This window comes from Porphyromonas sp. COT-108 OH1349 (genome assembly GCF_000768755.1).
GTDB lineage: Bacteria > Bacteroidota > Bacteroidia > Bacteroidales > Porphyromonadaceae > Porphyromonas_A > Porphyromonas_A canoris.
This window is the reverse complement of sequence record NZ_JRAH01000013.1, coordinates 346,030-461,372: the sequence shown is the minus strand read 5'-3', so window position 1 is coordinate 461,372 and position 115,343 is coordinate 346,030. Positions and strand designations below refer to the sequence as shown.

At 42.9% G+C, this 115,343-nt stretch carries 96 protein-coding genes, 3 tRNA genes and 3 pseudogenes (2 of these 102 only partly in view); 45 read left to right on the top strand and 57 right to left on the bottom strand.

The features are described 5' to 3' along the window. From lysS to rimM, 6 genes are all read left to right on the top strand, one after another. On the top strand, positions 1-1,205 hold the 3' portion of the coding sequence (lysS, locus tag JT26_RS03840; RefSeq protein WP_036846235.1) for a lysine--tRNA ligase. 319 nt of this gene lie to the left of the window's left edge; 1,205 of the gene's 1,524 nt are visible here — the last part of the coding sequence; its start codon lies off the left edge, out of view; the stop codon is at positions 1,203-1,205. Between the two features lie 53 nt (positions 1,206-1,258). Then, positions 1,259-2,320: an NAD(P)H-dependent glycerol-3-phosphate dehydrogenase gene (locus tag JT26_RS03835; protein WP_081966370.1), complete on the top strand. Its 1,062-nt coding sequence runs from the start codon at positions 1,259-1,261 to the stop codon at positions 2,318-2,320. A gap of 39 nt (positions 2,321-2,359) precedes the next feature. Further along, the gene (locus JT26_RS03830) at positions 2,360-3,703 is read left to right on the top strand and encodes a glucose-6-phosphate isomerase (protein ID WP_036846232.1); all 1,344 of its coding nucleotides are present in this window, start codon (positions 2,360-2,362) and stop codon (positions 3,701-3,703) included. A 6-nt stretch (positions 3,704-3,709) separates the two neighbouring features. Next, entirely contained in the window at positions 3,710-4,327 is a 618-nt protein-coding gene (locus JT26_RS03825; RefSeq protein ID WP_052110337.1) for a DUF4290 domain-containing protein, read from the top strand. 72 nt (positions 4,328-4,399) lie between these two features. Further along, a complete protein-coding gene (gene murA, locus JT26_RS03820) occupies positions 4,400-5,704 on the top strand; it encodes a UDP-N-acetylglucosamine 1-carboxyvinyltransferase (protein WP_036846229.1) in 1,305 nt (434 codons plus the stop codon). 5 nt (positions 5,705-5,709) lie between these two features. Beyond that, on the top strand, positions 5,710-6,264 hold the full coding sequence (gene rimM / locus JT26_RS03815; protein WP_036846225.1) for a ribosome maturation factor RimM: 555 nt from the start codon (positions 5,710-5,712) through the stop codon (positions 6,262-6,264). A gap of 914 nt (positions 6,265-7,178) precedes the next feature. On the opposite strand, the gene JT26_RS03810 is transcribed toward rimM, so the two are convergent. Genes JT26_RS03810 through JT26_RS03775 form a run of 8 tightly spaced genes read right to left on the bottom strand, consistent with a single transcriptional unit; the run spans position 7,179 to position 17,213 of the window. Continuing rightward, entirely contained in the window at positions 7,179-8,411 is a 1,233-nt protein-coding gene (locus JT26_RS03810; RefSeq protein ID WP_036846222.1) for a class I SAM-dependent methyltransferase, read from the bottom strand. Beyond that, positions 8,386-9,579: a DNA recombination protein RmuC gene (locus JT26_RS03805; RefSeq protein WP_052110336.1), complete on the bottom strand. Its 1,194-nt coding sequence runs from the start codon at positions 9,577-9,579 to the stop codon at positions 8,386-8,388. The genes JT26_RS03810 and JT26_RS03805 overlap by 26 nt, the downstream gene beginning before the upstream one ends. A 9-nt stretch (positions 9,580-9,588) precedes the next feature. Next, a complete protein-coding gene (locus JT26_RS03800) occupies positions 9,589-10,347 on the bottom strand; it encodes a 16S rRNA (uracil(1498)-N(3))-methyltransferase (protein ID WP_052110335.1) in 759 nt (252 codons plus the stop codon). 15 nt (positions 10,348-10,362) lie between these two features. Then, positions 10,363-11,199 carry a DUF151 domain-containing protein gene (locus tag JT26_RS03795; RefSeq protein ID WP_036846219.1) on the bottom strand — a complete coding sequence of 279 codons (837 nt, stop codon included), beginning with the start codon at positions 11,197-11,199 and terminating at the stop codon, positions 10,363-10,365. 7 nt (positions 11,200-11,206) lie between these two features. Continuing rightward, on the bottom strand, positions 11,207-11,785 hold the full coding sequence (locus JT26_RS03790; protein ID WP_052089886.1) for an FHA domain-containing protein: 579 nt from the start codon (positions 11,783-11,785) through the stop codon (positions 11,207-11,209). 39 nt (positions 11,786-11,824) lie between these two features. Further along, complete coding sequence (locus tag JT26_RS03785) at positions 11,825-12,319, bottom strand: GAF domain-containing protein (protein WP_052079393.1); 495 nt, start codon at positions 12,317-12,319, stop codon at positions 11,825-11,827. Between the two features lie 50 nt (positions 12,320-12,369). Then, positions 12,370-14,169: a hypothetical protein gene (locus JT26_RS03780; protein WP_036846216.1), complete on the bottom strand. Its 1,800-nt coding sequence runs from the start codon at positions 14,167-14,169 to the stop codon at positions 12,370-12,372. A 23-nt stretch (positions 14,170-14,192) separates the two neighbouring features. Next, complete coding sequence (locus tag JT26_RS03775) at positions 14,193-17,213, bottom strand: tetratricopeptide repeat protein (RefSeq protein ID WP_036846212.1); 3,021 nt, start codon at positions 17,211-17,213, stop codon at positions 14,193-14,195. A gap of 330 nt (positions 17,214-17,543) precedes the next feature. Between JT26_RS03775 and JT26_RS03770 the strand changes: the two genes are divergently transcribed. Beyond that, positions 17,544-17,810, top strand: coding sequence for an HU family DNA-binding protein (locus tag JT26_RS03770; protein WP_036846209.1), 267 nt, complete (start codon positions 17,544-17,546; stop codon positions 17,808-17,810). Between the two features lie 606 nt (positions 17,811-18,416). Here the strand turns inward: JT26_RS03770 and JT26_RS03765 are convergent. Further along, on the bottom strand, positions 18,417-22,448 hold the full coding sequence (locus JT26_RS03765) for a glycoside hydrolase family 2 TIM barrel-domain containing protein (RefSeq protein ID WP_036846474.1): 4,032 nt from the start codon (positions 22,446-22,448) through the stop codon (positions 18,417-18,419). A gap of 262 nt (positions 22,449-22,710) precedes the next feature. On the opposite strand from JT26_RS03765, the pseudogene JT26_RS10975 reads away from it, so the two are divergent. The 5 genes and pseudogenes from JT26_RS10975 (at position 22,711) to JT26_RS03735 (ending at position 29,818) form a co-directional block, all read left to right on the top strand. Further along, a pseudogene (locus tag JT26_RS10975) lies at positions 22,711-27,094 on the top strand (cobaltochelatase subunit CobN). A gap of 15 nt (positions 27,095-27,109) precedes the next feature. After that, the gene (locus tag JT26_RS03750; protein WP_036846202.1) at positions 27,110-27,820 is read left to right on the top strand and encodes a hypothetical protein; all 711 of its coding nucleotides are present in this window, start codon (positions 27,110-27,112) and stop codon (positions 27,818-27,820) included. 28 nt (positions 27,821-27,848) lie between these two features. Continuing rightward, the gene (locus JT26_RS03745; RefSeq protein ID WP_036788908.1) at positions 27,849-28,442 is read left to right on the top strand and encodes a MotA/TolQ/ExbB proton channel family protein; all 594 of its coding nucleotides are present in this window, start codon (positions 27,849-27,851) and stop codon (positions 28,440-28,442) included. Further along, positions 28,439-28,777, top strand: coding sequence for a DUF2149 domain-containing protein (locus JT26_RS03740; RefSeq protein ID WP_036846200.1), 339 nt, complete (start codon positions 28,439-28,441; stop codon positions 28,775-28,777). The genes JT26_RS03745 and JT26_RS03740 overlap by 4 nt, the downstream gene beginning before the upstream one ends. 366 nt (positions 28,778-29,143) lie before the next feature. Then, positions 29,144-29,818 (top strand): response regulator transcription factor, encoded by a 675-nt coding sequence (locus tag JT26_RS03735; RefSeq protein WP_036788902.1) that lies wholly within the window; start codon positions 29,144-29,146, stop codon positions 29,816-29,818. 21 nt (positions 29,819-29,839) lie between these two features. On the opposite strand, the gene JT26_RS03730 is transcribed toward JT26_RS03735, so the two are convergent. The 6 genes from JT26_RS03730 to JT26_RS03700 all read right to left on the bottom strand — a co-directional run bounded on the left by JT26_RS03730 (position 29,840) and on the right by JT26_RS03700 (position 39,895). Beyond that, positions 29,840-30,706 (bottom strand): hypothetical protein, encoded by an 867-nt coding sequence (locus tag JT26_RS03730; protein ID WP_036846197.1) that lies wholly within the window; start codon positions 30,704-30,706, stop codon positions 29,840-29,842. Next, a complete protein-coding gene (locus tag JT26_RS03725; protein ID WP_036846194.1) occupies positions 30,703-32,199 on the bottom strand; it encodes a lipopolysaccharide biosynthesis protein in 1,497 nt (498 codons plus the stop codon). The genes JT26_RS03730 and JT26_RS03725 overlap by 4 nt, the downstream gene beginning before the upstream one ends. Before the next feature lie 16 nt (positions 32,200-32,215). Then, a complete protein-coding gene (locus JT26_RS10130) occupies positions 32,216-33,367 on the bottom strand; it encodes a DNA/RNA non-specific endonuclease (protein WP_052110334.1) in 1,152 nt (383 codons plus the stop codon). 42 nt (positions 33,368-33,409) lie between these two features. Next, a complete protein-coding gene (locus JT26_RS03715; RefSeq protein ID WP_152566974.1) occupies positions 33,410-35,863 on the bottom strand; it encodes a TonB-dependent receptor in 2,454 nt (817 codons plus the stop codon). An 871-nt stretch (positions 35,864-36,734) separates the two neighbouring features. After that, positions 36,735-38,957: a beta-N-acetylglucosaminidase gene (locus JT26_RS03705; RefSeq protein ID WP_052110333.1), complete on the bottom strand. Its 2,223-nt coding sequence runs from the start codon at positions 38,955-38,957 to the stop codon at positions 36,735-36,737. Then, positions 38,954-39,895: a nitronate monooxygenase family protein gene (locus tag JT26_RS03700; RefSeq protein WP_036846181.1), complete on the bottom strand. Its 942-nt coding sequence runs from the start codon at positions 39,893-39,895 to the stop codon at positions 38,954-38,956. The genes JT26_RS03705 and JT26_RS03700 overlap by 4 nt, the downstream gene beginning before the upstream one ends. A 242-nt stretch (positions 39,896-40,137) precedes the next feature. On the opposite strand from JT26_RS03700, the gene JT26_RS03695 reads away from it, so the two are divergent. The 5 genes from JT26_RS03695 (at position 40,138) to JT26_RS10605 (ending at position 44,801) form a co-directional block, all read left to right on the top strand. Continuing rightward, positions 40,138-41,931, top strand: coding sequence for an Omp28-related outer membrane protein (locus JT26_RS03695; protein WP_152566973.1), 1,794 nt, complete (start codon positions 40,138-40,140; stop codon positions 41,929-41,931). Positions 41,932-42,022: 91 nt separating this feature from the next. After that, a complete protein-coding gene (locus JT26_RS03690; protein WP_052103006.1) occupies positions 42,023-42,493 on the top strand; it encodes a TlpA disulfide reductase family protein in 471 nt (156 codons plus the stop codon). Positions 42,494-42,527: 34 nt separating this feature from the next. Beyond that, positions 42,528-44,117 carry a DUF6029 family protein gene (locus tag JT26_RS03685; protein WP_036846175.1) on the top strand — a complete coding sequence of 530 codons (1,590 nt, stop codon included), beginning with the start codon at positions 42,528-42,530 and terminating at the stop codon, positions 44,115-44,117. An 89-nt stretch (positions 44,118-44,206) separates the two neighbouring features. Beyond that, positions 44,207-44,356, top strand: coding sequence for a hypothetical protein (locus JT26_RS10795; RefSeq protein ID WP_160217629.1), 150 nt, complete (start codon positions 44,207-44,209; stop codon positions 44,354-44,356). Positions 44,357-44,546: 190 nt separating this feature from the next. Further along, the gene (locus tag JT26_RS10605; protein WP_152566972.1) at positions 44,547-44,801 is read left to right on the top strand and encodes a hypothetical protein; all 255 of its coding nucleotides are present in this window, start codon (positions 44,547-44,549) and stop codon (positions 44,799-44,801) included. 126 nt (positions 44,802-44,927) lie between these two features. On the opposite strand, the gene JT26_RS03680 is transcribed toward JT26_RS10605, so the two are convergent. The 7 genes from JT26_RS03680 to JT26_RS03655 form a co-directional block, all read right to left on the bottom strand. Beyond that, positions 44,928-46,103 carry an OmpA family protein gene (locus JT26_RS03680; RefSeq protein WP_036846161.1) on the bottom strand — a complete coding sequence of 392 codons (1,176 nt, stop codon included), beginning with the start codon at positions 46,101-46,103 and terminating at the stop codon, positions 44,928-44,930. A gap of 40 nt (positions 46,104-46,143) precedes the next feature. Beyond that, on the bottom strand, positions 46,144-46,578 hold the full coding sequence (locus JT26_RS10970) for a hypothetical protein (RefSeq protein WP_036846158.1): 435 nt from the start codon (positions 46,576-46,578) through the stop codon (positions 46,144-46,146). A gap of 167 nt (positions 46,579-46,745) precedes the next feature. Next, entirely contained in the window at positions 46,746-47,015 is a 270-nt protein-coding gene (locus JT26_RS10965) for a hypothetical protein (protein WP_052110332.1), read from the bottom strand. Continuing rightward, a complete protein-coding gene (locus JT26_RS03670; protein WP_036846154.1) occupies positions 47,012-47,359 on the bottom strand; it encodes a hypothetical protein in 348 nt (115 codons plus the stop codon). The genes JT26_RS10965 and JT26_RS03670 overlap by 4 nt, the downstream gene beginning before the upstream one ends. A gap of 395 nt (positions 47,360-47,754) precedes the next feature. After that, on the bottom strand, positions 47,755-49,935 hold the full coding sequence (locus JT26_RS03665) for a TonB-dependent receptor (protein ID WP_036846151.1): 2,181 nt from the start codon (positions 49,933-49,935) through the stop codon (positions 47,755-47,757). 125 nt (positions 49,936-50,060) lie between these two features. Beyond that, on the bottom strand, positions 50,061-50,714 hold the full coding sequence (locus tag JT26_RS10120; protein ID WP_081966368.1) for an HmuY family protein: 654 nt from the start codon (positions 50,712-50,714) through the stop codon (positions 50,061-50,063). A gap of 194 nt (positions 50,715-50,908) precedes the next feature. After that, the gene (locus JT26_RS03655; protein ID WP_036846148.1) at positions 50,909-51,406 is read right to left on the bottom strand and encodes a hypothetical protein; all 498 of its coding nucleotides are present in this window, start codon (positions 51,404-51,406) and stop codon (positions 50,909-50,911) included. A 369-nt stretch (positions 51,407-51,775) separates the two neighbouring features. On the opposite strand from JT26_RS03655, the gene JT26_RS03650 reads away from it, so the two are divergent. The 7 genes from JT26_RS03650 (at position 51,776) to JT26_RS03620 (ending at position 58,448) form a co-directional block, all read left to right on the top strand. After that, the gene (locus JT26_RS03650) at positions 51,776-52,501 is read left to right on the top strand and encodes a succinate dehydrogenase (protein ID WP_036846145.1); all 726 of its coding nucleotides are present in this window, start codon (positions 51,776-51,778) and stop codon (positions 52,499-52,501) included. A 30-nt stretch (positions 52,502-52,531) separates the two neighbouring features. Continuing rightward, the gene (locus JT26_RS03645) at positions 52,532-54,478 is read left to right on the top strand and encodes a fumarate reductase/succinate dehydrogenase flavoprotein subunit (protein WP_036788875.1); all 1,947 of its coding nucleotides are present in this window, start codon (positions 52,532-52,534) and stop codon (positions 54,476-54,478) included. A gap of 40 nt (positions 54,479-54,518) precedes the next feature. Beyond that, positions 54,519-55,274 carry a succinate dehydrogenase/fumarate reductase iron-sulfur subunit gene (locus JT26_RS03640; protein WP_036788873.1) on the top strand — a complete coding sequence of 252 codons (756 nt, stop codon included), beginning with the start codon at positions 54,519-54,521 and terminating at the stop codon, positions 55,272-55,274. 132 nt (positions 55,275-55,406) lie between these two features. Next, positions 55,407-55,805 carry a DUF1573 domain-containing protein gene (locus JT26_RS03635; RefSeq protein WP_036788871.1) on the top strand — a complete coding sequence of 133 codons (399 nt, stop codon included), beginning with the start codon at positions 55,407-55,409 and terminating at the stop codon, positions 55,803-55,805. Between the two features lie 101 nt (positions 55,806-55,906). Beyond that, positions 55,907-56,449: a DUF4199 domain-containing protein gene (locus tag JT26_RS03630; RefSeq protein WP_036788869.1), complete on the top strand. Its 543-nt coding sequence runs from the start codon at positions 55,907-55,909 to the stop codon at positions 56,447-56,449. Positions 56,450-56,468: 19 nt separating this feature from the next. Next, positions 56,469-57,416: a glycosyltransferase family 2 protein gene (locus JT26_RS03625; protein ID WP_036846466.1), complete on the top strand. Its 948-nt coding sequence runs from the start codon at positions 56,469-56,471 to the stop codon at positions 57,414-57,416. A gap of 15 nt (positions 57,417-57,431) precedes the next feature. Next, entirely contained in the window at positions 57,432-58,448 is a 1,017-nt protein-coding gene (locus JT26_RS03620; RefSeq protein ID WP_036846139.1) for an FAD:protein FMN transferase, read from the top strand. Positions 58,449-59,086: 638 nt separating this feature from the next. Here the strand turns inward: JT26_RS03620 and JT26_RS03615 are convergent. Continuing rightward, the gene (locus JT26_RS03615) at positions 59,087-59,272 is read right to left on the bottom strand and encodes a hypothetical protein (RefSeq protein ID WP_036846127.1); all 186 of its coding nucleotides are present in this window, start codon (positions 59,270-59,272) and stop codon (positions 59,087-59,089) included. Between the two features lie 255 nt (positions 59,273-59,527). Then, positions 59,528-60,670: a porin gene (locus JT26_RS03610; protein WP_036846123.1), complete on the bottom strand. Its 1,143-nt coding sequence runs from the start codon at positions 60,668-60,670 to the stop codon at positions 59,528-59,530. Between the two features lie 198 nt (positions 60,671-60,868). On the opposite strand from JT26_RS03610, the gene JT26_RS03605 reads away from it, so the two are divergent. Genes JT26_RS03605 through JT26_RS03565 form a run of 9 tightly spaced genes read left to right on the top strand, consistent with a single transcriptional unit; the run spans position 60,869 to position 68,268 of the window. Further along, positions 60,869-61,750, top strand: coding sequence for an ABC transporter permease (locus JT26_RS03605; protein ID WP_036846120.1), 882 nt, complete (start codon positions 60,869-60,871; stop codon positions 61,748-61,750). A 54-nt stretch (positions 61,751-61,804) separates the two neighbouring features. Continuing rightward, positions 61,805-62,044 (top strand): DUF3098 domain-containing protein, encoded by a 240-nt coding sequence (locus tag JT26_RS03600; protein WP_036789084.1) that lies wholly within the window; start codon positions 61,805-61,807, stop codon positions 62,042-62,044. Continuing rightward, positions 62,037-62,873, top strand: coding sequence for an undecaprenyl-diphosphatase UppP (uppP, locus tag JT26_RS03595; RefSeq protein WP_036788857.1), 837 nt, complete (start codon positions 62,037-62,039; stop codon positions 62,871-62,873). Before JT26_RS03600 ends, uppP begins: the two co-directional genes overlap by 8 nt. Positions 62,874-62,877: 4 nt before the next feature. Further along, on the top strand, positions 62,878-63,597 hold the full coding sequence (gene truB, locus JT26_RS03590) for a tRNA pseudouridine(55) synthase TruB (protein WP_036788855.1): 720 nt from the start codon (positions 62,878-62,880) through the stop codon (positions 63,595-63,597). Next, positions 63,594-64,643, top strand: a complete 1,050-nt coding sequence (gene queA / locus JT26_RS03585; RefSeq protein WP_036846117.1) for a tRNA preQ1(34) S-adenosylmethionine ribosyltransferase-isomerase QueA — start codon at positions 63,594-63,596, stop codon at positions 64,641-64,643. The genes truB and queA overlap by 4 nt, the downstream gene beginning before the upstream one ends. 16 nt (positions 64,644-64,659) lie before the next feature. Beyond that, on the top strand, positions 64,660-65,154 hold the full coding sequence (folK, locus tag JT26_RS03580; RefSeq protein WP_036846114.1) for a 2-amino-4-hydroxy-6-hydroxymethyldihydropteridine diphosphokinase: 495 nt from the start codon (positions 64,660-64,662) through the stop codon (positions 65,152-65,154). A gap of 11 nt (positions 65,155-65,165) precedes the next feature. Further along, a complete protein-coding gene (gene ruvX / locus JT26_RS03575; RefSeq protein ID WP_036846111.1) occupies positions 65,166-65,597 on the top strand; it encodes a Holliday junction resolvase RuvX in 432 nt (143 codons plus the stop codon). 39 nt (positions 65,598-65,636) lie between these two features. Next, entirely contained in the window at positions 65,637-66,188 is a 552-nt protein-coding gene (gene def, locus JT26_RS03570; RefSeq protein WP_036846108.1) for a peptide deformylase, read from the top strand. A gap of 40 nt (positions 66,189-66,228) precedes the next feature. Then, the gene (locus JT26_RS03565) at positions 66,229-68,268 is read left to right on the top strand and encodes a tetratricopeptide repeat protein (protein ID WP_036846105.1); all 2,040 of its coding nucleotides are present in this window, start codon (positions 66,229-66,231) and stop codon (positions 68,266-68,268) included. Positions 68,269-68,431: 163 nt separating this feature from the next. On the opposite strand, the gene JT26_RS03560 is transcribed toward JT26_RS03565, so the two are convergent. The 9 genes from JT26_RS03560 to JT26_RS03520 all read right to left on the bottom strand — a co-directional run bounded on the left by JT26_RS03560 (position 68,432) and on the right by JT26_RS03520 (position 77,373). Next, positions 68,432-69,922, bottom strand: coding sequence for a CCA tRNA nucleotidyltransferase (locus JT26_RS03560; RefSeq protein WP_081966367.1), 1,491 nt, complete (start codon positions 69,920-69,922; stop codon positions 68,432-68,434). Continuing rightward, entirely contained in the window at positions 69,894-71,144 is a 1,251-nt protein-coding gene (gene hflX, locus JT26_RS03555; RefSeq protein ID WP_036846102.1) for a GTPase HflX, read from the bottom strand. The genes JT26_RS03560 and hflX overlap by 29 nt, the downstream gene beginning before the upstream one ends. 20 nt (positions 71,145-71,164) lie before the next feature. Beyond that, positions 71,165-71,791, bottom strand: coding sequence for a uridine kinase (gene udk, locus JT26_RS03550; protein WP_369794002.1), 627 nt, complete (start codon positions 71,789-71,791; stop codon positions 71,165-71,167). A gap of 461 nt (positions 71,792-72,252) precedes the next feature. Next, positions 72,253-72,335 (bottom strand) — tRNA-Tyr (locus tag JT26_RS03545). A 76-nt stretch (positions 72,336-72,411) separates the two neighbouring features. Further along, positions 72,412-72,894, bottom strand: a complete 483-nt coding sequence (gene ribH / locus JT26_RS03540; RefSeq protein WP_036846099.1) for a 6,7-dimethyl-8-ribityllumazine synthase — start codon at positions 72,892-72,894, stop codon at positions 72,412-72,414. Between the two features lie 205 nt (positions 72,895-73,099). Further along, on the bottom strand, positions 73,100-73,684 hold the full coding sequence (locus JT26_RS03535; RefSeq protein WP_036846460.1) for a superoxide dismutase: 585 nt from the start codon (positions 73,682-73,684) through the stop codon (positions 73,100-73,102). 326 nt (positions 73,685-74,010) lie between these two features. Next, positions 74,011-76,488, bottom strand: a complete 2,478-nt coding sequence (locus JT26_RS03530; RefSeq protein WP_036846096.1) for a TonB-dependent receptor — start codon at positions 76,486-76,488, stop codon at positions 74,011-74,013. Between the two features lie 176 nt (positions 76,489-76,664). Further along, a tRNA-Met gene (locus JT26_RS03525) sits at positions 76,665-76,736 on the bottom strand. A 52-nt stretch (positions 76,737-76,788) separates the two neighbouring features. Beyond that, a complete protein-coding gene (locus JT26_RS03520; RefSeq protein ID WP_052089866.1) occupies positions 76,789-77,373 on the bottom strand; it encodes an aminodeoxychorismate/anthranilate synthase component II in 585 nt (194 codons plus the stop codon). 57 nt (positions 77,374-77,430) lie between these two features. Here JT26_RS03520 and JT26_RS03515 point away from each other — a divergent pair, with 57 nt between their 5' ends. Continuing rightward, complete coding sequence (locus JT26_RS03515) at positions 77,431-78,411, top strand: aminodeoxychorismate synthase component I (protein ID WP_036789074.1); 981 nt, start codon at positions 77,431-77,433, stop codon at positions 78,409-78,411. Beyond that, entirely contained in the window at positions 78,404-79,030 is a 627-nt protein-coding gene (locus tag JT26_RS03510) for an aminotransferase class IV (protein ID WP_036788837.1), read from the top strand. Before JT26_RS03515 ends, JT26_RS03510 begins: the two co-directional genes overlap by 8 nt. 147 nt (positions 79,031-79,177) lie before the next feature. On the opposite strand, the gene JT26_RS03505 is transcribed toward JT26_RS03510, so the two are convergent. The 4 genes from JT26_RS03505 to JT26_RS10420 all read right to left on the bottom strand — a co-directional run bounded on the left by JT26_RS03505 (position 79,178) and on the right by JT26_RS10420 (position 82,164). Continuing rightward, positions 79,178-79,723, bottom strand: a complete 546-nt coding sequence (locus JT26_RS03505; protein ID WP_036788835.1) for a 2-oxoacid:acceptor oxidoreductase family protein — start codon at positions 79,721-79,723, stop codon at positions 79,178-79,180. A 51-nt stretch (positions 79,724-79,774) separates the two neighbouring features. After that, positions 79,775-80,536 carry a thiamine pyrophosphate-dependent enzyme gene (locus JT26_RS03500; RefSeq protein WP_036788833.1) on the bottom strand — a complete coding sequence of 254 codons (762 nt, stop codon included), beginning with the start codon at positions 80,534-80,536 and terminating at the stop codon, positions 79,775-79,777. A gap of 234 nt (positions 80,537-80,770) precedes the next feature. Further along, positions 80,771-81,856, bottom strand: a complete 1,086-nt coding sequence (locus JT26_RS03495; protein ID WP_036846452.1) for a 3-methyl-2-oxobutanoate dehydrogenase subunit VorB — start codon at positions 81,854-81,856, stop codon at positions 80,771-80,773. A gap of 74 nt (positions 81,857-81,930) precedes the next feature. Next, complete coding sequence (locus tag JT26_RS10420) at positions 81,931-82,164, bottom strand: 4Fe-4S binding protein (protein ID WP_081964510.1); 234 nt, start codon at positions 82,162-82,164, stop codon at positions 81,931-81,933. A gap of 379 nt (positions 82,165-82,543) precedes the next feature. Here JT26_RS10420 and JT26_RS10415 point away from each other — a divergent pair, with 379 nt between their 5' ends. The 4 genes and pseudogenes from JT26_RS10415 to JT26_RS11115 all read left to right on the top strand — a co-directional run. Continuing rightward, positions 82,544-82,711 carry a DUF362 domain-containing protein gene (locus JT26_RS10415; protein ID WP_081964509.1) on the top strand — a complete coding sequence of 56 codons (168 nt, stop codon included), beginning with the start codon at positions 82,544-82,546 and terminating at the stop codon, positions 82,709-82,711. A gap of 270 nt (positions 82,712-82,981) precedes the next feature. Continuing rightward, positions 82,982-84,127, top strand: coding sequence for a radical SAM family heme chaperone HemW (gene hemW / locus JT26_RS03490; RefSeq protein ID WP_036846093.1), 1,146 nt, complete (start codon positions 82,982-82,984; stop codon positions 84,125-84,127). Between the two features lie 213 nt (positions 84,128-84,340). Then, a pseudogene (locus tag JT26_RS03485) lies at positions 84,341-85,405 on the top strand (transposase); the annotation flags it as partial. 58 nt (positions 85,406-85,463) lie between these two features. Continuing rightward, positions 85,464-85,631 (top strand): annotated as a pseudogene (locus JT26_RS11115) (IS5/IS1182 family transposase); the annotation flags it as partial. 97 nt (positions 85,632-85,728) lie between these two features. Here JT26_RS11115 and JT26_RS03480 read toward each other — a convergent pair. From JT26_RS03480 to JT26_RS03435, 10 genes are all read right to left on the bottom strand, one after another. Beyond that, a tRNA-Leu gene (locus JT26_RS03480) sits at positions 85,729-85,812 on the bottom strand. Between the two features lie 86 nt (positions 85,813-85,898). Further along, positions 85,899-86,390: a low molecular weight protein-tyrosine-phosphatase gene (locus JT26_RS03475; protein ID WP_036846090.1), complete on the bottom strand. Its 492-nt coding sequence runs from the start codon at positions 86,388-86,390 to the stop codon at positions 85,899-85,901. A gap of 17 nt (positions 86,391-86,407) precedes the next feature. Next, a complete protein-coding gene (priA, locus tag JT26_RS03470) occupies positions 86,408-88,651 on the bottom strand; it encodes a primosomal protein N' (protein WP_036846087.1) in 2,244 nt (747 codons plus the stop codon). 9 nt (positions 88,652-88,660) lie between these two features. Next, the gene (locus JT26_RS03465) at positions 88,661-89,761 is read right to left on the bottom strand and encodes an LptF/LptG family permease (RefSeq protein WP_036846084.1); all 1,101 of its coding nucleotides are present in this window, start codon (positions 89,759-89,761) and stop codon (positions 88,661-88,663) included. A gap of 12 nt (positions 89,762-89,773) precedes the next feature. Further along, entirely contained in the window at positions 89,774-90,904 is a 1,131-nt protein-coding gene (gene tgt / locus JT26_RS03460; RefSeq protein WP_036846073.1) for a tRNA guanosine(34) transglycosylase Tgt, read from the bottom strand. 47 nt (positions 90,905-90,951) lie between these two features. Continuing rightward, the gene (locus JT26_RS03455) at positions 90,952-91,374 is read right to left on the bottom strand and encodes an RNA-binding S4 domain-containing protein (RefSeq protein ID WP_036788820.1); all 423 of its coding nucleotides are present in this window, start codon (positions 91,372-91,374) and stop codon (positions 90,952-90,954) included. Further along, the gene (gene pth, locus JT26_RS03450) at positions 91,338-91,955 is read right to left on the bottom strand and encodes an aminoacyl-tRNA hydrolase (RefSeq protein ID WP_052110329.1); all 618 of its coding nucleotides are present in this window, start codon (positions 91,953-91,955) and stop codon (positions 91,338-91,340) included. Before pth ends, JT26_RS03455 begins: the two co-directional genes overlap by 37 nt. A 2-nt stretch (positions 91,956-91,957) precedes the next feature. Further along, complete coding sequence (locus JT26_RS03445; protein WP_036846068.1) at positions 91,958-92,554, bottom strand: DUF3109 family protein; 597 nt, start codon at positions 92,552-92,554, stop codon at positions 91,958-91,960. A gap of 118 nt (positions 92,555-92,672) precedes the next feature. Continuing rightward, positions 92,673-93,248, bottom strand: a complete 576-nt coding sequence (locus tag JT26_RS03440; RefSeq protein ID WP_036846055.1) for a 50S ribosomal protein L25/general stress protein Ctc — start codon at positions 93,246-93,248, stop codon at positions 92,673-92,675. 418 nt (positions 93,249-93,666) lie between these two features. After that, a complete protein-coding gene (locus JT26_RS03435; protein WP_052110328.1) occupies positions 93,667-94,794 on the bottom strand; it encodes a CapA family protein in 1,128 nt (375 codons plus the stop codon). Between the two features lie 371 nt (positions 94,795-95,165). On the opposite strand from JT26_RS03435, the gene mfd reads away from it, so the two are divergent. After that, positions 95,166-98,432, top strand: a complete 3,267-nt coding sequence (gene mfd / locus JT26_RS03430; RefSeq protein ID WP_235300013.1) for a transcription-repair coupling factor — start codon at positions 95,166-95,168, stop codon at positions 98,430-98,432. A 276-nt stretch (positions 98,433-98,708) separates the two neighbouring features. On the opposite strand, the gene glmM is transcribed toward mfd, so the two are convergent. The 10 genes from glmM to JT26_RS03380 all read right to left on the bottom strand — a co-directional run bounded on the left by glmM (position 98,709) and on the right by JT26_RS03380 (position 109,333). Continuing rightward, on the bottom strand, positions 98,709-100,100 hold the full coding sequence (gene glmM, locus JT26_RS03425; protein ID WP_036846052.1) for a phosphoglucosamine mutase: 1,392 nt from the start codon (positions 100,098-100,100) through the stop codon (positions 98,709-98,711). 64 nt (positions 100,101-100,164) lie between these two features. Continuing rightward, positions 100,165-100,773 (bottom strand): DUF4827 family protein, encoded by a 609-nt coding sequence (locus JT26_RS03420; RefSeq protein ID WP_036846050.1) that lies wholly within the window; start codon positions 100,771-100,773, stop codon positions 100,165-100,167. Between the two features lie 67 nt (positions 100,774-100,840). Next, positions 100,841-101,863: a bifunctional oligoribonuclease/PAP phosphatase NrnA gene (locus tag JT26_RS03415; RefSeq protein WP_036846047.1), complete on the bottom strand. Its 1,023-nt coding sequence runs from the start codon at positions 101,861-101,863 to the stop codon at positions 100,841-100,843. Continuing rightward, positions 101,790-103,136 (bottom strand): DEAD/DEAH box helicase, encoded by a 1,347-nt coding sequence (locus JT26_RS03410; protein WP_052110327.1) that lies wholly within the window; start codon positions 103,134-103,136, stop codon positions 101,790-101,792. The genes JT26_RS03415 and JT26_RS03410 overlap by 74 nt, the downstream gene beginning before the upstream one ends. Before the next feature lie 15 nt (positions 103,137-103,151). After that, the gene (locus tag JT26_RS03405) at positions 103,152-103,997 is read right to left on the bottom strand and encodes a transporter substrate-binding domain-containing protein (protein ID WP_036788808.1); all 846 of its coding nucleotides are present in this window, start codon (positions 103,995-103,997) and stop codon (positions 103,152-103,154) included. Between the two features lie 18 nt (positions 103,998-104,015). Beyond that, on the bottom strand, positions 104,016-106,073 hold the full coding sequence (locus JT26_RS03400) for a putative porin (protein WP_036846043.1): 2,058 nt from the start codon (positions 106,071-106,073) through the stop codon (positions 104,016-104,018). Between the two features lie 6 nt (positions 106,074-106,079). Beyond that, positions 106,080-106,856 carry a polyprenol monophosphomannose synthase gene (locus JT26_RS03395; protein WP_036846437.1) on the bottom strand — a complete coding sequence of 259 codons (777 nt, stop codon included), beginning with the start codon at positions 106,854-106,856 and terminating at the stop codon, positions 106,080-106,082. Between the two features lie 365 nt (positions 106,857-107,221). After that, complete coding sequence (locus tag JT26_RS03390; RefSeq protein WP_081964508.1) at positions 107,222-107,938, bottom strand: ComF family protein; 717 nt, start codon at positions 107,936-107,938, stop codon at positions 107,222-107,224. After that, positions 107,913-108,440 carry a regulatory protein RecX gene (locus JT26_RS03385; protein WP_052110326.1) on the bottom strand — a complete coding sequence of 176 codons (528 nt, stop codon included), beginning with the start codon at positions 108,438-108,440 and terminating at the stop codon, positions 107,913-107,915. The genes JT26_RS03390 and JT26_RS03385 overlap by 26 nt, the downstream gene beginning before the upstream one ends. Continuing rightward, positions 108,437-109,333, bottom strand: a complete 897-nt coding sequence (locus JT26_RS03380) for a HemK/PrmC family methyltransferase (RefSeq protein WP_052110325.1) — start codon at positions 109,331-109,333, stop codon at positions 108,437-108,439. The genes JT26_RS03385 and JT26_RS03380 overlap by 4 nt, the downstream gene beginning before the upstream one ends. Before the next feature lie 36 nt (positions 109,334-109,369). Between JT26_RS03380 and ribD the strand changes: the two genes are divergently transcribed. The 5 genes from ribD to trkA form a co-directional block, all read left to right on the top strand. Further along, the gene (gene ribD / locus JT26_RS03375) at positions 109,370-110,431 is read left to right on the top strand and encodes a bifunctional diaminohydroxyphosphoribosylaminopyrimidine deaminase/5-amino-6-(5-phosphoribosylamino)uracil reductase RibD (protein WP_036846032.1); all 1,062 of its coding nucleotides are present in this window, start codon (positions 109,370-109,372) and stop codon (positions 110,429-110,431) included. Positions 110,432-110,583: 152 nt separating this feature from the next. Continuing rightward, a complete protein-coding gene (locus JT26_RS03370) occupies positions 110,584-111,546 on the top strand; it encodes an NAD-dependent epimerase/dehydratase family protein (RefSeq protein ID WP_036846029.1) in 963 nt (320 codons plus the stop codon). A gap of 22 nt (positions 111,547-111,568) precedes the next feature. Further along, positions 111,569-113,140 (top strand): exo-alpha-sialidase, encoded by a 1,572-nt coding sequence (locus JT26_RS03365; RefSeq protein WP_052110323.1) that lies wholly within the window; start codon positions 111,569-111,571, stop codon positions 113,138-113,140. A 134-nt stretch (positions 113,141-113,274) separates the two neighbouring features. Then, positions 113,275-115,197 (top strand): 1-deoxy-D-xylulose-5-phosphate synthase, encoded by a 1,923-nt coding sequence (dxs, locus tag JT26_RS03360; protein ID WP_036788793.1) that lies wholly within the window; start codon positions 113,275-113,277, stop codon positions 115,195-115,197. Positions 115,198-115,213: 16 nt separating this feature from the next. Then, positions 115,214-115,343, top strand: partial view of a Trk system potassium transporter TrkA gene (gene trkA, locus JT26_RS03355; RefSeq protein ID WP_036846024.1) — the beginning only. Its footprint extends 1,211 nt past the window's final position; only the first 130 of its 1,341 coding nucleotides appear in the window; its start codon is at positions 115,214-115,216; its stop codon lies beyond the right edge, outside the window.

Sequence of the window (115,343 nt, the reverse complement as noted above, 5' to 3'; positions counted from 1 at the left end):
TCAAAAAGCTATTGGATATCGGAGACTTCATTGGGGTCTATGGCTATGTTTTTCGCACAAAAATGGGAGAAATATCCATTCATGTGCAAGAGTTGAAGCTGCTTTCCAAGAGCCTTCGTCCCCTTCCTGTGGTGAAGACAAAAGACGATCAGGTATTCGATAGCTTCAGTGATCCGGAACAACGTTACCGTCAGCGTTATGTGGATCTTGTGGTTAATGCCGGCGTGAAAGAGATCTTTATCAAGCGGACAAAGATATTCAATGCTATGCGAGACTTCTTCAATGCTCGTGGTTGGCTGGAAGTAGATACTCCTGTACTCCAACCAATACCGGGAGGAGCCGCGGCAAGACCATTCATCACCCACCATAATACTCTCGATATTCCACTCTATCTTCGTATAGCAAACGAGCTGTATCTGAAAAGACTTATCGTTGGTGGCTTTGACGGAGTATATGAGTTCTCCCGTAATTTCCGTAATGAGGGTATGGACCGTACACACAACCCGGAATTTACAGCTATGGAGATCTATGTGGCTTACAAGGACTACAACTGGATGATGAACATGACCGAACAACTCCTTGAATATGTGGCAACAGAAGTGTTGGGTACAACTAAAACGACTATCGGATCTACTGAAATAGATTTCAAAGCTCCTTATAAAAGGATCTCCATGAGAGATGCCATATTAGAACATACGGGATTCGACATTTACAACAAAAATGAAGACGAAATCCGTCAGGCTTGTAAGGATATGCACATAGAGGTGGATAACACTATGGGTAAAGGGAAAATGATTGATGAAATCTTTGGCGAAAAGTGTGAAAAGCACTACATCCAACCAACTTTCATCACAGACTACCCGATAGAGATGTCTCCTCTTACTAAGAAGCACAGAAGTATTCCCGGCGTTACGGAACGATTTGAACTGATGGTCAATGGGAAAGAAATAGCGAATGCTTACAGTGAGTTGAACGATCCGATAGACCAGTTGGAAAGATTTGAAGATCAGCTAAAACTTTCTCAAAAAGGTGATGACGAAGCAATGTTTATAGACAAAGACTTTGTTCGTGCCTTGGAATATGGAATGCCTCCAACAAGTGGAATGGGAATAGGAATGGATCGTCTGGTAATGTTTCTCACCGGACAGGAGAGTATACAAGAGGTACTGTTCTTCCCACAAATGCGTCCGAGAAAGGACATCTAAACGACAATAGTATTGACTATATCCGAAAGGGTATCAAAATATAGAGATATTGTATGGCACAAGCCCTATCTGATGCAGATGATAGAGTAGCTAAGGCTACTAATCTTGAAGATTCTTCCTGGTCTCCCGGTCGTATAGGCTTGTTGGGTAGTGGAAGCTGGGCAACGGCTTTGGCTAAAATATTGCTCCAAAATGCAGATGAGATAAATTGGTATTTCAGATTTAAGGATACTGTAAAGCAGTTTATTCAAGAGGGACATAACCCCGGTTATCTCTCCAGTGTCAATTTTGAAACTGATAGAATAAACTTCTATACGGATGTTGAGGAGTTGATAGAAAACTCCGACACAATTATCCTTATAACACCATCCCCCTACGTTCGGAATCTTTTGAGTAAAATCAAAAAAGCCAACACAGAAGGAAAGTTTTTTCTTAACGCCATCAAAGGGATTGTTCCGGAAGATAATGTACTTATTTCGGACTATCTGCATGACAATCTCAAAATCCCGGTGGATTATATCGGAGCGATAGGAGGTCCCTGCCATGCTGAAGAAGTGGCAATGGACAGGCTTTCGTATCTAACCATAGCTTGCAGCGATAAACAGAAAGCCGAACAACTGAAGAACAGTGTAGCGAGCAAGAATATTCGCTGCTCAATAAACACGGATGTTGTCGGCGTCGAGTATGCAAGCGTCTTAAAGAATGTCTATGCGATAGCTTCAGGGATATGTAGTGGGATGAAGTATGGGGATAACTTTCAAGCCGTATTGATTTCCAATGCTGTTAGAGAGATGAAGGACTTCGTTGATATGGTACAAAAAGAGGAGAGAGAGATAGCAGACTCTGTATATCTTGGAGACCTCTTGGTTACAGCCTATTCTCGTTTTAGTCGAAACAGAACATTCGGATCCATGATCGGGAAAGGTTACTCCGTCAAACAAGCCCAATTGGAGATGGAGATGGTAGCAGAGGGTTACTATGGAGCGAAGTGTGTGCATGAAGTATCTAAACGTTTCAAAGCAAACCTACCTATAATGGAGGCTGTATATAAGATCCTTTACGAAAAAGTCTCTCCCAAGGAAGCTATTGCAGACCTTACCAAGCAATTTATTTAAGATTGACAAACAACTATTATACCGTATATATAACAAAAGATGAAGATTGAGATAGCAGGAGCATTGTATAGTGCAGATATAGAGAACAGATATAAAGAGCTGATTCCTTTGGCGCAGGCAGCCAACGAGTCTCTCGAAAATGGAACCGGAAAAGGGAATGACTTTCTGGGATGGCTTTCTCTACCCAAGGAAATTTCGGAACAAGACCTAAACCATATACAATCTGTTGCAGATCTGCTTCGCAAAGACTGTGAGTTCGTTGTAACTATTGGTATCGGAGGCTCATATCTCGGAGCAAAAGCAGTTGTAGAAGCCCTTCAAGATAGTTTTGCCCTTTTTAAGACTAAGAAAGGAGCGACTCTTCTCTATGCCGGGAATCATATCTCGGAAGATTATTTATATGAACTTATAGAGCTTCTTAAAGGACATAAGTTTGGAGTAATCAATATTTCCAAGAGTGGTACAACAACCGAACCTGCCATTGCTTTTCGTCTTCTGAAAGAACTCCTTGAGGCACAAGAAGGAAAGGATTTTGCCACCAAGCACACTATTGCCATAACAGATAGCAGCAAGGGCGCTCTTCGTAAACTTGCAGATGAAGAGGGATATACAAGCTTTATTATTCCGGACAATGTTGGTGGTAGATTTTCTGTCTTAACTCCTTGTGGATTGCTACCAATAGCTGTTGCAGGATTTGATATTAAGGAATTGGTACGCGGAGCTAAAGAGATGATGCTTCAGACATCTGCTCAAGTAATTGGGGAGGAAAACATATCCATTCAGTATGCTGCTGTCAGAAATGCTCTCTATCAGAGCGGAAAGAAAATAGAAATCCTTGCAAACTATCACCCTAAAATGCACTTTATTGGCGAGTGGTGGAAACAGCTTTTTGGGGAAAGCGAGGGCAAAGAACTCAAAGGGATCTTCAATGCAGCTGTGGACTTGACCACCGATCTTCACTCCATGGGACAGTGGATACAGGAAGGTGAAAGAATAATCTTTGAGACCGTACTAAGTACAGCAACGCCGAAGTATGAGGTTAAAATCCCAACAGATAAAGAGAACCTCGACGGACTTAACTACATTGCCGGGAAACGTGTAGATGAAGTAAATAAGAAAGCGGAAGAGGGTACAATTTTGGCTCATAAGGATGGCGGTGTTCCTGTCATAAGAATTGAGCTTCCGGCTTTGAATGAGTTCTCTTTAGGACAACTCTTTTATTTCTTTGAAAGAGCGGTTGGAATAAGCGGATATCTTCTTGGGGTTAATCCTTTTGATCAGCCCGGAGTGGAAGCGTATAAAAATAATATGTTTGCTCTGTTGAATAAGCCGGGCTATGAAGAAGCTTCCGCTGCTATTCAAAACAGACTTAACAAGAGATAAATAGAAATGAACAGACCTAATATCCCTTATAATACAACTCTTAAAAAGTTGACTATCCCGGAATATGGAAGAGCCATTCAAGATATGCTGGATATCTGTATGGGCTTATCCAACAGGATAGAAAGACTAAAATGTGCCGAGTACATTGTTTCCCTCATGGCGAGAAAGAGCGGAGTGAAAACGGACGACATAGAGAATATCAAAGTATTGTGGGATCACTTGTACGCAATGTCTGATTTCAAATTAGACATTGACTTTCCTGTGGAAGTGCGAAGCGAAGAAGAAGCAAAATTTAATCCGGACAAGATCCCTTATCATTACAATCTTCCGAGATACCGCCACTATGGACATGGAATAGAAAAGATGATACAGATATCCATGGCAACAGAAGATCCCGATCTTCGCAAGCAGAGGGAATGTATCACAGCGATACAGATGAAAAAGGCCTACGTCACTTGGAATAAAGGAGAGGTTCAAAATGAAAAGATCTTCAAGGATCTGCACGAGATGTCTGATGGCAAAATATACTTGGACGAGTTCGACTGCCTGCTTCCTGATGTAAGTCCCATGCCTGTTTCAGACAAACACAAGCAAAAGAAAAAAAGCAAACAACAACGTAAGTAGCGTTTTTGAGTTGCGTTCAAAATATCCGAGAGTTATAGTAATAGACCTTTAACCTTAAAATCTTAGAATTGTATGTCCTCGTTTATCATTGAAGGCGGAAACCGGCTCCGCGGAGAAATCATCCCTCAGGGTGCAAAAAATGAAGCATTGCAGATAATAGCTGCCACACTTCTTACGAAAGAAGAAGTCATCATAGAAAATATTCCGGACATCGTGGATGTCAAGAATCTGATAGCTCTTCTCATAGATCTTGGCGTAAATGTTCGGAAGCTCGGTACTGATACATATAGCTTCGTAGCGGAAGATATCAACTTGGAATTTGCTTACTCGAAAGAGTTTCTGGAAAAGACTTCAACCCTTCGCGGGTCTGTTCTTATATTGGGTCCGTTACTTGCCCGATTCGGAAGAGCCGTTATAGCCAAACCCGGAGGAGATAAGATCGGAAGACGAAGATTGGACACACATTTTGAGGGATTTATCAAGCTCGGTGCGGATTTTGAGTTTAATCAAGAGAAAGATCTTTTCAGCATTCATGCGGAACGTCTTCGCGGAACATACATGCTTTTGGATGAAGCGTCCGTAACAGGTACAGCCAATATTGTCATGGCTTCTGTCATGGCAGAAGGAACTACTACAATCTACAATGCGGCATGCGAACCCTATCTGCAGCAGCTATGCAAGATGCTTGTAAGAATGGGAGCAAAGATAGAGGGAATAGGAAGTAATCTTCTGACGATACATGGTGTGGACTCTCTTAGTGGTACTACTCACCGAATGCTTCCGGATATGATCGAGGTTGGCAGCTTTATCGGTATGGCAGCCATGACTCATTCGGAGATTACGATAAAGGATACAGCGATACGGGAGCTGGGGATTATTCCGAACCAATTCAGGCGACTGGGCATAAAGATAGAAGAGAAAGGCGACGATCTCTACATCCCGTCTCAAGAGATTTATGAGATAGAAAGCTTCATGGACGGCTCCATTATGACTATTGCAGATGCTCCATGGCCGGGACTCACTCCGGACCTTTTGAGTGTTTTTCTGGTTGTTGCCACACAGGCAAGAGGCAGTGTGCTCATCCATCAAAAGATGTTTGAGAGCCGTCTCTTCTTCGTGGACAAGCTCATAGACATGGGAGCGCAGATTATCCTGTGCGATCCGCACAGAGCCACAGTCATAGGGTTGGCAGAAAGCAACAAGCTACGTGCAACGAACATGGTATCTCCGGACATTCGTGCAGGTATTGCGATGCTCATCGCGGCGATGTCTGCTAACGGAGTGAGCAGGATAGACAACATCAACCAGATAGACAGAGGCTATCAGAACATTGAAGAAAGACTCAACTCGATCGGAGCAAACATACAACGGATATAGAACCCATGCAAAGTCTTCTCCCCAAAAATTACAAGCAGATCGGTACTTGCGTTCAGCCCCACGGGACACAAGGCGAGCTTTCTTTGCAGCTTCTTTCGGACAGCTTCGTAGATATAGAGCCCTCGTTTATCTTCGTTCAAAAAGATGGTTGCATGATCCCCTATCCGTTCGTTCAAAGCAGGGGCAATAAGGGGAAATACATCCTCTCCGTCGGTTTCGTATCCTCGATGGAGGAGGCAGAAAAGCTCGTCGGGCTCTCTTTTTACATAGACCGGGAAGAGTGGGAGCACCACTTGAACCGGACGGGAGAGGACGAAAAGCTCATGGAGGACGAGCTGGTCGGCTTCTCAGTCATCGACTCCGCTTCGGGCGATCACATCGGAGAGATAGCAGGCATAATGATGATTGCCGAAAATCCGCTCTTTGAAGTAAGATCTGCCACCGATACGGCTGAAAAAGAGAACATATTTTACATCCCGATCGTTGAGGAATGGATCACGAGCATAGACGTGAATATGAGGAAAATCACGATGACTCTTCCTGACGGACTCATATCATAATGATTTGATCTTTAAGAGATAACAATCCTCGGCATCCGATAAAGTTTTTTAAGGGAACGGTTTAAGGACTGACTTCTATATCAGGAAGTCAGTCCTCTTTTTGCCACTTTCTTTCCGATCCGGAGCTGCATAAGGGCAAGCAGAAATCAGCATTCCTCAAAAAGATAATTATCAATATTCCAAAACCTTTAACGCTTCCCCGAAAAGATTAGGTACTTTCTCCAAAAAGATTAGGTACTTTTTCCAAAAAGATTAGGTACTTTTCCCGAAAAGATTAGGTACTTTCCCCAAAAAGATTAGGTACTTTTTCCGAAAAGATTAGGTACTTTCCCCGAAACCTTTAGTGCTTTTCCCCGAAACCTTTAGTGCTTTTCCCCGAAACCTTTAGTGCTTTTCCCCGAAACCTTTAGTGCTTTTCTACAAAACCTTTAGTGCTTTTCCACAAAACCTTTAGTGCTTTCCTCCAAAACCTTTAGTGCTTTTCCACAAAACCTTTAGTGCTTTTCGGCAAAACCTTTAGTGCTTTTCGGCAAAACCTTTAGTGCTTTCCTCCGAAACCTTTAGTGCTTTTCCACAAAACCTTTAGTGCTTTTCCACAAAACCTTTAGTGCTTTCCTCCGAAACCTTTAGTGCTTTCCAGAATGAGGTTAGTTTCCTTTCTAAAAATGGTAATTACTAATCCACGAAACGGTAATTACTAATCCACGAAACGGTAATTATCAATCCATGAAATGGTAATTATCAATCCATGAAATGGTAATTATCAATCCATGAAATGGTAATTATCAATCCATGAANGGTAATTATCAATCCATGAAATGGTAATTATCAATCCATGAAATGGTAATTATCAATCCATGAAATGGTAATTACTAATCCGTGAAACGGTAATTATGAAAGAGGAGAGAGGTGATTTATCGGCTCTCTTTGTTGGAGCCTTCTTTGATGACAATCTTTTGAGCTTCCAAGAGGCGGCGCTTGGAGTCGGAGTCTCTGAATGCAAAGAGATAACTGTGATCGCCCTCCCGGATCTTGAGCTTCTTGCGCAGCTCTTCGGCTTTCAGATCGAAATTTTTGGCGATCAATCCATAAGATTTTCCGGAAAAAGAGGCTATCGTTCGTTTGTTCCAAGAGTGCTCGCAGAGAATCTCGTACACTCTTCCGGGAAACGGCATCGGCTCTTTGGAGAAGTAGAGATGGGTGGAGGGTGCGATCTTGAACAGCCGGTCTGCCCATGGAGTGCCGGCCAATCCGATCTTACTAAGGGCAGGGTTTGGGATGTAGAGGTATCGGAACGAGTCCAAGTCTTGCAAGATCGGAAGGTCGGGGTATCTCTTGTTGGGCTTAGTGGTGCTCTCCGAAATGCCGTGGGAAATGTGAGTGGCGGAGAGGAACGAATCTTCGGAGGCGGCTCTGTCGAAAAGCAGACAGACCTCTTTAAGCTCCCCATCCAAAGCCAAAGCATGAATGACGGAGGGCGCGGAAGAGAACAGCCGGTTCAGCAGTGATATGTCTGCTATCGGCGAGAGTTTTATCAGCAAGTCCGCAGAGGGATGGTGGGAGCGAAGATGAGATTCTATTTCGATGATGTCCGGCACACAGTTGCGCGGGTCCTGCTCTCTCCTACCGCTGCCATCGGGGCGTCTGTCGGGATCCGCATAAAGGAGTATCTTCTTCTGCTCTATGTCTATGCTCGGAAAGGTATTGCGAATGAAATCTTCCGCCGTTGCATTGTACACCTCCACCTTCTGTCCCAAAACTTCGGCATTGCGCCTGAAAGCATCCGCCCTCTCGGAAGAAGGCTCCACGTAGATAAGCTGTTTCGCTTTGGCAGAAAAGGCGATGGTGTCGGCTCCTAAGCCTCCGGTCAGATCAATGATAATGTCGTAGGAAGATATCCATCTGCACTTCTCTGTCGCGGTGATATGGGATGAGGCTTGCTCGGCAATGGTCGGATCGGGGATGTAGATGTCCCGGTTCTCGTACCAGAGAGGGAGCTTGTGTCGGATCTTCTGCTTGGAAAGGACTCCTGTTGAGATCTGCATCCGCTCTTCAGGAGTAAAGTCCTTCAGACGCATGCTCAGCTCATAAGCATTCTCGGACTTGTATTGTTCGATCAGATTAAGAATCTTCGCCGGCACTTCCATTGTCAAGATTTTGCATATTGGATGGAAGAGATTTACTCGGAGAAAGCCCAAGCGCACGCATTTTCTCTAATCGGTTCACGATATTTCCTCGCCCGGCGGTGAGCTGATTATATGCTTCTTCGTAAGTCTTCTGCAAGGATTCTATCTGCGAGCCTACCCGATTGAACTTCTCTGCATACGAAACAAATTTATCATAAAGCTTGTTCGCCTCCGCAACAATGTCTTGTATGTTATGGATCTGATACTCTTTCTTCCATAAATCCAGTAAAGAGCGAAGCATCGCGATGAGGTTGAGAGGCCCCATAAGAACCACTTTTTTATTGTAAGCATCCATCCAAAGGTTCGGGTCCAACTGCAATGCAAGATTGAATGCACCTTCGTTCGGGAAGAACAAAACGACAAACTCCAACGATGTCGAGTGATAACGCGAGTAATCTTTAACACTCAACTCCCTGATATGACTCTTTACAGATGTCAGATGACGCTTCATTGCTTCTTTTCTTTCATCTTCCGACTCCGCAGAGAAGAAGTCATAATAGGCAGACAACGATACTTTAGAGTCTATTATGACATCGCGCTCCTGAGGATAATGAACGATGGCATCAGGGCGCATGGCTCTTGCTGTCTCTTCATTTCTTACTACGCCGGAGCCTTCCACTATCGTGTGTTGCAGATCATATTCTCTTCCGCGGATAAGACCGGTGTCTTCCAAGACGCGCTCCAAGATCATTTCTCCCCAGTCTCCCTGTACTTTGTTTTTACCTCGAAGTGCTTGAGTCAGATTATTGGCCTCCTTTGAGATGCTTTTATTCTGCTCCATGAGGTTCTCTATAACACCTTTAAGCAGATGTCTCTCTTTTGCTTCGTTGATATAGACATTCTCCACTTGCTGTCTGAACTGCTGAATATCTTTACTCAGAGGAGAAAGAATCTCCTGTATGGTAATTCTGTTTCCTTTTTCCAGTGATTCTGCCTTCTCATCCAATATCTCACGAGCTACGGAAGCAAAACCTTTTTCTACTTCCTGTTTCAAATCTGATTGTCGCTGCTTCTCCTGCTCACAAGTCTGCTTCAAAAATCTGTTTTCCGTCTTTAAGGCAGATAAAAAGTAAAGCAAAACAACAACCGCAATGGCGAAGAGAATAGTAAGAAAAATAAAGATATCCATAAGGGGGAATTATTGTTTTCTATCATTGATACATCTGAAAGACGCAAGAGCATAGAGAGCCGCTGTCTCTGTTCGTAAGCGATATGTACCCAAAGAAACAGGGATGTAACCACTATCCACTGCTTTCTGAACCTCAGTATCGGTGAAATCGCCTTCCGGACCTATCATTATTATACAATCACTACCGGCTGTCATGGTTGAAGCAAGATCTTTCTTAGGAAAAGTTTCGGCGCAGTAGGCTATAAATTTTTGCTCTATCCCCTTCCATTTCCGACACACTTCCTCAACAGAAAGACCAACACTCAATGAAGGCAGAAAAAGATGTCTGCTCTGCTTCATTGCCGATACCATTATCTTCTCAAGACGCTCTACGCTTACTTTTTCTCTTTCGGAGCGATCACAATGCAAAAGAATAATATCCGAAACACCCAGTTCGACAGCTTTCTCGATGAACCACTCCGTACGATCTCTGTTTTTAGTGGGAGCCATACAAACTATACACTTAGAAAATCCTCCTCTTTCGATTTCCTGAATCACAGAGTCGACCAAAACTATTGCTGCCTTCGGATCTGTCTCTGCAAGAGTGCAAGCATACATTTTGCCTTTACCGTCCAAAACATTGCACCGGTCTCCGGATTGCAATCGAAGCACCTTTACGGCATGAGCGGACTCTTCCAAAGAGAGCACCGGAGAGAGTTCTACGTCAGGACAATAAAAAGAAGGCAACTCATTAAAAATCATCTTCGTAGCTCTTGTTCCCTTTTTCATCTCAGTTTAGCTTTACTAAGAAATATCATCAGAACATCCTTTCTGTTTAATAACATCATGAAGGATGGATGCCCATTCATACTTTTCTTCCTTCACCATAGTACCCAAGACCTCTTTTAGATCTTTCATATCAGCCTCAACCAACAAGTCTATCAAAGGGATCTGATCCGGAATAGTACTTTCTATCTTCTCTTGAAAGACTTCTAAAATATGCAGTCTCTCAAGCTGTTCATCAGAGATTTCCTTTCCTAAGACAGCGTAAGTCTCATTGAAGACACGTCTAATAGTATTCCCTTTCCCACTATTCTCTCCAAGAGCTATCAAAGAAGACTTTTGCTTGCTGTCTTCCAAATTCAATCTTATAATAATGTGATCTGAATTGAAAACAAGCTTATCCCTAAACTTATCCAACAGGTCTTTGTGCACGTATATGGGAGTTCGCTTTCTAATTCCGACAAGAACCGAATCCAATAGAGGAGCCTCAAAATAAGATGTATGAGCATTTCCCTCAGAATTATCTCCTTGTATTTTTATCCAACAGCTATTTCGCACTAAAAGTTCCTCTACTATGCGTATCTCTTCTACACGATAGTTGGTGTGGAGAAGAAGAGCATCCAATAACGTCACGGACTCTTCTTTAGGTAAAATAGATCCGATACGAAGACGCATCTTAACCAGAGGATGAACCAACGAAGGAATAAGTATTGGGAAGCCGGCTGTTCCTTTGACCTCCCTAAGAATCAAAACATTGGGAGAGTTTGGGTCTTTACCATTCCCCTCTCCCAAAGCAAACATCTCTACTCTGGAATATCTGTCCTCCACTTGAGGTCTTTGTTCTTCTCCCTCTATCATTCTATTTCTACTCTATATCAAAATCTGAAAGATCCCATTCCTCTTCATCTTCATTCTCGCCCAAAGATATAATAATGGAAGAAGCTCCTACACTCAGGACATCGCCATCTTTAAGCCTATACTTCTCCCCCTTTTGTAGAAGGGCATTATTGACAAATGTCCCTGTCCTGCTTTCGTTATCTCTGACATAATAGTAGGCTTTTTCTCCTCTACCCGTCTTTCCTAATACGAAGTGAAGACGATCCATGCTTGGATCTGAAGTATAAATTTGGAGATCTGCATTTGAATCTTTATTCTTTCTTCCCACCACTATCTCTCCCTTTTCGGGTAAAGCATATTTTTGTTCGTAAGCAAAAATATTCTCCACTATGGTAAAGTGTGGCATTGTGGTATCCAACTCTTCAGAAAGTACGATAGACGCTGCACGTTTAACTCTATCTGTTGGAAGATCCAACTTAGAACGATACACATAAAACGTTTTGTAGCAAGCATTACAAGTAATACTCATGCCACTTCCCTCTCGTTCTTCTTTATATTGCTCTTTAGTATGGATGCGTTCGCAAAACGGACAATGAACCTCTATCATATCACTACACGGAATACTTATTTATTCAATCTTATCTCTCTAAACTATGTCCAAAAATAGAGAAAGTAATCTTTCCAACCCTTTTCGATCATCATCGTTGAAAGTATCCAGCTCTGCACTATCTATATCCAATACACCAACGACCTCTCCCTTGTTATCAAACAGAGGAACTACTATTTCGCTTTTTGAAAGAGAACTGCAAGCGATATGACCGGGAAACTCATCGACATTCGGTACCACGATAGTAGTGGCGCGTTCCCATGCTGTTCCGCAAACACCCTTTCCTTTGCCTATCTTAGTGCAGGCCACCGGTCCTTGAAAAGGATAAAGGACAAGCTCCGTTCCCTCTTTATTTATCATGTAAAAACCTGTCCAGTGATACTCAAATGTATGGTGAAGAAGAGCAACAAAGTTGGACATATTCGTTATTAAAGGAAGAGAAGAGTCTAAAAGTCCTTTTGCATACTCATAAAGAGTTTCATAGACTTCCGCCTTATTTTCTTTCGTTGGTTTAACGTCCGGTATAGTGTGCATAAATAAGTCCTGTTCGTTTTTAATCGAGAGCCAAATCTCTCTATTATATATCAGAAATTTATATTAAAAGCCATCAAAGCAGTCAAACCTTTCCGGGGAGCTCCAATCCATCTTGCAGTAGAAGTATTAAGAAGATTATTTACCTCCAAACCCAGACTGTACTTATGGTTGAATGTATGGGTTATTCCAAGATCTATATTAAACGACATTGGAAGACTGACTTCTTCTCGAGTTGCAGAGGAGGGTTGCTTCGGAGAAAAGAAAGTAACTCCCATATCGGAAGAGTAAAGCGCTCTGAACAACCACTTGTCCTTGACATTGTAACTAAAAATAGCTCCATGAGTAAATGCAGGAAGCCCCAAAATAGAATGCTCTTTCTCATCCGGCAGCATATAACGATTAAAGCTACCAAAAGCCTTAAGCATAAATCCATAAGGAGAATAGTAGCCTACAGCACCATTAAGGAATATATTTTTTATCCGATTTCGTCTGTTGGCTTCTACCATTTGCATATTCACGATATAGCCATCATCTTTGTATCCGTAGGAGAAAGTCCCATATTCTGTCATTGCATAATGGTCTGCAAATCCTCCCTCAACATCTACATGAAACCCATTTAGAGATCCATAGGTCGCACCTAAAAGCACTCTATATGCTGTGGAGTTCAACGCATTAGTCATTCCACTTGTAATATTCAGATACGGATTCTGCTCCAATTGCTCATACAGCGTAGGCAAAAGTGCTCCGCCATCAGCTTTCAGTCGAAGAGCAAGCTTACGTTGATCTCCAAAAGAGTACCTTAGATCAATATCCGGAGCTATTGCCAAATTGGAAATTCCACTTTCACGATTATAGACCCTTACTCCAACATTTACCCCATATTGTTCGCTGTTAATACCAATAAATGGAGAAGCAGAAAAGAGCAGTCTGTTTAGTCTAAAAGATTGTATGGTAGGTCCACCGGTATGATAATGCTGTACAAATCCCTTTACTCCGGCACTCCAAATCTCGCGAAAGTGATAAGAGAGCATGGCTTGAGCGGAAACATTCAACTCCGCTGCTCGAATACTCTTATCTCCACCAGGCAAACGATGAATATCTGCTTTGTCAAGAAAAGAGGCAATGGCATTTCCGGAAATCGCCCACCCATCTTCATAAAGCATCTGTTTAGGTTGTAGCTCCAATGTCAATGCACCACCCCAAACATTATGAGAAGGCGGTGTCAGAGTCTTAGTCGGATCTATTGCTGTCCCATCCTCTTTTTTTAGTCCTGTCAGACCATAAAGAGATCTCTTCTGATATAGAAATCGAGCAGAAATATCCGCAAACGTTCCTAATGCCGGCATACGCATACGAGCAAGAAGATCCGTAGAATGATCTCTTCTATCTGTTTTGTTGTCAAATTCAGGATGATGTGCTCCATATCCAACCCCTTCATGTCTCAAATGAAGAGAAGATATTTTATTTTCTCCGGTTTTCTGTGCAACACCGACAGCGGCACTATACTCCAAAGGATACCCTCCCGCAAGTCTTAGATACCCTTTTTGAGGAAATTGATCCGGTTGATGCAGGTTTCTCAATGGTGCCAACTCCTGACGCTGATATTTGGTTGCAGCACTAAAAGCATCTTTAATAAAAGAGACCGGAAGAGCTGCTTTTGTCGGCTTTTGGGGTAAGGGATTAAAGAACTCTTTTTTAACAACACTACCAACAGGAATATACTCTTTCTCAAGTACAACCTCTCTTTTCAGAGAGTCCTGTTTTACGGTCTGAGCATCCAGTACAGAAGGATACATAACCACTCCAATACCGAATATTGCAAATAGAATACCTTTGTTATATCTTTTCATTTCACTACTCTTGAACTTGTTTATCACTTGAGAGAACTTAGTCTGGAGTCTACCTTAGAGAGAATATCATCTTTTCCGGTAGGCTTATAGTTGCTCTTTACACCTTTCAGATACTCCAGAGCCAAATTCTTATCCCCTTGCTTAACGGCTATATCCGAAAGCAAGATAAATGCTCTTGAAATCCAATAGGAGTCATTATACCCTTTTTCCAGATAAGCCTCGGCACTCTTTTTAGCCACAGCTATCCGTCCTAAACCATATTGAGCTTCAGCCTCTAATACTTGGCTGACAGAGAGAGTTTGCTTACTTGCGTCCAGCTTCATAGCTGCAGAAGTAAGGTTCAAGACCTCTTGATACTCTCCATTTTCAAGGATTTTCTTGGCAACATAATTCAGTATCGGAGCAGAAGCAGCATAAGCTTTGAACCTGCCCGACTCTATCTCCTTGGCCAATGAGCGTAGCATATCAACCTCCCCTCCCTTTTCTGCCACAGCCAAGGCAGCAAAAAGAGCAGACTCTACCCCTTGTTTATTTTGTGCAGATCTTCTTGCAAGCTGTACATAAGTAGAAATTGAAGCATCATAATTTCCGGACTGCTCATAGGTCTGAGCCAACATCTTCAAAACATCTCCTTGAATAGCCGTATTATTTCTCCTCTCCAAAGCGATCAGGATAGGAAGTGCTTCACTATATCTTCTCTCTTTATAAAGGATATAAGCTTGGTGATACTCCGCCTGATCTCTAAAAGATCCGTTGGGATATCTCTCCACATAGCGTCTCATTGCCTCCAAAGCCTCTTTCTGTTTACCTTGAGAAATAAGACGTTCTGCCGCCAAGAATGTTAAAGACTCTGTTTCATCGGAGTTTTTACTTCCTGTGGATTGATCCACCAGTTGTGCAAGTCTCGAATACTCATCTACTCTGTCCAAACGTACGGATATACTCTTGAGGTCTTGAAGAGCAGATTTGGCTTCTCCACTGTTAGGGTAACGCCTTATGACCTCTGCATATATATCCGCGGCTCTATTCAGATCGTTGTCATTAAAGAAAGAGAGAGCGAGTTGTACACCTGCTTTAGGAGCAAAATCACTATCGGGATAACCATTGAAAACTTTGGAGAACTCTGTTCTTGCGCCCGTATTATTTTCAATGAACGTCAATGCCCGCCCCTTCTCATAAAGAGCTTCTTGAATGTAGGGAGAGTTAGGATATTTGACAACCAAAGACTCCAACTCCGAAGCTTTCCCTTGATAGTTCTTTCGCAGCCCCATGATATGAGCACGCTTCAGTACAGCATAGTCTGCATCCTTACCACCTCTTGTCATTGCAGTTGTGTATGCAGAGAAAGCAGCATCATATTCTCTTTGCATCACCGCTATGTCTCCAAGCCTGTTGTAAGCATTTGTATGATCTGCCTCGGATGTCGTAGCGGTAAGGGAGAGATAATTTCTAAAAGCCTCTTGTGCTTCTCCCCAACGCTCCAAGTTGAAGAAAGAGTAACCCAGATTGTAATACGCTATCGGATTAACAACCTGTCCTTTCGGTATCATCTGTATATAGGTTTGAATACTCCTGATAGCTTCATTATAGTTACCCTCTCTGTGGAACAGTTCTCCTTTCCACAAATAAGCCTCTGCGACGCTCTCGGCATCGCCATTAGAGGTTATAATATCGTCGTACTCCTTTTTTGCGGCTACCACATTACCTGTACCAAGCAGTGTGTTCGCCTTATTCAAAGTGATCTTTTGCCTAAGTTTTACCAACTCCTTAGGTAGAGGAGTGATCTTGTCTATCTCCTTTATGGCTCCAACATGATCGGATGTTCTACCATAAGCATCCACAAGATAAGAAACAGCCTTATCCCTGTACTCAGAGAGGGGATGCTTGCTGACGAACTTTCCTAACGCCTCAGTTCCGACACCTATCTCTCCCGGATGTTCATTGTACAGAATCATGCCGGCATTATACTCTGCCGCTTGAACCAAAGGCAGATAAACCTCTATTTGAGAAGAGTTCACAAACGCATTATAAGCATCTTGAAGCTTTCCCGAAGAGAGTGCAGACAATCCCTTATAGTAGAGTGCCAACTGAGACATATAGTCATTCGTTCCGTCTGCCACCTTGCTAAAGTGCTGCATTGCCTCCGAATACAGCTCCAGCTTGTACTGCTCCTGCCCAAGGGTCAAAAGCTCCAAACGTCCCGGAGCATCTGTCATGGCAACATAAGAAGAGAGATACTCCAGAGCCTTACGGCTCAAAGAGAGTTGAGCAGCCGATAACCCTGCCACTCTATAAGCGGAAGCCACAGCCTCTCTATCTCCTGTTTTTTTTATGGTACGCTCTGCCAAAGGAAGAGCATCGCTATACTTACCCTGCTCCAAAAGCATCTCTCCCTCATAAGCACCGACATAAAGCCCATAAAAGAAGTCATTTTCTATCGGTCTAAAGTACTTAAAAGCCGCAGGATAGTCTCTTTTTTGAAATGCTATATATCCGGCATAAAAAGAAGACTCTTTGGAGTATTTCTTGCTGTAAACAAGAGGAGCAAATATGTTCAAAGCCAAATCTTCTCTTCTATCCTTCATTAACGAATATGCCAAATAGTAGGACATCCTTTCCGAAAGATCTTCCGGCAGGAAGTCTCTATCGAGAAGATCCAACCAATAGGCCGCACTTCTGTAATTCTCTTGAAAGAAATAGTATTCTCCCAAAGCGGCTTTAGCATAGAGTGTAGATGCCGATTGAGGATGTTTCTCTATAAAGTAAAGCAACATCTGTTCCGCCGAAGGAGCACCGCTCTTGGCAGAAGAAAGAGCTAAAATCAACTCTTTTTCCTGCTCCAACACAGGCATATAGGCGTCTATCCAAGAGAAGGGTTTCTGCACTTTATAGGAGGTATAGAGTGTATTGTGTCTATGGTAAGCGTCCCAAGAGCCCCCTATCTTGGAAACGAAGTGCGGCATATCTATGGGGCGATGTTGAGCAACAACGCTTGTTCCACCACCCAATAATAACAGCGTCAGTCCGATAAAACGTTTCTTCATGTTCGATTGGTACTAAGAATACTAACAAGTTTTTGAACAATCCAAAGGTACTAAAAAAGTCGCTAACCAAGCGGAAGAGGAGCTTGTGATACAAAATAAGAAACACAAGAAAAAGAAATAAATTCAAGTTCTTCTTTCTTTTTTATAAAAATTTATATGTGTTATCAGAATCTTATTTCCCCTTCTTTAGAGTTACTTTCTCAACAATTGGAGCAGAAGAATGAAAAAAAACAGTCTAATATTTTGTTAATTAAAACATTTAGAGTACTTTTGGGATATAATCGATTCCGGATATATTATATTATGTCATACACCAAATAATTTTTCGAGATGAATAAAACTGAACTTATTGCGGCTATTGCTGAAAAAGCCGGTCTAACCAAGACTGATTCAAAAAAAGCTCTTGATGCTTTCCAAACAGTGGTGAAAAATGAAATGAAAGCTGGAAACAAAGTTGCGATCATTGGTTTCGGAACATTCTCTGTAACTAAAAGAGAAAAACGCACCGGCACTAACCCACGTACAAAAGAACGCATCACAATTCCTGCAAAGTCTACTGTACGTTTCAAACCGGGTAGTGAACTAGAACTTAAGTAACAGCTTGTTTTTCACTCCCAAACGTCAGAATTAAGATATCCACAGCTGTTGAGCTGTTAAGCTAATGGTAACACTTCTATTTACAAATAGAGGTGTTATTTTTTATTTTAACGGCATGGAGAAAAAGGATTTCTGACAACTCCTTTTTGTATAATATCCTGTCCGAATACATAATATCAGTTTGAGATTGTAGCCTTAACTTCTCCTGTAAACGCCTATAAAATCTTCTCCAAACAGATTCCTTTTTGTGTCTAAATCGGTTAAAACTTGAAAAGCAAGACCTGATTCCAAGAAATCAAAACCTGACTGTAATAAAGCAAGGCTTGCTTCCTACAAATCAAATCCCGGTTTCCGGACATCAAAGCTTGATTTATAAAACGATAAGGCTTCAAAGAAACTTATATATCGGATTAAACCGTTTTCCATAACTATTAAACAAAAGTTGTCCCAAGGGAAAAGTTCGATAAGGGGCATAGATTTCGGAGCATTGAAGCCATAACACCTTTTGGTCGGCTTATATAAAAAGAGTCCCGACTCGGTATAAAACCAAAGCCGGGACTCTCTATCAAACAATATGTCTTGTATCGGAACTAAAATCTTTCCGGTCTATTCCACAAATGTAATCTCTGCAGCCGAAGCAAAATCTGCTCCCGTGTGAGAGCTAAGAGCATTGAAACGAATGTATCGAGTGCGAACAGGAGACTTGAACATAACGGTCTTCATCTGCTTAGACTTGTCGAACTCTCCCGTGATAACAGGATCGCTCCATTTCTTTCCATCGTTACTGATCTGAACGGAATAAGCTTTGATGCGACCGTTATCCGAATCGTCCTGTCTTGGCAATAGCGTAAAGCCTTTGAGCTCTGTCTCTTTGCGGGCATCGAAAGAGATCCAATGAGGATAGCTTGCTACCGTTACAGAGTACATGCTATGCCATATCGTCTCTGTGTCTTGATCCAGCATATTTGTCGCGATACCCACTTCCGGCTCTTCACTTGAAACCTCTGCAACAGAAACCTTGACAACGTTTATCTTGTCAAAACTATTCATACTCTTCAACCATGGAGTCTGCTTGCTGTATGCGGTAACCACTCCTCCTTCTCTCATTTCAAATGGAGCATTGTACACCATTGGTGACTTTCTCTTGCTCGAACTAAGAGTATAGAGAATATCCGAACTATTTGCTCCATCCGCAGAAAGTGTTACCTCTCCGTCTGTAGAACGAACAATAGAAAGAGGTTTTACATCGGACAAAGAGACTTTGGACAGTTCTGTGGCATCTGTTCCGTTGAGAGGACGAATCAAAAGAGCATACGCGTGAGAGTCTGCTTTGATTCTATCATGATTGAGAGGAGGTCCTTGTCCACAGCTGAAGCCTCCAAGCCCCATCACCGCCTTGTCGAGGTGTATATGATTAGCACTGCTTTCGGGTAGCTCATACCAGTGCGGAGCTAAAGTCATCTCCAATGCGCTCCAAGGTAGAGCCGAAACAGACATTTTTTCGGAAGAGACAAAGAGCATTCCGACACCCTCTTTATCTGTCAGAGAAGCCCACTTAACCCCTTCCCTATTGCCCATGCTCTGAGGTTTTGGGAACGGAACAAACTGCTCTTCCACGCTGCTGCTGTACTTACCCATATAGGCTCCGGCTTTGCGGTCGGCATAGTTGTTGTGCTCTCCCAGACCATAATAGGTGTATTGAGACAAGCACTTAGGTGTCTGAATATAGTAGCCCAGTCTTGGCAGATCTGCCGTCGGTTTATTGGAAGATATATTGGCTTGGAGTTCTATCGACCCATCAGGGTATATCGTCCAAACAAGATTGGAGGTAAACTTGAACGGATTTCCACTCTTATTTTCATCCTTAACCTTTTCTATTTTATAGTGTCCGCTTGATCCTCCTGTTATCCGGAATGAGCCGTCTGCTTGAGATTCGACCATTGTGGAAACCTTTACAGTACCATCCTTGGAAATATGACTACCAAAGTAAACAGCCTTATGCTTAAGGTCGTGAAGCCCATTCTCCACCCAAGAACGATAGACCCAAATGTCATTATCCGTAGGAGCACGGAACGCATCCAATGTTATAGCAGTACCCTCTTTCAGCATCTGCTTGCCGGCGTATTCCAAAGAAGTGATAGAGCCGATACGCTTATCGAAGACAATGGTAAACTCATTTCCCTTTATGGTCATACTCTCCGGCGTCTGTTTTACTTGGGGTTTAACAGGTTGCTGAGTGGTTATAGAGCCTTTCACTTCTGCAGTTTGAAGAAGAAGTTGCTCTTCCATCTGAACAAAATCTTTCTTTGCCCATGGTTCGTCATTAGCCAAATGAAGTTGCACTTGGACATAGTAGTCTGCATATTTGTCAAGTTCAATACCGGATATAGGTAGAGTTATGACAGCCTTTTTACGTGGAGCGATGACAGGCATATCGAGTCTGACAGACTTTTCACGCACACCATCTTTTATGATGGTATATGTAAGATATAGATCCGAAAGGTCTGTAAAATAGCGCTTGTTAAAGATCTCAATCTCTCCTTTGTCACGATCTTTCCATGTAATACCGGCATTCTGATACACCTTCTTCACTTCCCAAAATACAGGCTTGGGTGTATGGTCCGGGAAAAGAATACCATTCATACAGAACATACCACTATTCGGTTTGTCTCCGAAATCTCCTCCGTAGGCAAAGAATCGGGTTCCACTCTGTGGATCGGTCTTGTAAAGAGCCTGATCTACCCAGTCCCAAATGGCTGCACCACAGAAGAAGTTTGTGCTCTCTATTGCCTCCCAATAGTCGGAGAGATTACCTCCGGCATTACCCATAGAGTGGGCATACTCTGAAATATGGAAAGGATACTTGATATTTTTATATGTTCCTTTCACCGCTTCTCTGGTCCAAGCAATGGAAGGATACTGATTGGAACCCATATCCACAATGGAATTGTTACGCTCATACTGTACCGGACGAGAAGGGTCAAAGCTGTTGAGAGCTTTGTAAGCGTGTACAAAGTTTTCGCCGGGACCGGCCTCGTTGCCCAAAGACCAAATCACCACAGAAGGAGAATTGACATGAGCAGCAGCCAACTCCATTACCCGTCCGACGTGAGCATCCTTAAACTCCGGAACGTGAGATAGCGACTCTTTACCATAATAATATTGGTGGCTCTCTATATTGGCTTCATCTTCAAGATAAATACCATAAAGGTCGCATAAGTAGTACCACTGGGGGAAGTTGGAATAGTGAGAACAGCGAACATGATTGATATTGCCACGCTTCATGAGCATTATCTCCTCTATCATCTGCTCTGTTGTGATGGTATTTCCACTCTCAGGATTGATCTCTTGACGGTTTACACCTTTCAACTTTACAGGCTTACCATTGATATAATAGTAGCGTCCGGCAAGACCAAACTCATCATCTTTTGCTTCTGTATCCTTTATCTCCACTTGACGGAAACCGACAAGGGTAGATACCGTCTCTATGATTCGTCCCTTTTTATCTTTAAGCTTAGCCACAAGAGTATAACAGTGTGGAGCTTCAGCACTCCAAAGATCAGGTTTTTTCAGATCCAAAGTAGTTTCTACAACCGTTCTGCTCTGCTTTTCAAGCTTGTTCAATGAAGATGAAACAGGGTTAGAGAGTTCGACAGGAGAGTTGCTCTGGCTGTAAAGCTTATTCTTGAACAGCTCGTAAGAGATGCTATACCCTTTCTCTACTCTCTTTGATGAAAGATTGCGAACTTCTGCTTTGATGCTCAAACGACCATCGCTATATCCGTTCATCAAAGAAGGAATAACAACCAAATCTCTTAGCTGAACATCCGGTTTGGATGTAAGATATACACTTCTGAAGATACCCGGAAGTCTCCACATATCCTGTGCTTCAAGGAAAGAGCCATCCGAGTTGCGATACACCTCCACCGCAACGCTGTTCTCTCCTTTTACGAGATAAGAGGTAATATCAAAAGAGGCGGTATTTCTGGAGTTTTTGGAAAAACCGACATAGGTTCCGTTAATCCAGAGATAGAAGAAAGAGTTAACGCCATCGAAGTTCAGATAAACTCGTCTTCCGGTCCAATCAGCGGGGATATCAAATGTTCTGCGATATGAACCCACCTCATTTCTGTCCTTATAGGTAGTCCAGTCTTTAGGAGGCGTACGCATAACTCCACCTTTCCAGTCTCCAACAGCAACCTTATGCTGGAAAATTACAGGCTGATTGGCATAGATAGGTGTACCATACTTTAATGATCCATCTTTTTGGATTCCAACGACATTCCAACAAGAAGGAACTGTTATATCATCCCATTGGGATACATCGTAAGCCGGACGGAAAAACTCCACAGGGCGTTCATTAGGATTCCCGACCCAATGAAACTTCCACGTTCCATCGAGACTCTTCCAATAACTGCTATTTTGTGGTAAAACAGCTCGTGCTTCGTCCACGGATGCAAAAGAAAACATCCAAGCGTGTGGCTGTTCTTTATTCAGAGAAAGGCATTCGGGGCTTTCCCACTCCTTCCCGGTAGGAGAAGAATGCACTCCGTACTCGTACCCTTGTAAGCTGTGAAGCTGTGCATAGGCACTCGCACCACACAGCAACAAAGCAAGCGATAAAAAGAATTTTTTCATACTGATAACTACAATTTTGTCTTTTGTGGAGTTAATGGAACCCACACAAAGTGGGCTTTTTCCGAAAGACGAAGATAATCATTTTATATTTCTCGTACAAGCCACTAAAATTCAGTCTGTAACACAATATCAGAAGTAAATAATGGTCAGTAATCAGGAGGTATATTTATTCAACAAATCACTATATATAGGTATTGAGATTGATATGGAGAAAAGATACCTTTGCTCGTTCAAAAACTTTAATTCAACATTCTAAATTATTATGAAGCGTAGCTCTAAAAAATGGGGACTTTGGGCTCTTATATGCCTCTTAGTTGTGGTCTCTTTAGGAGTAGCTTGGTTCAAACTTGCTGCTCCAACAAAAATAGCTCTGTATAACTTCCCTCAATTTCAGGTTGCGGGAATAGCTTTGTCCAATCAAGATCCTATGATCAAGTTTGAAGCCGTTGATGCAGAAGAAGTTGATCGTCTCAGTAAGTTTGACTTCGTACTCGGCTTTGCTATGGGTCTTAAGATTTCAGAAGCAGAAAGAGCAACCATACAAAAATTGGCTGATAAGGGTACACCTATATATATGTCATCAGTCACAAATCCTCAAAATGATATTTGCAATCTCGATAGCATTCATATTAAAGCCATATCAGGGTATCTCGGAAGCGGAAATAAGCTAAACTACCAAAATATGGCTCGCTACATCCGGAAGGAGATAGACAAAAAAGTGCTATTTGTAAAAGAGCCTCAACCTGTGGTAGAGAATCAGTCTAACGTTTTCTTTACTTCCGTAGATGATAAGTTCTTTGCAAGTAAGGAAACCTATGAAAGCTATCTCAAATCACAAAACAAGTTCAATGAAAAAGCAGGAAGAATAGCAATTCTACCCGGTATTCATGATCCGTTCAGTGGAAATAGAGAGCACCTTAACAGCATTATTTCTTCTTTTGAAAACGCAGGCTACATGGTTTATCCTATTGCTTGCGATATGGACAAGCGAGTAGCTTATCTTGACTCTATTCAACCCGATGCCGTGATATATTTCCCTCACGGACGCATAATGATGGGTAATGGAGAGGTAACAGTAGATTGGTTGAAAAAGCGCAATATTCCGCTTTTTGCTCCTCTTTCAATAATGCAGCTGAGAGAGAAATGGGAGGCTGATCCTATGGGAATGTTTGGAGGATTTATGGGGCAAAGCCTCGTAATGCCGGAGCTGGATGGTGCTATCTACCCCTATTCTCTTATCGCTCAGGAAAAAGATCCAAGCGGTCTCTACCTATTCAAAGCCATGCCCGAACGCCTAAAGACCTTCACCGAAATCGTTTCCAATGTCATCACTCTTCAACAAAAGAGGAATGCGGATAAAAAGGTCGCCATCTACTTCTTCAAAGGTCCAGGGCAAGCATCTCTTGCAGCTCAAGGACTTGAAACAATTCCAGCAATCTATAATGTCCTTAAAAGGATGAAAGCAGAAGGCTATAAGGTGGAAAACCTCCCGGAAAGCGTAAAAGAGTTTGAAAAGATCATCATGAAGCAAGGGGCAATACTAAGTACCTATGCGGAGGGAGCTTTTGATACTTTCATGAAAGAAGGCAACCCTGCTCTTGTAAGCAAGGCAGACTACGAAAGTTGGGTAGCAAAAAGTCTTACTCCGGAAAGATACACTGATGTTGTATCCACTTATGGAGAGGCTCCCGGTTCGTATATGAGCACGATGAAAGATGGTGTTCCACACATTGCCGTATCCAGAATAGAGTTCGGAAATGTGGTGCTTCTACCTCAACCTATGGCAGGATTAGGGGATGATGAGTTTGCAATAGTTCACGGAGCAAAAATGGCTCCTCCTCATACCTATATAGCTTCCTATCTATGGACACAACATGAGTTCAAGGCGGATTTAATGATGCACTTCGGAACTCATGGCAGTTTGGAATTTACTCCTCAAAAGCAAGTTGCATTGAGTCACCAAGACTGGCCGGACAGACTTGTGGGTTCAGTACCACACTACTACTATTATACAATAGGAAATATCGGAGAAAGCATGATGGCAAAGAGAAGATCTTACGCCACTACAATATCTTATTTAACTCCAGCTTTCATGGAGAGCCAGACGCGCGGACTCTTTTCTAAGTTGCAAAACAGGATCAGAGACTACTACAAAGCAGATCCTGAAAAGCAGGAACAGGCTTCTATTGCAGTAAAGAAGATTGCCATGGAAATGGGAATTCACAGAGATCTTCGCCTTGATAGTATAGCAACAAAGCCTTATACGGAAGAAGAGATAGAACGGATAGATAACTTTGCAGAAGAAATTGCCAATGAGAAAATGAATGGTATGCTCTATACCACAGGCATTCCTTATGAAGCTGAAAAAATCTCATCGACAGTGCTTGCAATGAGTGCCGATCCTATCGCTTACAGCGTTGCAAATCTCGATAGGATGAGTGGAAGAGTAACAGAAAAAGAACTCAACAATAGACCTTTGTTCACACAACGCTACTTGGAACCTGCCAAAACTCTTGTTCGCCAAATCTTAGCAGGCAAGGCGGTAGATAATACACTTGTTGCATCCGTAGCTAAGATAAGTGTTGATGAAATTGAACAGTCAAAACAGATATTGAAGCCGGCAAGACCTATGATGATGGGAGGAGGAAACTCTTCCGGTAATATGGGCAAACCCAAGGACGCCCCTTCAGGAGAGCATCCACACGCAAAAATGGAGAAAAGTGGACATCCTCATGCAGCAAATGCTGAGAAACCGGCAGAGCATCCACACGCAAAAACACGCAAAAATGGCAAAAGATGGGCATCCTCATGCTGCAAATGCTGAGAAGCCTGCAGAACATCCACACGCAAAAATGGCGAAAGGTGAGCATCCTCATGCTGCAAATGCTGAGAAACCGGTAGAGCATCCACACGCGGCTATGGGTATGAAAGCAGAGGCCCCTACAAAAGAGGCAAGAGATCGTGCTCGTGCAATACTTGAAATAGAGCGCACAATAACCAATATTCTACGATATAGAAGTGCTTTATTGGAGAGTCCGGAAGCAGAACTAAGTGGTATTATCAACGCTTTCAATGGTGGTTATATTGCACCATCTTCCGGAGGGGATGCCGTGGCGAACCCTAATGCCGTTCCTACCGGACGCAACCTCTACTCTATCAATGCAGAGAACACTCCATCAGAAGTTGCATGGGACCGTGCAGTTGCTTTGGTAAACTCAACACTGGAACAGTATAAGAAGCAGCACGGAGAATATCCAAGAAAGGTCAGCTATACTTTCTGGAGCAGTGAGTTCATAGAAAGTGAAGGTACAACCATTGGTCAAGCCCTTTATATGCTTGGAGTGGAACCTATAAGGGATACATTTGGAAGAGTTTCGGATCTTCGTCTTATCCCTGCAAAAGATCTCGGACGTCCTCGTATAGACATTGTTGTTCAAACATCCGGGCAGTTCCGCGATCTGGCTGCTTCTCGTCTGATGCTACTCAGCAGAGCTGTGGAAATGGCAGCAAATGCAGAAGATGAAGGCGAATATGAAAACCAGGTAAAGAGCTCCACAGTGGAGATAGAAAGACAGCTGGTTGAAAATGGTCTTTCTCCCAAAGCCGCTCGTGAACTTTCCACAAAGAGAGTGTTCGGTGGTGTCAATGGCATGTATGGTACCAATATACAGGGTATGATTACAAGCAGCGACAAGTGGGAATCCGAGAAAGAGATTGCCGATGTGTATATCAACAACATGGGAGCAATATACAGCGACAGCAAGGAGTGGGGAGCATTCCAAGCCGGACTTCTTCGAAGTGTTCTTCACAACACGGACGTCATCGTACAACCTCGTCAAAGCAACACATGGGGAGCATTGAGCCTCGACCACGTGTATGAATTCATGGGAGGTATGAACCTTGCCATTCGAAACGTTACAGGTAAAGACCCTGATGCGTTCTTTGCCGATTACAGAAATCGAAACCGTACCCGAATGCAGGATCTTAAAGAAGCTATCGGAGTTGAAGCCAGAACCACTGTGCTCAATCCGGTTTACGTCAAAGAGATCATGAAAAGCGGCTCTTCTGCTGCCGGGGGACTTGTTGAAATCTTCACAAACACATTCGGCTGGAACGTTGCAAAGCCCAACGTGATAGACAAAGAGCTCTGGGACGAACTATATAATATGTATATAGCCGATACTCAAAACTTGGGAACAAGAGAGTTTTTCCGCACCTCCAATCCTGCAGCCCTGCAAGAGATATCAGCCATTATGCTTGAGACACACCGCAAAGGCATGTGGGCGGCAAGCGAAGAGCAGATCAAGACTCTCGTGGAGGTTCACAAAGAGATGGTAACAGAGTTTGGCTCTTCCGGCTTCGGCTTCTCTGCCGGAAACAAGAAGCTCCAAGACTTCATTTCACAAAAGCTCCCGGAACAAGACGCCGCAGCCTACAAGAAGAGCTTGAACACCATGCTGCAGTCTTCTTCCGATACCAAAGTGGAAGCGAAAGACGGCATCCGCTTGCAGAAAGAGAGCTCGGAAGTGATGGAGTCTGACAACGACAGCAGCATGAAGACCGGCATCATCATCGCCGCGGTTGTAGTCGTTCTATTCATTATCCTTATCTTTGTGCTTCGGAAAAGAAGAACAAAAACAGCTTAACAGCAGGAGAAAGAGATGGACATTCTCATTCAGATCCTCATACTATTCATATTCATCAACACACTTGTCAAGCTTTCCTTTTGGAAGCTTTGGCAAGTGGTGTTGTTTACGCTCGTTTACGGGCTATTTCTGCTCATCGCATCGCCGTATGCCACTCAGAGCTCCAAGGTAGAGTTTCAGGCACTCATGCAGAACAGCGCGATACTTGCGGACATTTCCGTTCTCATCACGATAGAGTCCGCACTCTGTCTCGCCTTTGTTTTCACGGCGTTTCATCAGAAATACCATGACAACAAGAAAGTCTGGGTAAAGCTCCTCTACTGGTACCCTACCCTGATGCTCTTCCCTGCCCTCTACTACCTTTTGGCGCAGACATTTTACGCCTTCCCTGGTGTCTCCTTCGACGGCATCACTTACGGCATGATAGCCGCGGTGGTCGTAGGCCTTTCCCTGTTCAGCTACCTGCTCAGGGCGTTCTTGCCGGAGAAGAGCATCCGTCTTGAGGTGCAGCTTCTGTCCGCGCTTTTCGTCTGCGTTCTGGGGCTCATCACCACAGGAAGTTCGCAAGTGGTGTATGCCGCACCGGAAGTGATCACAGGCTCCTCCGTCACTATCGTGTACGCACTGATGGTGATTGTGGCGGTGATCATTCTAGGCATAGGGGTGCACAAATGGAAATGGATCATCAAAGACCGCGCTCGCCGCAAACGAGAGCAATACTCTTAACATCCGCATCATATCATCACAACTCATAATGGAAACAATCTCAAAACTACTTTTTTTCGTAGCCAACAGTCTGCTCATCCCGGACATCATCATGCTTCTCATTCTTTTCGGACGCTCCCTGCTTCTGTTGGGCAGCTTCTACAACCAGTTCATGATCAAGAGGGCAAACGACAAGGCACTGAACCAAAAGATAAAGGCTGCCACAAGAGAGACCATCGAAGAGATCAAGGAGAGCCTTCCGCGCAAGGACAACTCGCTTTTCGTGCAGTACCTCCGCGACCTGCTCACCCATCCGGCAAACGAAGCCTACTCGGACTTTCTCATCTCCGGCTTTGAAAACGAAGCACAGAAAGACCTCGCCATCTCGAAGATCCTCGCAAAGATGGGTCCCATACTCGGACTCATCGGGACGCTCATCGCCATGAGCCCGGCGCTCGTAGGGCTTTCCACCGGCGACGTGTCGGGCATGGCATACAACATGCAGGTAGTCTTTGCCACCACCGTCGTGGGGTTGGTCATCAGCATCGTGGGTCTCCTCACCCAGCAGATCAAGAGCCGCTGGTACGCCAAAGAGGTCAATCAGCTTGAATACATCTCCAGAATACTCACAGACAACCGATGAAAAGCAGAAGACGCATACCTCTGTTTGATAAAGAGGACGATTCCGATCCGCTAAGCGTCGTAGTCAATCTCTTCGACGTTGCGATGGTCTTTGCCGTGGCACTCATGGTGGCGATGGTGATGCACATGAACATGACCGAAGTCTTCACCCAAGAGGAGTTTACCGTAGTGAAGAACCCCGGCAAAGAAGACATGGAGATCATCACCAAGAAAGGCAACAAAATAGAGCGATACACCCCATCCAACGAGCAGACCGATGCTTCCGGCTCCAAAGGACGCCGCGTGGGAGTGGCTTACGAGCTCGAAAACGGAGAAGTGATCTACGTGCCGGAGTAGCAAATCCGCACCACTCCTCCACCGACATATCCGGTCCGAGTCTTGGCTGTCATTTATGAAAAATCATAAGTGGCGGCCAAGACTTTTTTTGCACCTCCGCCTCCGACAAAGATGGAGACGGAAAAGAAAAAAAATTCTTTCCGCAAGGAAAGAATTTTCTGTATATGCAGAAATATTTTTCCGTATATGCAGAAATATTTTTCCGTATATGCAGAAATATTTTTCCGTATATGCAGAAATATTTTTCCGTATATGCAGAAATATTTTTCCGTAAATTCGCTGTTCTCAAAGAAATTCCCTAAATTTCGGCTCGGATATTTAACCGCTTTACCTAAAAACACAACAACTAAGCCGTATAGAGAAACAATGAAAATACTTATCGTGGAAGATGAACCCCAACTTCAAGAACTTATCGCAGAGACTCTCACGAAAGAAAGATACATCGTGGAAATAGCAAAAACACTCTCTGAAGCAAGGGAGAAGATAGGTCTCTACTCTTATGACGGGGTGCTCCTCGACCTTATGCTGCCGGACGGTAGCGGGCTTACCCTGCTGGAGGAGATGAAACAGGCAAAAAGACAGGAACGCATCATTATAATCTCCGCACGGGATGCCGTCGAAGATAAAGTCAAGGGGCTGGAGCTCGGAGCCGATGACTACCTTTCCAAACCTTTTCATCTGATAGAATTGTCTGCCAGACTCCGCAGCGTCATCCGCAGAAATCAGAGCGGAGATCTCTCCATCTCCCTTGGGAACGTGGAGATTTTCCCGGATAAATTCTCCGTAACCGTATCCGATAACCGGCTTGAACTCAACAGAAAAGAGTACGACATCCTGCTCTACTTTGCCAACAGAGTGGATCGCCTCGTACGAAAAGAGCTTCTCGCAGAAGCTGTCTGGGGGGATAATATAGATCAGGTGGACAACTTCGACTTTATCTACACACAGATAAAAAACTTGCGAAAGAAGCTGCAAGATTCGAACGCAAACATAAAGATAAAGTCCGTCTACGGCATCGGTTACAAAATGGTCATGGAGTAGCCGACATGAAAGGAGGTCTGCCTACAAGTAAATGGAGATCTGCTCCAAAGGCTTCTCCCCTATAAGCGTAGCGGCAGTGCAGTAGGGATTGTCTTTTCCCCCAAGTATATACTTGGTCTTGGACAGAGCCAAAATCTCCGCCATGGCTTGTATCACTCCCTCTACCGTATCCGGGTCTTTCTGCAGCTTGGGCGTGAAGACTCTCGACCCGAAGATTGTCGCGATCCTGTCCCGATCCTCATAATTGTCCGCCGACAGGAAAAACTTCACGGACGGGTCTGTCTCTATCAGCTTCTGCATACGCCTTATATAAAGGTCTATGGGATCTTGCCGCCACGAGTACTGCTCGTCTCCTCTCAGGATGTGAACGCCTACGACGTTCTCCGTCCACCCCGAACAGATCGAACGCACCGCACTGACTACCTCGACCGAAGGCATGAGATTGTCGAACATTCGGGGCGTTATGTAGAATGCTCTGTTCAGTGCCAGCCAGATGTCTATATTTTTTCCGGAAGAAAGGGTCGTAACAATCTCTTTTCTCAGCTCCTCGTTTGACGCATAGTGGTCGGAGTTGATGCAGTGATCGTACGCCCATAACGCGTGAAGCTTGGAAAGAAAAAAGTTGCGACCATTGGGGATGTCTCTGAAGATGTGGTCTTTGATCGTAGCATTCCTCACGGATACATATTTCTCATCAAAGCTGATATCGGGATGAAACAGACGTTCAAACTCCGAACACAGCTCCGGTGTCTTAAACCAAACAATCTCCACCGGCTTCTCTATGCTGGAAAAGTAAGAGATGGCAGAGCTTACTGCCAAAAGTCTGTTCGCAATGTTCCCAAACGGTATCAGGGTAACAACTCCTTGTTCTTCGGTTTCTTGTGTCATACTCTTTTCCTAAAGTTTTTATAGAGATTCGATATGTACTGAGACAGCTCCGGCAGTATTTTCAGTCGAAGCACCATTGCAACGGGTACGGCAACAAAAATAAAGCTTTTGATGATGGCATCAAACCAGATATTCCCTCCGATCGCCTCCATCTTCCATAACGAATGCGACACGAGCAGAATGCCTATTATGACAAACAGGAGGGCAAATCTGCCACTGAAAGGAGATACGCCGAGCTTTATCTTTATAATAAACTGAGATATCGTGTAGCTGATAAAACAAGTGATAAGTGTGGCTATCGATGCTCCCGTCATCCCTAAAAGAGGGATAAAATAGTTGTTTGTCAAGATCGTGAGTATCGTGAGCAGAAATGTGATAAGTATGGTATAGTAGTAGTAGCGAGAGTATCTGATGACGGAGTTGCCGAAGTTGAATGTTATCTCCACAAGCTTCGATAAACCGAGATAAAAGACAACCCACTTGCCTTGGGAATATATTTGCGAGTTGGGTATAATGGTAAAAATGAAGTCTATGTTTACCCAAATAAGCAGAAATATAAATCCTCCCACAAACAGCTGATACAACGCAACCTTTTTGTAGAGAGCTTGCAGCTTAAGGGTGTCCTTATTCTTCAATGCCTCCGAAGCTATCGGAGCAGTTATGGCAAGAAGCGAACGAGAGGGAATCTCTATTATAGCCACGATGAAGAAAGCTATCGTATATATCCCGGCATAGTTTAGTCCCATCTTTGCGGATACCATAAATATGTCCAAGCGGCTGACGATGCTTCCTCCCAGCGCAGACAATACCACCAGAAGCGTGTAGTTTAGAAAATCTCTCTTCTGCTCTTTGGGAAACTTGATCCTCTCCTTTAAGGCATAAGGCGAAAGCCTTAAAACATATCCGAACTGCAATAGTGCCACCAATCCGTAGCTCCCTACAAAAATCCAGATGAAAGCGTCAAGAGTTAAATTGAATGTGGCATATCCAACGTAAACACCTATCAATAATAAGCGTTGGGTTACCTCTTTATGAAAGCGAGGTACTACAATCTTCTGTTTGATGGACGAATAAACCTCCAACAGATTCTGATACAGCAGAAAAAGCATCAACGGCAGTACCATATAATAGTACTGCACGAATAGAGAGGAGTTCTTGGAAAAATATGAAGATATGGGAACTTCCAGTAAAATATAAAGAAGTCCGAAGAGTACCACTCCCAGTAGCGGAAAGAGCAACATAAGAGATAAGAAGCCCCTTTCCTGTCCGTCCTCTTGCCTGAAATAGGGATAGTATCTTATGGAAGATGTGTGTACTCCGAGTATGGCAAACGTACTCAACAGCAGTGCAGCCTCAAACAGTACGCGAGTAAGACCTATCTCTTCTGCCGTAAGATAGGTTACCGTGATGAAGAAGGTCGTCAAGAAGCCTATAAAAGCTCCCAGGTAAGTTACGACCGTACCTCTCAGACTCTGTTTGAGTATGACTCCCATCAGAAAGGAAATCTACTTATATACCTTGCCAGAAAGCAATATCTATCTTGCTCTCTACATCCTTCTCTTTCTCATCAGGCAAGACATGGAAGAAGTTGTACCCGGTACGCTGTTCCAACTCTTTTATCGTTATGGTATAGAGACCGAGTTTATCGGAAGTCGGAATATCCTTATGTTCTATTATAAAACCTATGGAGTAGTGCTTCCCATCCTTAACCTTCAAAAGAGCCATGAAGTAGTACTTCGGAATAGGAACGGAAAGAGCACTGTTGTTCTTAGGGCTTATGTGTCCCCAAATATCTCCATTATATATTGTCCCACCCTTTACAACATAGAGCGTATCGCAAGAGTTTCTATCCCGTCCCCACTGCAAGACCCTTTCCTCAAGCTTTTGCCAGATACCCTGATTAAAGGAACTCTTCTGCGGACTGATGTTGGAATAGTAGAACGTCTGCATATTAGCTTCTCTTGAGAAGCTCCTATCGCTCGATGCCACAAGGTGTCCCCTGTCTGTTCCGGAAGGGAATGTTCCGCCGATACATACATTGTCGGGCAGATTCGGATCGCAGCTCCACGCATCTGTTCTGCCTACTTTTCTTTGAGAGGTTATGGCATCAAATCTGAAAGCCACCCACCTGTTATGCTTCTCTTTAAGGTCGTACTCTTGGGAGTAGTTCACTATTGTTGTGCCTCCCAAAGAGACTTTGTAGTCTATAAACTTATGGTTCTTATCATTGGAAAGCAGGGGTATCTCCATCCTCTTATCGGGAGGAGTAATAGGGTTATCAGGTAGCAGTGACGGCTTCTGACGGAATGTTACCGTAATGGTAGTAGTGGGGAAAAATACAGTCAATTCGCCTGTACGCTCCTCAAAAGAGGGATTAGGCTGTACAAAAAGAGTGATCGCCTTGTCTCCTTGTCCCTCAAGATTCTGGTCGGTTTCCACCCATGCTCCTGTTCCTTTCTGCCACTCAATTTTCCACTTTTTGCTACTCTCGATCCGCAGGATGAGCTGTGCCCCCTGCTCGGAAAGCGGTTGTTCCGTTACGTTTTCTATATACGCCTTATCTTCTTTGGGCTTTTCCTGATTGATCTGCTGCCCTTTACATCCTGCAAGAAGAGAGAGCAGAGAGAAAACCAATACGAGAGTTATTGATGTCTTTTTCATAGCATTCGACTGTCTTTTTATAATAATCCAAACTATCTGTTACTACCAACGCCAAGAGGCATTGAGAAAATAGGTCATGCCATACATATACATATAGCGTTTTTCTACCGGTGTCAGAAGAGAGGCATCTCCTCCTTTCGGTTTGTTCCATCTGTTCTGCATCTGATCCCATCCCTGTACCTTAATATCTGTATTATTGAGCACGTTGGATGCACTCACATTAAGAGAGAGTGTGTATCGCTTTGCCACTTTCCAAGATCCTCCTACTCTGGCATCGAGTGTGAAGTGTCGTCCCAACTCTTCTTGACGAGTATATTCGGATCGAAATCCTGATGCCTTTTGCAGTCTCTCCGTATGAAGGGTCGGATTGATCTTGACATAAGCCCTTCCGGCATAGTTGGCAGTGATTTCCGCATACCATTGGTAAGGCGAGTTATAAGAGAGGGTTACCGATGCCATCTCCATCGGTGCTCCGGCTATCTTCGTCCCATTCCACTTCACGACCTCACCATCTGTCCCTTGGTTCGAGTTATTGGAATAATGCGAGAGCATTGCACTGCCGATATGGCTGTTATCCGAAACGGCTCCAACCAAGATAGCCCTGACGGTAGGAGAGATCTTGAGTTCCACTCCGGCTTCTACCCCGATGTACTGCTCTCCCACACCCGATAGGAGATAGTGATCCATGGTGTTTCGGATATCGTTATAGAAAGAGATCCTATCGCCTTTATCCCAAATACGAGTCATATATCCTGTCAGACGTGCCTTTACAAACGCGTTACGAAGAAGATAAGAAAGCTCTCCGGAGAAACTCTTTTCGGCATTCAGCCCTGGAGTAAGTCTGTTGCTATTTTCGGGAAGAAGAAAAGCTATATCCGTATGAGGCGCGTTACGAGAAGTATAGAGATGTGCGGAGAGATAGTGTCTTCCATTGATCTTGTACTGCGCTCCCCCTTTCACCTTATAGGTTAAGTGATTGATGGCAGCTGACTTGCCTTTACTCTCCGAGGCGTGTGCACCATTTCTCATAAACCCTTCTCTAACAAGGTAATCACCTCCTATCTCTGCTCCTATAAAGCTCTCCCATCTTCGGGAAGAGTGGCGAAGCTGTCCCCAAAGCGAGCTTCTCATACGACGTGTGGCATAGAAGTAACCGAACTTATCCCCTTTTCGGACAACTGTGTAGGGGTTATCCAAATCGCTAAAAGCATCTTTCCCGTTCAAGTGGCTATCCACATCGTGCCAGTAATCACCTCCCAACAGATCCAGCACCCGGTTATAATACCTGCTGCTATTGCCTGAGACCGAAATACCACCGTCCAATCTCACGGTATTGGACAGAGACGTATTCAGAAGAGAGGTGAAGACAAGTTCTCTTCGTCTCCTGTTTTTCCCGGCTACAATATACTCTGATCTGTTTCCGACAGCAACGGGATTTCCGTTATCATCGGTCGGAGTATCACCTGAAGGATTAAGATTGCGATGCCGCATCTTGTCAAAATTTATGAACATATCGTGCTGCCCCGGTGCCGTAGAAGTAAATGGAGGAAACAGACGATAATAGTCGGGATAAGGATTGTCCCCTCTCCACTTCAACTCCGAAACGGAACTCCCCCCATCTCGATACCAAAGAGTTGTAGATAGGGTAGACATTGGAGAGATTTTCCAATCGTGAGTAAGCGTTGCCACCGGCTCGAATCTTTTAAGCACATGAGCATTTCGGAGCTTACCTCCATCCCTACCCACACCTCTATTGTAATAGTGACTGCCAAAAGCATCATAAGCCATACCCGAAGTTTCGGAGGTAAGACCTCGCTCCACAGGAGCGGCAAAAGCAGTAAGCGAAAGAGTATGCTGCGGATTCAGCTGCTTGGAAAGAGCAAGCAAAAAACTCTCTCCGAGATAGTGAGTACCTGCAACATAGCCTTCCTTACCGGCTCTCACACTTGCCGTAAGAGCCAATGACCATCCATTTTTAAGCTTTCCGGTGGAATAGTGTCCGATAATACGATGATTGTACAGCTCATTACTAAAAGAGTATCCGATGTGTCTCGATTTTTTCAAAGAGAATGCTTTCGCGGTAACGTGTTTGCTTCCACCTATGCCACCCATAGTATCATGGGCAGGAGATAATCCCCATGCCGTCCGCTCGTTTCCTGTAGCATCATTCAGCCCGGTCCATAGATACCATGGTTGCATACCGTCTTGAGTATCATTTATCACTACTCCATTGAACAGGAGAGAATGGTTTGCATCGCCATACTGTCTGGGCTGAAAAGAAAAAGCCTTCATGATGCGCGAAGATCCAAGAACAAAAGAGTCGGAAGAAGCAGAGAGTAAAGATGGAATCTCCATCATGGAAAGCGGACTATTGAAGCCCAATACGCTTCTCTCTTTCGGTGTCTCTACTCTGTTTTCAACCTCTTGTGCCTCCAGCGGTTGCAGGCAAGAAAACAGAGCGAAAAAAGCAATAATATGTTTTGTATATCTGTTCATCTTAAGATTCGGAGGTCATCAGACCTTTATCATGATACAAAGAACGCTATTTTGGCATAGATATGCAAGACAAAATCATGCGGTATCCGATTGGAATGAGAGAGCCGTTTTTATATATTCCATACCGAAAAATGCTCACTTTTTTCTCGCTCTCTATTTTGATCGGAGGAGTCGTTTTCAGAGCATGACCAAACTGTTAAATCAGCCCCGGTTTATTAACACAAATTCCGAACTCTGTTCATCAAAAACACTAAACGAGCATATTCTTTCGGCTTAACGTGTTTAATTTTTCAGTAAACACGTTTACCGATTTCATTGAACACGTTTACCGGATTCGATTAACGTGTTTAGAATTTTTGCCTACTTAATTGACTATTAGAATATTAGCTGTTTTCTCCTCTTTTTTGCTGTTTTTCACCACAAAATTGCATTAGGATTTATTCACAAGTATGAGTATTAAAATTTACACCAATTAACGCGAAAAAGCCCCATCAAACGGACTGAAGAAAAAATTTTTCTGAATTTGAGATTTTCCGTATCAAACTGAAAACATGATATTTATAAATCCGTTTTTTCTCTTGAGTTCAAAAATCGGATTTTGGAACGACCTTTTCGAGGGAATTTTCAGGTATCTGTTTTTATATAAAAGCTCCCACCTTGCGCCCTAAAAAATAGAGGGTCGAACGGGTGGATATTATGCTCAAAATACTCTACTCTGTTTCCATCACAATTCAGCCATTCAAAAGCCTCATGTTTGCCACCTGACCTGCTGAAAACAATAAAGGGATCACACGCGTGATCCCTTTATCCGTACATCGTCATAGAGATCCCTTAGCAGATCTCTATAACTTCTTCAAAACAATTTTAAGTGTCAGATTTTTGGAGTAAAGAAGAACTGCTCAAGACGAATATCCACCGGCTTAGTGCCATTATTGCGAATAAATATAATCTTAGCCTTTATCACATCTCCCCGCTTTGCCTCAAAAAGCTTTTTGTTTCGTGCATTCTGTTGCAGTTCTACGGGCTTGACTGTGTCGACAGACTCTCCGGCAAGAAGGGTCAAACCTTCGGGCCAATCTTCCATACCGATATTGAGACGAAGCTCTGTAATGGTATAGAGATTATCCAGCAATATTCCCACATAATCACCGGTAGCCATAGTGGTGTATTCCAACTTCTTTACGATGAAAAGATTGCGCTTGCTATACGTAAGTGGCTGATGCTCAAAAGCCGGATTATTGGTGTATACCTTATGAGGCAGATACTGGTGTTCCGATTTCAGATCCGTACCGTACTGCTTGTTGTATTGGCTTACAAGAGCAGCAAAAAGCTTTGTTGCCGCAGGAAGCATTACTTTCTCCGCACTTTTTACTCCGGGTTGATGAGGATGAAGATCGGCTCCGGTATCTATCTTATACATCTCTTGTTGAAGAGTACGAATACGGTAGTAATGCTTCATAAAGGCAGTTCTATCTCCTTTTATTGCAGCATCTTGAAGAGCTATCACCTCTTGTCCGAGAGAGCCTACATGGATAAACATCGGAAGCCATACACCAATCTCTTTCAGAAGTTGAGGATTGTCTGTGGAGTGTAGTAGTATATCGCCACTCTCTTCCATCTGTTCATACTCCGATCTGATCGCTTCTCTTTCTTCCGGTGTAGCAGTACCGGTCAGCCATTTTTGCATGATCGGAGCGATGTGTGAAGACTCTTCCCTGCGATAGCGATGCCCGTTTTCACCCAAGTCGCTGTTGTGTTTGCCAACCACTTCCAATGCTTTGTAAGATTGTGGCATAACCTTTCTTAAGGAGGATAACCATGAAGTTTTTGGATCAAAACTCTTCATATTCCAGAGATAATCCCCTACGGAATAAACCGCTATCTTGGATGCCTCTGCGTGCTCCATAGGATTGGAGACAAATCCGCTTACCTTATCGGCAATCTCTTTGCTGTTACCATACACAGGCCCCAATAAGATATGATCTCTGACATAATCGGTTACAGGGTAGTTCCACCAAATGTATGCCTTTCTGCCTATCTGCTCATTGATCCACTCCATGGTAGGGACATCAATATCGGCAACCACGGTATTGCCGGTCCACATAATGCGTATGGAGGGGTGGAGATTTTGACCTAAGGTCTTAAGGTATCCGCCTTTCACATTCGCCCATCCCTTGTTATACTCCGTAGGACAGATGATCAGTGGTGCCACATCTCCCTTTTTGGCAACAAAATTGGTATGTAGGAAGTTGAGCAGTTCTGCTTGTTTCTCTGCCTTTGTTCCCTCTCCCGAAATATCATCGAAGAATACGGCATAGGCTCGAACACCTTTTTGGTACATCGCATCAAACTTGGAGAGAAGATTTTGACGATCTTCTTCGTTCCATTTGATGTCTTTCCCCGGGTGAATAGCCCAAACGAACTGAACCTTATTCCGATTTGCCACCTCGACCAAACGACGTATCTTTTCTGCCTCATCCGCAGGATAAGGAGCTCGCCAATGTGGTGAAGAGTGATAAGGATCATCCTTAGGTCCATATATATAGATGTTCATCTTGGACTCTCCTATTGCTTCTATCATACTCATTCGAGCTTCAAAGCTCCAGGGAGTACCATAAAAGCCTTCCACTACTCCGCGATCTTCAACATCGGGAGCATCTTTTATCTCCACCGGATATACCTCTTCCCTGCTCAGGATGTCCAATAGCGTCGAGACGCCATAGAATGTACCGGTTTCGTCAGCTCCTACAACCCACGCTCCTTGCTTGTCCACTTTGAGATAGTATGCGCCCGACTTGTTCGGAACACTCTTTGCGTATCGAGAGACAGCCCTATCCCCCACTTCTCCAATGGTAATAGTGAATGCCTTGCTCTTGATCTGACGCTGAAGGGTAAACTCTAACAATTTGCCATACGCACTCTTATCTGCCCACTTTTCTCCTTTAGCCACCGGATTGTATTGGGATAAAGCTATCGGAGTATCTCCCCAAACAATAGAATGAGGTACGGGAGACGGATTGTGTTTCTGCGCCCAAACCAAAGAGGAAGAGCCCAACAACAAGGAACAAGAGAGTAAAACAGTCCTTAAACTCATGATTGAAACTTTTGTATAGTGGTGAAGTATTCTTGCTTGATCTTATCAAAGAGGGTCGCTACCGGGACAATCTCGTTCAGCTGATAAGCCACTTGCCCTATTTCTAACTCTCCGGCAGAGAGGTCTCCCTCAAAAATGCCTTTCTTGCTACGCCCTCTGCCCAACAGTGTTGCCAGCTCTTCTTTTGTGGCACCTCGATCTTCGTAACTTATAACCTCTTGGGCAAAATCATTCAGAATCATACGTGTGGGAGACAGCTTCTTTAGCAACAGCATTGTTTCACCTTCGGATAGAGAAACAGACTTCTTCTTGAAGTTGTCATGAGCGGAACTCTCTTCGGTCAAAGCAAATGCACTTCCGATCTGAACGCCATCCGCTCCCAAACAGAGAGCTGCTGCCATGGCTCTTCCGCTACCTATACCTCCGGCGGCAATCAGGGGTATTTCTATCGCATCCGCAACCGAAGGGATAAGACACATCGTTGTGGTCTCCTCTCTTCCATTGTGTCCTCCTGCTTCAAAGCCCTCTGCCACTACGGCATCAACCCCTGCATCCTGACTCTTAAGAGCAAACTTGACACTGCTTACAACGTGTGCCACTTTGATTCCTTCCGATTGCAGTGTTTTGGTCCAGGTTTTAGGATTACCGGCAGAAGTGAATACTACAGGAACATGCTCATCCATTATAATCTTCATAACCTCTTCCATATCCGGGTACATAAGAGGCACATTAACACCAAAAGGCAGATCTGTTGCTTTCTTAGCTTTTTGGATATGTTCACGAAGCACTTCCGGATACATGGAACCTGCTCCCATCAATCCCAATCCGCCTGCATTCGACACTGCGGTAGCCAGTTTATATCCGCTACACCAAACCATTCCTCCCGATATTATAGGAAAATCTATTCCAAACAACCGGGTTATTCTATTATTCTTCATCTCTGTATGTTTTATAAGTTTCGTAATAAGAAAGGGTAAAGATAACTATTTTGAGCAAGACTTCTTTGGGAAATATGTAAGAGAAGGTAAAGATCAAAATATGAATCTGAAGATGATTCAGAATAATTATGGTATAGTTGTTATTTATTCAGGTTTATTATTACATTTGCAATCGGAGCGTTTAGCAAGAATCTGATACAAAACGATGGGAAAGATCTATGTAAACCAATAATATTAACCCCTTGCTATCATTAGAGAAAACTCCAATGATGTTTTTTTACGTACTAAATACAACTATGAAACGATTACTTTTTTGCTTAGCAGCTTTAATGCTTTTATCAGTTGGCTGTTCTAAGAACCAGAACAATGAGGTCAAGAAATTAACCTTGACGCTTTCTGCCGACAAGGCAACTTTTGTAGCGGATAACACCGATGTTGTTACTTTTAAGGTAATAGACCAAGACAACAAAGATGTATCTTCTAACGTAACCATTAAGGTTAATAACAACGCCATAAATGGCAACACATTCAAAACAGACAAGGCAGGCACTTATAAGGTTGTTGCTTCTTTGGATAAAACTGTTTCCAATGAAATAACCATCACAGCTCAGAAGTCCGATGAACTTGAAAAGGAAAAGACTCTTGTTTTAACTTCGGATAAGGCTTCTATTCTGGCTGACGGAAAGGATAAAATCACTTTTACTGTCAAAAAGAAAGATGGAACAGACATAACTTCCGATCCAAAAACCAAAATTAGAGTGGATGGTGTAGGAATAACCGGCAACACCTATATCTGCGCAAGTGCAAAAGAATACAAAGCTATTGCTTATTATGAAGAAGAAGAGTCTAATGAGCTGGTATTCCAAGCCAATCTCGCTCAAGCCATTAAGCTGGAAGCAGATGTTATTAAAGTCAATCTTGATGATTCTCCCAAAATCACATTTAAAGTTTCGGATAAGGATGGAAAAGACATCACAAAAGATTCTGAGATATTCTATGAAGAAAAGACCTTGGAAGGCAATGTATTCGCTCCCACATCAGCCGGAGACTTTACATTCAAAGCAAGATATCAAGGTAATATCTCTAACATTGTCAAGATTACAGTAGTAGCTCCTATATCCAATTTCTTCATAAAGCTCGATAAGGAAAGATTTACCGCCGATGGTGAAGATATTGCTTCTTTCATGTGTTTTGATGCAGACCAAAATGATAAGGATATTACAGAACTTGTAACATTTGAAGTAGATGGGAAAGATATAGAAAGCAACTATATCACTTCAAGACAGAAAAAGACATTTTTGGTAAAAGCAAAACTTAAAGGTAGAACTTCCCAGCCTGTATCCATTACAGCAGTTGATGAATTTGAACCAACAAGCAGATTATACGTAGAAGACTTTACCGGTCTTTGGTGTCCATATTGTCCAAGATATCTGTTTATGATGGAAGATGCGACAAAAGAGTCTAAAATTGTAGGCTTGGCTCTACACATAGATGATAAATGGAACTCACCGGAGTGTAAAAAGATTGCTAATAAGCTAAAAGTTTCAGGCTATCCTTCTATCGCGCTTTACAGAGATAAATTCTATAAACAAGGCGGTGATGTACAAACGCTTCTCACCCATAGAAAACCAACTACTGATGTCGGTATATCCATGAAAACCGATGTTGTTGGAGAAGAAGTCGTAGCAGATGTTAAGATCAAAGCGACAAAGGATATGAAAAAGATCAAGTGTGTTGCCATACTGTTTGAGAACAAGCTTGAAGGATGGCAAAGAAACGCATTGGGTCAAAGCAATGGTCTTCCTAATCCTTTCAAATCCGAACATAGCCATGTCTATCGAACCAGCCACGGAGGTGCGACCTTCGGAAATCCTATCGAACTTACTGCCAACAAGACACTATCCCAAACTTTCAAATTCACAATGAAAGGCGATTGGAAAAAAGAGAATTGCGGTGTAGCCATATTGATCACAACCGAAGATGACAAAGTAATCAACGCCCAAAGAGCTAATGTAGGCTCAGGTTGTGGATTCTAAATATTATCATCATCCATTCTTTCCCTTCTGAGAGTGGAAAGGATGGATGATTTTTTTATCACATTTCTAAACTTTCTAAATCGTTATTGTAATGAAAAAACTTGCTATCGGGCTTATATTCCTATTCTGCTGTATATCGGCTCTGTCTGCTCAGAATGTAAAGATCGAAAAGCTAAATGGAGAGCATCAAAGCTTTTCCGAGGTCATCAAAGGTGGTAAACCTGTGATTGTTTCATTTTGGGCAACCTGGTGTAAACCTTGTATCAATGAAATGGAAGCCATGAAAGAGATCCGGGACAGATGGGAAGGAAAAGTAAGGGTTGTATCTATCTCCATAGATGACTCTCGCTCCAAATCCAAAGTACCCTCTTTCGTAAAAGCTCGGAATCTTCCTTTCGAATTCTATCTGGACAGCAATCAAGAGCTTTACAAGAGCTTGAACGCAACTTCCGTTCCTTTCATCTTTATCTATAACAAGGGAAAGCAGGTTTACAAACACAACGGATACAATCCCGGAGACGAAGAATATCTTGTGGACGAGGCTTTGAAATATGTGAAGTAATATCGGAAATATCTTATCTGTAAAAGAGATTTATATGAAAAGAAGATTCAATGCCATTCTCTGTGCACTTGGAATCGTCGCCATTGCAACTCCCACAATATTGGCTCAAAATGAGAAAAAGGAGAAATATTGGGGCAGGCTCAATGGAGGAATAGAGTCCAATGCCGCGCTTTATAAGAAAGACGAGAATGATCCCGATGCTAAAAACTATGGCGATAACACCTATCTGAATCTCAGATACAACTATAAGAACTTCAATGCCGGACTGCAATACGAACTCTATCTTCCCCCTCTAAAAGGTTTTTCTCAAGAGCTCAAAGGACACGGTCTCACTCATTACTATCTTAATTATAGTGCAGAGAAGCTCAACGTAACCTTAGGAAGTTTTTACGAGCAGTTTGGTAGCGGACTCATCTTTCGTGCATACGAAGAGAGAGCATTGGGTATCAACAACTCTCTTAGAGGTCTCAACATCAAATATACCCCTTCAAATTGGCTGACTCTAAAGGCGATGGGCGGACAGCCGAGACGCTACATGGAGTATGCAGATGCTTTCATGTGGGGAGGAGATGCGGAGCTGTCTGCCATCAAACTCTTCAAGAAAGAGTCCGAATACGATGTAACACTGGGCGGTTCCTGGGTTTCTCGTCATAATACAAAAACAATAGAGGAATCCGAAGAGCCTGCTCGTGTGGATCTGTTCAGTACAAGGGCTGGGTTCTACTCTCCCAGCTTCAATCTTGGAATAGAATATACCGGCAAGGGAATGAGTCAAACCTTCTCTCCGGCAGAGGGATCTTATCCGGCAGAAGCAGGGGATGCGCTACTGATCAATGCAGACTATATCCGTCCCAACTTCGGTATATCCGGGGTGTTCAGGCGGATAGAGCACATGGACTTTAGGATAGACAACAAACTGGAACAGCTTTATATCCCGATAAACTATGTTCCGGCTCTGACCAAACAACACAAGTACACACTTCCCGGACTTCATCCGCATGTTACCGAACTTGGTGGAGAGATTGGCGGACAGGTAGACCTTTTCTGGAATATCTCCGGTACTGCATTAGGGAAATACCCATTGAAGATCGCCTTAAATGCCTCTCACTACAAATCTTTGGGGAATAACTTTAAGAAAACAATGCCTTTCTTTGGTCAGGATGGTAGTAATCTCTTCTCCGAAGTAGCTCTTGAGGTGGGAAAACAGATCAACAGATCGATAAAAACGACCATTGGACTTTATTATCAGAACAAGTTTTACATATCTGAAAACTACGACTCCTATATCGGTGTAATAGACTTCCTTTGGAGAGCCAATAGGAAGCTGTCTCTAAGGACAGAGCTACAATATATGTCTACCGAAATGGAAGAGAAGGGCTGGCTATTCGGTCTTCTTGAAGTGGGATTTGCCCCAAACTGGATGGTTTACGTAAGCGATATGTACAACCATGGCGGAGAGAAGAAAGAGCACTTCTATATGGCTGGATGTTCTTTCACTTATAATGGTCTCCGACTCACAGCAAGCTACGGAAGATCAAGAGCCGGCACTCAGTGTGTAGGAGGTATATGTAGATTTGTTCCGGAATATACCGGGCTTATGGCAGGTCTATCCTATACATTCTGACAAGATATACGAACAGCATATTCCTAAAAGAGAGGCTATCACTTGTGTCCGGCACACAGTGGTAGCCTCTCTTCTTTACTCTCTTTTTAATGGGAAAGGGGGAAATACCCATAAACATCCATGAGGAGCATCACTTCAAGACAACACTTCCCCACTACTCCTACACTGTATCCTGCTTATTCTTCTGCGACATGGTTGCCGTTCAGTTCGTAAAAATATGCGATACAACTCTTGAATAAACCTATTCATTTGGTTCTTTAGACCTATTAGAAAGTTACTCTTAATCCTTTAAGAACTACAACTCAGGGCTTGATTTCCGCAAATCGAAATTTGACCTGTACAAACCGCACCATGAGTCTTGCTCATAAAGCTTTGAAAAACAGTTCTTAATCCGTTTACTCTTAAATGTAAATATGGATAACCAAGTTTTTGAACACTATCACCAAACTTCTTACCGTGTCGGGCAGAGATTTGCCAAGCAATAATTTTAGGAAGAAGCCATTTACTTCCCCAATAAGCGATCCTTTTCTCAAGATATTATCACTTCTCTTTGGTCTTGCCATGAGCTTGGGAGTAGAGAATAAACAGCCGGAAAGAGAGGGATCAAATCATTTGAGGAAGATAAAATCCTATATCCCATACAATCTTGACAGACAGATAGAAGAGTGCAAAATAAGCAGATAAAAAAGAGAAGGTACCGGTCATAACCGATACCCTCTCTTAAAATGATTCTAACAGAACTGTTTCTCCGCTTCGGACAGAACAGATATAAGATTGCTCTACTATTGGTTGCGGAGTTCTATGTCCGAATTAGTCAAGATTGTTCCAATACTCCATATTTTTGATAATCTCAATGGTTACCTTTCTGTCTCCCTCTCTTATGATATGAGACTTAGCAACCGGCATTGCAGCAATCTTCTTGCCTACGCCTCGACTCTTAAGCATATCAGCAGAAACACCACGTTCCAGCAGGCCTTCAACAACGGCTTGAGCTCTTTTACGAGATAGTACCTCGTTGTATCGCTCGCTACCTCTGCTGTCTGTATGCCCTGTGATGAGGAACTTATGCTGAGACATTCTCTTAAGAATAACAGCTGCATCATCAAGAATCTTTGCAGACTCTGGTGTTATGTCGTACTTATCAAATTCAAAATTGATATTGGCAAACAACATATAGAGAGGTTCGCTCTCTTTTTCCACGTACTTGATGATCTCTTTTTCTACCGGTTTTTCTACGATTTGTCGTACAATCTTTTCTCGGTAGATCACTTTAGGAGCCTCTTTGGTCTCCCCTATTCTGAACATTACTCTGGCGAGAACGCGAGGGAAGTTGAGCTTGCTCTTAGTGAAAGAGGTAAGATAATCTGCTTGAAGTCCAAAGCCGATGCGGTCATTGAACCAGCTGTTGACACCCACTCCAAAAGATGCCAAGAAAGCATGCTTCTGATTATCTGCTTTGCTGTTAAACTCATCCGAGTGAGTCCACTTCAGATTATCCCCCTGAAAGTTGGGGAGCATTCCGCTTCTTGTCAAATAAAAATCTTTGAAGAGATAGTTTGCTCCTATTCTGAAGTAAGGTTCAACATACTTTTTATTGAAGAGAGGGGTTAGGCGAAACTGTGCGCCCAATCCTCCCATTCCATAAAACTTATATTGGTTCATCTTTTCCGAAGAAAAGCTGTTGGCCCAGCCGAGTGTCGCTTGGATGTCCGCATACAACCACGGATTGATCTCTCTTGCCAAGTAGATATTCCCCCCGATCATCATGTTTCTGAGATCAAGATTGTAAACATCCCCTTTAGCAGAAGAGCGATAACTGTGAAAATTCATGCGACTGATGTTGAAAACATCTGCTCCCAATCCTATCTCCCAACTCTTTTTCGGATTCACTTTACCGGCAGACTCTTTCATACCGGACTCCTGAGCCGATACTCCAATGGAGAAAACGAGCAAAGAGGAAAGTAATATATATTTTAGTGATGACATAATCTTTGTTTTATAGTTAAATATCAACGGATGTCAGAAATTATGTTGGCATGAAAATGGTTACTCTGACAAGCAAGTTTGGAGAGTAAGCCTTACCTTCAGAGAGAGCCCAAATATTGACAATAAATGTATTTTCAAATGTATCTATGCTTATAGTAGCCTTTCCTTCTCCATCTGCAGGTTTCTGATAAACTTCGATATTCGATGTTGGTCCTCCCCCACCATAATATCCTTCAAGACCAATTGCTTGATAATAAATAGTCGCATTAGGATCCGATTGAACTTCTATCAGAGTAGGCTGAGATGGATGACCGGGATATTCGGGGTCATCATGAGGTGGCTCCGGTTCTTCCGGTGGAGCCACTACTCCTATCATAGGGTCTCCCGGAATCACACTAAGTATGGATAGCTTTGTTACCTTAACTTCGCCGGGGCCTCCCTTCTCTCCTTTCATATAGAGCATAAAGTGAGCCATGGACTTGTTATTCTTATCCCAAACATTTCCGTCCTTGTCAAAAATAGTTCCCTTTTCGACTTCTTCTACCCAAATTTCATAAGCAGATTTTCCTTTTCCCGATTCACCCTTTTCACCTACTGCAGAAACACCGGTGTTGATACCGTTAATGTACCAATAACCATCTATTATTTCGACTTTGTCTCCAGGAGCTCCTGACGATCCATCATTACCTTTATCGCCCTTGTCTCCGGAATTACCTTTATCTCCTTTGTCTCCTTTCTGACCTTGGTTACCTTTATCGCCTTTGTCGCCCTTTTCACCTTGGTCGCCTTTATCGCCCTTTTCACCTTGGTCACCTTTGTCGCCCTTTTCACCTTGGTCACCTTTGTCGCCCTTTTCACCTTGGTCGCCTTTATCGCCCTTTTCACCTTGGTCGCCTTTATCGCCCTTTTCACCTTGGTCGCCTTAAAAGATAAAAATCTCTCTTGGTATTCTTTTCCGGATTCCATTTCTCTCCGGGTTTGTGAGGATTATCCACCGAACCATCTCTGATCCAGTCTTGCCAAATAGAAAAAGCATCCTTACCGGAGTCTCCCTTTGCACCCTTGAGATACTTGAAATAGTTCGCAAGGTCTGTACCATTTTCCCATTGGATCGTCTTGTTTTGTACAGCTTCGACCCAAACTTCATACGCACTCAATCCCCTCGGTCCCGGAGGAGACAAGATCTCAATGCGATCACATGAAGCCATGCTGATAAGCACTGCTACCAGCACAATGTACTTATAAATCGTCTTCATATCTAAATAAATAAAAAAGCGTCGAAAATATAAAAAAGAGATTTCGACATACAGTTTGTTTAATAAATATAATTTTGAATGGTTGATTAACCAAATCGATGCAAAAATTAACAAAAAAAACGATGATACAAAACAATAATTAAGCAAAAGAATATAGAAACAGAATAAATCAATTAGCTTCCTAATATGAAAAAGTATGCAAAACAACTATTATTTATATATAAATACGACTGAAATAAAAAACTCAATTGCAGTCAAACCGCTATCAATCAGAGAGCTAATTTGAAATAAAATCTAAAAATAGAATGAGTAGCAAGGAGCATTATATAAAGAAAAAGACCTGAGCAGAGTGCTCAGGTCTTTAAGATCAAATGTTATATATAATGCAGTGCTTATTAGAAGTTATATGCCAATCTTGTAAAGAATACACGACCCGGCGAAAAAGAAGCATTTTGGAAGTTAATGCTTCGAGGTTTGTAAGCAATAATATTATCTACTCCTAAGGTTATGCTATAACGTTGTAGGAAAGTTTCTGTAACAACTAAACGTGTTGTCGGGAATCCTTCATATTTAATAGGCACCATTTTCGGAGCTTTAGTTACCGGATCTTGTTCCTCTATATTGGTATCTATACCGGAATAATATTGTCCCATCAAGTTTACACTTAAACTGTGATGAGCCCAAGCCTTATACCACTTAATACTTCCAAGTATATTGTGTGGACGAGTGAGAGAAGTCTTGTAAGCTTTACCATCCATGGTAACATACTGAGGATCGTGAGTGTAGAGATAGTTCAAAGAGAAAGTAAGCCCATTAACCGGTCTCCATGTCAGCTGAGCATCGGCAACGGTCATACTGCTTGTGTCATCGATATTGACATAGTACTGGTCATTATTGCTCTTTGCTCTCAACACGATTCTGTCCTTAAACCTTGTGTGTGTTACTCCACTATTTATACTCAATGTATGTTTATGATTCCACTCCAAGTTAACCAACATCTGTCTTGCTGTTTCCGGTTTGAGATTCGGGTTTCCCAAAATATAAAAACGTCCTAAATGACTCCAATTGAAATAGAGTTCCATTGCCGTTGGAGACTTAAATGCCTCATAATAGCCGAGACGCATCTTGACATTATTATAAGATAAAGAAGCAGAAATCTTTGGACTTACATGAGCGCCATAGGCAGAGTGAATGTCTGAACGTAGACCATATAGAAGTTGAAAACACTTTGACGGACTCCATAAATGCTGTCCGTAAAGAACGAAATATCCCAGCTTTTTGGTCTCCTTGTTTTCAGCAATCTGGTAAGAGTTTATAAGCTCGCTGTTTGCTTCTGCACCGATGTTCAAATCTCCTATCTTCTTATCTGAAAAAGCATACATTGCTTTCGCCATGTGCTTGATATTCTTATACAAGAAGAGTTTATTATCTGTCTCTTTCTTAGGATAGAAACGGTGTCTTAATGAAAAGTCTGTATTATAAGATCCTTGAATGGAATGCTTTTCTGAAAGTTCCAAATTGAAGCTTACCATATTATTCAGATAATCATACTTATCGTTATAATATTCATTCAGCTCTTGCTTTCTTGTATTACCTGAAAGATTCCATTTTATGGCTACATTATCCAGAGGCTTCCACTTTAGTCTGTTAGCAGCACGATAGATTGTATTCTTGAAGAGATCTAGAGACTCGTCTTCTTTTTGAGTAGAAAGCTTATACCCTCCCTCTACTCCTGTGGAGAAGGATGTAAGGTTGGAGAGTCTTTTCTGACGAAAACCAACTCCAATATGACCATTGTGCTGCTTGATAGTAGAAGAGCCAACAGAAGCATTGAAAGAGAATGGTTTTCTGTTCTCTTTGGTAATAAGATTGATAACTCCTGCAATAGCATTAGAGCCATACAAAGCACTACCGGCACCCTTAACAACCTCTACTCTCTCTATCATATCTGGAGAGAGCCTGGAGAGATCCACAGATCCGCTTCGCATACCAGCCATCTCCTCTCCATCTATAAGGATTGCGGTATATTTGGAATCCAATCCCTGAATCTTCATTCTGGTAACCCCTCCGTGATCGCTTAGCTCTATTCCGGGTATCGTGTACAAGAATAGCTCATTCATTGTAGTGGGAACAATTTTCTCTATCTGCGAACGCCCTATGATGTGCGTAGGAACCGGGAGCTGTTCCAAATGGCGTTGAGTACGAGTGGCTGTAACAATCACGTGGTCGTCCAACTGATATGTGTGAGACTTCATGTAGATTTTGAGATTCGTCAGATCCTTAAGCAAAGTAAGTGAGAGTCTTTCCGGCTCATACCCTTTGCAAGTAAAGATGACGCCTTTCACATCCGACTTTTTCAGATCGGAAAGATCAAATGCAAATTCTCCCTTATCGTTGGTCAAAACTTCTCTCGCTATCTTTCCTCCTTTTTTCTTAAGGATGACACGTACATTGTTCAAAGGCTTTTCAACCTCTCGGTCCAATACCACACCTTTTACCTCTACTTGTGCTTGTACAGCAACAATGCAAAAAGTGGATAGTATAACCAATAGTGCTATTTTTAGTCTGCTTATCATTGCTTTTTATTTCTTTTCTCTTTCTCAAGAGGGAAAAACAAAGAGCCATTCTTAGCTCCCAATGATGCTGAGAGTGGCTCTTTTTCTATTATTAAAGTAGTATTTGGATTTTAGATACTACATAATCACAGTTTGACATACTTAAAGCTAATATGTCCTCCCTTTCCTTCTTCTGAAAGAACCCCTGTAAACTGCAACTTGTAATACGTCTTACCATCTGCTGCAAGAAAGACAAATATCTTTTTGTTTACGACATACATTTTGGTTGGATCTCCTCCCATTTCTTTCATATTGACAGTGAAAGATCCAATTGTGTTCTTCAAAAAGTTATCATTGTCCGTAAGGCAGAATCCTTTCTCCAAAAGATAAGGAGCCGCTTGATTACCCATATTGACTCCAACAGGAATAAGAATCTCTTTATTCTCGATCATCTTAGCAGGTTCCGGAGAGACCTTTGCTTCAAAATCAGTTACATCAAGCATTTGAGCTTTTGCTTTTCCATAGAAATTCTTGTCGTTGACTCTTATCTGCTGTCTATGGAAAGCCACATCCCAGTCCTTGCTTTTTGTGGGATCTTCTACTTTTACAACCTTGCCGGCTTCAAAAGAAAAATAAGCCCATTCCGTATAGGAGTTGGCTCTAATATAAGAAGCTGTTTTAACCTCATTCTTTTGAGGAACATCCGGCTTATTCTGATCCTTTTTACAGCTTGTAAAGAAAACTCCTAAACATACTGCTGTAAGCAGCATAAATGTCTTTGTCAAAGTAATTTTTTTCATTGTTTTGTATGTGATTTAATTGTACTAAAGCTACCATTATCCATGTAGTTTTCGGTTGCAAAGATAGAAGTCAGCAAAAACGACAACAATCACAATTTATAGGTAAAATGACATACAAATGAATCAAATTTGACAAGAATTAGGGAGCAGTTGAAAGCTCAAATTTTCCTCAAATAAACATGATACATCCTAAGTTAGGAGGCAATCACGATGACAGATAGTAAATACAGATTTACGCCGTAAGTTGCATACACAAGAAGCTCCAACAATGGATTTTTTGCGTCGGCATTATGATGATACATGACATCATACTCAAAATTTCTGGTTCTCCATTTAAATTTCGGCTTCATAAGAAACAGTGGATTTCTTTGACTATCTGTCATCTCAAAATTCTTACCGAATATATTCTTACTCTTGACTGTATAGGTTTCTTCGGTATCTCCATCGGTCAAATGGATAATGATATTCCCTTTCCAATTGAATCGAATATCTCCTTTACACTTTCCATTTTTTAGTATATCATACCTACTATGCCATATATTATGAGGACGTATTTCTATTCGTTCTCCGTTGAATTCGAAACTGGCAACACTTGAAAAGTGGCTTTTATAGGTTACTTGCACCACTCTTCTATTTTCTATTTCCACAGCAAAGTTGCCCCCTGATGCTGTTGATTTTACAACTGTATTCATCCGTCCTGAAGGATTTATTTATCTAATATAAAGATGCAAATGTAGGTATTTGAGTCAAAAAAAACACCGATCCATGATAAGGAAACAAAATAAATTATAATATTATAGCAGTCAGGATAAATATCAAAAGTAAAAAACATGTATCTTGTAAGCAGAAAAATTCCCTCTTAATGGGTATATCCATCAAAACAAAAAGAGGAAAAGTAGAAAAATATGGCTTTTCATATACACACATATAGTGATTAAAGAAAAAAGCACATAATTTCGTGCTAAAGTATCGGAAAGACAAAATAAATAGTTTAACTTTGCCGGCAAACAGAATAATAAACATATAAACAGTTTTAAACCCACTAAACACTTATCATTTCTATGTGGTTATTTAATTCATCTATTGGGAAGAAGGTCTTAATGAGTTTGACCGGATTCTTTCTTATTGTATTTCTATTAGTTCATGCGACTATAAATGTTGTCGCAATCTTTTCTGAAAGTGGTTACAATGCAGCTTGCGACTTTATGGGAACAAATCCTATAGTTCAGTTCATGGTACCGGTTTTGGCATTAGGATTTATTCTTCACATTGCCTATGCTTTTGTGCTTACAATCCAAAATCGTAGAGCAAGAGGAACAGACAGGTATGCTTCTTCCAGTAAGACCGGAATAGATTGGTCTTCCAAGAACATGCTCGTTCTCGGTGTTATTGTTTTGGGTGTATTGGGATGGCACCTAACTCACTTCTGGTCTAAGATGCAACTCTTGGAGTGGACAGGTCAAGCTCCTGAAAAAGGCTTTACTCTCGTAGCCCAAACATTTTCCAATCCTATCGTGGTAGTATGCTACCTTGTGTGGTTGTTAGCCATTTGGTTCCACCTTTCTCATGGCGCTTGGAGTGCTTTCCAAACTCTCGGGCTCAACAACAAGATTTGGTTTAAGAGACTAAGAGTTATAGGTATCATCTACGCAACGATTGTATGTTTGATGTTTGCAGCAGTAGCTGTATCATTCTATCTTAACTCTCTTGGTCTGTGTGACAATATCGGTCACATTTGGACACTTGGTTCACATGCGGCGGAGCACACAATGGTTCTGGCTCTTTAATGTTTAATCCTGATTAGAATATCACAACTTATGTCACATATATTAGAAGCTAAAATTCCACAAGGGCCTTTGGCTGAAAAGTGGACCAACTATAAGAGCCACCAAAAGCTGGTAAACCCGGCGAATAAGCGTAGATTGGATGTTATCGTTGTAGGAACAGGTCTTGCAGGAGCTTCAGCAGCTGCATCTCTTGCCGAAATGGGATTCAATGTTTATAACTTCTGTATTCAGGACTCTCCGCGTAGAGCACACTCCATTGCAGCGCAAGGTGGTATCAATGCGGCTAAGAACTACCAAAATGATGGAGACTCTGTATATCGTCTCTTCTATGACACCATCAAGGGTGGCGACTACCGTGCAAGAGAAGCAAATGTTTATCGTTTGGCAGAAGTATCCAACTCTATTATAGACCAATGTGTTGCTCAAGGTGTTCCATTTGCACGTGAATACGGTGGCCTCCTTGATAACCGGTCATTTGGTGGGGCGCAAGTATCACGGACATTCTATGCTCGTGGACAGACTGGTCAGCAGCTGTTGCTTGGAGCATACTCTGCTCTCTCTCGCATGGTCGGCTTGGGTAAAGTTAAGCTCTTTACTCGCTACGAAATGTTGGATGTTGTTATTATAGAAGGTAGAGCTCGTGGTATCATTGCTCGTAATCTTGTAACAGGTAAGATTGAGAAATTTGCGGCTCATGCCGTAGTAATTGGTACAGGAGGATATGGTAACGCATTCTTCCTTTCTACCAATGCGATGGCAAGTAACGGATCGGCCGCTTGGCAGTGTTATAAGAAAGGAGCATTCTTCGGAAATCCTTGTATGGCTCAGATTCACCCTACTTGTATTCCTGTTCATGGAGATTTCCAAAGTAAGCTGACCTTGATGTCTGAATCTCTTCGTAATGATGGACGTATCTGGGTACCAAAGAAAATAGAGGATGCGAAAGCGATACGTGAAGGTAAGCTCAAACCAACGCAAATAAAAGAAGAAGATCGAGACTACTACTTGGAACGCAGATACCCCGCGTTCGGTAACCTTGTTCCTCGTGACGTTGCTTCTCGTGCAGCGAAAGAACGTTGTGATGCAGGCTTTGGTGTAGGGACTACCGGACTTGCCGTTTATCTTGACTTTGCAGATGCGATCAATAGAATGGGCAAGAATGTCGTAGAGCAAAAGTATGGTAACCTCTTCCAGATGTATGAAAAGATCGTGGATGACAACCCATACGAGACTCCTATGATGATCTTCCCTGCAATTCACTATACCATGGGAGGTCTCTGGGTGGATTATGAGTTGATGACAACCGTTCCGGGATTGTTTGCAATCGGAGAAGCGAACTTCTCGGACCACGGAGCCAATCGTCTTGGAGCTTCTGCTCTTATGCAGGGTTTGGCAGATGGTTACTTTGTTCTTCCTTATACCATACAGAACTATCTTTCGGATCAGATACAAGTTCCTCGCTTCTCTACAGATCTTCCAGAGTTTGCAGAAGCAGAACGCCAGATTAAGGAGCGTATCAATAAGCTGATGAACATCAAGGGTAAACGCTCTGTAGACAATCTACACAAGGAGCTTGGACACATCATGTGGGAATATGTAGGCATGGGACGTGAAGCAGAAGGACTTAAAACAGCCATCACCAAGCTAAAAGAGCTGAAGAAAGAGTTCTGGTCCAACGTACGCATACCTGGAGAAGCCGAAGATTTCAATGTTGAGCTTGAAAAGGCTCTAAGACTTGCCGACTTTATAGAGATAGGTGAGCTTATGGCACATGATGCTTTGGATCGTGAGGAGTCTTGTGGTGGACACTTCCGTTTGGAACACCAGACAGAAGAAGGAGAGGCTCTCCGCCATGACGATCAATTCTCTTATGTTTCTTGCTGGGAATATAAAGGAGAAAATGCAGATCCTGTTATGCACAAAGAGGTTCTGGATTATGAGTTTATTGTACGTCAACAACGTAATTATAAGAGCTAACCCACGGCATTATTCTAACCCTTTTAACTATTTATGAACAATGGACAAGAACATCAATATAAAAGTAAAAGTTTGGAGACAGAAGAATGCCAAGACTAAAGGGTATTTCGAAACTGTCGAACTTAAGAATATCTCCCAAGGAAGTTCGTTCTTGGAGATGTTGGACATACTCAACGAAAAGCTTATCAGCGAAGGACAAACTCCGGTAGCTTTCGATCATGACTGTCGCGAAGGTATCTGCGGTATGTGTTCTCTATATATCAATGGTCACCCGCATGGACCCGATTCTGAGATTACCACTTGCCAGCTTCACATGCGTAAGTTTGAAGAAGGAGACACTATCACCATTGAGCCTTGGCGCTCTGCAGGTTTCCCGGTCATTAGAGACCTTACTGTGGATCGTACTGCATTTGATAAGATTATGCAAGCTGGAGGTTTCGTATCGGTCAATACAGGAGGTATTCCTGATGCCAACTGCATTCCTATCCCTAAGAAGAATGCCGACTTGGCTATGGATGCTGCTTCGTGCATCGGTTGTGGTGCTTGTGTTGCTGCGTGTAAGAATGGTTCTGCCATGCTGTTTGTCTCTGCCAAGGTAAGCCAGTTTGCGCTCTTGCCTCAAGGAAAGGTGGAAGCCAACAGACGTGCAAAAGCGATGGTAGCAAAGATGGATGAACTTGGATTTGGTAACTGTACCAATACTCGTGCATGCGAAATGGAGTGTCCGAAGAACGTATCCATCAGCAATATTGCTCGTCTTAACAGAGAGTTTATCAAAGCTAAGTTTAAGGACTGATACCATATAGATATATACAAGAAAGCACGATCCCTCAGGGTCGTGCTTTTTTGTATATAGTAGAATTATTCATATCTTTGCCCGTGTTGAGAGTGATAAAACTTATTGTATCACAAAAAAACAATTAGGATTATGAACAAAAATCTTTTCTATTTAATCATAGCTGTCTTGACACTGTTTGTAGGCTCTCAGACCGTATCTGCACAAGAGACTAAAAGAGCCATCATAGAAGCTCCGTCGCCTACTCACGACTTTGGTAAGATCAAAGAGAAAGATGGCAACGTCAAGCACGATTTTGTCATTATCAATAAGGGAACGGCTCCTTTGGTCATAACCAAGGTGATGTCCTCTTGCGGATGCACTACTCCCAAGTATAGTCAGGAGCCGATAGCTCCGGGCAAGAGCAGTGTCATTACGGTTGTTTATGACCCTACCAATCGTGTCTATCCGTTCGTAAAGACAGTCTCTGTTTATAGTAATGGTAAAGACGGTGCTCCTCTTATACTTACAATAAAAGGGGTGGTAGAATAGAATCAGAAGGATAGAGGAACCTCTCTGTCCGTAAGTGTAATAACAAACGGCATACACTCTAATATACGCAGTTATCTTAGGTGTATGCTTTTCTCATTTATATGCAACAGACTTCACCGACACAGCCCTCTCCCCGTCCTATTCAGTTTGCGCTCAAACAAGGGTTGATCTTAGGGCTTTACATGATTTTGAATCTCTCGTGGGTTCTTCTCAACCGGAACATTATCTCCGTGGTTTTCATGGTACTGATGTTTCTCTTTTACCCTGTGCTTATTTACCTGTTGGTTTGCAAGTATAGGGACACAGAGCTTCAGGGCAGTATCAGCTTCTCGCGTGCTGCTCGCTACACCATTCTGCTTGTCTTCTTTGCCACCATTATATATGCGGGGGGGCAGATGGTTATCTATCGCATCTTATTCCAAGACGACACGTTCATACGCTCATTGGAGGCGGCATACGACTCATTCGGTCAGCTTGCGGAGCAGACAAAGTCCGGGCAGGACAGGGAACGCATAGAGGCACTGCTCGAAAGCATCCGGAGCATAACGCCGTTCCGTCTGATGCTGGCGATGTGCAACTGGTCTCTCTTCTTCGGTCTCATATTCAGTGTCGTGGTAGGCTTGCTTGCCAGGAAGAACAAATAATATGGTCATGCAACAGAACATAGACATCTCCATTGTCATTCCTCTTTACAACGAGGAGGAGTCTCTGCCGGAGCTTTACTCCTGGATCGTAGAGGTGATGCAACGAGAAGGGCTCACCTACGAAATCATTTTCATAGACGATGGCAGCAAGGACGGATCGTGGGAGTGCATCAAGAACCTGCACCGGAAGTCGGACTGTGTCAGGGGCATCAGGTTCACCACGAACTACGGCAAGTCCCCGGCTCTTCACCATGGCTTCGAGCTTGCGCAGGGCAGGGTTGTCATCACGATGGACGCCGATCTTCAAGACTCTCCCGATGAGATTCCGGAGCTTTACAGGATGATCACGCAAGAGGGCTACGATCTCGTTTCGGGCTGGAAGAAGAAACGCTACGATCCGCTCACCAAGACGATGCCGACCAAGCTCTTCAACGCCACGGTGAGAGCGGTATCGGGGATAAAGCTGCACGACTTCAACTGCGGCCTCAAGGCATACAAAAACGAAGTGGTAAAGAGCCTTGAAGTCTACAACGACATGCACCGTTTCCTCCCCTACATGGCAAAGCAGGCGGGGTTCGGCAAGATAGGAGAAAAGGTTGTCGTGCATCGGGCCAGGAAGTATGGCAGTACGAAGTTTGGGCTCAATCGCTTCGTCAACGGCTACCTGGATCTGATGGTTCTTTGGTTCATCGGCCGTTTCGGCAAGAAGCCCATGCACTTCTTCGGGTTGCTTGGCAGCCTGATGTTCTTCATCAGCTTCATTGCGCTCTGCGTGGTGGGGGCGGACAAGCTCATCGCCATTCTGAACCACACCTCTGCGCCCTTGGTTACCTCCCGTCCCTACTTTTACCTTGCGCTTACGGGGATTATCCTTGGCGTTCAGCTCTTCCTCACCGGATTTTTGGGCGAACTTCTGTGCCGCACCTCCCCCGGACGCAACCATCACAACATACGAGAAACCCTCTAACCACCCCACACTCTCATGAGACGCACCCTGCTTCTTCTTCGGCTCCTTGCCATGGCGTTCTTGCCGCTGCTCATCTCTTGCGGCAAGCGGAAAGTGCCCTACATCACCATGAACGGCACGGCATTCCACACCACCTACCGCATCATCTACCGGAGCGAGGAAGATCTGATGGAAGAGATACAGGCCACCATGAAATCTTTCGGGGAAAGCCTGAACAACTTCGACTCTCTCAGCCTCATTTCCAGGGTCAATCGGAACGAAACCCATCTCGCAGACAGCCTTCTTGCGCGCGTCATCCTCACAGCCCAAGCCGTATCCCGAGCCACGGGCGGAGTGTACGACATCACCGGCTCGCCCTACTTTGAGGCATGGGGATTCGGCACCAAAGGAAAAATACGACACGCCCCGACTCCCGAGCAGCTCGACAGCCTCCGACAATACGTCGGCTACGACAAGATCTCCATTCGGGAGGACTCCATTGTCCACAAAGCAGATCCGCGCGTCACCGTCCACGCCGTCTCCCTCTCCAAGGGCTACCTTTCCGACCTCATCGGGCACACGCTCGAACGCCACGGTGTCTCGGACTACATGGTCGAGTTCGGAGGCGAGCTGGTCTGCCGCGGACAAAATGCACAAGGCAGCTGCTGGCGAGTAGGCATCAACCGCCCCGTCGAAGACTCCACGAGCACCATACAGGAGATCCGGTACATCCTCTCCATTTGCGACAGAGGCGCACTCGCCACCTCCGGCGACTATCGCAACTTCACCTTCGTGGACGGCAAAAAAGTAGCCCACACCATAGACGCCGGCACCGGAATGCCGGCCAACCAAAACATCCTGAGCGCCACCGTCAAAGCCCCCACCTGCATAGAAGCAGATGCTTGGGCGACAGCCTTCATGGGCTTGGGTCTTCAAAGAGCCATCGAAGTGCTCCGAGACCAACCCCGGCTCGAAGTCCTCTTCATCTACGTGGACGAAGAAAACAAAATCTCCACCTACACAAAAGGACTCTCCCCCGTAGAAGCCCCATAACCTCCGGGACGAAAAGGAAAATCTGATCCGCAGGCAACGAAATTTCTGTACGTACACAAATATTTTTTTGTACGTACAGAAATTTTTTTTCGTGCGCACAGAAATTTTTTTTCGTGCGCACAGAAATTTTTTTTCGTGCGCACAGAATTTTTTTTTCGTGCGCACAGAAATTTTTTTTCGTACGTACAGAAATTTTTTTTCGTGCGCACAGAAATTTTTTTTCGTGCGCACAGAATTTTTTTTCCTTACCTATAAAAATGCCCTTTCTTTCGGACAAAAATTCTCTTTCTTTCGGACAAAAATTTCTTTTTATACGTATAAAAATTATTTTTTGTTCTGACGAAAAAATTTTTTCGTTCGGATGAAAACTTATTTTCTACAGCATAAAAATAAACTCTAAAACGCACAAAAACTTCTTTTCATAAGCATGAAAATATTTTTTTATGCCTATGCAAATAGATTTTTTATGCTAAAGAAAATACTTTTTGTACCTACAAAAATTTTCTTTCATGCCTACACAATTTTTTTTCTATGCCCATGAAAATTTTTTTCTATGCCCATGAAATTTTTTTTCTATGCCCATGAAAATTTTTTCTATGCCCATGAAAATTTTTTTCTATGCCCATGAAAATTTTTTTCTATGCCCATGAAAATTTTTTTCTATGCCCATGAAAAAATTTTTTCTTGGCCACAAAAAATTTTTTTCTTGGCCACAAAAATTTTTTTTCTTGGCCACGAAACTTTTTTTTCTTGGCCACGAAACTTTTTTTTCTTGGCCACGAAACTTTTTTTTCTTGGCCACGAAAATTTTTTTTCTTGGCCACGAAAAATTTTTTTCTTGGCCACAAAAATTCAGTGCCTTCCGCAAGGAGGTGTCATGCTTCCCGCAGACAGCCAAACGGCAGTGTATTAAAGCGGATCTCGGAGTGGGCGACTTTTTAAGGTCAAAAAGCAGAAAAAACACCCCTGAACGGCTTGTGGCGGCACAGGAACGGGTGGGGAGAAAACGAAAAGTTCCCGGCGCCAACGGATGCGGCACCGGGAACTTTTTGTTCCGGAAAGGAGTCGGAATCAGAGCCTTAGAACATCGGCAACTGATAGACGAACCCGACGGAAACCCTGTGTCTGAAAGGATCGGACTTCGCCTCGAACTTCCGCTCGGAGGTTCTGCCGACATAGGTGGCAAAGAAACGGAGATTGTTGTCCCGGTTCGGGTAAAACTCCACGCCGCCGAGGATGCCCATGGAAATGCGCCAGTCGCCCGCCTCGCGGTTGTCCTTGATCTCGCCCTGACCTTCGTACATACCTTTTGCGAAGATGTTCCAGCGGTCGGTCAGGCGGTAGTGCAGCTTGAGGATGTAGGAGAGGTTGTGCTCGTTCTCTCTGATGGGGACGAAGCGTTTTCTGTTGAGCCCCTCGAAGGAGTACATCAGGTCGAAATACCCTCCGAAGTTGCCCACCGAAAACTCGTGCCCAAGCGCCACGATGTAGGCGTTATGTCTTTCTGTCTGAGGCGAGTAGGAGACGCTGTAACGGGTCTTGAAGTGTCGGCCGAAGGCTCCGTTCCAGTTCAGAGAGTAGATGAACGGGAACATAGCTTCCTCCACTCCCATGGCACGGGCCTGCGGATAGTTGCTCTCGAACGAATGGATGCGCGAGTTCACCGCCTGGAGCTGGAACTGATGGTTCGGTGTGAGGCTGTACGCCACTTTCGCCCCCGTGAGAAAGGCAGGAAGGTATTCCAACATATCGGCATACTCGTAGACCTCTATCGGGTTCAGGTCGTACTCTATCCCTCCGTATGCCACGGCTTGTCTTCCCAGGAAGAGGGACCATCTGTCCGATAGTGCCAGACCGATCCCGGCGACGTCGACCGAAGCCGAAAGGTTGTCTATGGTGTTGGTGCCGTCGTTGTGGCGGTTGAGTCTCTGTCTCCAGTGGTAAGAAAGCCACGGATTGATCTGTCCTTTGGCTTCGATTCGCAGCTGGCGAACCTCGAAAGCGGCTCTCGGAATTTCCTCCCCCGCCTGTGTCCTGCTCAGGGCTGCCTGTGTGTTGAGGAACAGCTTGAACTTGTCCTGCCTCGACTTTACCAGATGAATCTGCTCAGCCAGCGACTCCTCCGATGCTGCCAAGACTCTCTGCTGCTGCGCATGAGCCGTGCCGCAGAAAAGAGACGCAACCAAAAGAAGGGCTGAGGTGGTTGTCATAATTGTTTTCATAGAATGTGTATTAAGAGTTGTTTAGTTATTTTCAGCGGAAACAAAGGTAAGAAATTAAAGGAGATTCCATCTCATCCGACACTTTTTCTTCTCTATTCATCTGCGAGAGCCGAAGCCATCCGTTGTGTAGGCAGAGAGAATTTTATACCTTTGTATGCCGGTGAATGAGAGCATAATAATCTTATCATAGCTTTAGAGATGAGGGACAAACAACAGAAACACAAATCCGGATTCATACACGCACGGATCATAAGTATTATAAGCATATCTCTTGTACTCTTCCTACTCGGAATCATATCCATGTTCGTCCTCGTGGGCTATGGCCTCAAGGATCACGTCCGGGAGAGCGTCTCGTTTACGATAGAGCTGAAGTCCGATGCCTCCGAAAGTGAGACTGCCCGGATGATAAAAGACCTGGAGAGCAAGGCTTATGTGAAAGAGGTGGCTTACATATCCAAGGAGGATGCGCTGAAAGAGCTGACGGAAGAGCTGGGAGAGTCGCCCGAAGAGTTTTTGGGCTGGAATCCCCTCAACGCGTTTCTGGAGGTGAAAGTGAAAGGAGACTATGTTGCCAACGCGGATAGCCTCGCCGTGGTCGAAGCCGGCATCCGGAGCTATGCCCCTATGGAAAGATTGAGCTACAAAAAAGATCTGCTCGAGAAGGTCAACAGCAATATAAAGACAGCAAGCTACATTGTCTTCGGCTTTGCAATAGTGCTGCTTGCCATCTCGTTCTTCCTGATAAGCAATACGCTTCGCCTGGTGATATACTCGCGCCGATTCAGTATATATACAATGAAGTTGGTGGGTGCCACTCCCGGCTTTATCCGAAGGCCTTTCATCAGATACAACATCGTAAGTGCGCTCATAGCCTCCTCAATAGCTGTAGCCGGGCTTGGCTGGCTCTGGTTTTATGCCACCAAACAGTTCCCGGTACTCTCCTCCATCCTCTCCGCTACCAATGGCGCAATAGTTATCGGTACGGTCTTTGGATTTGGTCTTATTATCGCTCTTATCTCATCTTTCTTTGCAGTCAATAAATACCTCCGTATGGACGTAAACAGGCTGTACAAGATATAAGAGCAGATTTCCACATACATATTTTCTTTTTTGCTTTATAATGAGTTCATGAATATGGATCAGAAAAAATATCGCCCCTTTCTATACGGAAAGACAAACCTCATTATCCTTGTCGTATCTCTTCTATTGGTGGTTTTAGGATACATACTTATGGCAGGGGGAGACTCCCCCGATGGCGTGTCTTTCAATCCGGAAGTGTTCAGCACGACACGTATACGCATAGCTCCCATGCTCTGTACAGTAGGATACATAGGCATACTTGCCGCTATTCTATACAAGGGAAAGCATGAGTAGAATAGAGGCTTTCATTCTTGCGATCATAGAAGGAATCACAGAGTTTCTTCCCGTTTCCAGCACCGGGCACATGGTAGTGGCTCAGGGACTGATGGGGATGGAAAGCACTGCTTATGTCCGCGCCTTTACGGTCATGATACAGCTGGGAGCAATACTCTCCGTAGTGGTGTTATACCGGGAACGATTCTTTCAGATATCTCCGAAGAATAAAGCTCAAACATCCTCTGCATGGCTTGCATCTGTCGGGCACTTCTACCTCAAGTTATTGGTAGGCATCATCCCCGCAGCAGTGCTGGGATTTCTATTCAATGACTGGGTGGATAAAATGTTGGGCAGTATAATGGTAGTCATTGCCAACCTCTTTATCGGAGGTGTTGCAATGCTGTTCATAGACAGAATCTCTTTCCGAAAAAGCGGAGATGAAGTGTCGTACAAGCAAGCCTTCTTGGTTGGTCTTTGGCAGTGCATAGCCATCTTTCTTCCGGGCATCTCACGTTCGATGGCAACGATAGTAGGAGGGCTTTTCTCAGGTCTCACTAAAAAAAGTGCGGCAGAGTTTAGCTTCTTTCTTGCAGTTCCGACCATGTTTGGCGCGACCCTGCTCCAAGCCTACAAGCTACACAAAGAGTTCGGGATGCAGGTGTTTGTAGATAATGCCGATACACTTATCATAGGCAATGTGGTCAGCTTTATAGTTGCGATGCTGGCGATCAAGTTTTTTGTCAGCTACATCAGCCGAAAAGGCTTCGCGGCATTCGGGGTCTATCGGATTCTATTTGCCTCCGTTGTGGGAGTGTTGGTATATTGGGGTATCACTTTCATGATTTGACAGGATGCAGGAAAGCGTTATCGAATATTTTAGAGCAGGCAGAATCTTAGCCATAGATAAGCCTTTGAAGTGGACCTCCTTTGATGTTGTAAACAAATGCCGTTGGATGTTGTGCAAAACACTTGGCATAAAAAAACTCAAAGTAGGGCATGCCGGGACTTTGGACCCTTTGGCTTCGGGTGTGGTAGTCCTCTGCATAGGAAAGAGCACAAAAGATATAGAGAAGATCCAGCTTCAAAAGAAAGTCTATCGGGCTACCATAAAATTTGGAGAGACGACCCCTAGCTTCGACTTAGAATCCGAAGTGGATAATACCTACCCGTGGGAGCATATCTCTCGAAAGTCAATAGAGGATGTATTACCCCGGTTCATAGGATCCATCAAGCAGATACCTCCCATATTCAGTGCCTGTAAAATAGAAGGGAAAAGAGCCTACGAACTGGCAAGAAAAGGGAAAGAGGTAGAGCTTGAGCCAAAGCAAATCGAAATCTACGACATATCTGTTCTTGGATTTAATCCTCCCTACCTGAGTCTGGAGATCAGCTGTGGAAAAGGGACATACATACGCTCTCTGGCAAGGGATTTGGGCACAGCATTGGATAGTGGAGCGCATCTGACCGAATTGGCACGCCTATCCGTAGGAGAATATACGCTTGACAATGCGATAAAAATAGAAGAGTTTAGTAACTACATTGAGAATACAATAAAAAATATACAGCAATGAAATTATCCCAGTTTGTAATCAATATTCCGAATGAACTTATTGCACAATATCCGGCTCGCTTCAGGGACGAGTCTCGATTGATGGTAGTGCATAAGGATAGCGGAGAGATAGAGCACAAAACGTTCAAGGATCTTATCGAGTACTTCGGCAAGAATGATGTTTTTGTCATGAACAATACGAAAGTTTTCCCGGCTCGTCTCATTGGCAGTAAGGATAAAACAAAGGCTCTGATCAAAGTTTTTCTTCTGAGAGAACTGAAAGAAGAGTTGCTCTTATGGGATGTACAGGTAGATCCTGCCCGAAAGATAAGGATAGGAAATAAACTTTACTTCGGGGAGAATGAAGATCTTGTAGCCGAAGTGATAGACAATACTACCTCAAGAGGACGTACATTGCGCTTTCTTTTTGACGGGACACACGATGAATTTAAGGAAATCCTGTTTAGCTTGGGTAAAACTCCACTACCGGAATACATAGACAGAGAACCGGAAGAAGATGATGAGGAGAGATACCAAACGATAGTAGCAACAGAAGAAGGAGCTGTCGTGGCTCCTGCTGCAGGACTTCACTTTAGTAGAGAGCTTATGAAGCGCTTGGAAATTCAAGATTGCCACTTTTCATACCTTACTCTTCACAGCGGTTTGTGTGCTTATGAAGATATAGATGTGGACGATCTCACCAAATATAAAATGGGGTCGGAGCAAATGTCTGTTACTTCTGCATGTACCTCTGTCGTAAATAAATGCAAAGAAAAAGGAGGCAGAGTCATTTCCGTAGGTACAAGCACGCTGAAAGCTTTGGAAACTTGTGTCAGCACGGATGGCTTTATAAAGGAGTTTGAAGGCTGGACCAGTAGATTTATCTTTCCACCTTACGACTTCAACATGGCTGATGCTCTCATAACAAACTTCCATATGTCCCAATCCTCATTGCTCATGATGACTGCGGCTTTCGGTGGATACGATACCATCATGAATGCCTACAAGGTTGCCATAGAGGAGAAATATAAGTTTGGTGCTTATGGCGATGCCATGCTCATATTGTAATTAAGATCCGAATAAGATGCTCTGTCCTTTATCTCCTTATAGATCTTGCTATCTGGCTCTTGGCTCCAATATCGGGGAGCGAGAGGCTAACCTTAAAGAGGCTATTGCTCTCATTGGTGAGCGCATTGGAGAAGTCAAGCAGATTTCTTCTTTTATAGAGACGCAACCGATGGGATTCTCTTCCGAACACCTCTTTCTCAATGCAGCCATAGAAGTGCTTACTCCCTTGTCTCCTGAAGAGATACTGAAAAAGGCAAAAGAGATAGAGAAGGAGATGGGACGCAAAGAAAAATCGGGTCAGACCTATGAAGACAGACCCATTGATATAGATATTATCCTTGTAGGAAAGACCAATATCAAGAGTCCTCTGCTTTCTATTCCGCATCCTGCCTTTAGAGAACGAGATTTTGTACTCATTCCTTTAGTAGAAATAGCTCCTGATGTCGTAGATCCGATTACGGGAAAAACTATAGAGGAACTATGGAACAGATTTCGTGCACTTAACGCTTAACATCACGTCTAATGGGAAGATGGCTTGCTCTTGATATCGGAAAGAAGAGAACCGGAATAGCCGTAACGGATATTCTGAAGCTCATCCCCAATGGATTGGGATATGTGGAGACCAATCAACTTCTCCCCTTTCTCCAAAATTATACAAGTAAAGAGAGTGTAGAGAAGATTATCATAGGATATCCGAAACAGGCGGATGGTTCGGACTCGGAGAGTATGATATATATACAGCCGCTTGCAGGAAAAATAAAAAAAGCTTTTCCGTCTATCCCTTTGGACTGGGCAGATGAACGTTATACCACTACAATTGCACAAAAAAGCATGATAGAGGGAGGCATAAAAAAGATGAAACGGAGAGAAAAAGGTCTTGCAGACGAGATTGCTGCCGTGATCATACTGCGAGATTACATGGAAGCCAACCTACCTCCGGCAATACACAATTAAAAGATAGACTATATCGCTTAAACACAGACAGAAAAAACAATGATATTACCTATTTACCTCTACGGAACAGATGTACTACGCCGGGAAACAGCTCCCATAGAAGAGATAAACGATAGCATAAAGAAGCTGATCGATGATATGTTTGAAACAATGTATCATTCAGATGGAATAGGTCTTGCTGCCCCGCAAATTGGAAAAAGCTTAAAGCTTCTCGTCATAGATGCAGACCCTTTAGGAGAAGATTATCCCGAATGCAAAGGTTTCAAGAGAGTCATTATCAATCCCGAAATATTGGAAAGCAACGAAACAACAGTCTCTTTGCCCGAAGGATGTCTTAGCATTCCGGGTATTTCCGAGAATATTGTACGCCCTACTCAAGTCAAAATTCGCTATCGCGATGAGAATTTTGAGGAAAAGACGGAAACATTGAACGATTTTGCTGCTCGTGTCTTCCAGCACGAACATGATCATATCACCCAGACACTGTTTACTGACAGGGTATCCCCACTTAGAAAACAACTGATTAAAAATAAGCTTCTGAAAATATCCAAAGGCATTGTAAACTGCCACTATCGTACCGTGAACAAGTAGAACCAAATCTCCACAAGAGGTTGAATAGATAGAATATACCATGAATAAGAAAGTCGGAATAGCCTTCCTACTCTGTATTGTAGCAACACTCTTTGCCCAAGCTCAAGTTGATACGAACAAAGCTTTATCTGTTGGTCGTAATGCTCTTCACTTCAAAGACTATCTTCTATCTATTCGCTACTTCTCTTCCGCTATATCCGCATCCCCTGAAAAGGCGGAGCCATACTTCTTCCGTGCTCTTGCCAAACACTCTTTGGGAGACTACATCGGAGCTGAGATTGATTGTGATTCCTGCCTTATTCGCAACCGGTTCATGTACAATGCCTATTTTTTGCGTGGTATCTCAAGACACGCTCTGGGTAAAGATTCTCTTGCCGCTCTGGATTATGAAAAAGTATTGTACAACAACCCCGATCATCAGGGTGCATTACACAACTTGGCTTTGATTCATCTCTCCAATAAGGAGTACGATGCTTTGGATAAGAATATTGCAAGACTTGAGCGGTTTTATCCCCAATATCTTCCTACTTACTTCATTCACAGCGGCTCGATGCTTGAAAGACAAGATACAACAACCGCAATCTCTCTGTTGGAAAAGGTAAAATCTCTTGATGCTTTATCTTCCGAGCCTTACAGACTTTTATCTTCTATCTATTATAGCAAAAATAAGATCCCTGAAGCATTGAAAGAGCTGAACGGAGGTCTTGCATTGAACAATAAAGACAAAAGGCTATACACGCTCAGAGGAATTATCAACTACAAGATCCACAATATCCGAGAAGCACTTGAAGACTATACTCAAGCCATATCCATAGACTCCGATGATCGTACGGCTCGATTCAATAGAGCTCAGCTCCGAATGAGGGTTGGCGATATGAATGCCGCTATTGAAGATTATGACGTTGTACTGGCTATCGAGCCTAAAGATCAGATTCCACGATTCAATAGAGGGCTTTTGAGAAAAGAGTTGGGAATATACAAAGGAGCCGTAAGCGACTTTGATGCGATTCTTAAAAGCTATCCCACATTCCTTCCTGCTCTTATGGCAAGAGCAGAGACACACAAATCTACGGGCAATGAGTCGGGATACAAGAAAGATATACGTGAGATTACAAGACTACAACAGCTTGCAGCAACCAATCGGGCTGCTCTCCCCTCTTCCCCTGCTCAAGATGAGGACGCTACTCGAAGCGAACAGGATCAGAATATAGAGAAGTTCAGAATGCTCATCCACAACTCTTCTTCTACAGATTTTACCAGTCTGTACAATGAAAACAATCGTGGAGAGCTTCAAGACAGAGAGGTTTCGTTGGATGCCGAACCGCTTCTCCGACTCTCTTTCTATGAGTTTTTACAAACAGATGCCATTCCTATCAGGATTAGAGACAAGGCAGTAGAACGAGCTCTTAGCAATCTCAATCCGGATATTACTCCTCAGATTGTGCTTTATACCCCGTCTCTTTCTCAAAGTATGATTGCAGAGCACTTGCAAAGAATAGACTCTCTTCAAAAGCAGAGCACACTCACAGCCAGAGATGCACTTGTTTTGGCGATAGATTTAGAGACCACCAAAGATTTCGACTCTGCAAATACCATCTACAACACTCGTTATAACGATACCAAAGACCCTCTCTGGCTGCTTTTGAGATCTACCGGGAACTACCTCTCGTACAGATCGGAGCAGACATCGGACCAGACAACCAAACAGGAGAATAAAACCAAAGATTTTCTTGGAAAGAGTAGCTACAACAAGCTGGATGCCGCTCTCAAGGCAGGACAACTCTCTCCACATCTTCAACAAGCGTTCAATGATTCCAAGCAGCTCTTGACATTGTGGCAGGAAAGCCTTGTAGCCATGTACAACCATGGCACACTATTGTATCATGTCGGACAATATCAGGAAGCGGTAAAAGTATTGACTCAAGTTTGTCGCAAAGATCCTACATTTGCCGCAGCCTTTTTCAATCTGGCATTGGCTCAATACGCAAGTGGAGACATCCTTTCCGGATCTCAGAATATGAGTTTGGCCGGTTCAAAAGGTATCTCCAGAGCGTATGCTATTCTCAAACGAATGCAGTAGAAAACAGAAGATGTTTTTCTCTTCTCCATATATGGCATAAAAAGAAATCGTACCGCTCGACTTCCGGAGACTGCTCCGAATGGTCGGACGATACGCTTGTGCCAATCAAAAATAAACTTTTAAGTCGAAGCTGTGCCGAAGTTAAACTCCGGTACAGCCTCTTTTATTTAATCTCAACCGGAGAGAGTCCCATTTTCTTTGCCGTCTCAAGCATATAGGCATAAGCTTCGTCATACTCATTTTGTATCTTTCCATCAAGAATAGCCTCCTTGATTGCCTCTTTGATCACACCCACTTCTTTCGAGGGAGAAAGATTATAGAGTTGCATTATCATCTCTCCTGTGATAGGGGACTTGAAATTCCGAATCCGATCTTTCTCTTCAACCTCCACCAGCTTCTGCCTTACAATGGCAAAGTTTCGGAGATACTTCTCCACCTTTTTGGGGTTCTTGCTGGAGATATCGGCTTCGCAGAGCGTCATGAGATCGTCTATGTGATCTCCTGCATCAAACAACAATCGTCTTATAGCAGAATCCGTAACTCCCTCATCCGCAAGCTGCGAAGGTCTCATATGAAGAAATACAAGTTTCTGAACATACTTCATTTTATCGTTCAGGGGGAGTTTTATTCGCTTGAATATCTTCGGAATCATTCTCGCACCCTCTATATTATGGTTGTGAAAGCTCCATCCGAAACCTTTCTCATAACGCTTTGTTTTCGGTTTGGCTATATCATGGAACAGCCCAGCCAATCTCAGGTAAAGGTCAGACGTAACATTCGCAATATTATCCAATACAATGAGAGAGTGGCTGAAGTTTTCCTTATGCCCCACCCCGTCTATTGTCTCCGCTCCTTTCAGCAAAACAAGTTCGGGAAGATAGTAAGAGAGCAGCTCCGTGTCCATCATCAGCTCCAGCCCCAAAGAGGGACGAGGAGAGAGAATAATCTTCTTGAACTCATCCGAAATCCGTTCCATAGAGATAATCTCTATACGTTCATGCTTGCGAACGATGGACTCCAATACTTCCGGGACCACTACAAAGTCGAGTTGCGTAGCAAAGCGGATAGCTCTCATCATCCTGAGAGGATCATCTTCAAATGTTGCATCCGGATTTTGAGGTGTTCTGATGAGTCTGTTCTCTACATCCTTCAAGCCATCGAACGGATCTATAAACGCTCCGAAACTCTCCCTGTTCAGAGATATAGCCATCGCATTTATGGTAAGATCGCGACGGATAAGATCATCTTCCAGCGTTCCATCTTCCACTATCGGCTTACGGCTATCGCTTCGGTAGCTCTCCTTCCGTGCTCCGACAAACTCTACCTCATACCCTTTATATTTAATCTGTGCCGTCCCAAAATTCTTGAAAACCGAGAGCGAACACTTCTTACCAAAATTCTTCTTGAGTGCCTGAGCCAGTTCGATGCCGTTCCCGACACAGACAATATCTATATCCTTGGAAGGGCGATGCATAACAATGTCTCTGACGAAACCTCCAATAATGTAAGTTTCCAGCCCTAACTCATCGGCACATCGGGCTATTGCCTCAAAGATACCATCACTCAACGCAGACTCTATATCCGCTTTCAACGATTCGGGTATAAAGCGAAAAGAGAGATCGGGTCTATTTAGTTCCGTTGCTGTCAAACTCATCTGTCAGGTCTGTATATTCATCAAACAAGAAGTCGTTGTAGGGATATCTAAGCGTGTGCAGCTCTTTGACTCTGTCATAAATCCGACTTCTAAACTCCTCCAATCCTTCTCCGCTCTTAGCCGATATAAACAATACATCCGCACCAAGATTCTTCAACCATGTCTGCTTAATATCTTCAAGACAGATATTCTCTTTGGTCTCCGGAGTAAGATCATCTTCATCTTTCTGAACAAAGGAGAAAGCATCTATCTTATTAAAGACCATAATTGTAGGCTTACGTTCCTCCTTCAAAATTTCGGAAAGAGTAGACTCTACCACAGCTATATGATCCTCAAAAGATGGATGAGAAACATCCACAACGTGCAGGATAAGATCTGCTTCCCGAACTTCATCGAGAGTGGATTTGAAAGACTCTATGAGCTGAGTAGGAAGTTTACGAATAAATCCGACCGTGTCCGAAAGAAGAAATGGAAGGTTACGAATGATCACCTTTCTAACGGTGGTATCCAAAGTGGCAAAGAGCTTATTTTCGGCAAAAACATCACTTTTGCTCACCACATTCATTATCGTAGATTTCCCGACATTGGTATATCCCACGAGAGCAACCCTGATAAGTTGAGCACGATTCTTTCTCTGTACGCTCATCTGCCTGTCTATGGTCTGCAGATCTCGTTTCAGCTTTGCTATTTTATCCAATATGATACGCCTGTCTGTCTCAAGCTGAGTTTCTCCGGGCCCGCGCATTCCGACACCTCCACGCTGACGCTCCAAGTGTGTCCAGAGACCGGTAAGGCGTGGCAACATATAGTTGTACTGAGCCAACTCTACTTGAGTCTTGGCGTGTGCTGTTCGAGCACGAGCGGCAAAGATGTCCAATATCAGACTTGTACGGTCCAAGATCTTGACCTTTAGCTCTTTTTCTATGTTTCGCATCTGCTTCGGACCGAGTTCGTCATCGAATATTACCACTCCGATCTCTCCCTCTTGTGCCTCTATGTACATCTTGATCTCCTCCAGCTTTCCCTTTCCCACGAAAGTTGCCGGCTGCGGATGATCCAACCGTTGAGTAAACCTCATGACGGGTTCTACTCCGGCCGTCTGTGCCAAAAAAGCCAGTTCGTCCAAATATTCGGTTATTTCACTCTCTGTCTGTTCAGGCAGAATTAAACCAACAAGGACAGCCTTCTCGGATTCTGTGTTGGTTATGATAAAGTCTTTCATCTATTGGATCTACTTTTCTCCTATAAAAGAGTTTTTATGTTCTCTATTAAAAATGTGAGCGCAACGGAGTTGAAGCCTCCCTCCGGAATGATAAGATGCGCGTATCTCTTCGATGGCTCCACAAACTCATCGTGCATCGGCTTTACAGTGGAGAAATATTGGGTCAAAACCGAATCCATATCTCTCCCCCTCTCTTGCACATCACGAACAAGCCTTCTTCCCAAACGCACATCAGCGTCTGTATCGACAAAAATTTTGATATCCATTAAGTCCCGAAGCTGTTTATTCTCCAAAATCAAAATGCCATCCAGTATGATCACTCTTGCCGGCTTTACCAAGACGGTCTCGGACATTCTGTTGTGCTCTTTGAACGAATAGACCGGACGACGCACAGGAATACCGCTTTTGAGCAGGCGGATATGCTGTATAAGCATGTCTGTATCGAAAGAGGAGGGATGATCATAGTTTTGCTTTACGCGCTCTTCCATGGTAAGATCATCATTGGCTTTATAGTAATAGTCATGGCTGATTATCACCACCGACTCATCACTAAAGGCTTCAAGAAGTCTGTTCACAAGAGTAGACTTTCCCGAAGCCGAACCTCCTGCTACTCCTATTACGGTTGTATTGTTATGTTTATCCATCATACAGCTACTTTCGTGACTTTTATCTCATCCGACAAAGGTAAAAAAAAAGAGAAGCGTACACAATTCGGACCATTTGCCAACCGTCCCTACTTTGTTTTCTCTCCGGTAGCAAACTTGCTCTTAACCTGTTTATAAAATATATTTAAGCCGGATAAATAATGGTGTAATGCCTGATAATTGTGCAATTCAAGACTTGATTTCTACCTCTCATGCTTCGGTTCTTATATTTCAAAGCTTGATTTGCAGAAATCGAGACCTGATTTACACCTCTGAATCCGATAAACAATATCTGTGAACAGGTACAGGATATTTTCTAAACCTGTCTACAAAAAGAAGGAAACCATCTTCAAGCAAAAGGGGCAGTACAGACAAACAAAAAAGGCTAAAGATAACTATCTCATGGAGTAGCTCTTCAACCTTCAGTTTGTTGCTTTGCAACAACTCTATCTTACGTAGAGAAGTGGGCAGTGATGGATTCGAACCACCGAAGACGAGCGTCAGCTGAGTTACAGTCAGCCCCATTTGGCCACTCTGGAAACTGCCCAATGTGCAAATAGTAGAAGATGTATTATGCTACAAGTCTCCCTATTTGCCCCGCAAAGGTAGAATATTTCTCCGATTTAGCCAAACAACTTCGCCATTTGTATAGCTGTTATTCCGGCTTCCACTCCCTTGTTTCCATGCTTTCCTCCGGCTCTTTCTTCTGCCTGCTCCATATTATCCGTTGTAAGGACACCGAATATTACCGGGACAGATGAGTTCATATTCAGGGACGCCAACCCGTTTGCCACAGCATCGGATATGAATGTAAAGTGAGGCGTTTCCCCTTGAATGACACAGCCTATGGCTATGACAGCATCATACTTCTCCATTCGTACAAGAGAAGCAGAAGAGTGAACAAGTTCAAATGTACCCGGCACATAGAAGACATCTATGTCTTGACTCTCCACTCCATGCTCCTTTAGAGTAGATATTGCCCCATCAAGAAGTGCATAGGTAATATTGGAATTCCATCTTGCGACAGTGATAGCGATCTTTAAGCCTCCCGCAAAAGGGACTGATTCGGGGTCATAAGAAGAAAGATTCTGATTCTTTGTTGCCATAAATGTTTTAGTTTGTGAGCTGCCATTCCACCTCAATTATTCGTTGAAAAGAGTCTCATCTTATGTTCAAAGCATTTTTATGAGATCCGGAGGTAAAGAATAAGCAAAATAGAAGCCTGCATTCCTCTTTCTGTGTAAGAAATGCAGGCCTTTATCGGTTTATAATTCTACGTTGTTTGTAAAATACTCTTCTGTCTGTCGGGGCTTATCTTGCAATGTAGCGTTCGTTTACCACATTCCAGTCGATAATGCTCCAAACGGCATCTATATGGTCTGCTCTCTTGTTTTCATAATCCAAGTAGTAAGCATGTTCCCAAACATCAATTCCCATAAGAGGAATCAGGTTGTCCACCACAGGGTTGCTACCGTTCCTATCTTGAGTAATAACAAGTTTACCATCCTTATCGCAAGCAAGCCATGCCCAGCCTGAACCGAAAAGAGTAGTTGCTTTTGTCTTAAACTCTGCCTTGAATGCGTCAAAAGATCCCCATGTAGCATCTATCGCAGCACCCAATTCTCCCTTAGGGTTTTCACCTCCATTAGGAGAAAACTGTGTGAAATAGAGGTTATGATTCAAGATCTGTCCTGCATTGTTGAAGATACCACCATCGGAAGACTTCACGATCTCGATAAGCTCTTTACCTTCCAATCCGGAGCCCGGAAGCAGCTTGTTAAGATTGTCTACATAGGCTTGAAGGTGCTTGCCATGGTGTAGTTCGACTGTGCGCTTGCTTATTACAGGAGCCAATGCATCTGTTGCATAAGGCAGTTTCAAAAGTTCAAATACCATACTATCTTGTGTTTTTGTGTTAATAATTTCAGAGTCGGCAGCTGCCGTGATCTCTGTGTTGTTTTTGGTTTCTCCTGTTTCTTCTTCGACCGCTTTCTGTGAACAGCTAAAAAGAGATGTCCCAAGCAGAAAGAATGCACAAGAGAGCGTAAAAATCCGTCTCATTTGGCTTAATGTTTTATATAGAACTCGTGCCTTCGATTTTCCGTATGCAAATATAATAAAAAAAACGATGCGAGCCTTATTTATAAACGATTGAGCCATAAAACAATCTCTCAGCCACCTCCTCACAAAGAGAGAAATAATGGCTGAGAGATCGGATCAGATTACAAGCTCAACTTTATACCGGCAAAGATGCTTCTTGGTGATTTAGGACCATAAACATAAGCCGAAGCACGGTTTGGACCTTCATCGAAGTCTTTTTGGTAAGCATTCAAAAGATTGTTGATACCGAAGTTTACTTCCATATCCGTAGATCCGAATGCAAACTTATACGCTACTTTCGTGTTCAAAGCAAAGAACGGAGAGGTAAAGACAATCTTATTATCTCCATCATTAGTGATATAAACACCTTCCTTGTCTCCGTGTTCGTGAGGAACATACATAGAGCCGGTGAAGTCTCCGGTAAGGTTAAATGAAAGTCTGTCTGTCGGTGTCAAACTCCACACAAAGTATCCGTACTGATTCGGAGTTCTCATAAACTCTTTCTTCTTATCCACATCTTCTATTGCACGTTGCGGACGATCGAACAAGCTGCGCTGAACAGTATAACCCAACTGAAGTGATGTAAGCTTTTTGTAAGCCAATCTCATCTCAAAGTTGGCACCATAAACAGAAGCGTTTACCTTGTGTCCATCTTCATCTACATTCTGTACATAGGTATAATCCTCTTTTTCTACGGCAACAAACTTATTGAAAATTCTGGTGTAGAACCCTTCCAACATCAAATTGAGAGAGATATTGTCCGAAAGTGTTGTATAGTAATCCACAGAACCGGTAAAGCTATTAGAGCGCTCTTCTCTGAGGTCCGGAGACAATATACGAGGCTTTCCTTCTCCATTGGCAAAAGCTACGTGCAACTCTTCTTCAAAGTATGCAGGGGCACGGAAACCTTCTGCGTAAGAAAGACGAATATTGATATCTTCCGTAGGATTATAGCGTAGTGTGGCACGAGGAGTAAGAATATCAAGAGTGCTCAGTCCTAACTTCGCATGCTTCTCATCCGTTGATAATCCTACGTGATCGTAACGCAAGCCCAAAAGGAAACCGAGCTTGTCATTCTTCCACTCGTTTTGAGCAAAAAGACTGGAAGTGCGAGTGTGCTGTCCTATTGCCAATGGTCTGTTTCCACTGCTGTCATTAAGTCTGTTGTATGTATATTCTCCTCCAACAGTCAATGCTGAAGGCATGAAAAGAAGCTTTTGAAAATTGTGTACATATTGCAATCCCATTTGGGCTGTAAGGTCTTTAGTCAATCCATAAGCTCCTAATCCTTTTGCTGCATCTTCGGGAGAAATAGGATTGGATCCTACCAAGTTGTCCGGAGTAACAGGGCCTCCACCATAATAGCTACGGCGAAGTGTGTGGCTTACCGCTCCAAAAGCAGTGATAAAACCTGCTCCATCCGCAACATATTGATCCAAACGAAGAATACCTGTATGAATATTGTGCTTCAAGCTTTCAGCAATATTTGCTTCATGTTCCGGCTTTTCCAAGTTGTTACCACCGCGTCTGTCTTCTTGTGTATAGAAATAGTCAAGAGAAAGTTTTCCCTGATGCCAAGGATTCAAAAATGCAGAAGTACCGACGGTAACACTTTTCAACTTTGGAAGTTCGGAATATCCATCTTGGCCATCCTTTGTTCCCAAATCCTTATCGGCTTTTACCAAACTTCCGGGACGTACAACATCTATACCGTCTCTCTCTTTCATACGACCATATACGGAGATACCGCTTTGGAGATCCGAAGAGACAACGGATGAGAAAAAGTTTGCATTGTGCATAGGCTTAGTCCAATTGTCTTGATACAGCTCTGTGTTGTAAGAGACAGTAGTCATATTCCTGCTCGGTGCCTTTGTGATAATGTTTATTGTACCACCGATAGCACTGGATCCAAAAATGGCAGAACCGCCACCACGCACTACTTCCACTCTATCGATCATCTCTGTTGGGAACATTTCCAAGCCATAAACTCCTGCCAGTGAGCTAAAAATACTTCTGGAGTTGATAACTACTTGTGAATATGGTCCGTCCAATCCGTTGATTCTAACTTGATTAAAACCGCAGTTTTGACAGTTGTCTTCAACTCTTACACCGGGATTAAACTTCAATGCTTGATCCAAGTTGACAGAAGCGGTTGCCTCAAAAAGCTTAGCGTCTGTTACATTTACTAATACAGGAGCCTGCCTGCGCTTTGTTTCTGTCCTGTTGGCAGAGACCACGACTTCGTCTATATTAAATACAGAAGGTTCAAGAGCCAATATAATTTCGCTCTTCTTCGTTACATCATAGTCAAACTCTTGAGTCTTATAACCCATTAGGACTATACGAAGTTTACCTTGAGGGCGATGAAGCTCCTCCATTACGAATGTTCCATCCTTCTTCGCAGATGCACCATCGCTTGATCCCACTACTCTAACAACAACGTATGGTAATGGTTTCTGTGTAGATGCATCTATAACTTTCCCCGAAAGCTTATAATGCTTGTGGGGAGCCTGCTCTACCACCGAAGTAGTAGAAACATTTGCCTGAGCCACGGGCAAAGAAACAAGTAAGGCTCCAAGTAAAAATGAAATTTTCTTCATGAGTTCTTTCTCTATTATAAATGTTTTATTGTTTGATGTCAGTAAGTTTCGCAAATTTCAATGTTTTGTTCAATATGGGCAATACCTTTTTTTAGTGAATTTATAGCCTTAAAACATAGTAACATTATAACAAAGAAAAGACCCAATCCATAACTTGGACCAGGTCTTCTACTTAGTTGCGGAGGCAGGATTCGAACCTACGACCTTTGGGTTATGAGCCCAACGAGCTGCCACTGCTCCACTCCGCGATTTCGTTTTGCGTTGCAAAGGTAGAAAGAAATTCTGAAACCACCAAATCCTCTAACTCAGCAACCATGCTTCAATCATCTTTCTTCCTTGTGGAGTCATAATAGATTCGGGGTGAAATTGTACCCCCCACATCCTAAATTTAGCATGAGATAAAACTGCTATATTCCCCTCATCATCAAGAGCATCTACCGAAAAATCTTTGGGTAAACTCTTCTTGTCGGCAACCCATGAATGGTATCTACCAACCCAAACAGGTAAATCCAAATGAGCCAACAGAAGAGAATCTTTATTAAGAATCTCCAATATCCCGGCATGCCCATGCTTTGGAGAGGTAAGGCATTCAAGCTTACCTCCTAAAGCCAAAACCATGGCTTGCAGCCCAAGACAGACACCCAATATGGAATGAGTTGGAGCGAAAGTTCGTACCACTTCTAAAAGCCTATCATACTCATAAGGTAATCCCGGACCAGGTGAAAGCAAAATGTGGGTATGAGTGGAAAACAAATGCCATGAGGAAGAGAGATCTTCTTCATTTACTATTGTGTAGTCGCACATCCCGAACTCTCTCACAATCTGTACTAAGTTGTACACAAATGAGTCATGATGATTGATAATAAGAACTCTAATTCGCTTCATAGCTATTTTTGCCCCAAAAATACACTATATTTGCATACCAAGCAAGGTATAGAGAGCATGATAACAGAGATATCTTACAATTCTCTTATAGAAGAGATGAACAGATTGGGAGCCACGAATACTCCCTTTATTTTTGCCGTTAATTTTGAAAAATCTGCAGGTTTGATCCTACCTCATCCTAATAAACAAACGGATGTTCTATACTCTATTCAGAAGTACTCTAACTATCCTAACGCTTTTGAAAAATGTCCTTTGACTCTAAAAGCAATCCCGGAGTCGTTAGAAAGTTATACCAAACGCTTTAATAGAGTGATGGAGGGATTGATGAGAGGAGATACATTTCTTACTAATTTGACCGTAAGAACACCCATATCTTTACCTCATTCTCTGAAGGAGGTCTTTGTATATTCCAAGGCAAAATACAAGATGTATGTTCCTGACAAGTGGGTATGCTTCTCTCCGGAAACATTTATTTCAATAGATGAACATGGAAAAATCTCTGCTCATCCGATGAAGGGGACGATAGATGCGACTATTCCCAATGCCAAGGAGGTGATTTTATCTGACTATAAAGAGACTGCAGAGCATCATACAATTGTCGATCTTATCCGGAATGACTTAAATATGGTTGCACATAATGTAAAAGTAGAACACTTTAGATACATAGATAAGATAATATCTCCTCAAGGAGAGCTATTACAAGTAAGTTCAACCATAACCGGGACTTTATCTCCAAACTGGAAAGAGAGCATTGGAGATATTATAGACACTCTTCTTCCTGCCGGTTCCATATCGGGAGCTCCTAAAGAGGCTACTCTGCAAATCATACGTGAGGCAGAACAGCAAACAAGAGGATATTATACCGGAATTATGGGAATGTTTAACGGAGAAACGATGGATACAGGAGTAATAATCCGTTATATAGAGAAAGAGGGAGGGAGTCTCTTCTTCAGGAGTGGAGGAGGTATTACAATTAACTCTGTTGTAGAAAACGAATATCGCGAAATTATTCAAAAAATCTATATCCCCCATGTTTAACGGATCTGCCCCACTTTTTATTGAAACATTATCCATTCGTGGTGGAGTAGTGAATAACTTAGAGTTCCATCAAGAAAGAATGTACGCAACAGGGGTAGCTCATCACTTCTCTCCCCCATCATGGGAGGAAATAAAAGAAAGATTAGATACAGATGTGGTTTTGTCTGATCCTACCTCTCTATACAAGTGTACTATAACGTATAGAGAAACGATTAAGCAGATATCTCTATCAAAATATAGCACAAGAAAAATAGAAAGACTTATACCTGTTTATGTAAAAGATCTATCTTGGTACAACTTCAAATATGCCAATAGAGAATCCTTTGAAAATCTAAAAGAAGGATTACAGCCAAACGATGAAATCATCATTGTTACACCTGATGGATTTATATCTGACACGAGCTATACCAATATTGTAATAGAGAAGTCCGGTATTTATAAAACTCCGTCAACTCCTCTACTTAAAGGGACTCAAAGAGCATCCCTACTAAAAAAAGGAGTAATACAAGAGGCTAAAATTACTCTGGAAGATATATATATACCTTGTACTATCCACTTAATCAATGCCCTAATGCCATTAGGCACTCTCTCTTTACGGAATACTTCTATTACACAATAGAAGAGATTTATTACTCTGTCTCATAACCTCAAATGGTACTTAAAGTAAGTCTGTAACGGAATCAAAAAAATGCGAGAAAAGAGGTTTCAAGCTCCTTTCTCGCATCATTTTTTTTTACGAGAAGATCCTCTATGGATCTTTATTACCTTAGTTTATCTTCTTGATAATTTCCATTCCCTTCTTAATGGCCTCCTCATTCATCGGAATAAGTTTGTGGTGTCTTTCAGGAAGAGATTTCTTAAGTCCCAAGGTGATGTGTTGCAAATCCACAATAGGAGCAACTTTCAAAAGACCTCCAAGAATAATCATATTGAAAACCTTATCATTCGCCATCTCTACGGAAGCCTTAACTCCTTCTACAAGATAAATATTGATATCATCTCTTTTAGGAGGTACGGGGATAGAGTTATCATCATAAATCAAGATACCTCCTGGCTTTACCGAATTCAAAAACTTATCCAATGAAGGTTGATTCAACACTACTACAATATCATAGGAGTTAAGAATCGGAGAGCTTACCTTATCATCACTCACTATAACGGTAACATTGGCTGTACCACCACGTTGTTCCGGACCATAAGCAGGCATCCAAGAAACTTCTTTTCCTCCCATAAGTCCAGAGTAAGCCAATATTTTACCCATTGATAGTACACCCTGTCCGCCAAAGCCGGCTATTAGTATTTCACAAGTCATGGTTCGTATTCTTTTAGTATAGTTAAGTACTCTGTTTTTCCTCTACCAATTTTACTCATTCTTAAGGTCTCCGAGAGGATACATTGGGAACATATTCTCTTCCATCCATTCATTGGATTTTGCAGGAGAAAGTTTCCAACCAGAGTTACAAGTAGATACCACCTCTACGATAGAAGTTCCTTTGCCATCGAGAGAGTTTTGGAACGCTTTCTTTATGGCGGCTTTTGTCTTACGCACATTAGCCGGTTTATGAACAGCCTGACGTGTTACATAGCAAGTGCCATCAAGCTGAGCAAGAAGATTTCCTATCTTAAGCGGATAACCATTCATTTCAACAGTACGCCCTTGCGGAGAGGTAGCTGTTTTCATTCCGGGAAGTGTGGTAGGTGCCATCTGCCCTCCGGTCATACCATAAATACCATTATTGATAAATATTATGGCAATATTCTCGCCTCTGTTCGCAGCATGAATAGTTTCAGCTGTACCGATAGCAGCCAAGTCCCCATCCCCTTGATATGTAAACACAAGTTTTTCCGGCATAAGTCTCTTTATCGCCGTTGCCAAGGCTGGAGCTCTACCATGAGCGGCCTCTTGCCAGTCAATATCAATATAGCGATAGGCAAACACAGCACATCCAACCGGTGCTATACCGATTGTTTTATCTGCGTAGCCCATTTCCTCTAAAACTTCAGCTACAAGTTTGTGTACCACTCCATGACTACAACCGGGGCAATAGTGCATAGTGGTATCATTGAGAAGTGTCGGTTTTTTATAGACCAAGTTCTCAGGCTTGATTATATCTTGAATATTCATTGTGGTATATATTTCAAATGAAGTTACGAATAATATATTGGAAAATCCTGACAAAGACAGCTGAAAAGCCGGTAATGAAAAAGAAGAGTCTTTGTTCCGGCACGGTAAAGTACAAAACTAAGGTAGCCAAAACCAATACATAAAACACGATTGTAAGCATGCTATACAACTTCTTCATTCCAGTACTTACCAAAGCTTCTTTGTGATGAATTAGTTCTCCAATCTTCTTAATATTTATGCTTTTGGAAAGTGTTCTTTAAGAGCTTCAAAGATTTCAATAGGAGAGAACAACATTCCTCCTTGACGACCGGTATGGTACACAGGGACTTTACCATTAACGGCAAGTCTTACATCTTCTACCATCTGACCTGCATTCAACTCTGCAGACAAAAATCCTTTACAACGATCTGCCAATTCCGAAATAATCTTTGATGGGAAAGGCCACAAAGTTATAGGCCTTACCAGGCCAACCTTATACCCATTTTCACGGGCAATTTCAAGAGTCTTTGCTGCTATACGACTAGCTGAACCAAATGCTACTATAATATAGTCTGCATCTTCACATTGAGTAAGTTCGTAACGCACTTCATTTTTTTCTATTGCCTCATACTTGGCTTGAAGGCGATGGTTATTCTCCTCCATCACTTTAGGATCAAGCTCCAAAGAGGTAATGATATTAGGCTTATTACGTGTATTACCCACAGTAGCCCATGGATATTTTTCACGAATCTCTTCTTCTGTCATGCGTTCACGCTGAGGAGGAAGAATAACCTTCTCCATCATCTGCCCGATTACACCATCAGATAGAATGATAGCAGGGTTACGATATTTGAATGCAAGATCAAAGCCAAGAGCTACAAAATCTGCCATTTCTTGCACAGAGTTCGGAGCAAGTGTGATGAGTCTGTAGTCTCCATGTCCACCTCCTTTTACTGTTTGAAAGTAGTCGGCTTGGCTAGGTTGGATAGTACCAAGACCAGGACCTCCACGCATTACATTCAAAAGGAGACATGGAAGTTCAGCTCCCGCAATGTACGAAATACCTTCTTGCTTCAAACTCATACCAGGACTTGAAGAAGATGTCATTACTCGCTTACCGCAACCGGCTCCTCCATAGACCATGTTTATAGCAGCAACTTCACTCTCTGCTTGAAGTACCACCATACCGGTAGTTTCCCATGGAGCATCATCCATAAGAGTTTCCATTACCTCACTTTGAGGTGTAATAGGATATCCGAAATATCCATCGCAACCATATCTTACAGCTGCCTTGGCAATGGCTTCATTGCCTTTCATCAATTGAATATCTTGTTGAGACATATCTTTTTTCGTTTCTTTTTGTTCTATAGACACAACAAAAAAGTATTCCAAGTACGAATATTTTTTGCGACAAATTATCCTTCTACTTTCATTCTGTAAACGGTAATACATCCGTCTGGACATACTAAGCCACAATTAGAACATCCGATACAATTATCCGGATTTTCCATGTAAGCATAGTGATATCCCTTGCTATTTACTTCATGAGGTTGTAGAGAAAGTGTTGATGTTGGACAAGAAACTACACAAAGATTGCAACCCTTACACCTTTGCTCATTCACCACCACGGCGCCTTTGATTTTTGCCATATCAAGCGTGATTTAAGATTTAAATTTATTGTTGTTTATGTAATAGTAATTCGATCTCTTTTTGTTTATATCTTGAAATCCATCCAAAGATAGAAATTTTGATTGATATTTTTCCCCATTTCTTGTTTTTAACACTAAATTTTCAGATAGTTACCTACACCTATTGATCTTGAAAAAAGTCTAACCATCACATTGTCAAATATTTTAAGCAGATTACGAGTAGTAACATCAAATAGGTATCAAAAAGATCAAGAAAAGTAGCCCAAGTAGTGCAAAGACTAATTAAGACTACCTATATTTGGGTATATTAAATATCTTTCATACATTTGTAGCGTAAACAAAAAAACAACCGGTATTACTATTACAAAAACATTTAGTTATGGCTTATTTGATTAATGGAAATTGTATTGCTTGCGGTACTTGTATGGCAGAGTGTCCTACCGACTCAATCTCCGAAGGCGACATCTACGTAATCGATCCTGATACTTGTGTGGATTGCGGTGCATGCGCAGCTGTTTGCCCTACAGAAAGTATCGAACAACAATAATAGTCCGTAGAGATATTGGGCTTAGATGAGTGTTGATATATACCCGACTTTCTTGGAAAAGTCGGGTATATTGTTTTTATAGCTTTTAGAACTAAATCTCATAGGATTTATATAAAGAAACAAGGCAGATTCATTTAGTAAAACTGAAAAACACAAACACCTTGCTCTGTAGAAGCAAACTTTATTTCCTTTCTCATAAATAACGTACCTTTGTCTGCTTGGATCTTTTTTCATACAAGAATTTCTTTCCAAACAGACACAAATCTAACCATGGCAGGTATCTACATACATGTACCTTTTTGTAGTAAGAAATGTTCCTACTGTGACTTCTATTCTGTAGTCAGTAAGAGCTACATGACTCAATATATTCAATCTCTCCTACTTGAGATAAAGGGTAGAGCAAGGGAATATAATGGACTATTGGATTCCCAAGATAAAATAGAAACCATATACATAGGGGGAGGAACACCTTCTCTCCTTTCTAATACCGATATTGCCACTATAATAGAATCCCTGCGTAAATATTTCAAAGTCTTGCCTGAAACGGAGATTACGATAGAGGTAAATCCAGAATCGGTAAGTAAAAAAAATCTTTCAGAATACCGAAATATTGGTATCAATAGAATAAGTATGGGAGTACAGAGTTTTAATGATCAACTATTAAAATCCATTTCTCGAAGCCACACCTCTATTGGGGCTATCCATGCGATTGATACCATAAAAGGATCAGGAATAGAAAATCTATCCATTGACCTTATTTATGGTCTTCCCGGTCAAACATCAGAAATGTGGAAAAAAGATTTGGATAAGCTTTTCAGTCTTGATATACCACACTTGTCTGCGTACCATCTGATTTATGAGGAGGGAACTCCAATGTGGTATTTTAGAAAAAGAGGAAAATTTCAAGAGACTCCGGAAGAAACAAGTATTGAGATGGCCAAATACCTGTACACCTCCACAGAATCTCACGGACTAATTCCTTACGAGATCTCTGCTTTTGCAAAAAAGGGATTTGAAAGCAGACACAATAGTGCATATTGGTTTGGAAAACCGTACTTAGCCTTTGGACCATCTGCGCATGGCTATATTCATCCTCTTCGTTGGTCTATATCTCCCTCCATCGTAAAATACATTCAAAATCCGCTGTCTGAGAATATACGACACACAGAGATTATATCTCATGAAGAGTCTCTGGAAGAGTATATATTAACTCGAATGCGGACGCTTCGACATGGAATATCTCTTGACTATATCTATAAGGAGTATGGAAAAAATTCTCATGATAGAGTTAAACACGTAATAGACAAAAATATTTCTTGTGGTCTTATCCGAGAACTCCTCAATAATCATTATGCTCTCACATACGATGGAATACTACTTATGGATGCTATAATATTAGAAATGGTTTCAGAGTAAGTAGTCGTCCCTTAAAAAACCATCTAATCGGTGATATTCAATATATTATATTGAAAAACCCTTTGATAAATCTGCAAGCTTTCTTATCTTTACAGAGAGAAACTTGCAGATTTTATGATTACAAAGCCTCATCATAGCCCCTCGTTTTTCAGCAGTCTATCCGACATGCTGAACCAATCGCACCCGCTCTACAAACTNAAACTTGCAGATTTTATGATTACAAAGCCTCATCATAGCCCCTCGTTTTTCAGCAGTCTATCCGACATGCTGAACCAATCGCACCCGCTCTACAAACTAGCCGACAAAATAGATTGGGCAAAATTCGACACAGCCTTCGCTCCTCTGTATTGCCATAATAATGGTCGCCCTGCTAAACCCATTCGTCTGATGTGTGGCTTGTTGATTCTCAAGCATCTTCGCAATCTCTCAGATGAATCCGTTGTGAAGCAATGGAGTGAAAATGCTTATTATCAGTACTTTTGTGGCATGCAAGAGTTTACACCCTGTGCTCCCTGCGCCTCTTCTGAATTGGTGCATTTTCGTAATCGCATTGGGGAAAAGGGTATAGAACTTATTTTTCAGGAAAGCATTCGTGTCAATAACGAAGATGATGATGCGCATCATCATGACACTGCCTTTATTGATTCGACCGTTCAAGAGAAGAATATCACCTACCCTACAGATGCCAAGTTGCATAAAAAGATTGTCCGCAAGGTTCTGGATATCGTCCATAAATTAGAGCTACCACTTCGCCAAAGCTATACTTTTGTTCTCAAGCGCATTTATCGCGACCAACGTTTTCGCCATCATCCCAAGAATCGCCTTCTTGCACAACGACGTCATAGTCAGAAAAAGATTTACTCTATTCACAAACCTGATGTGCAATGCATCAGCAAGGGTAAAGAGCATAAGAAGTACGAATTTGGCAACAAGGTGTCCATCATTCGCTCGGCTACGGGAATCATTCTTGGCGCACAATCTTTTCGTAATGAGTATGATGGACACACGATAGAATCCTCGTTGGCACAAGTGGAACGCCTGACACAGAGAAAGATCAAAATACTGGCAGGAGACAGGGGTTATCGGGGTAAGAAAGAGGTTAATGGCACTCAGATTTTAATCCCAGATGCCCCCAAGCCTTCAGATAGCAGGTATCAGAAGCGAAAGAAACACAAGCTATTCTGCAAGCGAGCAGGGATAGAACCCACCATCGGACACTTGAAATCAGATCATCGTTTAGGCCGTAACTTTTACAAGGGATTGGTAGGGGATGCTGTGAACCTACTATTNGCGAGCAGGGATAGAACCCACCATCGGACACTTGAAATCAGATCATCGTTTAGGCCGTAACTTTTACAAGGGATTGGTAGGGGATGCTGTGAACCTACTATTAGCAGCAGCTGCTTACAACTTCAAAAGAGCCATGAGAGCTCTTTTGCACCTGCTCAAAATGATAAGCGAGAAGCCATGGATCGATGACTTCTCGCTTATTAGGGCTTTTTAAGGGAAGACTAAGTATTCTGGTAAGATCGTTCATTTACAAAAGAATCCTCAAAAGAAATATAGCCGTAGATCTTCTTATCTACGGCTATATTTTGTTGTACCCAGACCCGGGGTCGAACCGGGATGGAAGTGAATCCACTGGTGTTTGAGACCAGCGCGTCTACCGATTCCGCCATCTGGGCATCTTTATCTTATTGCGTTGCAAAGTTAGTATTATTATTGAAAACAGCAATAGATATGCACTAAAAACAATAACAATTTTGGGATTTTATTCATTCTCAACCTCCCTAAGAAGATTACTAATAGCATCTTCAAGTATATCTATCACATGATCAAATCCCTCTGCTCCTCCATAGTATGGATCCGGCACATGGTCAAAAGTTCTATCCGAACTACAAAAATCTGTTAGCATCTTTACCTTCTCGCACTCCTCTTTAGTACAAGCCAGAGAAAGCAAGCAATCTCTGTTAGAATGGTCCATAGGCAAAATCCAGTCAAACTTTTCAAAATCCGAATACCTCACTTTTCTTGATATGGAATCGATGTTATACCCTCTTTTATTCCCATGGAATATCATTCTGGGATCTGCGTTCTCTCCCTCATGATATCCGGCAGTTCCGGCAGAATCTATCACGTAATCATAACGTGTACTTTTTGATTCTAAAAACTTCTTAGCCACAGCTTCCGCAGCTGCAGAACGACAGATATTACCAAGACAAACAAATAAAATACACTTTTTCGGTTTATCGTTTTTTTTCATATTATTTTATCATAAAACTACCATACAGGATCTACATCATAAAAGACTCTCAAATTCGACGAAGGTCTGTTAAGAGCATACACACTATTTTGTATCCGTACCATAATCTGTTTGATCTCTTGTATGGGAAGTTGTATTGGCACCTTTACCCATATTCTAAACCCTATGGAAGCATTTACTTTTTTTACCGGAAATGGAGCAGGACCCAAAGTAGTGCAATCGGATAAGTTGGATACCAACAAGGATATCATCTCACGAGTATATGCCAATGCTTCCTTCCGATCCTTACTTTCCACAGATATAGAAATCATTCGAGAAAAAGGCGGATACAACAGAGAATATCTCTCTTTCAAAGCCACAGCGGTAAAGCTTTCATGATCTGATCTTAGGACATTATCTATAACCGGATGATGTGGATTGAAAGTTTGAATTACAACTCTCTTCAAATGCTTTGGAGTATATCTCCATTCGTACATAAACTGAAAGACTCTTTCTTCTGCCCGAAAGTCTGGTCTTGCAAACAAAATATCAAGATTGGTTACAGCAATACAATCGGCTCCATGAAGTAGAGCAAATGAAGGACGACCCTTTGGAGAAAGAATGATGTCTGCGTCTTCCCATCCGAAATTAGATTTAGAGTCCTCCACTCTAACAGGAACATTAGGATATAATTCTCTTACTTCATCTGCTAAACGCTCTATGCCTGTTCCTTCCTCTTTTAAGCTTTTTCCCTCACATTCTGCACATTTCTCCAGCTTTGGCTTGTGATATCCGCAAATAGCACAAACAAGTTCTCCTCCCTCCTTGTATATTTTAAGAGGAATCTTACAATCCGGGCAACTTTCCACATGACCACATCGAATACAACTTACACCCTTGGCATATCCGTATCTGTGGTGCAGAATAAGTACTTTTCCCGACTCTGACAAAGTCTTCTGTATAGCACTTTGCAGTTCAAAAGACAGAAGCCTGCCACTCACACGATTCTTATCAAAAGCCTCACGTAGATCTACAAGATCTACGCTACAATCCCTATTCTTTGAGGGATTCACATAATCGAAAGGGATCAGTCTGTATGTTCCCCTCTTTGCTTGTATGTAGCTTTCTAAAGATGGTGTTCTCGAACAAAGTAAAACATCTACTTCTTTTCCCATAAGGCGAGCCATCATAAGAGCGGTATGAACTGCAGAGTATCGTGGATTAGGTTCTATCTGCTTGTAAGAACTATCCTCTTCTCCCAGCACAATAATTCCTTTAAGAGAGGCAATAGGAAGAAGTACAACAGAACGAATGCCCACAAAAATATAACCTCCACTTCCCGATAGAGACTTATTCCAAACGGACTCCTTCTGCATTCCACTACTATTGGCATCATAGAGTTCTACTTTTTCCGGGAATAGTATCCGAAGGTATGGAAGAGCTTCGGATAGTAGTTCGGTAGAGGGATATAAAAGCAATATATTTCCCCCTGCTTCTATCTTCCCCTCTATCCAGTGAATAGGCAAGCTTGTGTATGGAGTGGAATAGTCAAACTCCCCATGTATCAACTGAATTTGGATATTCTGTGCGGATTGTTCCAAACATCTTCTCCATGCCTGTTGTGATTGTTTCAGCTCCTCTTCAGGAATAACAAGAGTATAAGAAGATACAGACGAGGCATCTACGATTCTTAGGAAGCCTGACTCAATTAGACTTTTAACAATTGCCGGAGAAGTATTGTACTTCTCAGCTATATAGCTACGAGTGAAATAACGGATATTTTTTTCTTCTCTGACAGCTGCAGCTACTCGAATCATCTGCTTCCGTTTGGAATACCTCTGAAGAAATAGCTTCCACTCTTCTTCGGTATCAGAGAGCAATACTCCCTTTGGAGAGGCTAAAAAAGGTTCTGAAACAGCAACTAACGTTCTGGTTCTATAGGTACGATTATCCAACTCCGACACATTCTCTTCCAATGAAGAGGGAAGACAAGCTCTCCAAACCTCTCCCATTGTACACATATAGTAGAGAGAAATCCATTCCCACAACTTTACTATGGATTGAGGTATCTTAGGAAAAGAAAAGACATCCGAAACATTCTTGTAGGAGATTCCCTCATGAGGAGGAAGCTCTCTTTCTCGTACAACAAGCCCGGTGTACAATATTTTTCCTACATAAACACGTACTATGGAGCCAATACCGATTCCCAATGTTTCCTCTTCCACCTTGTATGTGTATGGGGTAGGAACAAGTAGCGGGACTATGACATCTACATAACACATTCGCCATAATTAACGAGGAGCTCTCGTATAAAGAAAAAATGCAACCGGAATGAATATAATATTGGGCAACCAAGCTCCCAAGGCAGGGGGTATAGCTCCCGAAGCAGAGTAGGTACTGAAAAATGTAAAGAGCAATATATATGTAAAGGTAAGGGCTAAACCTATTGCAATATTCAGTCCCATTCCTCCTTTAACCTTTCGAAGAGACAGTGTAGCTCCCATGATGGTCAATATAAATGCAGCCAAAATAGAAGCAAATCTCCGATGATACTCTATCTGAAATCTTTGAATACTTCCTAAGCCTCTATCTCTCTGTCTGTCTATATACCTTCCTAATGTTGCTGTGGTAAGTTGTTCGCTATCTTCATCGGACATCACCAGATCTGCGGGCGTTATTGGGATTATCGTGTCTTTGGCTGTACCTGTCGAGACCTTTTCGTAAAGCCCTTCAAAATCTCGTATCATATAGTCTGTAAGAGTCCAATGATAAAGAGAGTCATACGTAACCATCTGTGCAGTTAATCTCGACACCAATGTTTTTCCCTCGAATTTTTCCAAAGAGAAAAAGCCTCCGGAATTGTTGATAACATCAAAAGAAGAGAAAAATGCCAAGACTCCGGGAGCAACCTCTGCCTGCAGATTAGAGCCACGTACATTCTTTTTATCATCAATATATCTGTTCTGAAACTCTATTCTTACCACATTCAGCTTGGGCACGATATAGCTACTGAGCAAAAAAGTAGCAAATGCCAATACCGTTGCAGATATCATATAGGGTTTCATGATACGCTTCAAGCTCATCCCCGAAGACTGCATGGCTATGATCTCGGAGTTATTAGCCAGCTTGGAAGTAAAGAATATAACGCTAAGGAAGATAAACAGCGGAGCAAGCAGGTTGGCATAGTATGGAATAAAAGCCATGTAATAGTTGAATACGATCTCACGCAGAGTGAGTTCCGGATTGGAAAACTCGGAGATCTTCTCCTGAATATCTATCACCACGATTATAGCCATGATGAGGGATATAATAAACAGAAACGTTCCGAGAAACTGCTTTATTATATATCTATCTAAGCGTGTCAATCCTATTTTACTCCAAAACTTTGCCATCGTGTATCTTCTTTATAGACGTCTCATAAGCACCGGAATCATCCTATCTTTCCATGCCTTAAATGTCCCTGCCAGGATCTGTTTTCTGGCTTCTCTTACCAAATCCAGATAGAAAGCCAGATTATGCACGGAAGCAATCTGGAAGCCTAACAACTCTTTGCTGTGAATAAGATGCCTCACATACGCCTTGGAGTACCTCTGATCCACATGAGAAGAGCCATTCGGATCGAGTGGAGAGAAATCGTCAGCCCACTTTTGGTTTCTCATGTTCATGGTTCCCTCCCACGTAAAGAGCATTCCGTTTCTACCATTTCTGGTAGGCATGATGCAGTCAAACATATCTACCCCTCTCTCTATTGCTTCCAATATATTTTCGGGAGTACCCACCCCCATCAGGTAGCGAGGCTTATCTTGCGGGAGCTCTTCGTTTACTATCTCGATCATATCATACATAACCTCCGCTGGTTCCCCCACGGCAAGTCCCCCGATTGCATTTCCATCCGCCCCATAGTCTGCCACTCTTTTTGCGGCATCCCGTCTAAGATCTGGGTAAGTACAGCCTTGCACAATAGGGAAAAGGCTCTGATTATAGCCATAATGCGGTTCTGTCTCGTTGAATCTCTTAAAACAGCGTTCAAGCCAACGCTCTGTCAGCCCAAGAGACTTCTTTGCATAAGCATAATCAGAAGTTCCGGGAGGACACTCATCAAAGGCCATGATAATATCTGCACCTATTAGTCTCTCTATGTCCATCACCTTTTCCGGAGTGAAAAGATGCTTTGAGCCATCCAGGTGAGAGCGAAACTCCACTCCCTCTTCCATAATCTTTCTTATCTCCGTAAGGGAAAAGACCTGAAAGCCGCCACTATCTGTAAGAATGGGTCCATCCCATGTTCCAAACTTGTGTAGCCCTCCGGCTTTGTAGAGGATATCCGTACCGGGTCTCAAATAGAGATGGTATGTGTTTCCAAGTATTATTTCTGCCCCTATATCTTCACGCAGTTCGTGCATATAGACAGCCTTAACACTGCCCAACGTACCCACAGGCATGAATATAGGAGTGTGAATATCTCCATGATTCGTATGCAGAACACCTGCTCTGGCATTGCTGTTCGGATCTTTATATTGCAATTCATATTTCATTACCACAAAGGTATTACTTCTGTCTTTAATATCAAGAAGAGACAGGGCTAATCCTCATCCCACCAGTCGGAGAGATCCCCTACTCCCTTGAAGCGATCCAGCTCTCGTCTTTCTTTTTTAGTGGGTCGTCCCAACCCTCTTGAGCGATCCACAAAACCGGAAAGCTTATTCAGCTCCAATATTTCATACTCGCTTTCCGGTGTCAGATTCTCAAGATATTGGTCTACAAGCTTGGCTCCGACACGGCTATTCAGTAACGCTTTCACTCTGAAAGTGTAGGTTATCGGAGGCTTGCGTACCTTTATTATATCCCCCACCCTCACTATTGCAGAGGGCTTGGCGGGCTGATCTCTTAGCTCCACTCTATTCTTTTTGCACTCTTCTGCAGCAATAGAGCGTGTTTTATACACCCGAGTAGCCCAAAGCCACTTGTCTATTCTTCCGTCGCCGGAGTGTTCTTTGTCTGACATTCCTGCTTCACTGCTTTAGTGTTTACGTTATTCATTGCCCGCTCTATACCCATTAGTGCAAAAAGTTTTATCCCCTCACAGGCACGTTCTCCTATTTCGAGCAGAGCCTTTTCCTCTTCGGGAGTAAATTTATCGAGGACATAATCTACCTGCTCGCCTTTATGAAAATTATTGCCGATACCCACTCTTAGGCGAGCATACTTTTGAGATCCCAATATCTGGGCTATATGTTTCAGGCCATTATGACCTCCATCACTTCCCGATGGTTTCATTCTCAATGTTCCGAGCGGCAGAGAGAGATCGTCTGTAACGATAAGAAGATTTTCTACCGGGATATTCTCTTTCGTCATCCAGTATCTCACGGCATTTCCGCTCAGGTTCATGTAAGTAGAGGGCTTCAGTAGAACGAGGATTTTGTTCTTTACCCTAACCTGTGCCACTGCCCCATATCTATCATCCGAAAAGTCTGCGGCGAAGTCCGGAACCAACCCATTGACAACTCTAAAGCCGACATTGTGGCGAGTTCCCATATATTCCGCTCCGACATTTCCGAGTCCTACAACAAGGTATTTATTACTCATGCTTATCTATGTGTTTCCTTATGAGAAGTATTCAACATCTCACCTGCTATCTCTTCCAACTTATCGTACCACTCTTTTCCGAATCTTCTTATCAGCGGTTCTTTTAGAAACTGATAGACTCTCATATTTAGCTTTTTACCTTTCACCAATGCCGGCTTGCAGATTTCCCACTCGTGGTAGTTTACGGCGGTAAAAGAAGAGTATTCGGTCAGCCTTACGGGGTAGAGATGACAAGATACAGGTTTATAGAACGATCGTTGCTTGTTTTCGGTGTAAGCCTTTTCAAAAGCGCAGCGACACCATCCGTTTTCTTCCGAGAGAGAAAAGACACAATCTCTACCACCTATGATGGAGGTAACGAGATCTCCATCGCTATCTCTGTAAGCAGGTCCGTTCTGTTCGAGATAGTTCAGATGTTTTTCCGGAAGATATTCCCGAACCACATCATAGCACTCTGCAATCTTTGGGAGTTCGTTCTCCTCCAAAGGAGCACCACTTTCTCCCTCTATGCAGCAAGCTCCTTTGCAAGCCTCCAGATCGCAGCAGAAATATGTTTCTATGACATCCCTGCTTACTATGGCTCCGTCTATCTCTATCACTTTATCTTTAATGTATTACAAATCGACCTCTTTCTTTAGAAACAAATATCTGCCTACAAGCTTTGAGACTTACAGGCAGATATTTCTATATGCTGAGCTACGCACAGCGCAATAAAGATTACTTACCGGCTTTTGCGGCAGCACCTCTTGCAGCACGAGTAAGCTTAACTGCGGCTACAACGTTGTTCTTAGCATTCATTAGCTCAAGATTGTCAAAAGATAGCTGACCAATCTGCAATGTCTTACCCAAGCCCAAGTTTGTTACATCAATAGAAAGGAATTCAGGAATGTTTTTGTAAAGTCCCTTCACACGGATTTTTCTCATCTCAAGGCTCAACTTACCACCGGCCTTAACACCTTCTGCGTGGCCTGTAAGCTTAACAGGAACATCTATCACAATAGGCTTAGCTTCTTCTATTTGAAGGAAGTCGATGTGAAGGATACGGTCTGTCACAGGGTGAAACTGTATATCCTTCAAGATACATGTAGTAGCCTTACCATCAATACTCATGTTTACCACGAAGATATCAGGAGAGTAGATGAGTTTACGTACTGCATCGTCAGTTACCACGATAGACTGATTAAAGTTTGCACCGTATATTACAGCAGGAATGTTGTCTCCCTTACGGAGTTCCTTTGATGCCTTCTTTCCAAGGTCTTGACGTGCCGATGCACTTAGGTCAAATGTTTTCATTTCGTAAATTTAATTGTTGTGTTACTCAAAATTAGCGTTTCGCTAATTCCCCATCACACGTAGGGCTTTCGCAAAATCTGTGCAAAGATAATGCTTTTCCGTGAGAATGAAAAACATCATACGCCAGAACTTTCGGCTCGAACGAGATCTTAGAAACGTCTATATACCAGCATGGTACATCTTCTCAGGGATCATTTTTATTCTTAACACGATCATAAATACCTTTGAATACGTTTAGAAATGGCTCTGAAGCTTGATAATATTAGAAATCAAGACCTGAATCGAAGAAATCGAGACTTGAAAACCGGACATCAAACCGTGAGTTCCAAAAACCGAGACTTGATTTACCATACCGAACAGATTAAAAGAGAAATATAAACCTGTTTATTACAATATTCTAACAGGTTAAAAGAGAGTTCTAAAAGAGCTTTAGAAATCTCGCAATTCTTTCCCACTCTGCTCTATCTTCTCCCGAAAATGTCTCCCGGTAGCGTTGTACACTATCCACAGGTACTATAAGGTATCTGTTGGGACGACCGGTTCTTCTGGCTACAAACGTATAATGTTCTTTCCACTCCTCTATGGATATACGGTTTTGTCTGTCTATGCCGATCTGCATACTCAGCATTTTTCCAAGCCGAGTATGTGGCTGGTATTGGTTGCTTATGAAGTTCCCCAGAGAGTAAACCACCGGGACAGATTTTCCACCCGATAAGAGTAATGTATCCGACGGCTGCACCACATGCGGATGCATTCCTACGATGGCATCTACTCCGTTATCTGCAAGCCACTGTGCGTCTCTCTTCTGATCTCTACTTGGGATAAGGCTATACTCTATCCCCCAGTGCATGGAGGCTATGATAAAGTCTGCTCCTAAAGCTTTTACTTTTTCGAGATCGTTCTTAATGGCGATGGTATCTATCAAGTTCACTCTGACAGGCTCAAAGAATGGAATACCGTTAGTCCCGTAAGTGTATGCCAAGAAGGCAATCTTCACTCCCAATGTATCTATGACAAGAGGATTTCTCATACGATAATCCTCTTCCGAACGGAAAGAGCCCGTACTACGTATTCCCACACTATCCAATATATCAAGCGTTCTGATCACTCCTTTATTACCCCTATCACACGTATGATTATTAGCAGTAGTAAGGATATCCACACCGACATCCCTAAGATCCGAAGCCAAAATATCGGGACTGCTGAATGTAGGATAGCCGGTATAAGGCTCTCCTCCAAAGGTTGTTTCAAGATTTCCAATGATCAAGTCAGCACCCTTGAAATAGGAAGACACCGCATCAAATACAGGCTTAAAGTCATGCTTTTTCTGTTTCCCATCCCAAGCTGCGTCTACTTGAGGTTTATGGCTCATTATGTCTCCGAGAAAGAGGAAACGAAGCCGGCGATATTCGGGAATAGAATCTTGTTCTTTTTTTTCTGCAGAATGTTCCCTGCCCTTTGCTGTTCCACCACAAGAAAGAAGAAGAAAAAAAAGAAACACGATCCCTACAACCGGATTGATTTTTTTGAAAACGTTTTTTGTCATTGGAAGAATAAGCGGTTTTATCAAATGATATATTTTCTCTTTATATGGGGTTGTTATTTCGGATATAGCCTGTTCGGTGCTGTTGAGAATGCCCATTTGGTAGCAAAGATAAGTGAGTTAGAGTGAAGCACAAGCATATCAGATTGTTTATTTCTACACTTTTCTCACAATTCTCTCTTCGGTTAAATTGAACAAAAGAGAGATTAAACGAGGTCATTTTGGTAACTTTGCCCCTCATACAGAACAGAAATCGTATCGTGAAAGAGCATTTGAGCATACAAAATTTGTGCAGGAAGATTTGTGAGTCGTCCCCGACCAAGAGATTAAAAGAGCCCCTTTCCGACCGAAGCAATTCGGTAAAAAAAATCTCATTGGAAGGTATCTGCGGATCATTTCCTGCTGTTTTGGCAGCAGATCTGATGCAGCAAACAGACAGAAGCATCCTCCACATAGCACAAGATAAAGAGAGTGCCGGATATTTCTATAATGATATTGTCTCTATCTTGGGAGCAGAGGAGGCAGAGCGAAAAGCATTTTTCTTTCCCTCCAGATACAACCGAGGTATCAAGTACGGTAGTGTAGACAGTGCCAATGAGGTGCTAAGAACACAAGCGATAGAAGCTCTTTCGCACGAGACATCCCCTAAAATCATTGTCTCTTATCCGGATGCCGTGGCAGAAAAGATACCGGACACTGCCGGTGCAGACAGCCATCTCCGAATAGAAGTAAGCGTAGGCGATACCATCGACAGGGCTCATCTGCGGACAGTACTCTGGAATATGGGAATGAACGAAACGGACTACGTCTACTCTCCGGGGGAGTTTGCCGTTCGCGGAAGCCTGATAGACATCTTCTCTTTTGCCTACGAATACCCGGTGCGGATAGACTTCTTTGACGACGAAATAGAGAGCATCCGTACATTCGACTGCGTGGATCAATGCTCCATAGAGAAGATAGAGAAAGCCGTTATCACTCCCCCTATCAGCAATAAGACGATAACACACGGAGAGGCAATACTGAATCTCCTGCCGGAAGACACAATCATATTCATAGAAAACAGTGTACAGCTGCACAATGCACTACAAGAGTTGTATGAGAGTAAGCCTGTACATCCGGAAAGCAACAGCATAAAGACAGAAAAAGAGCTTCAAGAACTTCTCATCTCTCCGGGGCAGTTTGAACATCTTTTAGGGGAAAAGAAAACTATTCTTTCGGGTTTCATCCCCGCAGAAGAACGGCATTTATGGGAGAGTATCTCCTTTAAGCAAAATCCCGAACCACTGTACCACAAACAGTTTGATCGGCTTATAGAGGAGGTTGAGAAATATCAAAAGGAGAATGGTTACACGGTCTACATCATGAGCGGACAGGAGAGCCAGCTTCAAAGACTAACGCATATCTTTCAAGAGAAAGGTGCTTCCACACATTTTTCATCCGTTACACCCACTCTGCATGCCGGATTTATAGATCACGAGACACGTATTGTTCTTCTGACGGATCACTCCATTTTTGAGAGATTTCACAGATACAAGACCAAAGCCGACCGCATCAAGCAAAATGTGGCAACCCTATCCATAAAAGATATTCAGGGGTTCAGCTTCGGAGATTATGTCGTACATATCAATCACGGCATAGGACAGTTTGCCGGACTTCTCACCATGGAGCAGAACGGAAAAAGGCAAGAGTACGTCCGTGTAAACTACAAAGGCGGAGACAGCATCTATGTAAGCATACACTCTCTGCACCATCTTTCCAAATACAAATCCAAAGAGAGCGATACTCCTCCGACTTTGAGCAAACTCGGATCCGGTGCTTGGGAAAAGCTGAAAGAGACAACAAAGAAAAAGGTTAAAGACATTGCCCGTGATCTTATCAAGCTTTACGCTTCCCGTATGGAGCAAAAGGGATTTGCTTTTTCGCCGGATACCTACCTGCAAGAAGAGTTGGAAAGCTCGTTCATGTACGAAGACACACCGGATCAGGAGAAGACAACTGCCGAGGTGAAGCACGACATGGAACAACCCGTACCTATGGATCGTCTTGTCTGTGGAGATGTAGGCTTCGGAAAGACCGAGATAGCCATACGTGCTGCATTCAAAGCGGCTACGGACAATAAGCAGGTAGCTGTTTTGGTACCAACGACCGTACTGGCGTATCAACACTACAGGACATTTAAGAAAAGGCTGAAAAACTTTCCCGTGAATATTGCATACCTCTCCAGAGCAAAGTCGGCAAAAGAGCAGAGAGACATACTAACCGGACTGAAAGAAGGCAAGATAGACATCATCATAGGTACTCATAAGCTGGTAGGGAAAGAGGTTATCTTCAAGGATCTTGGGCTTCTGATCATAGACGAAGAGCAGAAGTTTGGTGTCTCCGTAAAGGAAAAGCTGAGACAGTTGAGAGCCAATGTGGATACACTGACCCTGACAGCCACACCCATTCCGCGTACTTTGCAGTTTTCTCTAATGGGAGCAAGAGACCTGTCTAATATTCTAACTCCCCCACCCAACAGGCATCCGATCTATACGGAACTATCTACATACAATGGAGAGAATATTGCCGAAGCCATCAACTTTGAGCTTGCAAGAGGAGGACAAATCTTTTTTGTTCACAACAGAATACACAATCTGAACGATATTGCATCGGACATCGTGCGTGCAGTACCCGATATCAGAATAGGTATCGCACACGGACAGATGGCTCCGAAAGAGGTAGAAAAAATCCTTATGGACTTTGTGGATCATCGCTATGATCTCCTTTTGGCAACTTCGATAGTGGAGAATGGTATAGATGTACCCAATGCCAACACCATCATTATCAATGATGCGCACAGATACGGACTGAGTGATCTGCATCAGCTTAGAGGGAGAGTCGGGAGAAGTGATAAGAAAGCTTTCTGCCATCTGATGGTTCCACCCAAAGAGTATCTCACTCCCGATGCAGTCCGGAGACTGGAAGCGATAACCTCCTATACAGACTTGGGCAGTGGCATTCATATCGCCATGCAAGACCTTGACATACGTGGAGCCGGAAATATGCTTGGGGCAGAACAGAGCGGTTTCATTGCAGATATAGGCTACGAAACGTATAAGAAGATCTTGGAAGAGGCTGTCGGCGAAATCAGAAACGAAGAATTTGGAGAGGTGAAAGCTTACTCCTCATCGAGCAACAAAGAGTATGTGAAAGAGACCATCATAGAAACAGACTTTGATGCTTACTTTCCGGACGACTACGTACCCGGCGACCAGGAAAAACTTGCCCTGTACCGAAAGTTGGAAGACCTTACCGACCATGACTCTCTCCGTATCTATACGGAAAAATTGCTGGACAGATTTGGCAAGTTACCACCGGAAGCGGAGAACCTGTTGGAGCTTATCTTGATCAAATGGAAGGGTAAGGCACTCGGTTTGGAGAAGATTGTACTAAAAGGCAACAGAATGAATATGCAGTTTGTCTCCGATGAAAAAAGCCCGTTCTACCGGTCTGAGACTTTCTCTGCAATCTTATCGAGTCCGATTCTTATCAAACAAAAGATGCAGTTCAAGCAGGTTGGCAACAAAAGATTACTGATAGTTCCGACAATCGAAAGCATCAAGGAAGCCTCTTCTGTGTTGGATCAATTACTTTCTCAATAGCTATACAAAACGATCTTATAACGTTAAAAAGATGCTCTGAGCCGATTCAGGAAAAAAGATCACGGCTTGATTGGTAAAATTCAAGCTTTGAACTGCGTAAATCAAGGCATGATTTTTCCAAGACAAGACATGATTTCACAAAATCAAGCCTTGATTTCGATCTCCGAACAGGTTTAGCCGTTTTTATTAACGTGAATACAAAAAGAGATTGGAATGTTCAAACGAATTTACATTCCAATCTCTTCTATCTTTCTGTGCCGTATATCTTGCCGTCTGTTAAGCCTCTCCTTTCAGGAATAGTGCTTTAACCTCTTCTGCTATTGCTTCTGCCTCTTTCATGGTAGGAGCTTCGGAGTAAATTCGGACAATAGGCTCGGTATTGCTCTTTCGGATTTGCACCCAAGTGGATTCAAAGTCCAACTTCAGCCCATCCGTGGTGATAGGAGTGGCTTGAGGATAATGGCTCCGAATCTTGGATATCATTGCCGAGAAGTCTGTGCGGTCATCAATCTGCACTTTAGTCTTGAACATACAATACTGTGGAAGTATTTCCCTCATCTGTGTAGGCTTTAGCATCCGTTTTGCAAGTGCTGTCAGGAAGAGAGCGATACCCACCATTGCATCTCTTCCGTAGTGCAATGCAGGGAAGATTACTCCCCCATTTCCTTCTCCGCCAATAAGAGCACCGACCTCTTTCATCTTTGCCACGACATTTACTTCACCCACATTTGCAGGATAGTATTGCCCCCCTCTCGCAAGAGTAATATCTCTAAGACCACGAGAAGAAGAGAGATTGGAGACCGTGGTATGCTGTCCCGGAGTGATGTCCAACAGATAGTCCGCAACGGCTATTAGTGTATTCTCCTCACCAAACATGGAGCCATCTTCGCATATAACCGCAAGTCTGTCCGCATCCGGATCTACTGCAAAGCCAACGTGTGCCTGCTCCTCCACAACGACAGAAGAGATGTCTGTAAGATTGTGAGGCAGTGGTTCCGGATCGTGAGCAAACTCTCCATTGGGTGTACCGTGAATCAAAAGAATATCTCTTACGCCCAATGCCTCCAAAAGACTCGGTACAATAACAGCCCCGACAGAGTTTACACAGTCTACCGCAACCTTCAGCCTTGCACGACTAATGGCATCGACATCAACCTGAGGCAGAGCCACGACATCGTCTATATGCTTTTGGGTATAGTCTTTTCGATAAATCCTGCCTATTTCATCTACCGGCGAGAAGTTCAGAGCATCGCTTTCTGCCAAAGCGATGAGTGCCTTTCCCTCTTTGTCGCTAAGGAACTCCCCTTTTTCGTTGAGTAGCTTTAGGGCATTCCAATGTTTGGGATTGTGGCTTGCGGTGATAATGATGCCTCCATCTGCTTGCTCGTAAATCACTGCCATTTCTGTGGTAGGAGTGGATGCGAGATCTATATCGACAACATTGAATCCCATGGCTACAAGAGTTCCTGTAACAATGTTCTTGACCATAGGTCCGGATATACGGGCATCTCTCCCAACCACTATCTTGTTGCTGTGAACAGTGGAAGACTCTCTTATGAGAGAGGCATAAGCTGCCGTAAACTTAGCAATATTCACAGGGTTCAATCCTTCTTCAACGGATCCTCCTATCGTTCCCCGAATACCTGAAATAGACTTTATTAAACTCATATACTCTAACGAATGTATCTTTTGTGGATATATAAATATGCAAAAACCTGCATGATGCAGGCTTTTACTTCTTAAACTTAAACTCTACAAGTTCATAAAACACGGGCTCTCCGTTTTGCTGAATCTCCGCAACACCGGGTCCGTACTTGAATGATACTATCATCTGTACTTTTCCTCCGTCTCCGACATAAGGGAGTACAAAGTTCATCGCAGGAGCCAGATAGCTGTTGTATGGTGAATGAGACACAGTAGAGGAGACAAGAATCTCTCTTCCCTCTTTCACATAAACAAAGTTGCAGGGATATGTTCCGGATTTGGTCGGACTGATATTATCGTAAATACTCTTTTCCTCTTGAGCAAAACGTTCCATCTTGAACCGGGTAAGCACAATGGTCTTTCCCGATATGAGCTTCTTTTCCATATCTCCACGGTTTACAATGCGGAGATAAATACCATCTTTGACTTCAAAAAACTCATTCTCCGGAGAGGCTTGCCCTTCTGCCGGTTCGGAAGTAATCTTGAAGTTGTTCTTTGAAACAAATTCTGCTATCTGTCTTTTTTCTCTCTTGATGATGTCTACATAGGAAAGCCTGTTCTTATCACAAGAGATAAAAAGAGAGGCAAGAAAAATCGTTGCAAGAGATAGTATGAAGTGTGTCTTCTTGTTTGCCATGATATATCGTAATGGTCTGCTTAAATAATCTGTCTGTTCACTATTCCTTTCAAAGGTAGTAAAAATATTACGGATGCATCTTCTCTAATGCTTTGAGAACCTCTTGATAAGCCTCTTCTAAAGTTCCGTAGAACTCGGCACCCGAAGCATTTCTATGTCCTCCTCCCGAAAAATAGGATGAAGCAAAGAGATTGCACGCAAAAGGATCTTTGGATCGGAAAGAGAGCTTAATAAAGTTGGACTGCTCGTACAAATAGATCGAGAACAGAATTTCTTTTGCTTCAAGAGGAACATTGACCAGCCCGTCCGTGTCTCCTATCTTGTAGTTAAATCTGTTCTTTTCCGCTTTGGATAGTGTGATTATGGCTGTCTTTTTCTCCGGCAAAACCGTAAGATTGTTGGAGACAGCGTAGGCATTAAGCCTTACTTTATCTATGGAATAGCCTCTGTTTACACGAGCCGACACATCGTCTTTATCCAATCCGAGCTCTATCATTTCGGATAAAACGGTATAGATATGCGGATCATTGGAGTTGTAAGAAAAGCCTCCCGTGTCGGTCATCATACCTACATAGAAACAGGTTATGGCATCCAGCGTAAAAAGTTCCTTATATCCGCAGAGAGATAAAATGGTGTAAGTCAAAAGAGAGGTAGAGGAAACCATCGGATAGGAAAAGACCAGATCCGAAAAATCGGTGGGATCCAAATGATGGTCGATAAGAATCTTATATGCCTTTGAACGGCAAAGGCTATCAGACATTTCGGCTGTGCGATACGGATCGTTAAAGTCAAGAGAAAATACGACATCTGCTTCTTCCAATATGCGAGAAGCTTTCTCCGGTGTCTCTTTTGCAATGGTGTGTATCTCCAAATCCGCAAGGAAAGTAAAACTTTCGGGGTATCTGGAAGGGAAAATAATATCCGCCTCTATCCCTTTGTTTTTCAAAATATGGTACAGCCCCAATGAAGAGCCTACGGCATCACCATCCGGTGAAACATGAGTAATGATAGCAACCTTATCCGTTCTCTTTATTCCTTCTATCTTTTCTCTTAGGTGATCTATTTTTGTTGTGTCCAGTTCTTTTATCATCGTTTCTTTTATGGGTGTTACGCCCTTGTTGTATTCTGTTTGTTTGCTTTCTGTACGATTTTCTTCTCGCTTTGGAGCGCTCTGTGGAGGGGGCATATACGGGGGCTTCACCCAAATCAGGCGTCAAAGGGATCTTTTTTACTTCGTATTCAAGAAAGCGTTCTATCTTGTAAAATTCGTTCTGCTCATCCTGTCCGACAAGAGTAATGGCAATGCCATAGTCGTTATCTCCTCTTGCTGTACGTCCAATACGGTGTACGTAATCTTCCGGATCTCTCGGAACATCAAGGTTAATGACCATCTCTATCTGGTCTACATCTATTCCCCTAGCCACAATATCCGTAGCGACCAAAAGATCTATCTTGCCGTTCTTAAAGTCTCTCATCACCTCTTCTCGCTTTGACTGATCAAGGTCGGAGTGCATTTCGCACAGTTTTATATGCTTTCGGGAAAGGGTTGTAGAGAGTTGGCGCACCTTTTCCTTGGAAGAAGCAAATATGATACTCCTTTTAGGAGTGTGTTCCTTAAAGAGCTGGAGAATGATTGGAAGCTTTTGAGGCTCGTAGCAGATATAGGCTCTCTGATCTATGGATGTCGGAGGTTTTGATATGGCAATATTTATCTGTTTCGGATTCTTCATAATATTTGCCGCAAGCTTACGTATATTAGCAGGCATTGTTGCCGAAAACATTATGATCTGACAGCTTTTGGGCAACTGCTCAAATATCTGCATAATATCATCGTAGAAGCCCATATCCAACATTCTGTCCGCTTCATCCAAAATGAAAAAACTCAGTTGAGAGAGATCCACAGCCTCGAAATTGAGATGCGATAATAACCTTCCGGGAGTAGCGACAACAATATCTACACCCATGGCGAGACCTCTTCGCTGTTGCTCCCACTCGCTTCCGCCGGTTCCTCCATATACTGCCGTTGCAGAAACATCGACAAAGTAAGCAAAGCCCTGTATCTGATTATCTATCTGCTGAGCCAGCTCTCGTGTAGGAGCCATAATCACTGCATTGACCTTGTTGTTAGGGAAATCTCCATCTGCAAGCATACTTAAAAGAGGAAGGACATAGGCTGCCGTTTTTCCCGTTCCCGTTTGAGCGCAGGCAATAAGGTCATCCCCGTCCAAGATAACAGGGATCGCCAGCTTTTGTATTGGTGATGGTTCTTTGAAGTTCATAGCCTCCAAACCATCCATCACATTCGGATTAAGATCAAACTGATCAAATGTATTTTCTATACTATTTTCTATATCGTTCTCCATTATCAAGTTCAGAGATTAAAGTGTAGGTAACATGCCGTAACGTTGAACAACTTCCGTCCACGTTCCTTTTGTATAAGCCAAAGAGATAACAGAGTCGAGATTTGCCTTCAACTTCTCCTGGCCTATGTTCAGAACCCAAGTATGTTTAAGCAAAAAGCTGACATCTGTATCAATAACCAAGTTGGGAAGTTTTGCCGCATAAGATCCGGCAATATTTTTCTCACAAATGACGTAAGCGAGAACTCCTTCTGAAACCGAGCGAATCAGCTTTTCCTGACTCTCTTCTGTCTGACGGATTTGAAGATCAGGAATACTCTCTTGAGAGAGGTGACTTATTAACACCTCCATTGCAGGGAAGCCACTTGGTACGCTGATCTCTTTCCCTCTCAAGCTATCCAATGTAAAAGGAGAAATGTTATCGCCATCCGGGATATGTCGCATAAGGACATAGGAGGAGGAGTAGACAGGACGAGTATAAATGAAATCCTCACTACTATCAAGCATTGTCAGGTAAGAAGTGGCAAGTATATCCAAACGGTTACTCTTGAGATCATCCAAAGACTCTGCATGAGATGTATATGGAACTATCTTGTAATCCTTATCCATCTTAGGCAAAAGCTTGATAAGCTCAACCTGTAAACCGGAAAGAGAGTCTCCCTTTATGGATATATCCTGTGGAGAGAGAACGACTCCGATACGAATATTTTCATCATCAGCACCGGCTTTCTTCTCCGATAACAGAGTAAACAACTTATATCCACCAAAACCAAAAAGCAGAACAAGAGCAACACCTAAAAGAATAGGTAAACGCAAATGAGCATTTCGCCCTCCTTTGTTTACTTGAATATATCTGTTGGACATGGCTTCTAAGATTTTGTGTTAGTTTCTAAAGTCCACAATCACTCCCAGTCTCAACATAGGAGGATAGGTCGGATAGTGTGGAAGAGAGAAGTATTTCGGATCGAGGAATAACGCTCCCACATTGTAATAGGTCAAGAAAAAGCGTGCTCTTTTAAGGTGTGCACTTACATAAGCATTCATGTGTACCGCATCTCCTCCCCCTATCGTTATATCGTTTTGAGGCACCAAAAGCTGAGTGGATGGTTCGTAGTACGGAGCCTTGTAGGCTGTATGCCAATAAGCATCTACTCCCAGTTGCAGAGTCAATACCTTTGCCAAAACGGTCTGAACGTACAGATTGCTATACGCCATTAGAGACGGATATTGGTATATCTTGTCATTGCTCAGATACTGATACTCTACCATATTGTCCCAATGGAAAGGTCCAAGCTTCAAGTTCTGTTCAAGCTCCACGCCTATTGCCCTAAAATTGTCATTCAACTGGGCAGGTACTCCTTCCGAACCGACATAGATCGGATTTTGGATTGTCTCAATATTTGCTTTAATCCTGGTAGAAGTAAAAGGAATAGAAAGTTCCCCTCCCAATCGAAGTCTTTGTACCGGATTGAAACTGTTTTCCCAGCGATTGAAAGTACTGCTGAATCTTCTTAATATAAGAGGTGTACGTTCGTTTCTTAGTTCACCAAAAAGTCGTACAACGTGCCTTTTATTTGCAATAGACATGGCATACTGTGCCTCTGCATCCACAGATAAATTTCCGGCATAAGCCCCGACAGTGCCTAAATCTCCGCTCAGATAGTAAGTAAACCTTTTCCCCTTGGTAGAAGATAGCCTTGCACCGACATAAGTGGTAGATTCATCCGTTTTGTAAGGAGTTATTTGAGGATTTTGTTCGCCTTCCGGAATCATCGGAGGAAGAACATAACTGTCGTACTGATACCTTATATATCCTGCCAATCCCATCTTTGCCCACTTGTGGAAACCCTCTTCCAGAGCGATACCGACCGTACCACCATAAGATTCTGCAATGTGTTCTTCATCCGGATAGAACTTAGCTTCTTCCGTCTTAGGGAGATATTGCTTTTTGTAGATCTCGGTAATATTCGACATCTGAGACACAAAACGGCGTCTGTGTCTGTTGTAAGTGAAATCATTGAAGATGGTTGTTACCGGAACAAATTCCCTTTTAAGAGAGTCTGTTTCCGTAGGAGCTTTTCTTGTGATACCCAAACTGTATCTGTGATGAAAGCGTGCTTCCGAGAAGATATTCCTATTCCAGGTACGTTGCAGCTTTACCGGAATATCTTTTGGAAGGAATGAACGGCGCCCCGAAGTAAACTCTTTCGGATTGGTAATGTACTTATCCTCCGTTATACCTCCGCTTTCAAAGTGTACTATATTAGTGTTTCCAACAGAAGCATAGGCTTTATACCTGTCGCCCTCGTAGTTGGCAAATATCCGATAAGTGATGTTTTTACTCTTGGACGATGCGTACTGTCCGTTGGCATAGTCGTAGTCGAACAACCCTCCAAGATTAAGTTCTTTACCGAGATTCATACTAAAGAGAGTATGAAAGTTACTCTCCTCCGAACTACTGCCGCCCGACTTTGCATAACTGGAAGATGTATAAGGAACTTTGGTATCGAACCACTTCTGCTCTATCCCCGAACGCAACAGATAAAAATAGGGATTGTAGAACGGAAAGAGAAGTGTGGTGGAATTGGGAGAAAAGTAAGATTTTGAGAAATACGGCGATGCATATGTCCCGCCGGCATATCCGGAAGCAATGGTACGCCCTTCCACGATGGCTCTTCTATACCACCCTATCTTTAGAGTATCGAGAGGAGCCACTCTTTTGTCCCCTAAATGTGAAGAGAGGTAGTAGGCAAAGAGATTGCCATGGCGGTCCCTATCGCTGTCCTCATTCAGGTCTACCTCATCATGTGCATGCTCTCTCTCGTCCATCTTCTCCTTATGCTGCGCATGAAGAGATAGAGAAGATAAAAAGAACAGAACCGTATAAAAGAGAATATATCTCGTATGACTTATCGTCCGGAAAAAGTATTTTGTCTGCATAAAGAGCTATCTGTTAGAAGATGCAAGCCTCTTTTTCTTCTGCGGATACTTCCGTGTCATAGCCCAGTAGCGAAGCTTAAGTACACCGAAGAACGCTTCTCCAAAGATGGAAGTATTCATCTTTGAGGTACCCAAGACCCTATTGACAAAAATGATAGGTACTTCTCGGATATCGAAGCCACACAGCTTGGCGGTATATTTCATTTCTATCTGGAAAGCGTATCCTTTGAAATGAATCTTATCGAGTTCCATTGTCTCCAACACTTCTCGCCTGTAACCGACAAATCCGGCAGTGGTATCATTGACCTTCAATCCGGTAATCATCCTCACATACACAGAAGCAAAATAGGACATCAATACTCGTCCAAGAGGCCAGTTTACAACATTCACTCCATTGCAGTAACGGGATCCGACAGCCACGTCGGCACCTTCATAAGCGCATGCACGATAGAGTTTAAGGAGATCAAGAGGGTTATGACTAAAATCGGCATCCATCTCAAAGATGTAATGATAACCCGATTTCAATGCCCAATCGAACCCTGCCAGATAAGCGGTTCCAAGCCCCTGTTTTCCCGGACGTTCAAGAAGAAAGAGTCTGCCTTCAAACTCTCCCTGTATCCGTTTAACGGCACCGGCTGTTCCGTCGGGAGAGTTATCATCCACGACAAGAACATGAAAATCTCCCTCAAGCCTCATTACAGCCCGAATGATATTCTCAATATTCTCTATCTCATTGTACGTTGGAATGACGACCAACTTACTCTCCGCAGTTTGCAAATCCATTAGAGTGATGTTTCTTTTGTATGCAAATATAGCATATTCCATTCAATCCCACTCTCTTCTTGGCACGAAGAATCTTCTCATTTAACGTTATAACAAAAGAATCTAAACCTATAAAGAAAAACGTCTAAAGCTTAGAAAATCTTCAAACCAAGCTTTGATTTCTCCAAATCAAAGGCCGGTTTGTACAAAACAAGCCTTGACATCTGAAAGCCAAGCCTTTATTCGGGGTTTTTAACCTGTCCAAGGAAAGATCTGAATGTAATAAATGAAACTTTTATATCCGTTCAAAAAGAGAAAAAACAAACAAGTTTGAACAGCGACCTTGCGTTAGATGGGAGGTAGAAAACAGATAAAGGAAATCGGTCTCAAATATCCACGGATAGAGTGTAAAAGGATATGCTCTCTACTCCACTCTCTTCAAAAAGAGCCTTGGCAGCATGTACGAGAGTAGCTCCCGTAGTAAGGACATCATCTACAAGAAGTACACGCCTTCCTCGCAGCCGCTCATCTTCCGACTTACAGTAAAACAAATTTTCCATAGCCTGCCATCGCTTCTCTTTGGAACGAGCTGTTTGTGTACCGCCACCGTCATCCCGACGCAGCAAGACCTCGTCTATAAGTTCTATTCCTAATACTTTGGCAAGCCCTTCTGCGATGAAACGAGTCTGATTGTACCCTCTCCTCTTTTTCTTGGAATTAGATGCAGGCACGGGCACGACACAAGAGACATCTCGAAAATAGCCATCTCTTCTCAATCTTTTTCCAAATGCCTCTGCCAAACTTCGGAACAGGAAAGGCTCGTCTCCGTATTTGCCTCTCAAAATAATCTCTTTCTCTGCCGTATCGTCTCTATACAGCATGGAATAAAACATCTCTCCCAAGGGCAGTATACCGGCTACCCGCTCCTCTACCTCGTAGAAAGCTTTGTGCCTTACCGTACCGTGTATTTTGTCCAAACACTCATTACACAGTGCTGCACTCTCGGTCGCGACATCCAACCTGTCGCCACAGTGAACACAGAAAACAGGGAATATCGTATCCAATACCCCTGTTATGCTACTCCCAATGCTCCTCTTCATCATCCGAAAGATCCAGTTTTTCCAACGCTTTACTCACGGTGGCGGATGGATATCCTTTGGCATACAGCCATCTGTAAAGCTTATTCCGAAGTTCGTAGGAAGATTTTGCCGATGAGATGCGCCCTCTCTGCTGTTGCAGAAGAGCGACTGCTGTTTCGAGCCATTCATTCGGAAAGATTTCCCTCAAAGCGTTATCTATGGTGATTTTATCAATGCCCTTACTTTTAAGTTCCGCAGCAATCCGAATAGGTCCCCACTTGTTAAACCTGTGTTTATCGGAAACAAAGGCAACAGCGTATCTCTCTTCATCTATGTACTTCTCGGTACAGAGTTTTTCTATAATCGAAGAAAGCTGCTCTTCTGCTATACCCGGACTCCATGCTTGTATCTTGTCTCTTAGTTGAGACGTACATTTTTCGCCCAATAAAGAGTACTTTGCCGCCCTGAGAAGAAGGGCATCATACTCTTCGGAAGAAAGCCTGATCTCCTCTTTTTCTCTCCTCATCTGCGCAGGCTTTTTAGTTTTATCAGGCAAAACCTGTCTCGTCCGAACATATCCTCTAATACCTCAACCTCTCCTCTTTCTCCACACAGTTTGTGGGCAAGAACAGCTACATCGCCGGTCAAATCCGTCTCTGTTTCAAATGCAAAAAATCCGTCCTCTTCCAGCTTCGGCATATAAGATTCGAGAATAGCCCTGTAAAAACAGAGAGGATCGCTGTCCGGCACAAAAAGTGCAAGGTGTGGTTCAAAGCCGAGAACATTGTGCTCCATCTCCTTTTCTTTGCTCTGTGGAATATAAGGCGGATTGCTTACGATTCCATATACCTTTCCCTCGGTATCATGTGCTCCGGAAAGAAGATCATGAGAGACTACCCGATACCTCTGCGTATCGGTATATCCGTTTGCCGCAAGATTTTCTTGTGTAAAAGAGACAGCCTCCAGAGAGAAGTCCACCGCATCCACAAAAGAAGGGAAAGTAAGAGCAGCCAAAGCCACAGCTATGCAGCCCGAACCGGAACAGAGATCGGCATATTGCTTATCCGGCAAAAGCCATCCTCTTGAGTGCAAAAGCGAAACAAGCTCTTCCGTTTCAGGTCTCGGGATAAGTACTCCGGGACCAACCTTTATATTATATCCAAAGAACTCGACAGAGCCAAAAATGTATTGCAAAGGCTCTCCTTGCCGGAGTCTCTCCACAATATCACGAGCTTTTTGTTCTATGCTCTCTTGGTCTATTGTGCTATCTTTGTCCAAAACAATGGAGGGGTACGGCTTTCCTACCAAATACTCCAATATTTGCCGGGCAATGCTCTTTGCACCCTCTTCACTCCGATACACGGGGAGAAGTTGGGATGTTATGTATCGCACAAAATGCTGTGGGAAAAGAGTATTCATCGTGATGCAAATGTAAGAAAAAAAGGATAGGAGAAGATGAATTTGACTTCTGACAAACAAAGTATGTATATGCTACGGGCTGTGGAGATTGCAGAACGAGCAGAGTGGAACAGTGTAAAGGATAACCCGAAAGTGGGGGCAGTGCTTGTACACGACGATACCATTATAGGAGAAGGGTATCATCAATATTCGGGGGAAGCTCATGCGGAAGTGATCTGCCTCCGTAGTGTATCGAAAAAAAACAGAGCCTTGATACCGGAATCCACGCTATATGTAACACTGGAACCTTGCTGCCATCATGGAAAAACACCGCCATGCTCCCGGCTTATCATAGACTCAGGAATACGACACGTGGTTGTAGGAGTGAAAGATCCCTTCCCAAAAGTTCAAGGAGGAGGCATCGAGCAGCTCAGATCTCACGGCATCCGTGTGGATATAGATGTGGAAAAAGAGGCTTGTATCCGCTTGGCTCTTCCTTTTTTTGTGAGACAACTCAAGAAAAGACCTTATATAGCACTCAAATGGGCAGAGAGCAGTGACGGATTTATAGATAATCGGACTCCGGATACTCCTGTCCAGCTATCCCCTTGTAAGATATCCACTCCTTTTACTTCTATGTTGGTACATAAAATGAGGGCTGAATTTGAAGCGATTCTCATAGGGAAAGAGACCTTTCTGAAAGACTCCCCACGGCTGGATCTGAGACTTTGGCATGGGAAAGAACCTCGCAAGCTGGTTTGGAGTAGCGATGCAAATCTATTCGACAACCGCCCCGAACACTTTTCATCTAAACGGGATATGTGGTCTCTGTTCTCTGCAGATACTGATTCTCTCCCGAAACAGATAGAAGCTCTTTACGCTCAAGAAGGCATTCGGAGCATCTTGGTAGAAGGAGGGCAAAGAGTGTTGGAGGCATTTCTCCAGGCAGATATTTGGGATGAAATCAGGATAGAGACCTCCAATGTAAAGCTGAGGAAAGGAGTCTCTGCACCACAAATTTCTCATCTCAACAAAGAGGAAAAAGAGCAGACAATCTTAGAAAAAATTGAAGAGATAGATGGACACAAAGTCACACATATGATCCGTCTCCCTTTGTAAAATTATTCTTTGTATCTTTGTCCGGCGTTCCGCTCCCCCCTATTTTGGATATCAACGAGACCGCTCTATGTCTAAAGTAAAGAGAGGGTACAGCAGTAAGTAAAAACATACGAATCGACACAAACTTATTTATCCAAAATTTACATGCTTTTATGAAGAATGTTCTTATTATTGGGTCTACAGGGCAGATAGGTTCTGAACTAACCATGCATCTGCGAAAACATTATCCTCAAGGAAATATCGTCGCAGGATACATTCCATCTGCTGCTCCGAAAGGAGAATTATTGGAAAGCGGACCGGCAGAAATCGTAGACATCACTAATGCACAACAGATTGCAGATGTTGTAGAAAAATACAAGATCGACACAATCTATAACCTTGCAGCTCTACTCTCTGCAGTAGCAGAATCGAAACCACAACTGGCTTGGCATATCGGCTTAGGCGGTCTGTTCAACACTCTTGAAGTTGCAAGAGAAAAAGGGTGTGCGGTATTTACACCAAGCTCCATAGGAGCATTCGGTCCCGAAACTCCTAAAGACAACACTCCTCAAGATACCATACAAAGACCTCGTACCATGTACGGCGTTACGAAAGTATCCGGAGAACTCTTGAGCGATTATTACTTCCACCGTTTTGGTGTAGACACTCGCTCTACTCGTTTTCCGGGTCTTATATCTAACGTGGCTCCTCCGGGAGGAGGTACTACAGACTATGCTGTGGATATCTATTACAGTGCAATAAATGAGCGTAAATATACTTGTCCCCTTAAACCGGGCACATTTATGGATATGATGTATATGCCCGATGCTCTTGAAGGTATGGTTCAACTCATGGAAGCAGACCCATCCAAACTGGTACATAGAAACTCTTTTAACATCGCCTCTATGAGCTTTGATCCTGAAGGATTGGCGTCTGCAATCAAAAAGCAGATGCCTGACTTCACGATGGATTACAATATAGACACTCTTCGTCAAGGTATCGCAGATTTTTGGCCAAACTCTCTCGATGACTCTTGTGCAAGAGAAGAGTGGGGATGGAATCCGAAATTCAATCTCGATGCCATGACTAAGGATATGCTTGAAGTGCTATCCAAGAGATTCAATAAGCCTATTTAACTTATACCTCAACACCATCTACATGAAGAAAAGATTGATTTTATTGGCAGGTCTTTGCCTGTTTGGATTGCAAACAAACCTAAGTGGTCAAACTCCGGACACACTATATGTCCACTATTCCAATCACGGCACAGCCATCGGGAAAGAGATGCAAACTCTCTGCAAACTGTACATAAAACCGGCAGAGAAGTTGCCTAAAAATATAGCTCTCTCCCTCTCTTTCTTAGACCTGTCCGATACTCCCCTATCCCAAATAGTGGCTTATAGCTCTTCTGTAGACAGGATAAGAGATATAGTAGATTACAAAACTCCGACTCCGATAAAGGCTATGAACAAGCCTTTTACCGGAGGCGGGGGAATATCTTTTAAGTTTAGATTTAAGGATAAATACATAGCCAATAATGTCATCTATCTTACAGCCAAAGTAAATCCGAATGCTCCGGAAGGCTCTTTGGTAAAATCCGAAATACGATCTGCCCTGCTTAACGGAAAGCAGATGGTGATAAAGAGCGTAAACGAAAGTGAGAGAAGAGTCTTCAAAACATACACTACACTTTGGGCGCCGGGAGACTATAATTCAAAAAATTACCGCATTCCGGCAATCATCACCACAAAAAAAGGTACCATCATAGCTATTGCAGATAAGCGAAAAGCAAACATAGTGGATCTTCCGGAAGATATAGACATTGTTGTTAAACGCAGTACAGACAACGGCAATACCTGGAGCAAACCGATCCTTGTTGCTGAAGGTCAAGGGCGTTTCAAGGGATATGGAGATGCTGCAATCGTTGAGACCAAAAGCGGAAAGCTACTGATGATATATGTAGGAGGTACCGGACTATGGCAAAGTCGCTCTAATGATCCGAACAGGACTTATATCTCTGAAAGTACAGATGATGGTCTTACATGGTCTGCTCCGAGAGATATTACCTCACAACTATTCGGAGAAGAAAATAGCAACGATATGCGCAAGCATTGGTGGGCTTCTTTCTGTGCATCGGGCAATGGATGCGTTACTCAAAATGGGAGAATACTATTTGCTGCAGCCGTAAGAGAAGGTGAAATGGGCTCTCTTAATAACTATGCTTACTACTCCGATGATGAAGGCTTAACATGGAAAGTATCCGGACCTGCCATGATGGGAGGAGATGAAAGTAAGATTATAGAGCTGAAAGACGGGCGACTTCTGATGAGTATAAGGAATAAATTCAGAGGTAACAGATACTATAACATCTCCCGCGATGGAGGTCAGACATGGGGCACTCCGGCTAAATGGTCTGAAATAATAGAGCCTGCTTGTAATGGTGCCATCATGAGATATAAGCATGAGTCGAGACCAAACGTAGAGTTTCTTCTACACTCCATACCTTTTGATAAAGGTGCGCGCAAAAATGGAACAATATTTATTTCCAACGATGAGGCAAAAACATGGAAGTGGAATAAGACTATTTTTAAAGGTTCAACGGCGTACACAGATCTTGCCATCTTACCCAATGGAGACATAGGATATTTTACGGAAGAGGATGAACCAATTAGTCTTGTTTTTGTTAGGATATCTCCCGAATGGCTTTTTGAGGATGCTATGAAGCAGTAGTTCTCTATCGTTTTTGTTCGATACAATATAATTTAGCATCATCTACATCTTCTTTGTGCTGTAGATGATGCTAATAGTTTCATGGGTTTTGCTAACTTTGTTTAGCATGGACTAAATAAGGTCTTTGATGATATATGATGAACTACCCTCTTTTGGACAATATAAACACTCCCGGAGATATTAAGCATCTGAAGGAAGAAGAACTCCCTCTACTTTGTGAAGAAATTCGTCTCTTCCTTATAGACACACTAAGCAGAAATCCCGGACACCTTGGAGCAGGACTTGGAGTGGTAGAGCTAACAGTAGCTCTACATTATGTTTATGACACACCTGAAGACAAACTTATTTGGGATGTTGGGCATCAGGCGTATCCTCATAAAGTTTTGACCGGAAGGAAAGACCGCTTCGAAACATTGCGTAAATGGAACGGATTAAGTGGCTTTCCATCTAGAGCAGAGAGTTCTTATGACGCTTTTATTGCAGGACATGCATCTAATTCTATATCCGCAGCGTTGGGGTTTTCCGTTGCGAACAGGCTTTGTGGTAGAAAAGAGAAAGTGGTAGCAATCATTGGTGATGGTTCTATGACCGGAGGGCTTGCCTTTGAAGGAATCAATAATGCATCAAACTCTCCCAATGATCTTCTTATTATTCTGAATGATAATAATATGTCCATAGATCCCAGTACGGGAGGACTAAACAAAGCTTTGGTAGATCTCATCACTAACAAGACCTACAATAAGCTAAGATATACGGCGTACAAAGGGCTATCAAGTATGAACTTGATGGACAAACAGAAAAAGAAAAAGGTCGTAAGATTTCACAACAGTATAAAATCTCTGTTTTCTGAGCACAGAAATCTTTTTAATGGGTTTGATGTGAGATACTTCGGTCCGGTAGATGGACATGATGTGATTTATCTGGTAAAGGTTCTTAGAGACATAAAGGAGTTTTCCGGTCCAAAGCTTTTACATCTTATCACAACGAAAGGAAAAGGTTACAAGCCTGCGGAAGAAAGTCAGGTTGTATGGCATGCCCCGGGTAAGTTTAATAGTAAAAACGGAGAGCGCCTATCCTCATCAAGTGATCATCCTCAACCACCTAGGTATCAAGATGTTTTTGGAGAAACTCTTGTAGAATTAGCTGAAATGGACGAGCGAGTTGTAGGAGTAACTCCTGCAATGGCAACTGGATGCTCTATGACTTTGTTGCAAAAAAGATTTCCGGAAAGGACCTTCGATGTAGGTATAGCAGAAGGACATGCCGTAACTTTTTCTGCGGGTCTTTCTCTATCCGGACTTATTCCGTTCTGCAATATCTACTCTACTTTTTCTCAACGCGCTTATGATAATATTATTCATGATGTAGCCATGCAAAAAGCCCCTGTAATATTCTGCTTCGATCGTGCAGGATTGGTAGGTGAAGATGGTTGTACTCATCATGGACTTTACGATATTGCTTCGCTTCGTACCATTCCGGGACTTGTTCTCTGTTCTCCCAGAAATGAAATGCAACTCCGGAATATGATGTACACAGCATACAAGCATCCGGAGTTCTGCCCCATTGTAATCCGATACCCAAGGGGAAGCGGACATACGATTGAGTGGAAAACACCATTGGAAGAAATGGAGATAGGAAAAGGAGAGAAGTTGAAAGAAGGTAAGGGCATTGCAGTATTGACCTATGGACCTATCGTATGCAATGCAATAGAAGCAATTGACGAAATGCAAAAAAACGGAGAACCAACTCCGGCATTGTACGACATGAAATTTGTAAAACCTCTGGATGATACAATTCTTCGAGAGATACTTTCTGAAGGATACAAAGCTGTGATTACAATTGAAGATGGGTCTCGAAAAGGAGGGATAGGAAGTGCGATATTGGAATGGTTTTCAGAATATTCGGAACAAAATCAAAGCATCCCTAAAGTATATATGTTAGGTATTGATGATGAGTTTATCCCTCATGGCAGCGTTCCTGAACAATATGCTTATAGCCAAATAGACACACAAAGTATTCTAAAAAAGATAAAAGCGGTCTACGCCTCTCTTCTATAAAGTTATTTCATTACGTATGAAGATATTTATTACCGGAGCCGGAGAAGTAGGATCACACCTTGCAACTCTACTATCCAGAGAAGATCATGACATCACAATCATGGACTCTGATGCTTCTCGTTTGGAGTTTGCATACGACAATAGTT

Excerpts from the sequence above, each read along its gene's own strand:
- JT26_RS03835 (WP_081966370.1), top strand. The coding sequence starts at position 1,259 with ATGGCACAAGCCCTATCTGATGCAGATGATAGAGTAGCTAAGGCTACT.
- JT26_RS03830 (WP_036846232.1), top strand. The coding sequence starts at position 2,360 with ATGAAGATTGAGATAGCAGGAGCATTGTATAGTGCAGATATAGAGAAC.
- JT26_RS03825 (WP_052110337.1), top strand. The coding sequence starts at position 3,710 with ATGAACAGACCTAATATCCCTTATAATACAACTCTTAAAAAGTTGACT.
- murA (WP_036846229.1), top strand. The coding sequence starts at position 4,400 with ATGTCCTCGTTTATCATTGAAGGCGGAAACCGGCTCCGCGGAGAAATC.
- rimM (WP_036846225.1), top strand. The coding sequence starts at position 5,710 with ATGCAAAGTCTTCTCCCCAAAAATTACAAGCAGATCGGTACTTGCGTT.
- JT26_RS03810 (WP_036846222.1), bottom strand. The coding sequence starts at position 8,411 with ATGGAAGTGCCGGCGAAGATTCTTAATCTGATCGAACAATACAAGTCC.
- JT26_RS03805 (WP_052110336.1), bottom strand. The coding sequence starts at position 9,579 with ATGGATATCTTTATTTTTCTTACTATTCTCTTCGCCATTGCGGTTGTT.
- JT26_RS03800 (WP_052110335.1), bottom strand. The coding sequence starts at position 10,347 with ATGAAAAAGGGAACAAGAGCTACGAAGATGATTTTTAATGAGTTGCCT.
- JT26_RS03795 (WP_036846219.1), bottom strand. The coding sequence starts at position 11,199 with ATGATAGAGGGAGAAGAACAAAGACCTCAAGTGGAGGACAGATATTCC.
- JT26_RS03790 (WP_052089886.1), bottom strand. The coding sequence starts at position 11,785 with ATGATAGAGGTTCATTGTCCGTTTTGCGAACGCATCCATACTAAAGAG.
- JT26_RS03785 (WP_052079393.1), bottom strand. The coding sequence starts at position 12,319 with ATGCACACTATACCGGACGTTAAACCAACGAAAGAAAATAAGGCGGAA.
- JT26_RS03780 (WP_036846216.1), bottom strand. The coding sequence starts at position 14,169 with ATGAAAAGATATAACAAAGGTATTCTATTTGCAATATTCGGTATTGGA.
- JT26_RS03775 (WP_036846212.1), bottom strand. The coding sequence starts at position 17,213 with ATGAAGAAACGTTTTATCGGACTGACGCTGTTATTATTGGGTGGTGGA.
- JT26_RS03770 (WP_036846209.1), top strand. The coding sequence starts at position 17,544 with ATGAATAAAACTGAACTTATTGCGGCTATTGCTGAAAAAGCCGGTCTA.
- JT26_RS03765 (WP_036846474.1), bottom strand. The coding sequence starts at position 22,448 with ATGAAAAAATTCTTTTTATCGCTTGCTTTGTTGCTGTGTGGTGCGAGT.
- JT26_RS03750 (WP_036846202.1), top strand. The coding sequence starts at position 27,110 with ATGGACATTCTCATTCAGATCCTCATACTATTCATATTCATCAACACA.
- JT26_RS03745 (WP_036788908.1), top strand. The coding sequence starts at position 27,849 with ATGGAAACAATCTCAAAACTACTTTTTTTCGTAGCCAACAGTCTGCTC.
- JT26_RS03740 (WP_036846200.1), top strand. The coding sequence starts at position 28,439 with ATGAAAAGCAGAAGACGCATACCTCTGTTTGATAAAGAGGACGATTCC.
- JT26_RS03735 (WP_036788902.1), top strand. The coding sequence starts at position 29,144 with ATGAAAATACTTATCGTGGAAGATGAACCCCAACTTCAAGAACTTATC.
- JT26_RS03730 (WP_036846197.1), bottom strand. The coding sequence starts at position 30,706 with ATGACACAAGAAACCGAAGAACAAGGAGTTGTTACCCTGATACCGTTT.
- JT26_RS03725 (WP_036846194.1), bottom strand. The coding sequence starts at position 32,199 with ATGGGAGTCATACTCAAACAGAGTCTGAGAGGTACGGTCGTAACTTAC.
- JT26_RS10130 (WP_052110334.1), bottom strand. The coding sequence starts at position 33,367 with ATGAAAAAGACATCAATAACTCTCGTATTGGTTTTCTCTCTGCTCTCT.
- JT26_RS03715 (WP_152566974.1), bottom strand. The coding sequence starts at position 35,863 with ATGAACAGATATACAAAACATATTATTGCTTTTTTCGCTCTGTTTTCT.
- JT26_RS03705 (WP_052110333.1), bottom strand. The coding sequence starts at position 38,957 with ATGAGTTTAAGGACTGTTTTACTCTCTTGTTCCTTGTTGTTGGGCTCT.
- JT26_RS03700 (WP_036846181.1), bottom strand. The coding sequence starts at position 39,895 with ATGAAGAATAATAGAATAACCCGGTTGTTTGGAATAGATTTTCCTATA.
- JT26_RS03690 (WP_052103006.1), top strand. The coding sequence starts at position 42,023 with ATGAAAAAACTTGCTATCGGGCTTATATTCCTATTCTGCTGTATATCG.
- JT26_RS03685 (WP_036846175.1), top strand. The coding sequence starts at position 42,528 with ATGAAAAGAAGATTCAATGCCATTCTCTGTGCACTTGGAATCGTCGCC.
- JT26_RS10795 (WP_160217629.1), top strand. The coding sequence starts at position 44,207 with ATGGGAAAGGGGGAAATACCCATAAACATCCATGAGGAGCATCACTTC.
- JT26_RS03680 (WP_036846161.1), bottom strand. The coding sequence starts at position 46,103 with ATGTCATCACTAAAATATATATTACTTTCCTCTTTGCTCGTTTTCTCC.
- JT26_RS10970 (WP_036846158.1), bottom strand. The coding sequence starts at position 46,578 with ATGGCTCACTTTATGCTCTATATGAAAGGAGAGAAGGGAGGCCCCGGC.
- JT26_RS03670 (WP_036846154.1), bottom strand. The coding sequence starts at position 47,359 with ATGAAGACGATTTATAAGTACATTGTGCTGGTAGCAGTGCTTATCAGC.
- JT26_RS03665 (WP_036846151.1), bottom strand. The coding sequence starts at position 49,935 with ATGATAAGCAGACTAAAAATAGCACTATTGGTTATACTATCCACTTTT.
- JT26_RS10120 (WP_081966368.1), bottom strand. The coding sequence starts at position 50,714 with ATGAAAAAAATTACTTTGACAAAGACATTTATGCTGCTTACAGCAGTA.
- JT26_RS03655 (WP_036846148.1), bottom strand. The coding sequence starts at position 51,406 with ATGAATACAGTTGTAAAATCAACAGCATCAGGGGGCAACTTTGCTGTG.
- JT26_RS03650 (WP_036846145.1), top strand. The coding sequence starts at position 51,776 with ATGTGGTTATTTAATTCATCTATTGGGAAGAAGGTCTTAATGAGTTTG.
- JT26_RS03645 (WP_036788875.1), top strand. The coding sequence starts at position 52,532 with ATGTCACATATATTAGAAGCTAAAATTCCACAAGGGCCTTTGGCTGAA.
- JT26_RS03640 (WP_036788873.1), top strand. The coding sequence starts at position 54,519 with ATGGACAAGAACATCAATATAAAAGTAAAAGTTTGGAGACAGAAGAAT.
- JT26_RS03635 (WP_036788871.1), top strand. The coding sequence starts at position 55,407 with ATGAACAAAAATCTTTTCTATTTAATCATAGCTGTCTTGACACTGTTT.
- JT26_RS03630 (WP_036788869.1), top strand. The coding sequence starts at position 55,907 with ATGCAACAGACTTCACCGACACAGCCCTCTCCCCGTCCTATTCAGTTT.
- JT26_RS03620 (WP_036846139.1), top strand. The coding sequence starts at position 57,432 with ATGAGACGCACCCTGCTTCTTCTTCGGCTCCTTGCCATGGCGTTCTTG.
- JT26_RS03610 (WP_036846123.1), bottom strand. The coding sequence starts at position 60,670 with ATGAAAACAATTATGACAACCACCTCAGCCCTTCTTTTGGTTGCGTCT.
- JT26_RS03605 (WP_036846120.1), top strand. The coding sequence starts at position 60,869 with ATGAGGGACAAACAACAGAAACACAAATCCGGATTCATACACGCACGG.
- JT26_RS03600 (WP_036789084.1), top strand. The coding sequence starts at position 61,805 with ATGGATCAGAAAAAATATCGCCCCTTTCTATACGGAAAGACAAACCTC.
- uppP (WP_036788857.1), top strand. The coding sequence starts at position 62,037 with ATGAGTAGAATAGAGGCTTTCATTCTTGCGATCATAGAAGGAATCACA.
- truB (WP_036788855.1), top strand. The coding sequence starts at position 62,878 with ATGCAGGAAAGCGTTATCGAATATTTTAGAGCAGGCAGAATCTTAGCC.
- queA (WP_036846117.1), top strand. The coding sequence starts at position 63,594 with ATGAAATTATCCCAGTTTGTAATCAATATTCCGAATGAACTTATTGCA.
- folK (WP_036846114.1), top strand. The coding sequence starts at position 64,660 with ATGCTCTGTCCTTTATCTCCTTATAGATCTTGCTATCTGGCTCTTGGC.
- ruvX (WP_036846111.1), top strand. The coding sequence starts at position 65,166 with ATGGGAAGATGGCTTGCTCTTGATATCGGAAAGAAGAGAACCGGAATA.
- def (WP_036846108.1), top strand. The coding sequence starts at position 65,637 with ATGATATTACCTATTTACCTCTACGGAACAGATGTACTACGCCGGGAA.
- JT26_RS03565 (WP_036846105.1), top strand. The coding sequence starts at position 66,229 with ATGAATAAGAAAGTCGGAATAGCCTTCCTACTCTGTATTGTAGCAACA.
- JT26_RS03560 (WP_081966367.1), bottom strand. The coding sequence starts at position 69,922 with ATGAGTTTGACAGCAACGGAACTAAATAGACCCGATCTCTCTTTTCGC.
- hflX (WP_036846102.1), bottom strand. The coding sequence starts at position 71,144 with ATGAAAGACTTTATCATAACCAACACAGAATCCGAGAAGGCTGTCCTT.
- udk (WP_369794002.1), bottom strand. The coding sequence starts at position 71,791 with ATGATGGATAAACATAACAATACAACCGTAATAGGAGTAGCAGGAGGT.
- ribH (WP_036846099.1), bottom strand. The coding sequence starts at position 72,894 with ATGGCAACAAAGAATCAGAATCTTTCTTCTTATGACCCCGAATCAGTC.
- JT26_RS03535 (WP_036846460.1), bottom strand. The coding sequence starts at position 73,684 with ATGGTATTTGAACTTTTGAAACTGCCTTATGCAACAGATGCATTGGCT.
- JT26_RS03530 (WP_036846096.1), bottom strand. The coding sequence starts at position 76,488 with ATGAAGAAAATTTCATTTTTACTTGGAGCCTTACTTGTTTCTTTGCCC.
- JT26_RS03520 (WP_052089866.1), bottom strand. The coding sequence starts at position 77,373 with ATGAAGCGAATTAGAGTTCTTATTATCAATCATCATGACTCATTTGTG.
- JT26_RS03515 (WP_036789074.1), top strand. The coding sequence starts at position 77,431 with ATGATAACAGAGATATCTTACAATTCTCTTATAGAAGAGATGAACAGA.
- JT26_RS03510 (WP_036788837.1), top strand. The coding sequence starts at position 78,404 with ATGTTTAACGGATCTGCCCCACTTTTTATTGAAACATTATCCATTCGT.
- JT26_RS03505 (WP_036788835.1), bottom strand. The coding sequence starts at position 79,723 with ATGACTTGTGAAATACTAATAGCCGGCTTTGGCGGACAGGGTGTACTA.
- JT26_RS03500 (WP_036788833.1), bottom strand. The coding sequence starts at position 80,536 with ATGAATATTCAAGATATAATCAAGCCTGAGAACTTGGTCTATAAAAAA.
- JT26_RS03495 (WP_036846452.1), bottom strand. The coding sequence starts at position 81,856 with ATGTCTCAACAAGATATTCAATTGATGAAAGGCAATGAAGCCATTGCC.
- JT26_RS10420 (WP_081964510.1), bottom strand. The coding sequence starts at position 82,164 with ATGGCAAAAATCAAAGGCGCCGTGGTGGTGAATGAGCAAAGGTGTAAG.
- JT26_RS10415 (WP_081964509.1), top strand. The coding sequence starts at position 82,544 with ATGGCTTATTTGATTAATGGAAATTGTATTGCTTGCGGTACTTGTATG.
- hemW (WP_036846093.1), top strand. The coding sequence starts at position 82,982 with ATGGCAGGTATCTACATACATGTACCTTTTTGTAGTAAGAAATGTTCC.
- JT26_RS03475 (WP_036846090.1), bottom strand. The coding sequence starts at position 86,390 with ATGAAAAAAAACGATAAACCGAAAAAGTGTATTTTATTTGTTTGTCTT.
- priA (WP_036846087.1), bottom strand. The coding sequence starts at position 88,651 with ATGTGTTATGTAGATGTCATAGTCCCGCTACTTGTTCCTACCCCATAC.
- JT26_RS03465 (WP_036846084.1), bottom strand. The coding sequence starts at position 89,761 with ATGGCAAAGTTTTGGAGTAAAATAGGATTGACACGCTTAGATAGATAT.
- tgt (WP_036846073.1), bottom strand. The coding sequence starts at position 90,904 with ATGAAATATGAATTGCAATATAAAGATCCGAACAGCAATGCCAGAGCA.
- JT26_RS03455 (WP_036788820.1), bottom strand. The coding sequence starts at position 91,374 with ATGTCAGACAAAGAACACTCCGGCGACGGAAGAATAGACAAGTGGCTT.
- pth (WP_052110329.1), bottom strand. The coding sequence starts at position 91,955 with ATGAGTAATAAATACCTTGTTGTAGGACTCGGAAATGTCGGAGCGGAA.
- JT26_RS03440 (WP_036846055.1), bottom strand. The coding sequence starts at position 93,248 with ATGAAAACATTTGACCTAAGTGCATCGGCACGTCAAGACCTTGGAAAG.
- JT26_RS03435 (WP_052110328.1), bottom strand. The coding sequence starts at position 94,794 with ATGACAAAAAACGTTTTCAAAAAAATCAATCCGGTTGTAGGGATCGTG.
- glmM (WP_036846052.1), bottom strand. The coding sequence starts at position 100,100 with ATGAGTTTAATAAAGTCTATTTCAGGTATTCGGGGAACGATAGGAGGA.
- JT26_RS03420 (WP_036846050.1), bottom strand. The coding sequence starts at position 100,773 with ATGGCAAACAAGAAGACACACTTCATACTATCTCTTGCAACGATTTTT.
- JT26_RS03415 (WP_036846047.1), bottom strand. The coding sequence starts at position 101,863 with ATGATAAAAGAACTGGACACAACAAAAATAGATCACCTAAGAGAAAAG.
- JT26_RS03410 (WP_052110327.1), bottom strand. The coding sequence starts at position 103,136 with ATGGAGAACGATATAGAAAATAGTATAGAAAATACATTTGATCAGTTT.
- JT26_RS03405 (WP_036788808.1), bottom strand. The coding sequence starts at position 103,997 with ATGTCCAACAGATATATTCAAGTAAACAAAGGAGGGCGAAATGCTCAT.
- JT26_RS03400 (WP_036846043.1), bottom strand. The coding sequence starts at position 106,073 with ATGCAGACAAAATACTTTTTCCGGACGATAAGTCATACGAGATATATT.
- JT26_RS03395 (WP_036846437.1), bottom strand. The coding sequence starts at position 106,856 with ATGGATTTGCAAACTGCGGAGAGTAAGTTGGTCGTCATTCCAACGTAC.
- JT26_RS03390 (WP_081964508.1), bottom strand. The coding sequence starts at position 107,938 with ATGATGAAGAGGAGCATTGGGAGTAGCATAACAGGGGTATTGGATACG.
- JT26_RS03385 (WP_052110326.1), bottom strand. The coding sequence starts at position 108,440 with ATGAGGAGAGAAAAAGAGGAGATCAGGCTTTCTTCCGAAGAGTATGAT.
- JT26_RS03380 (WP_052110325.1), bottom strand. The coding sequence starts at position 109,333 with ATGAATACTCTTTTCCCACAGCATTTTGTGCGATACATAACATCCCAA.
- ribD (WP_036846032.1), top strand. The coding sequence starts at position 109,370 with ATGAATTTGACTTCTGACAAACAAAGTATGTATATGCTACGGGCTGTG.
- JT26_RS03370 (WP_036846029.1), top strand. The coding sequence starts at position 110,584 with ATGAAGAATGTTCTTATTATTGGGTCTACAGGGCAGATAGGTTCTGAA.
- JT26_RS03365 (WP_052110323.1), top strand. The coding sequence starts at position 111,569 with ATGAAGAAAAGATTGATTTTATTGGCAGGTCTTTGCCTGTTTGGATTG.
- dxs (WP_036788793.1), top strand. The coding sequence starts at position 113,275 with ATGATGAACTACCCTCTTTTGGACAATATAAACACTCCCGGAGATATT.